Raw genomic sequence first — 113322 nt, 5'->3', positions numbered from 1 at the left:
CGCCGCGGCGGCCGGTGACGGGGTCGGCGGGGAACAGCCGGATCTCCTCGACCAGCGCGTTGCCGGTGGCGCGTTGCAGGACGCCGAAGATCTCGCCGTACTGGACGGGCCGCCCGAAGGGCCAGCCGGTGCCGTCCGGGCCGCCGACGAGCGGGTTGAGGTGGGCGAAGAGCGCGTCGAGCGCGGCGTCGCGGACCCGGTCGGTGTCGCCGGGGGCCGCCGAGAGCCGGGCCACCACGGTGACGCCCTGGTAGACCGGCGGCTCCACCACGAGCCGGGTGCCGATCAGCCGCCGTTCGTCGAGGCTCGCGGTGATCGCCGCGAGCACCTGGTCCGAGGGGATCAGCTGCTCGAAGCGCAGCCGGTCGTCGCCCTCGTCGGCCACCGCGTCCGGCACCACCAGGACCCGTACCGCGCCCGGCGCGTCCGCGGCCGGCAGGCAGCGCACCCGGCGCACCGAGGGCGCGGCCTGGCGGCTGATGATCTCGTAGTCCTCGGCGGTCACCGCGCGGTCCTGCATGCGCAGTGCCTCCGGCGCGCGCCGCCTGGCGTTCTCCACGGTCTCCCCGGCCACCCCGCCGCGCGCCGCCTCCCGGTTGACGACCCGGGCGATGTACGGCACGGAGCTGAGCAGCACGGAGATCGCGCCGCGGGCCACGTTGCCCGCGGGGCCGCCGCCGGTGCGGTAGCGGGCCACCCGGATCCGCGCGCCCTTGGGCGGCACCGCGCCGCACTGCCGCAGCGTGCCGTCGGGTTCGCGCAGCGCCGGGGGGAAGAGGAACTCGCCGGTGGTGGCGTCCACCCGGACGTGCCGGTCGGCGGGTCCGGAGCGGCCGAAGTGCTCCACCACCTCCCAGCGCTGCCACCCCTCGTCGGAGGAGACCTCCACCACGGGCGGCCCGGCGTCCAGGAGGACCGGCGGGCGGCCGAGCCGGAAGGTCTGTCCTGCGACCCCCTCCGAGGTGCCGAGCGGCACGTCGGTCACGGTCTCGGCGTGCTCGACGGACATGGTGCCGCCGACGGTGAACACCGCCGCCTCGCGCACCGTCGGGGACTCCGAGTAGAACGGCTGGCCCGGCTCCGCCTCGGTGACCCGGCAGCGCAGCCAGCCGGCCCGGGTGCCGCCGATCACCGACGCCGTGTGCCCGGCCGGTACGTACACGATGACCTCACCGGGCCGGTTCAGGCCGCCGGTGGTGTCGTCGCCGGTCTCGCACGGCTGCCAGCCGCCGCCGTCCCAGGCCTCCCACACCAGCGGGGGCTGGCGCGGGTCCACGCCGATGCCCTCGACGCGGCTGTCCAGGCGCACCGCGACGATGCAGCGCGGCACCGCCGTCGGCAGGCCGAACAGCAGCGCGTCGCCGGGCTCGGGCCTCGTCTGGAAGCAGGGGATGTCGAGGCCGTCGGCGAGCATGCCGGTCCGGTCGCTCTGCTCGCCCGTCCTCGGCGCGGTGACCAGGCGGGTCAACTCGCTGGGCAGGATGCGCAGTTCGTCGGTGGTGGTGAAGACCACGGGTTCGTCGGACTCGCCGCGCGCGGTGGTCACCTCGGTGCCCGGGGGCAGCGCGACCGTGTCGGGCTGCGGTGCCGAGAGCCAGAAGTCGACGTCGGCGCCGGCCGCGGTCGGCGGGAACAGGCGGATGCCCAGCAGGTCCAGGAACGCGGTGTAGTTCTTGTCCGGGACCCGGTTCAGCCGGTACAGCAGCTGGTCCACGAGGTAGGCGAACGTCTCGATCAGGGTGACGCCCGGGTCGGAGACGTTGTGGTCGGTCCACTCCGGGGCACGCTGCTGCACGTACCGCTTGGCCTCGTCGACGAGTTGCTGGAACCGCCGGTCGTCCAGGTTCGGGGAGGGCAGGGCCATCAGTCCGCGCCCGCTTCCTCGGCCCCCTCCTCGGAGGGGATCGTGTAGAAGGGAAAGACCAGGTTGCGCCGGTCGTTGGTGGATCGCAGGGTGTAGTGCACGTCGATGTAGAGGGTGCCGTCCTCGACCGCGTCGAAGGCGACCACCACGTCGTCCACCGCGATCCGCGGCTCCCACCGCTCCAGGGCCTCGCGCACCTGCTGCGCGATGCGTCCGGCGGTGGCGCCGTCGCCGGGGGCGAAGACGTAGTCGTGGATGCCGCAGCCGAACTCCGGGCGCATGGGGCGCTCGCCGGGCGCGGTGCCGAGCACCAGGCGGATCGCCTCCTCGATCTCCCGTTCCCGTTCGACCAGGGCGATCCCGCCGGTGGGCCCGACCCGCAGCGGGAACCCCCAGCCGCGGCCGACGAACCGCTCGCTCACACCTCACCGCCGATCACGACGTTCAGGGCGCCGGGCAGGACCGTCGCGCCGCACGTCGTCCGGTCGCCCGCCCGCGCGGCCGGGAGCCCGCCGATGAGGACCTGGTCCGAGGTGAGCCCGGCCGGGTCGGGCAGGATCACGTTGACCGGTAGGGCCGCGTGCGCGGGGATCGCGCAGACGTGCAGGCTGCCCACGACGGCGGCGGGGCGGCCGCCGATCAGGACGGTCGCCACCGCCCGCGCGGCGGCGGGCGGCGGGGCGGTGATCCGGCCGCCGTGTCTGGTGGGGTCACCGGTACGGGCTGCGGCTGGCATGCGGCTCTCCTCGGAGGGTGTCGGAAGACGACTGCGGGCGGGGTCAGTTGATGCGGATGAGCTTGGCCTTGAGGACGCCGAGCAGACCGCCGTCGACGGTGACGCCCGAGCCTCCGGTGACGTTCACGTTGCGGCCGCCGATCTTCACGTCGGCCTGGCCCTGGATGTCCACGTTGCGGCCGGACACGCTCACGTCCCCCCGCCCCGCGTCCAGGGTGATGCCCTTCCCGTCGAGCACGACGGAGCTGAGGGGCTGACGGGCCCCGCCCTTGCCGGAGTACACCGTCAGCTCGATCCGGTCCCGGCGGTCGTCGAGGAACACCTCCATGTGCTCGTCGGCGGTCATCAGCCGCACCCCCGAGCGGCCGGGCGCCCGCGCGTCCAACAGCTCCACCCGGTGCCCCGAACGCGACACGACGGAACGTCGGTTGACCTTCCCGGTGGTCTTGTCGATCAGCGGCACGTCGTGCGGCGAGGGCTTGTCCACGCCGTTGTAGAGCCCTCCGATGACGTACGGGCTGTCCAGCAGGCCCTGTTCGAAGCCGACCAGGACCTCGTCGTTGACCTCGGGGCTCACCACTCCCCCGCCGCCCATGCCGCCCCACTGCACGGTGCGCACCCAGTCGGTGACGTACGTGTCGTCCAGCCAGGGGAACGTGAGCTTCACGGCGCCGTTCTCGGCACCGCCGGGCTCGCGCACGTCGGTCACCACACCGATCGCCAGACCGGGGATGCGCGGGCCGCGGGAGGGCGCGTTGGCGCCGGTGACCAGGCCGGTCAGGGAGCGGTCCGGGCTGGCGCTCACCCACACCGTCGTACGGTATCCGCCGTGCGGTTCGAGGACGTGCTGCACCGCCGTCGCCGTGTACTTGCCGGAGAAGGCCTGGCCCACGTTGCCGAGCGCCACGGGCTTGCCCGCCCGCAGCTTCGGGTTGCCCTCGGCCAGCACCTCCAGCTCGCCGAACCCCGCGCTCACCTGGTCCGCCACCGCGTCCGCGACCGCCTTCGTCTCGGCCTGGGTGCGGTACGGGGTGTCGGTGACCGTCAGCTTCGCCCTGCCGAACCGGGCGGCGAACGCCGGGCTCAGTCCCGGCATCACCACGTCGCTGTCCACCGAGGGCCGGGCGGCCACCAGCGGCCGCTTCGTGGTGACGTCCCAGCCGCGCACCTCCACCTGCTGCGCCCCGTCCGCGGCCGACAGGGAGGCCCGCATCGCCAGCAGGTTCCGCCCGTACTCCAGCACCATCGGGTTCCGGGTGGCCGACGTGGACGGCGAGGGCGCGCCGGACGCCTTCTCCGGCTTGGTGAACTGGAGCAGGCCCTTGTCGTCGACGCGCACCTGCGCGCCGCTCTCGGCGGCCAGGAACTGGAGGAAGTCCCAGTCGGACACGTTCGCCTGCGACAGCTGCTGGTAGGTGACCGGCGCGGCCTGCACGGTGCCGCAGGCCAGGCCCGCCCCGGCGGCCACCTTGCGGACGATGGCCGCCGCCGTCATGTTCCGGTACGCCACCACCTTCCGGCCGCGCTGGAGGCGGTGCGCCTTGGAGTAGGCGCGCACCACCGTGAACGAGCCGGTGCGGTCCCGGTCCAGTTCCAGGGCCGTCACCTCGCCGCTGAACAGCCGCTCGCGCGCCTGCCCGGACACCGTCTCCACCGACACCTTCAGCGGGGTGCCGATGGTGATGCCGGTCTTCTGGAGGAACTCGTGGTCGGGGTCGCGGAAGGTGAGCACCGCCGCGTCCGGCAGGCCCACGTTCTCGTCCACCACACAGCTCACCAGCTGGGCGGCCCAGACCTGCGGGAGTTCGCCGGGCGTCTCCACGATCGGGTCCGCCGCGAAGGACCGGCCGCCTTGTTCCACGGCAGTGCTCACTGCTCCTCCTCACCGTCCGCGTCCCGCAGCCCCGGCACCACCAGTTCGGTGCCGGGCACGAGGGCCATCGGATCGTCGATCCCGTTCGCCTCGGCGATGACCCGCCAGGCCGTCGCGTCGCCGTACTCCCGCCAGGCCAGCAGGGCCAGGCTGTCGCCCGCCACGACGGTGTGCGTGCTGCGGGCGGTGCGGGAGCCCGAGGTCGGGTTCTGGCCCGCCGGGTCGACGCTCGCCTCCTCGATCGACAGCTGGCAGGTGGCCCGCAGCGGCTTCCCGTCCACGTCGAACAGCGTGTACGACACCGACAGGCTGGAGAGCACCCCGTCGAACGAGGTCGTGCGCGCGGTGCCCCACTCGAACCGCACCCACGGACTGGCCGGCTTCTTGCGGCCGATGCTCGCCGGGGTCGGCACGCACCCCTTCATCAGCTTCTCCACCGCCTGCTCCACGGAGTTGTCGTGCTTGGCGGTGGCGTCCAGGAACACTTCGAGGCTCAGCGTGCGCGGGCCGCTGCCGACGAACTCGGGCAGTGCCGACTGCCCCGCCATCCGGGACGGGGTGCGCCGCCACTCGGTGGTCTTCTGCAACTGCAGGGTGGAGGGGTTGAACTGGAGGTTCAGCCGCGCGATCGTCCCGCCCGGCTTCGCTCCGACGGAGGCCGGGGGCTCCTTCAGCGTCAGCTGGGCCCTGGCCCGACTGGAGCGGAACACTGTGGACATGCCGGGACTTCCTTTCCGGGGCGGGTGCGGGTGGGGCGGGTGCGGGTGGTGCGGGGCGGTCGGCGGGACCGGGTCAGGAGGGGCGCAACCCCTCGTAGGCGATCTCCAGGGTCTCCACCGCGGCCTGCGAGTTGCTGGGGTCGAAGGACGGGCCCTGCCAGCGCACCGGCACGATCCCGAACACCTGCCAGCTGATGATCCGGCTGAGGTTCGGCCTCAGCGCCACGATCTCGCCGTCCTTGGGCTGCACCCGCTTCAGCGTCTCGTCCAGCCAGCGGCCGATCTTCGCCGTGTCGGCGGTGACCGGCCGGGTGAGCGTGATGTTCGACCAGGTCACGCGGCCGGGCAGCTGCCAGGCGAAGCCGTTGTTGCCGCCCTCCGCGTAGCTCTCGATCTCCACCTCGGCGCCCATGCCGGAGCAGGTGTTGAAGGCGCCCAGGTCGTTGCCGCCGATCGTGAGCTGGAAGAACACGCTGCTCGCGAAGATGTTGTCCGTCATCAGTCCGTCATCCGTTCCGTGCCGTGCCCTCAGCGGCGTCCGTCGTAGGGGCGGCCCGTGCGTTCCCGGCCGCGCCGCAGTTCGGTGCGGAGCAGGCGGGCCAGCGGGTCGATCAGGCGGCGCGCCAGGTCGTCCAGGTCGGCACCGGGGTTCTGCGGGGAATCGGCCGACCGGTCCGCACCCCTGCCGTGGCCCTCGGGCACCGCGAGGTCGCCGGCGGCGGACACCGACGACGAACGGGCGCGTTCCGAGCCCGACTTGGCCGGTACGCCCTTGACCGGTACGCCCTTGGCCACGGCGAGGTCACCGGCGGGGGAGGCGTCGCGCTGGACCGGGGTCGTCGCGCGGCCGGTTCCGCCGCCCGCCGCCGGTCCCGGCGGCACGGTCCTCGGGCGGACCACGGGGACGGGGCCCACCGGCGCCGGTGCCGTCGTGGCCGACGGGCCGTGGGCGAGGGGTGCCGTCTGGAGGGCGGTCACGGGGAGGGACCGCGCCGGTGCGGGGGCGGCCGCCGTACCGGGAGCCGTGCGGGGCGGCTCGGGCCTGACGACGGGGACGCGTCGGCCGGTAGCGGTGCCCCGAGGGTCCGTAGCGGTGTTTCGAGGACCGGTGGCGGTGCTCCGAGGACCGGCCGGTCCGCCGGCCCGTACCGCAGGGTCGGGTCGCCGCACACCCGGGTCCTGCGGCCGGTGCGTCGTCACGGCCCGCTGGACGTGCGGCGGGGTCGCCGGGGAACCCGGGGACGGGGCAGGCGCCGGGCGCGTGGGCGCACCGGTGGACGCTGCGGGGCCGGTGCCGGAGGCGGCCGGGGCCGTGGTCCAGCGCGCGGCCACGACGGGACGGCCACCGCCGCTGCGGGACGCGGCCGCCGGTGCCGCGCCTTCGGGGGCCCGGGTGTTGAGGCTGAGCGGGCGGGCGGGGAGCAGCGCGAGGGTGCGGGGGGCCGCGGGGGTGGTGCGGGGGGTGGTTGTGGCGGCGGGCCGGGCCGCCGCGGTGCTCCTGGCCGCGGGACGGGTGGCCCCCGGGCCACTGGCCGCGGAGCCTGCGCTTGCCGTGCCCCCGGCACTGACCGTGGAGCCTGCGCTGGCCGTGCCCCCGGCCGTGGTGCGGGCGCCCGTGGGGGTCGTGCCCGCGGCAGGGCTCACCGTCGCAGGGCTCATGGCACGGGCGACGACGGGACCCGGGCCCGGTCCGGCCGACGCCGACGCCGAAGCCGACGTGGGGCGTACGGCGTTCCCGGCCGGGCCTTCCGGTGCCGGACCCGGGGACGCGGCGGACGGAGCCGGCGTCACCAGCGGCGTGGCCGGCCCGCTGCCGTGAGGACCCGCGGGACCGGATGACGGGGTGCTCGGTGCGCTCGGCGCGCTCGATGTGGCGGATTGATCCGTGAGGCTGCGCTGGACACCGACGGTCCCCAGCAGCGGAGCGGCCGCCGCACCCCCTCCCCGTGCCGGGGACGCCTCCGCGGGCGTCCGGGCGCCGGACGTCGTACGGGGGCCCCGGGCGCCGGACGCGGTGGCGCCGGGCAGGTCGGCGCTGAGGGGCAGCGCGGGCAGGGGCGCGCCCAGACCGCCGCGGGCGCGGGCACCGGATCGCCGGGGGACGGGGCTCGGGTCCGAGGCAGGACTGTCGGGGCCGGTGCTCGGTGCTGTCCCCCGCACGCCGTTGGCGGACGGGGTGCCGGCCGTGTCCTCGGCCTGACGCTGGACGACGGGAAGCGCGGGGCCGGAAGCGGGCCCCGTCGCGGGTACGGCGGGAGCGTCCTTCGCCAACGGTGTCGCCGTGTGCGGCAGTTCGGTGAGCGGGGCGCCCAGTGGCGGTCGGCCGCCCGCGCGTTGGACGGGAGCGGCCGGGGGTGCCTGGGGACCGGCCGGGGCGGGGGCGGCCGAGCCGGACGGGTCGGAGGTCGTGGCGTCACCCGGCGCAGGGGCGGGGGCGGGGGCAGCGGCGGGGCGCAGGGCGGGTACACGGCGTACGGGCACGGCCACGCGGCGGGCGACGGTCAGCCGGGGTCCCACCGGCCGCGGCCGGGCGACCGGGCGGGACGCCTCGGTGCCGGGGGTCCGGGGCGCCTCCGGTCGGCCGCCGCTCCGTTCGGGCGACGCCCCCGTGGCGGTGCGCTGCACGGACGGCCCGGACGCGGACCCGGGGTTCGCACCGCGCCCCCCGGAGGATGGCCGCGAGGAAGAGGAAGGGGCGCCGGAAGCGGGCCGGGCACCGGCTCCCCCGGCGGACGCACCGGGGACCACGGAGACACGTCGTACGAGCGGAATCGGCGGAGTGGTCGACGGGCGGCCGGAATCGGAGGGGGCCACGACCGGGGTGCCGCCCGGTGCCACGGCCCGCTGCACAGCGGGAGCCGACGAGGAGAGCACGGCGGGGGACGTCGTGGACGTGATGCCGCGGGTCTGCGGGGCGCCGCCCGGCCTCCCCGTGCCGGAATCGCCGTCGGTGCCGTCGGTGGAGGCGGAACGGGCCACCACGGTCTCCGCCCCGGAACCCGTGCCCGCCGCCCGCGCTCCGCCTGAGCCGCCGTGGGACGCCCCCGGACCGGAGGATGCCGGACCGGACGGCTTGGGTCCGGAGGCCCCGGAACCGGAAGACACAGAGCCCGGGGACGACGAACCCGAAGACGACGAGCCCGAAGACGCTGAACCTGAGGACCCAGAGCCCGAAGACGACGAACCCGAAGACCCAGAACCCGGGGACTCCGAACCGGACGAGCGCATCCGGCGCGCGACCGGCGTGGCCGACGCCGCACCGCCCGCACGCGCCGTATCCGCACGCACCGCGTCCGGCCGCACCACGTCCGGCGCACCGCCCTGCGGGTCGTCCCCCTCCGTCCGTACCGCACGGAGCAGCAGCGGCCCCCCGCCGGTGCCGGTGGCCTGCGGGGCGGCCGGACGCGTGACCCCCCGCACCAGGCCGGTCGGGGCGTCGGGCAGCAGGGCGTGGCCGAGGCCGCCGTCGAAGGACGGGTTCTGCCAGGCGGCGAGACCCGAGCGGAAGGAGAGGCCGTCACTCACGCCCAGCGGGGCGCGGGAGACGGTGAGTCGTGGCGCGGCGGTGCGGCGCCAGCCACCGTCCCAGTCGGCGGGCACGGCGGGACCGGAACCACCGGGCGCGGCGGGACCCGGGCCGTCGCCGGGCACGGCGGCGGCCGGGACGCCGTTCGCGCCCCGGTCCACGCCCGTGCCGGACGCGCCGGACCGGCCGCCCGCCGACGGCCCCGCGGCCCGGCGGCGCAGCCTGTCCCGCCATGCCATGTGCTCAACCGCCTTCGTTCATGCGGGTGTTGATACGGGCGATCTCGGCCACCCACTGCTGGCGTTCGCCGTGGGTCAGGTCGAGGATCTCCTCGCGCTGCCAGTGGAAGTGGTAGGCGACGTACGCGATCTCCTCCCGGAGCCGGGGAAGCGCGTACGTCACGATTCCCCCAGGCGCCCACCCGAGAGGTCGACCTCGAAGCCGCCCTCGCAGTGCGGACAGGTCACCGCCGCGCGGGTGTGGCCCTCGCTGTTGATGCGGCGGTAGAAGTCCTGGAGGAAGGCGACGTCGGTGGCGTACATCCGCTCCACGACCCCGGCGTGCACATCGGTGATCGAGCCGAGCTGGGTGATCACCTGGCTCAGCAGCACCACGCTCAGGTACGCCGGGTTCTCCTTGACCCGCAGGTCGATCTGGGGCCGCAGTTCGTCGCGGGCGGTGGCCAGGCGCATCGTGCCGTGCCGGTGCACCGTGCCCTCGTCGTCCACGTAGCCGCGCGGCAGCTCGAACTCGAACTCGGTGCGCAGTCCGTGGTCCTCCCGGCGCGGTGGGGCGGCGGCGGCCGGGGCGGCCGCCGCCTGCTCCGACGCCTGGGCGGGCGCCGTCGCCTGGAGGAGCTCCTCCAGGTTGCCCGCCGTGACCGTACGACGCCTCATTCGACGACGATCTCCTCGAACACGATCGTGACGGACTCGGTGGCCGGGGAGGACTCGCCCGCCTTCAGGGACGGGCCCTCCCACTTGGAGGCCCAGCCCTGCAGCAGCTGGATCCGGCGGACCGTGGTGCCCTCGGTGTCCTTGATCTCGATCGTGAGGTTCTGGCGCGCGGAGTTCACGGCCCCGTTGTTCAGGGTCTCCTTGATCCAGTTGGTGAACTCGCTGCTCTGGTCGAGTCCCCGGGTGATCGTGATCTCGCCGGCCTGCCGGGCACCCGGCTGCTTGCGGATGATCTGCTTGCCCTCCGAGGTCACCTGCTTGACCTCGACGACATCCTCCTCGACGGTGAACCCGCTGATCTCCTGGATCGACTCGACCAGGTACCCGCCGAGCTGCACGCCGAAGACGTGGGTGGAAAGAGCGTCGCCCGTTGCCATGTCTGTCTGTCAACCTTCCCTTGCGGACCCGCGGGTCACTCGTCGATGAGGCTGGTGGTGTCGGAGAACTGGGCCAGCCGGAACACCACGAACTCCGCGGGCTTGACCGGCGCGACGCCGATCTCGCAGACGACCCGGCCCTGGTCGATGGACTCCTGCGGGTTGTTGTCGCGGTCGCACTTCACGTAGAACGCCTCGGCGGCGGTCCGGCCGAACAGCGCGCCCCGGCGCCACTCCTCCTGGAGGAACGCGGTGACGTTGCGCCGGATGCTCGACCACAGGCGGTCGTCGTTCGGCTCGAACACCACCCACTGGGTGCCGAGCAGGATGGACTCTTCGAGGTAGTTGAACAGACGGCGCACGTTCAGGTAGCGCCAGGCCGGGTCGGAGGAGAGGGTGCGGGCGCCCCAGATCCGGATGCCGCGGCCGGGGAAGGCCCGGATGCAGTTCACGCCGATCGGGTTGAGCAGGTCCTGCTCGCCCTTGCTGAGCCGCAGCTCCAGGTCGACCGCGCCGCGGATCACCTCGTTGGCGGGCGCCTTGTGCACGCCGCGCTCGGCGTCGCTGCGCGCCCACACACCGGCGACGTGACCGCTCGGCGGGACGGTGGTGTTGCGCCCGAGGGCCGGGTCGAAGACCCGCACCCACGGGTAGTACAGGGTGGCGTAGCGGGAGTCGTAGCCCGCCTCGTCGTTGCGCCAGGTGCGCACCTGCTGGGCGGACATCCCGGGCGGGGCGTCGAGCACGGCCACCCGGTCGCCCATCTGCTCGCAGTGCGAGATGACGGCGAGCTGCACGGTGCGCACGCCCTCGGCGTCGATGTCACCGCGCTGGTAGGCGCCCATCAGGTCCGGCACCGCGACCATGGTGATCTCGTCGATGGTCTCCAGGCCGCCGAACCCGGTGCGGGCCGCCGCGTCGCCGACGTACTCGGCGGGGTCGATGCGGGCCGGCTCGCCGGAGCCGTTCACCGCCGGGACGCCCGGGGCGTCGGGGACCGCCACGGTCTGCGCGGCGGGCTTGGTCTGGCCGGCGCCGCGCTGCTCGGTGACCTCGATCAGCGCGGAGGCACGGGCCTGGGTGACCAGGTACCCCTTGACGTTCTTGCGGGTGGAGGCCTCGTAGGTCTCCACCACCTGGTCGCCGCGGCGGACCAGGACCTTGAAGCGGTCCTCCGGCGGGTTCTCGCCGTCCGCGTCGGCGATCTCCACCGACACCCCGGTCACGCCCGGCCTGGCCGCGATCAGGAAGCCGCCGAGCTCCACCGGCTGCGCGGCCCGGCCGGCTCCGCTCGGCCGGCCGTTGCCCGCCGCCGGGGCGGAGGTGTCCTCGGCGGACCCGCCGATGCGCACCACGTACGCGGCGCCGCCGCCGTTGGCGAAGTACCCGTAGACCGCGTGGGCCAGATAGGTGCCCTCGGTGAAGCCGCCGAACAGCTGGGAGTACTGGTCCCAGCTGGTGACCAGCGTCGGCGCGTGGAACGGGCCCTTCTCGGCGAAGCCGACGAACGCGGCGACGGCCGTGCCGACCCCTTCGATCGGCCGGGCACCGGACTGCACCTCCTCCACGTACACGCCCGGGGTGAGGTACGTCGGCATGCTCGCTCCTTAACGTCCTTGCGGTCACCTGTGTCCAGGCCGAGTCTGCGCGGTGCGCCGGGTGGGGCGGCAGGGACGTGCGGACCTGCCCGGGGGCAAGACGTCTGCCTTTCCGGGCGCCCCCCACTGACCGTCCGGACGTCACCCACCCTTGCCCCTACGCTGCCCTCCCGGCCCTGGACACCCCACCGGCCCGCGCGCTCCACTGGTGGGCCGGGGATCCGTGGAGAGGACAGCGCATGCGTGCCCGTGAAGAATCGCAGGCGGCCGGCCGGGCAGGCCGTCCGCAGGCCCGGACCGCGCCGCCCGCCGAACGGTCCGCCCTCCCGGGCGGTCCGTCCCCCGCGGGGATGCCGGCCCTGCAACGTGCCGTGGGCAATGCGGTGGTGGCGCGCATGGTGGAAGAGGAGCGGCACGAGCACAGCGCCGACTGCGGTCACGATGCGCCGGTCCAGCGCTCGGCGGTGCACGACGTCCTGAGCAGGTCCGGCCGGCCGCTCCAGCCCTCGCTCCGGGCGGAGATGGAGGCCCGGCTCGGCGAGTCCTTCCACGACGTGCAGGTGCACACGGGCCCCGAGGCGGCGGCCTCGGCGGACTCGGTGGGGGCACGGGCGTACACCTCGGGCAGCCACGTCGTCCTCGGCCGGGGCGGAACGGACAAGCACACCCTCGCCCATGAGCTCACCCACGTCGTCCAGCAGCGCCGGGGGCCGGTCGCCGGCGCCGACAACGGCGCGGGGTTGCGGGTCAGCGATCCCGGCGACCGCTTCGAGCGCGAGGCCGAGGCCAACGCCCGCCGGGTGATGGCCGGGCCGGTTCCGGTGCGCACCGCCGTCCCGGAGCACCCTGTCGCCGGCGGCGGGGAGACGGCGGTCCAGCGGGCGGTACTCGTCGACGGCGCGGAAGTGGCCGATCCGGCCCGCCTCGTCAAGGACGCCGGGCTGGACGATCTCCTCACGGACACCGGCCGACAGGTGCTGCGCTACGCGCCGCAGCTGACCGCCGACGTGCCCCTGCGGGTGAAGGACGGCGAGGAGCTCGTCCTCGAGGTCGAGCGCATCGCGGCGATGATCGACCTGGTCCACTCCATCAACAGCAGCGGAATCCTGGGGCGGAGGACCCTGTCCCGCCAGGGGATGGCCTTCACCGGTTCGAACGACGAGGGGAACAGGACCGCGTTGGCGGTGAACGTGCTCGACATGCGCGCGGGCGGTTCCGACGCGGACGTCCGGGACGTGGTGGACGAGTCGCTGACGGCACGCGACCGGGGCAGCTTCAGCGTGGCCATGGAGCGTCCCGTGGACGACGACATGATCCTCGGCGAGATGGCCGGGGACGTTCCCGGCGCCGCGCTGAGCGAGGCGGAGCTCGCCGAGATCCGCGAGAACGCCGCGGGCGACGAGAGCATGTTCCACATGCTGGCCTCGGCCGTACTGAACAGCAAGAAGGCCGGGCTGCTCACGGAGGCCCACGCGGACACGGTGGCCCAGTACCGGTCACTGCTCCAGGACCGGACCCAGAACACGGCGATGGCGATCATCGGCAAGCCGGGGGCCGACATCGCCACCAGGGGACCGGACCTGGGATCCTACGAGTCCGACGTGCCGTCCGACCGGATCCCGCCCGGCCCGGGCGGGTTCACCTCCCTGGTGCTTCCCCGGTGGTTCGAACCGTACGCGCCCCTTCTGATGGACCGGGACTGGCCGAAGGGCGTCGCGCTGAGGTTCGCCGGGAACCGGCAGATCACCGCGTACTACCGCGCCAAGGACACCGATCACCCCGTCACCGTCGACGCCCCGGACTACGCCACCGAGATCGAGACCCAGCTGCGGAAGTTCCAGCTGGTCGCCACCCACATCCTCAAGACCGCCAGTCTCTGACCGGGCCCGGGGACCTCACACGCTCACGGCGTCCGCCAGGTACGGCCCGAACTCGCTCTCCAGGACCAGGCGGCCGAGCTTGCGGTACTCCTGGGCTATCGCGGTCACCGTCTGCCGCATGGTGAGCGGTTCGCCGGACTCCGCGGCGAGGTAGGCCGCGGTGACCGCGCAGGCCCGGATGGAGCCGCCGGCCAGTTCGAAGCGGTCCGCGCAGAAGGCGAGGTCGAGGTCGTCGGCCCGGGGCAGCCGGTCGCCCAGGCACCGCTCCCACAGGGCGAGGCGCTGGCCGGTGTCCGGCATCGGGAAGTCCGCCACCACGTCCAGGCGGCGGGTGAACGCCTCGTCCAGGTTGGCCCGCAGGTTGGTGGTCAGCACCGCGATCCCGTCGAACGACTCCATGCGCTGGAGCAGGTACGCCGACTCGATGTTGGCGTGCCGGTCGTGCGCGTCCTTCACCTCCGAGCGCTTGCCGAAGATCGCGTCGGCCTCGTCGAAGAGCAGCACCGCGTTGACCGCCGACGCCTCGGTGAAGATGCGCTCCAGGTTCTTCTCGGTCTCCCCGATGTACTTGTCCACCACCGTGGACAGGTCCACCACGTACAGGTCCATGCCGAGGTCCGCGGCGACGACCTCGGCGGACATGGTCTTGCCGGTGCCGGACTCGCCGGCGAACAGCGCGATGACGCCGCGTCCCCGGCCGCCGCCGGGCCGCATCCCCCACTGCCCGAGCACCTGCTCGCGGTGGCGGGCGCGCAGCGCGAGTTCCCGCAGCCGCCGGTGGGTGGTGGGCGGCAGCACCAGGTCGTCCCAGCCGACGCCCGGCTCCACCCGGCGGGCGAGCCGGTCCAGTCCCGCGCCGTTCTGGGCGCGTACGGCGACGCGCAGGTCGTCCGGCCCGACGGGGCGGCCTTCGAGGGCGGCCGTGCGCACCGCCGCGTCGGCGGCCCGGCGCAGCTGCCCGGCGTCCAGCCGGTGCGCGGCGACGGCTTGCGCGAGCTCCTCGACGTCACCGACCGGGACGACGGCGTCGGGGCCCCGGTGGCCGGCGGCTCCGCTCACGGCGGGTTCGCCGGCCGCCCGGTCGAGGAGCCCGGCCGCACCGGCGGCCCCGTCGAGACCCTCGGCCGCACCGGCCACGGCGAGACCCCCGGCCGCCCGGGCGAGCGCGTGCCGCCAGCGGGCGGCCTGGCGGTCCGGGGAGGGTGCCCCCACGGTCAGGACGACGGGGGTGTCGGCCGCCCACTCCGGGTCCCAGCTCGTCGTGCCGTGCGTGAACAGGGGGACGCCCCGCAGTCCGGCGCAGAGCGCGCTGAGCGTACGGGACCGTTCGGCGGGTTCCCCGGGCAGTGCCGCCAGCGGCCCGAGCACCACACCGGCGCCGGTCAGGCGGGCTTCGAGGGCGATCACCCGGGCCAGCGCCGGCACGTCGGCCGGGCGCCGGGCGAGCGCCGCCGTGTCCAGGACGAGCGGGCGCAGACCGGCCAGGCGCAGGGCCGCGGTGGCCAGTCCCTCGGCGTCGCCGCCCCGGCTGCGCAGATGGACGAGGCCGGCCCCGGTTCCGGCCGCCGCCGCCCGGTGGACCTCGGCGGCCTCGGCGGTGGGGTCCTCCCGGACCTCGCCGAGCACACCGGTGAGCCGGGCGTCGGGCTGTGTGTCGCCCAGGAGGTGGCCGGTGACCCGGTCGGGGACCACCAGGACGCGGGAGAGCGGGGGCCGTTCCGGTTCGGTGACCTCCACCAGGCCGCCCGCGACCAGCGGGGCCCCGGGGGCGAGGCGGAACCGGGCGGGCGACGCGCCGCCGAGCCCGCACAGCTCCAGCGCGAGCCCGACCGTGGGCCGACGGCGTGTCAGGTCGTCGTTGAGGTAGCCGTAGAGCCGCTCGAACCGTGCGTCCAGATCGGGCGCCAGGGCGACCAGCAGCAGGTCCAGGTCGAGCGGCGACAGCCCGAACCGCCGGGCGAGCGTGCCGAGGACGGAACGGTCCGGCGGCTGCCACGGCCCCTGCGCGGGCGCGTCGAGCCCACCCGGCTCGTCCAGGATCCGCGCCACCGCCTCCGGTGTGAGGTACTGGCCGCGGTAGGGGTCGTCGGGATCCGGATCGGCGTCCCGCCGCACCGCCACGGCCTCCCGCACCCGCCTCTCGACCGCCCCGAGCCGCACCCAGAGGGCGTCGGGGCCGGCGAAGGGAGTGCCGGGGCCGGCGGAAGGGGCGTCACCGTCCCGGCCGGTCCCGCCGTCCCCTCCCCCGACGCGGTCGTCGTCGAGCGCGGGTTCCACGGTGTGCGTCACGGCTGGCGGTCTCCCTTGCGGCGGCGTCGGGCCGGGGCCGGCGGGCGTTCGCGCGGGCCGGTGAAGCCGTCCGGGCCCGGGTCGCTCGCCTCCGTGTAGCGCAGCCGGCGTCCCGGGCTCGCCGCCGCGCCCTCGCGCGCGGCAGCGGAGCGCACGACGAGGCCTTCGGTGACCGGCGGCGCGACGGCTTTGGTCACCCCGGCGAGCGGTGCCCGTACCCGGACCCCGAGGGACGCCTTCAGCTCCCCGCCGAGCGCCGACCACACGTCGGCGGCGGCCGGGGCGTCCATCCCGGTCCCGGCGGTGTCCAGGCCCACGGTCAGGCCGAGTTCGGCGAGCGAGCCGGTGAGCAGCCCCGGGGGCAGCACGTCGTGGGCCACCAGGGTGCCGAGCACCTGGGACAGCAGCCGGTGCTCGTCCTGCGGGCGGCTCGCCCACGCCGTGACGAGGTACGTCAGATGGAACCAGCGCGGCGGGGAGCGCCGGGCGACGAGGTGCCCGTCCTCGTCGTACACCTCCCCGGCGCCGGTGCCGCGCCGCAGTGCGTCCTCCCGGATGTCGTACAGGAAGACGCAGACGGTCGGGGCGCTGCGCCGCGCCGCCCAGTCCCGGGTGGGGGCGTCGAAGACCACGTCGACGCCCGACGCCTCAAGTCCGCTCCCGGCGAGCAGCCGGCGCAGCCCCTCGTCGACCTCGTGGATCACCGGCGGGTCACCTCGTCCGGCGGCTGCACGCTGCCGCTGACGACCAGGAAGTCGGTCTTCACCGGGGAGAATCCGGGGCCGCTGGCCGTGATGACGCGCGGTCCGGTCTGGTCCTTGGCGAGGATGAGCAGCTGGCCGGTGAACGTGCCGTTCGCCAGCGGGACGGTGGGCGCCGCCGCCGCGGTGATCCCCGGCTTCCACTTGAACCGCACCGGTGCTCCCGGCGGGAAGTCCTTGCCGCGCACGGAGGTGACGAAGCCGGGCTTGCCGATCTCCGGCACCGCGACGATGCGCGGCTGGAGGACGCGCAGCCGCTGCCGGGCGGTGTTGTCGTTCCTGTCGGCGTCCGTGCCGGTGGTGGTGAGCACGCCGGTGACCTGGCCGGTCATCGCCTTGTCCGGGCTGAGCACGACCCGTACGACGGTGCTCGCGCCCGGCGTGAGGTCGGGCAGCGCGCACACCCAGCTCCGGTCGCAGCCGGCCGGGCGCCCGCTGTTGGGCAGGCCGGCGGGCAGGCCGATGCGCAGCCGCAGTCCGGTGGCGAGCGCGTTGCGGCCGTTGCGGACGGTGTACGTCACCACGACGCGCCCGCCGACGTAGCCGGGGTTCGGCTGGGCGGTGACCCGTACCCCGGGACCGGCCTCGGGCTCCGCCGGCTCCGGAGGCACCGTGGGAGTCGGCGTCGGGGCCGGGGGCGCGGGCGGCGTGGGAGTCGGGGGCGCGGGCGGCGCGGGCGTCGGGGTCGGCGTAGGTGTGGGCGTGGGCGTGGGCGTCGGCGTGGCCTCGGCCACCGGCACCACGGTCCGGCCCGCGTTGTCGCTGGGCTGCGGGTCGATGACCGTACCGGCGACCGACCAGTCGACCGGCGCGTCGCCGGGGACGACTCCGGTGAGCGTGACGTCCACCGGGACGGTGCGGCCGGGCTCCACCACGTCGAGGTCGCACTGGAGGGAGGCCGCGTCGCAGGTGCCGCCGGGACGGTTGATCCGGGTGACCCGCACGCCGGCCGGCGGGGCGATGGTCAGACGGGTGCCGGGGGAGGCGGCGGGGCCGTTGTTGACCACCTCCACGGTGACCGTGGTGGTGTCGCCGACGGTGACCCGCGGGGCGGTGCCGGGTACCCGGACGGCGAGGTCCACGGACTGCTGGACGGCGGGTTCCTTCTGCCGGCCCGCGAGGTCGCCGGTGAGCGCGGTGACGTCGCCGGAGGCGATGTCGAGGCGGCTCAGCTTCTCGGGGCTGTTGACCTCGACCGCGGCGCGGGAGCTGAACACGAGCCCCTTGCCGTCGGCGGTCCAGGCGGCGTCGCGGGGCTGGTGCGGGCCGGTGACCGAGGTGTCCGGCAGCTCCCGGCCGCAGGCGCCGGGCAGGCCGCGGGCGGCGGTCGGCAGCAGGACCCGGCAGGTGTCGCCGGTCAGGGAGGTCAGCAGGATGCCGTTCTCCTCATCGATCAGGCCGGCGCCGTTCTTGCGGTTGAAGGCGATGCCGCGGCCGTCCGGGGAGAACGCGGGGCTGTCGTCGATGACCTCGCAGTCGTCCGGGCAGTTCTCCTTGCTCAGGTCGTCCTGCTGGGACAGGTCGTCCACCGGCACGGTCCACACGTGCTTGTTGCCGCCGACCCCGTTGATCTCCTCGGCGCGGGTGAAGGCCAGGGTGGTGCCGTCGGGGGACCAGGTGGGCTGGGCGTCCCGACCGGTGAGCTCTCCGTCCGGCGGGACGACCTTGCCGGTGATCGCGCCGCTGGCGACGTCCGCGATGAGGATGTGGCTGTCTCCGCCGACGCCGCCGGGCGAGGTCCGGGTGAAGGCGAGGTACTTGCCGTCCGGGGAGAACGCCGGGTCGGTGTCCCAGTCCGTGTCGGCGCGTCCCTCGAGTTTCATGGGCGCCGGGTTGGAGCCGTCGGCGTCCACCATCCAGATCCGCTGCTTCCGGCGTCCCTCGGCGTTGGTCTCGAAGCGGGTGACGACGATCCGGCGGCCGTCGGGCGTGTAGCTCTGCCGTTCGGTCCACGGGTCGTAGCCGGGCCGGGGATCGAACAGCGGGTCCTTGGCGGCGTTGGTGTTGGTGTCGGCCTCCGGATCCTCGTTGAGGATCGTCAGCCCCAGGTCGCGGGGGTCGGAGCCGTCCGTCCGGGCGTCCTGGAGCGTCACCACGTGCGGGCCGGCCGCGGAAGTGCGTTCGACCACCGCCCTGCCGCCGTCGAGGGGGCCGAGCCAGGTGGGCGAGAGGACGTCCCGGTTCTCGTTGAGCACCAGCGAGGGGACCCGGTCGGAGTGGGCGGTGGACCGGAACACGTGGTCCCAGTCGCTCTGGCACTCACAGGTGTTCTCGGGGCTGAGGAACACCAGACCGTCCCCGTCGGGCAGCCACGCTGCCCCGTGGGCACGCCAGCCGGCCCTCGCGCCCCCGAACAGCGGCTCGTCGGCCGCCCCGTTCGTGGGCGGCTCGTCGACCGTCCGGTTCGTGATCCGCAACCGGCGCACGGACTCCCCGTCCTCGGTCGTGGTGACGGTGTACGCGATCCAGTCGCGGTTGTCGTCGTCGTCGACCGGGTTCCACGCCGGTTCGGAGGCGGTGCCGTTCGCGGGGTCGGTGATCCGGGTGGCGATGCCCTTGTCCAGGTTCCGTACGTAGATCTGCCGGCCGGCCGACGAGTCGACGTCGGAGACGTACGCGATGCGCTTCCCGTCGGGGGAGACCGTCGGGTCCTCCTCGTCGGCGTCCGGGGTGTTGGTCAGCCGGGACAGACCGGTGCCGACGGTGCCGTCGGTGCGCACCAGCCACAGGTCGCGCTGCGTCCCGCCGCCCGCGGCGGACTCGGCCGCGTCGAACACCACGAACCGCCCGTCGAAAGTCAGTTGGGGGTGCGCCGCGTCCATGCCGGTGGTGAGCCGCCGTACCGAACCGTCGGCGGCCCGCAGGTAGATCTGCGGGTTCTTCTCGTCGCGGCGGCTGGCGAAGACCAGTTGGTCGCCGAGGGCGGACGGCTGCACGTCGTAGTGGGCCGGACCCTCCTCGGAGGGGGCCGGACCCTTGCCGGGCAGTGGGGTGCTGGAGGTGGTGGTGGTGGCCTGGCCGAGGCTGCGGTGCCCGGTACCGGCGTACACGATCCGGGTCTGAGCGGCGTCCGCCGCGGCCGTCGGCCGCGGCTCGGCGCTGCCCGTACCGGCCGCCGCCGTCACCCCGAGGAGGGGGACGACCAGCAGCAGCGACATGCCGAGTCTCCCCAGGCGGTACCGCCCGCCGGAGCCAGCGGTTTCCATCACGGTCCCCTTCGCAGTCTGGTGCGGCATCTGGATGTGCCCTCGCCACCGTGCACCGGCCGCGCGCACGGCGGCAGGGCGGTGGGGCCGCACCCGGGGGAAGCGCGGGGTGTGCTTTCGGGCAGTGCGGGGTTCCCCGGCGTCGTCGGCGGGGTCGCCCGGCCGGGCCTCAGATCAGCCCGTTGCGCAGCGCGTAGCCCACCGCGTGCGCCCGGTTGCGCAGTTGCAGCCGGGTGATGACCTCGTGCAGGACGTTCTTCACGGTGCGCTCGGAGTACGAGGTCTTGCGGGCTATCTCCGCCGTGTCCAGTCCCTCCGACACCAGGCGCAGCATGTCCGCCTCGCGCGTGGTGAGGGTGGACAGGGACAGGGCGCCGGGGTCGAGCGCGGAGCGCTGGAGGCTGCCGACGTGGTTGAGCAGTTCGCCGAGCAGGTCGCCGGGGAGCATCCCCTCGCCGTTGCCCGTCGCCAGGACCAGGCGCAGCAGCTGGTCCTGATCGGCCTCGGTGCGGCGCAGCACGGCCGCCACACCGCATTCGATGACGCGTTGCAGTCCGCCGGCCCCGAGGGTGCCTATCACCAGGCCGGTGCGGGTGGCGCTGTTGTGCCGCAGCCGGTTGAGCAGGGCGGCCACGTCGTCGTCGACGGTGTCGACCACCACCAGTGACACCTGGGCCGAGTCGGCGTCGTCGACGTCGACCAGGTCGATCTCGGGGCGGTGCCGCAACTGCTGGACGACGCCCGTGCGCAGCACGGGATCGGCGGCGTAGACGGCCAGGGTCGTTCGGGTCGGGCGCTCGGAGCGAGAGCTGCGGAGGACCGAGCCGGCCCGGACGGGGTCACGGGGTGCGGTGTCGGACAGGGCAGACCTGTTCTCTTCTACGCGGAGCATGGCTACCTGTTTCATGAGTCGGTGGGGGGTAAGGAATGCAAGGTGAGGCGATCACGGGACAGGGGGTGCGCGGGAGGCGGCTCGCCACATTAAGGAGCCGCCGTTACAGGGGAGTTGACATTGGCCGACCGGGCAGCGTCACTGCCCGCGCGTTGCCCTCGCGTTCCTGGCCGCGCTTCCGGGCGCGCTCCTACGGTGAGGGCGTGACGCCTTCCACAGCCTCTTCCGGTCCCGGTGCGCCCGGCCTCGACATCCCGGCCGTGACGGTGACTCCGGGCGACATCGCCACCACCACCCTGACGGTGCGCAACGACAGCGACATCGTCGAGGCGTACGACCTGAGGGTCGTCGGGGACTGCGCCGCCTGGACCACGGTGGAACCGGCGCGCGTCTCCCTGTACCCCGGCACCTCCGAGACGGTGACGCTCCGTCTGGAGCCACCGCGTTCCCCGGAGATCCGGGCCGGTGAGATGCCCCTCGGCGTGCGGGTGCTGCCCAACGAGCACCCCGACGCGGTGCGGGTCCTCGAGACCACCGTGCACATCGGGGAGTTCCACGAGCTCAAGACCGAGCTGTCCCCGCGCCGCCGGCGCGGCTGGCTGCGGGGCCGCTACCGGCTGGCCGTGCGCAACCAGGGCAACACCGCCGTGCAGGTGCGCTTCACTCCCGGACAGGCGGGCGAGGAGCTGGGGTTCGCCTTCGCCCCGGCGCAGCCGAAGCTGGAGCCCGGCGAGTCGGCGGAGGTCGGGCTGCGGGTCCGTACCGCCAAGCCGGTGTGGTTCGGCGACCCCGTGGTGTGGCCGTTCACCGTGGACACCACGGAGGCCGGCGACCAGGAGGAGCCGGCGGAGGACCGCTGGGACGATCCCGTCGTACGGCCGCCGCTGGACGCGGAGTTCGTCCAGATCCCGATCTTCCCCAAGTGGCTGCTGGTGCTGCTCGCCGCGCTGCTCGCGCTGTTGCTCGCCTGGTTCACGCTGGTCCGTCCCGCGGTGCGCAGCGCCGCCGAGGAGGCGGCCACCGAGGCGGTCCAGCCGCGGCCGACACCGGCCGGGGAGCAGGGGGCCGCCGGGGAGTCTCCCGGCACCGGCGCGGACAGCCGGCCCGGAGGCGGCGGCCAGGAGTCGGGGGCGGAGGCGGGTGCCGCCGGGTCGGGCGGCGACGGAAGCGGCTCCCCGGCCGGGGGCGGCACCACGGCCGGCGGCCAGCAGAGCTCGGCGACCATCGACCTGAAGACGGGCGCCGGGGCGACCAGGACCGGTACCTACAAGGTGCCCGAGAACAGCGTCTTCGGGGTCACCGACATCGTCGTCGCCAACTTCCAGGGCGACGAGGGCGTGCTGACCATCAGCTTCGGCGACCGCAAGATCACCACGATCGCGCTGGAGACGTTCCGCAACCAGGACTACCACTGGGTCACCCCCATCAAGATCCCCGAGAACGACACGGTGACCATCAATGTGACCTGCGCGAAGCCCGGTACACCGGCCACGGGTCGTCAGGCGTCGGAGTGCCACGAGGTCCTGAACGTGAGCGGAGTACTCAGTACCACCACGCAATGAATCGGATGTTCTACTTCCGAACTCATCCTCGATCAGTGGTGGCTACATCCGTAAACCGTCGAATGCCTTTCGGCCTGAAACCGATAACCTTGGTCTCAAAACCGACATCCGACCACAGGGGCCCCGTAGGACACGGACCTTTGACGGAGTGGTGACGTGGGCGGCGGATCACACGATCCGCCGCCCACGCGCGTCCGGCGCGGCCGTGCACCGCGACGGCGGGTCGCCCGGGTGCGCTACGGGCGGTCGCCGCCCGGGTTCACGGGCTTCCCCGTGCTGCCGTCCGGGACGTCGCCCGCGGCGTCCGGGCCGTTGCCCACGGCGTCCGGAAGGCTGCCCGCGGCGCCCGGGCCGTTGCCCGCGTCGCGCGGGGCGTTGTCGCCCGGGACGTCGCCCCCCGGGACGCCGGAGGGGCCGTTCCCGGACCGGCCGGCCGAACCGTCGTCCTTCTTCTCCGGCGCCCGGGTGCCGACGGGCCGCTCCTCGGTCCCCGTCGCCCCTCCCAGCCGCTCGGCGCAGTAGGCGTCGACGTTCGCCGCACCGCCCGCCGCCTCCGTCAGCCGCTCCCAGGCCGTCGAGTCCAGCGCCTTGCCGCGCTCCCGGACCTCTTCGTAGGCGCGGCAGCGGGCCTCGGTCTCCCGGGCGGCCTCCGGGAGGTCCGGCCGGCCGGTGCCGGCGCCCGGGCCCGGAGAGCCTCCGGTGGACGGGCCGGTGGTGCCGGGCGAGGGGGCGTGGGTGCGCCTGCCGTCCTCCGCCGGGCCGTCCGTGGACGAGCCCGTCGCGCCGATGCCGGCGACCGCGACCCCGCTCAGGGTGAGACCGGCGACCACCACGGAGAGCGTGGCCTTCAGCGAGTGGCGGCCGAACCGGCTCCGCCGGGGCCGCCAGTCGTCCCGGTTCCGGGTGCGCGCGCCGTGCGCCCCCGAGTCCCGGGCGGCCAGGAACGCGGCGACGGCCCGCTGCTCGGCCCCGGCGTCCACGTCGCGCCGGATCAGCGCGGCGGCGAGCAGCGCCTCCAGGTCGGCGGCGTCGACGACCCGGCGCCCACCGGTGACGGGATCCGGACCGATGTGCCCGGACGGCGCGCCCTCAGGGTGCACACGCCGACGGCCGGCCGGCCCGTCGTCGTTCTGCCGTTCACCCATGTCCGATCCCGTTCCTGCTCGTTCCACCTGATACACGCTGCCGACGCGGCCCGTCCGGCCCACCGCGCCCGTGCGGGCCGGATGTGTGGGCGGTACCTCCCGGACCGACGGATACGTTCCGCATGTCCGGCCCGTTCAGCCGGCGGCCCTGGGGGGCCGTCGTGGACCGCCGGGTGCGGACGGCCCGGGTCGCGCGTCGCCGCGCCGACCGCCGTGTCCGCCGTCCCGGCCGACGTTCATGTCGACTCACCCAGCGTCCGCGACGCCTCATCCGTCACACTCTCGACGCCGAGCTGCTTCGCCAGCCGCTTCAGACCCCGGTACGCGGCCGTCCGCACCGCGCCCGGCCGCTTGCCGAGGACGCGGGCGGCGGCCGGGCCGTCGAGGCCGACGACCACCCGCAGCAGCACGGCCTCGGCCTGGTCGCGCGGCAGCCCGCCGACCAGTTCGAGGGCGTACTCGGTGGACATGGCCTCCATGGCCTGGTCGTGGGTGCTCTGCGGCCCGGGCAGGTCCAGGACGTCCTGTTCCAGCGTCGACGGCCGGGGCCGTACCCGCTGCCGGCGCAGATGGTCCAGCGCCCGGTGCCGGGCGATGGTCGCCGTCCAGCCCCGGAACCCGGCCCCGTCGCCCTTGAACCTCCCCAGGTCGCGGGCTATCTCCAGCCAGGCGTCCGACATCACGTCCTCGGCGTCGTCCCCGACGAGCCCGCGCACATAGGCGAGCAGGCCGGGCTGTACGAGCCGGTAGGCCACGGCGAAGGCGGCCTCTTCCCCCTCCTGGGCCCGCGCGACGGCCGCGCCCAGTTCCCCGTCGTACGCCTGTGCGCGGCGGGGTTCCCCTCCGTGGCCCAAGAACCGTCCTCGTCCGTACCGGGCGCGTAGCGCACCGCTGTCGCTTGGCGTGAGCACGTCTGACGGTGCCCACACCCCCACGGTCATCAGCGTCCGGCGCCACGAAAGTGTCACAGCTCGTCACACGCCTCACGCGGCACGCGCGAGCGGGCCGGTCCCCCCGCGATCCACGGGAGCCGGGCGGCCGTCGGGCGGCGAACGCCACGGGCCGCGGGCGGGAGCGGTCACCGCACAGTCAACTCACGGGATTCGTACGGCCTTTCAGCCTCTCGTACGTCTGTGGGGGTCCATCGGGTCACGCACGGCACCGGTTACTCCCCGTGTGACGTTTGGCCCACGCTCGGCGCTGGAGGAGTGCCACCTGTGGGACAGGTGGTGTCCATGTGCTTTTTCTAGGGGTGGGGTAATTGAGTCCTCGCAGGACCCATGCGTACAGGCCGCTCAGCCTGAAACGGCGGGCCTGGCTGACCGTCGGGGCCGTCGTGCTCAGCGGCGCGGGCGCCGTCACGTACGCGGTGGCCGGTCAGTCGTCCGCACCGGCCGACCCGCGGGAGGAGGCCCGCGAGCCGAGCGTCCACACGCTGGAGCTGGAGAACCGGGGCGCGGGCCGCCGGGGGCTCGACCGACAGGCCACGGAGCGCTTCAGCGCGGTGCTGGTGACCTGGGACAACCCGGAGGCGGACGCCAAGGGCACGCCCGAGGTGCGCACCCGGGACGTGGAGACCGGCGAGTGGTCCGGCTGGCGGAAGCTGGAGGACGAGCCGAACCAGGCCGACGGCGCGGAGGGCGAGCGGGCGGCGACCCGCGGCGGTACGGCGTCGGTGTGGACCGACGACTCCGACGGCGTCGAGGTCCGCGTGGTGAACGCCGACGGCACCCAGGCGGGCGGCCAGCCGGCCGGCATGGACGTCAAGCTCCTCGACCCGGGCACGGACCCCGAGGGCGCGCCGACGGTCGCGGCCATGGAACCGGCCGCGTTCCTGGCGGAGACCACGGCACCGGTGACCACGGAGCCGACGGAGACGCAGACCGCCGGGCCGACGGAGACCCAGACCACCGGAACGCCCGCGGAGCCGCCCGCCACGGACACGGCCACGCCCACGGACACGGCGTCCGCGGAGCCGACCGGCACCCCGTCGGAGACGGCCACGGACACCGCGTCCCCCGAGCCGACGCCCACCGTCCCCGAGCCCCGCCCGTCGACGGTCGTGAAGCCGCCCGTCATCACGCAGGCCGAGTGGGGCGCGTCCACGGACTACGACGGAACGCCGAGCTACGGCACCGGGATCAAGGCCGCCGTCGTCCACCACACCGGCGTCGACAGCGACAACGGCGTCTCCTGCGCCGACTCGCGGGCCCGGATGCGCTCCATCCAGCAGGAGCACTTCGCGCGCGGCTACTACGACATCGGATACAACTTCGTCGTCGACCGCTGCGGGCAGATCTTCGAGGGCCGCAGCGGCGGCATGGACCTGCCGGTGGTCGGCGCGCACGACGTCGGCTTCAACACCGACACGCTCGGCATCTCGTACCTGGGCAACTTCGAGAGCGCCCACCCGAGCCGGGCCGCGCTGGACTCGATCGCGCGGGTCGTCGCCTGGAAGTTCGGCATGTACGGCATCGACCCGGCCGGCAAGGTCACGCTGACCTCCGGCACGGAGGCCGGCGTCAGCGGCAACAAGATCGACAAGGGTGAGTCGGTCACCCTGCCGCGGGTCCTCGGCCACCGGGACACCAACTACACGGCCTGCCCCGGCGCGAACCTGTACCCGAAGCTGTCCCTCATCGCCGCGCTCGCCAAGACCCCGGGCGTCTCGCACGCCCTGGCCACCTCGGACCACAACCGGGACGGCCTCGCCGACCTGGTCGCCGGCACCCCGACGGCCTCCGGCGGCGGCAGCGTGACCGTGATCCCCGGCGGACTGAACGGCCCGGTCACCGGAGCGAAGAGGACGCTCACCCAGAGCAGCGCCGGCGTCCCCGGCTCCAACGAGTCCGGTGACGGCTTCGGCACCTCCACCGCCTGGGGCGACGTCGACGGCGACGGCCACGCGGACCTCGCGGTCGGCGTGCCCGGCGAGGACGACACCGACGGCGACACCGACCGCGGTGGCGTCGTGGTGATGCACGGCCCGGACCTGAACACCGGCTTCTCGTACTCCACCTCGGGCGTCACACAGACCGGCGCGAAGCTCGGCACCACGGTCGCCGTCGGCGACTTCGACGGTGACGGCAAGGCGGACGTGTTCGCGGCCGGCACCGGCCGGGGCGGCAACTGGAACGCCCGGCACACCGGCGGCGCCACCGAGTACGGCACCCTCACCGGTTCCACCGGCGCCGTCTCCCACCTGGACGCCGCGAGCGGCGACTTCAACCGGGACGGCTACGCGGACATCGCCCTCAACTACCGCGACACCGGCGGCGTCAGCCGCGTCGTCCGCTTCGCGGGTTCCGCGTCCGGCCTGACCAAGGCGGGCGTCCTCTCCGTCAAGGGCGGGCGCTCCATCGCCGCGGGCGACTTCGACGGCAACGGCTACGACGACATCGTCATCGGCCAGCCGGTGGCCGCCGAGTCCGGCGGTTCGACGCCGGGCGGGCGCATCGCCATGGTCCTGGGCACGTCGACCGGGTTCACCACCACCGGCATGCGGACCCTCCACCAGAACACCTCCGGCGTCCCCGGCTCCAACGAGTCCGGTGACGCGCTGGGCACCTCGGTGTCGGCCGGCGACCACAACCGCGACGGCTACGCGGACGTCCTGGCCGGCGCCCCGGGCGAGGACCTCACCCGCAGCGGCAGCAGCCGCAAGGACGCGGGCCAGGTGCTCCTGTTCCGCGGCGGCTCCTCCGGCCTCACCGGCTCCGGCGCGGTGGGCGTCTCCCAGGACACCTCCGGCATCGCCGGCTCCACGGAGTCCGGTGACCGGTTCGGTTCCGCGGTGTCCCTGACGGACCTGTCCGGCTACGGCCGCGCGGACCTGACGGTCGGGGCCGAGGGCGAGGACACCTCGGACGGCGTGCTCCTGTACCTGCCGAGCAACGGCTCGGGCCTCGGCTACGGCGACTCGTACGCCTTCGGCAAGGGCACCCTCGGCCTGGCGGCGGACGTCCGGCTGGGCCGGACCCTGACGCCGTAACCCGCACCCGGCACGCCGACGGCCGGGGTCCCGCGCGCCATGCGGGGCCCCGGCCGTCGCACGTGTCAGGCCCGCGCGCCGTGCGGGGCCCCGGCCGTCGTGCATGTCAGACCCGCGCGCCGTACGGGCCCCGGCCGTCGCAGGCGTCAGGCCCGTGCGCCGTCCGTCGCGTCGCGGCACAGCAGGCGGAGGGAGCCGCCGCCCGTGTAGCAGCGGCGGGCCTCGTCGATGGGGTCCCAGAGGCGACCGTCGGGGGTGCGGACCCAGTGGTCGCCGCCGGAGGACCACCACTCGCCGCCGGTCTGGCGGGCGATCACCTCGCCTGCGTAGGCGCCGAATCCGCGCAGCACCAGTTCCACGGCGGCGAACGGGGCCGCCTCCTGGCGTATGTCCTCGATCATCCGGTCGACGCTCCACAGACTGCGCGCCGAGTAGTCGAGGCGCAGCCGTGCCCCTTCGCGCATCGCCGCCACCGCGTCCGCCGCCCAGCGGACCGGCTTGGTCGCGGCCGAGGGCCTGGTCTCCTGCTGTGTGGTCACAGTCGTCGCAGTCGTCACATCCTGGTAAGCGATCCGGCGAAGCGTTTCGTCACTGCCGTTCGGATCGTGCCGGGATCGCGGAGCTAGGCGTCCCGGCGGCTGCGGCGGGACACCGCGGCGCGCAGGACCCGGCGCCCCTCCGTCGAGACCTCGAGGGCTCCGCGCAGGCCCGCCGGGCCGTGGGCGGCGAGGAGTTCCAGGACCGTGAGCTGGCGGCGCAGCTCGGCGGCGAGCAGCGGTGACAGACCGTCGGAGCGTCCGTCACGGCGGGCGTCGGCGAGGCCGGAGTCGTCGGCGGCGCCGTCCAGCAGCCGGTGGATCCGCAGCGCGGCGACGGAGCAGCCGTCGGCCCACTCCCGCAGCCCGGCGGCGGACCACTCGGCGGGGGCGTCGGCGAGCATCCGGTGCGCGAGCGTCACGTTCTCGTCCGCGCCCCCGTCCGCCGCGTCGAGCGTGCCCCGGACCTGCTCCAGCCGCTGTGCCCAGTCACCGGCGGGCGCCGCCTGGGAAAGGCTCGCCCACAGCGGCCGCAGCACCTCGTCGTCGCCGCCCAGCAGCGGCACGCACCGATCCAAACAAGCCAGCCCGCTCACGGCCAGCCCGCGCTCGTCGGCCCGCGCGATCAGTTCCACCAGGCTCATCCACGCCTCCTCAAGGGGGGTTCGCGGGCCCCGGACGAGGCCCTCACGTGCCCCATCCCTCACGGAGCCCGCACCTCCCCTTACTGCGTGCGACGGGCCGGGAGTGTCACAGGGGCACCACGCCGAGCCGGTCGAGGAGGCGGAAGAGGAGGTTTTCGGCCTGGGGGTGCCCCCGCTCGAGCGAAGTCGAGAGTGGGGGAGGGCCGGGGTCGGCGGTCAGCACCTCGGCCAGGTCCTCGACGGACGCGGTGTGCCCCGCCTCCTCGGCCCAGAAGACGGCCCGCTCGGCGGCGTCGGAGGGATCCAGGAAGTAGTCCTCCAGCGTGAGCCCCTCCCGCTGCCCCTCGAGGTAGCCGGCCATGCGGGCCCGCGCCAGGCAGGTCGTCCACGCCCCGCTCTCCGGTGACGCCGCCTCCACCACCACGCAGTCGCTGTTCATGACGTATCCGAACAGCGCGGGCGCACCGGTCTCCCGGGCCAGGTCGTTCATGTTCCCGATGTCGCCCCGGCCGCCCGGGTACTCCCACACCTGCCAGCCGCCGGGCGCCGAGGTGTGCAGGGTCATGTCCCCGGCCGCACCGGCCAGCGTGTCCAGTTCGACGAGCGGCCGCTCCCCGCGGCCCACGACGTAATACCCCCAGTAGCCCATGTGCCGCCGTTCCCCCGGTGTGTCGGTTCTCCGTCCTGTCCAGAACACCACCACAGCCGTACGGGAGTCCGCAGCCGTATGCGGCAATCCGGCCCGCGGCACGGGCCGGCCCGGGGGCCGGTCAGTCCAGCCTGTCCGCCAGGTCCCGGAACTGCGCCCAGGACAGCTCCGGTTCGTCCGGGTCCCAGAGTTTCTGGACGGTCGCCCGCAGCGGCATCCTGATCCCGTCCGCGACCTGCTCCTGGGTCTGGGCCCGGGGGATGTCGCCCCAGATCGCGAAGGACCCGCCGAGGATCCGGTCGTCGTACCGCTCCGGGACGGCGGTGGTGCCGCGCAGCACCAGCGGCGTCCACTGCTCGTAGATCCGCTCGCCCGTCGGATAGACGAAGGTCAGGGGCTCCCCGAGGACGTAGTAGAGGAACTCGTCGTTGTAGTTGACGACCTCACGGCCCTCGCCCAGGTACTCCGCGGGCTGCCGGGCGCCGATCTCCTTGCCGGTCCAGTAGGCGACCCGGATGTCCTCCGCGGCCCGCACCGACCCGCCCCGGAAGAAGCCGTCGTTCCAGGCGCGGGGCGTGCGGCCGTGGGCGCGGACCGTGGCCGCCCGGTCGTTGAGCCAGCCGGTGGTCAGGTCCTCCACGGTCGCGCCGGAGCCGTACTTCTCCCGCGCGGCGGCGGCCAGGCCCGGGAACGACGCCTCGGGGTCGGGGACCACCAGCGCCTGGTACTCGTCGCCGCCCAGGTGCCACTGCCCGCCGGGGAAGAGTCCGGCGTACTCGTCCAGCAGGTCGTCGAGGATCTCGGCGGACTCCGGCTTCGAGATGTCGATCGCGCCGCGCACGGCGCCCCCGCTCACGTCGCGCAGCTGGAGGTCCGGGTGGGCGGCGATGACCGCGCCGAGGTGTCCGGGCGAGTCGATCTCGGGGACGACGGTGATGTGCCGGCTCTCCGCGAGGTCGACGATCCTCTTCACCTGCGCCTTGGTCAGGTGGTCCGCGGACACGATCTCCGGGTGCGAGTCGGACTCGACGCGGAAGCCCTGGTCGTCGGAGAAGTGCAGGCCGATCTCGTTGAACTTCAGATCGCCCAGCTCGCGGATCCGGTCCTCGATCCAGCCGGCGCTGTAGTGCTTGCGCGCGATGTCCAGCATCAGCCCGCGCCGCGGCTTGGCGGGCTCGTCGCGCACCACGCCCTCGGGTGCGGCGCCGGCCCCCTTGATCTCCTGCTTGAGGGTGCGGGTGCCGTAGAACGCGCCCGCCTCGCCGGGAGCGCTGACGGTCACCCGCCCGTCCCGCACGGTCATCGTGTACGACTCGGGGTTCGCGCCCGCGTCCCGGTTCAGCTCCAGCCGCAGGTCCCCGGCCCGCCGGTCGCCCTTCTCCCCCGCGTACGCCAGCCCCAGCTCACCGGCTATCAGGCGCCCCTCGTCGGCCAGCGCGGGATCGTCCACGACCACCCGGTGGTCCTTCGCGGGACGCCAGCCCGGGCCGCGCTCCGCGGTGTGGTCGCGTACGGCGGGTATGGTGCGCGGCGCCTTCGACAGCGGGTAGGTGCGGCTGGGGCTCGGACTCGGGCTCTCCGCGGGGGAGGCCGCCGCCCGGCCCGCGGACGCGCCGTCGCCGTCCGAGGCCGCCCAGAGGCCGAGGCCCACGCCGGACGCGGCCACCAGCGCGCCCGCGGCGACGGCCACGACCGGCACCCCTCGCCGCCGCACCGCCCCCGCCACCGCGCGGTGCCCCTGCCGCCTGTGCCGCCTGTGCTGACTCACCCAGCCAACGTACGACCCGAACGAGTGAAGGGCGCGGATGAGCCGCCTTCAAACTCTGCCGTCCGGGTGAATTCGGGGTACCGATCGGACACGTCTCGGCCTCACTCGATAACGTGTCGTCACAACTCTCACAGCATCTTCCATCGATACACACGCGACGCCCACGAGGACCCACGCTGCCTGCGCACCGTCTCCCAGACCTCCCCGGCCGAGTCGCCATACCCGGGCAGTCCCGCGGCACACCCGGCGCCCCGCCCGCGCTCGAGCGGTTCAACACCGCTCCCGCCGAGGACGCCGAGCGCGCCCTCCTGGCCTGCCTGCGCAGCCTGCGCTGGGCCCTGCGCCTCTCCGGCCACCGCCCCTACCCCGACCTGCCGTCCCTCCTGGCCGCCTCCGACGAGGCGGCGTACGACCTCTCCCCCGAGGAACTGACGGAGGCCCTGGCCGCGGAATCCCGCCCCGCCCTCCCCGACGGCACCTACTCCGCCGCCCACACGGCCCTGAACGCGGCCCACACGGCGTACGAGACCAAGTTCGGCCACGTGTTCGTCATCTGCCTGGACGGCGTCCCCGAGGAGGAGGCCCTGGACCGGGTCCTGGAGAGCATCCGGTCACGATTGGCGAACGATCCGGACGACGAACGAGCGGTGGCGGCGGAAGAACTCCGGCGCCTGGCCAGGGAGCGGCTGCTCGCCCTGCTGGGGACGCGGGGTCGCGACATGTACGGATCCGCCACGGGGGCGCGACCGGCCACCGACGGGCCCATGCCCGGCAAACGCGACAAAGCCCCGCCCGGGTAGCCGCCAAGAACCGACACGCACCCCTTCGGGTGCAACTTTGATCACACCCCCCGACCCCGCCGATGCCCGGCGCCGACGGCTCGCTACGATGCTGGGGGCCGGTGGACCGTACCCGGCCGGGCCCGACCGACAAGGAAAGCCGGCGCGGCCCCGAACCCCGCTCCCGGAGGAAACTTCCGTGCCGGCTGGAACGCTGTACCGCGGCCGGGAAGGAATGTGGTCCTGGGTGGCTCACCGAGTCACCGGCGTCCTCATTTTCTTCTTCCTGTTCGTTCACGTGCTGGACACCGCTCTCGTGCGGGTGTCCCCCGAGGCCTACGACACCGTCGTGGCCACGTACAAGACGCCGATCGTCGCGCTGCTGGAGTACGGCCTCGTCGCCGCCATCCTGTTCCACGCGCTCAACGGCCTGCGTGTCATCGCCGTCGACTTCTGGGTCAAGGGCGCCCGCTACCAGAAGCAGATGCTCTGGACCGTCGTCGCCCTGTGGCTCGTGCTGATGATCGGGGCGATCTACCCCGTGCTCGGCCACGCCGCTCGTGAACTGTTCGGGAGCTGACACCCATGTCCACGACTGACACCACCGCCTCGGGCATCGGCCCCGTCGAAGGCGGCTCGATCTACTCCGTCGACAACCCGGCGCCGGTCATCGAGCCCCCGCGCAAGCGGACCAAGAAGAGCCCGAAGAGCACGCGCGGCAACTTCGAGATGGCCGCCTGGCTGTTCATGCGCCTGTCCGGCGTCGTCCTGGTCGTCCTCGTCATCGGCCACCTGCTGATCCAGCTGGTGCTCGACGGCGGCGTCTCCAAGATCGGCTTCGCCTTCGTGGCCGGCCGCTGGGCCTCGCCGTTCTGGCAGGTCTGGGACCTGCTGATGCTGTGGCTGGCGATGCTGCACGGCGCCAACGGCCTGCGTACGGTCATCAACGACTACGCGGAGCGGCCGAACACCCGGCTGTGGCTCAAGGGCCTGCTCTACACCGCCACGGTGTTCACCATCCTGCTGGGCACGCTGGTGATCTTCACCTTCGACCCGAACATCCGCTAGGCACGGGGCTGCGAGAATCATGAAGATCCACAAGTACGACACCGTCATCGTCGGCGCCGGTGGCGCCGGCATGCGCGCGGCCATCGAGTCGACCAAGCGCAGCCGCACCGCCGTCCTGACGAAGCTCTACCCCACCCGCTCCCACACGGGCGCCGCGCAGGGCGGCATGGCCGCCGCGCTGGCCAACGTGGAGGAGGACAACTGGGAGTGGCACACCTTCGACACGGTCAAGGGCGGTGACTACCTGGTCGACCAGGACGCCGCCGAGATCCTGGCGAAGGAGGCCATCGACTCCGTCCTCGACCTGGAGAAGATGGGCCTGCCGTTCAACCGGACCCCGAACGGCACCATCGACCAGCGCCGCTTCGGCGGTCACAGCCGCAACCACGGCGAGGCCCCGGTCCGCCGGTCCTGCTACGCGGCCGACCGCACCGGCCACATGATCCTCCAGACGCTGTACCAGAACTGCGTCAAGGAGGGCGTGGAGTTCTTCAACGAGTTCTACGTCCTGGACCAGCTGATCACCGAGGTCGACGGCGTCAAGAAGTCCGCCGGCGTCGTGGCGTACGAGCTGGCGACCGGCGAGATCCACGTCTTCCAGGCGAAGGCCGTGATCTACGCGTCCGGCGGCACCGGCAAGTTCTTCAAGGTGACCTCGAACGCGCACACGCTGACCGGTGACGGCCAGGCCGCCGTGTACCGGCGCGGGCTGCCGCTGGAGGACATGGAGTTCTTCCAGTTCCACCCGACCGGCATCTGGCGCATGGGCATCCTGCTGACGGAGGGCGCCCGCGGTGAGGGCGGCATCCTCCGCAACAAGGACGGCGAGCGCTTCATGGAGAAGTACGCGCCGGTCATGAAGGACCTCGCCTCGCGTGACGTCGTCTCGCGCTCCATCTACACGGAGATCCGCGAGGGCCGCGGCTGCGGTCCCGAGGGCGACCACGTCTACCTCGACCTCACCCACCTCCCGCCGGAGCAGCTGGACGCCAAGCTGCCCGACATCACGGAGTTCGCGCGGACCTACCTCGGCATCGAGCCCTACACGGACCCGATCCCGATCCAGCCGACCGCGCACTACGCGATGGGCGGCATCCCGACCAACGTCGAGGGTGAGGTCCTCGCGGACAACACCACCGTCGTCCCGGGCCTGTACGCGGCCGGCGAGGTCGCCTGTGTCTCCGTGCACGGCGCCAACCGCCTGGGCACCAACTCGCTGCTGGACATCAACGTGTTCGGCAAGCGGGCCGGCATCGCGGCGGCGGAGTACTCGCAGAAGGCCGACTTCGTCGAGCTGCCGGAGAACCCGGAGTCCTTCGTCGTCGAGCAGATCGAGCGGCTGCGGTCCTCCACCGGCAACGAGCGGGTGGCCACCATCCGCCGTGAGCTGCAGGAGACCATGGACGCCAACGTCATGGTGTTCCGCACCGAGCAGACGATCAAGACGGCGGTCGAGAAGATCGCCGAGCTGCGCGAGCGCTACAAGAACGTCGCCATCCAGGACAAGGGCAAGCGGTTCAACACCGACCTCCTCGAAGCCGTCGAGCTGGGCAACCTGCTCGACCTGGCCGAGGTCATGGCCGTCTCCGCGCTGGCCCGCAAGGAGTCCCGCGGCGGTCACTACCGCGAGGACTACCCGAACCGCGACGACGTCAACTTCATGCGCCACACGATGGCGTACCGCGAGGTCGGCGCCGACGGCACCGAGACCGTCCGTCTGGACTACAAGCCGGTCGTCCAGACCCGCTACCAGCCGATGGAGCGTAAGTACTGATGGCTACCCCTGTTCTGGACAAGGCGGACGCGGCCGGTTCCCCCGGGCCCGGTTTCGCCGACTCCCCGTACATCACCGTCACGATGCGGATCCGCCGGTTCAACCCGGAGGTCGCGGCCGAGGCGGTCTGGGAAGACTTCCAGCTGGAGATCGACCCCAAGGAGCGTGTCCTCGACGCGCTGCACAAGATCAAGTGGGACCTGGACGGCACGCTGACCTTCCGCCGTTCCTGCGCCCACGGCATCTGCGGCTCCGACGCCATGCGGATCAACGGCAAGAACCGCCTGGCGTGCAAGACGCTGATCAAGGACATCAACCCCGAGAAGCCGATCACGGTCGAGGCCATCAAGGGCCTGACGGTCCTCAAGGACCTGGTCGTGGACATGGAGCCGTTCTTCCAGGCGTACCGGGACGTGATGCCCTTCCTGATCACGAAGGAGACCAACGAGCCGACGCGCGAGCGGCTGCAGTCCGCCGAGGACCGCGAGCGCTTCGACGACACGACCAAGTGCATCCTGTGCGCCGCGTGCACGTCCTCGTGCCCGGTGTTCTGGAACGACGGGCAGTACTTCGGCCCGGCGGCCATCGTCAACGCGCACCGCTTCATCTTCGACTCGCGTGACGAGGCCGGTGAGCAGCGCCTGGAGATCCTCAACGACCGCGACGGCGTCTGGCGCTGCCGCACGACCTTCAACTGCACGGACGCCTGCCCGCGCGGCATCGAGGTCACCAAGGCGATCGCGGAAGTGAAGCGCGCGCTGATCACGCGTCGCTACTGAGGTAGCTCGCCGTACGTCCGTGAGGGCCCCGTCTCCGCTGGAGACGGGGCCCTCTGGCATATGCCACACCTTTGGGTGAACGTGCCTGCGACGGACGTGAGGGCGTCCTCCGCCCTACGATGATGGTCTCGACACCAGCCCCTAGGAGGCACGCGATGTCCGCAGCATCCGTCGAGCGGCCTCACTACGAGCGGTTCCACGACGAGCGTCCGCTGATCGCGGAGGCGAACCTTCTCATGGACCGCCTTCCGGGCTACCGCGTCGAGATCATCGGAGACCAGCTCCTCGTAACCCCGCCACCGGACGGCCCGCACGCCGTAGTCCTGACCGACCTCATTCTGCCGTTCGCAACCGCCGGCCTGCACGGCGCGGACTCCAAGGTGGTCCAGGGCATCGGTCTCTGGCTGCCGACCGACACCGAAGACTACGCAATCCCTGACTTCGCGGTGGTGGACGCGGACTTCCACGACCACCTCATCGAGAACAACTCCTACGACCCGGTCTGCTTCCGCCTCGTCCTGGAGGTCACTTCCAGCAACTGGAAGACCGACCTCAAGACCAAGGTCGCCGCCTACGCCGAGGCGAAGATCCCCGTCTACGTCGTCGTCGACCGCAAGCATCAGCGCATCCACGTCCTGACCGACCCGGTCGAGAGTGAGTACGCCACCCACCGCTTCCACTCCCCAGGCCAGCAGGTCACCCTCCCCGACTCCATCGGCGCCAAGGTCACCCTGGACGTGGCCGAGATCCTCGAGGCCGGCCGTGCGAAGCGGACCCCCGATCAGGGCTAGAGCTGGCTCAGGATCGTCGGGTCCGTGATGGCCGTGTCGTCGGCCAGCAGCATCGCCCTGCTGAGGATCACCGCCAGCATCCGGTCCCCCTCGAAGGGGAGGTGACCGGCCTGCGGGGCGGCCGGGTCGGACTTCTGGACGATGCACAGGTACTGGTCGTTCGGGGTCATGAGGATGTTGCCCGAGCCCAGGTGGATCTTGTAGGTGTGGCGTTCGCCCCGCACGTGCAGGAAGCGGCCCTCGACGGTGCACCGGTCGGCTATCGCCAGCCTGGGGACCAGCCGCTCCAGCAGGGCGCGCCGGGTCTGGGCGCTCTGGTTCAGCTCGCCGAAGCCGTACGACGTCCAGTACGCCCCGAAGCGGCCGCCGGGACCGCCGTCCTGCCAGGTGGGGTCGTTGCCGACGCTGGCCACGCCGACGAACAGGTCGACGTCCCGCAGCACTTCGGAGAGGACCAGGGGCGGTACGTCCTCCAGCGGGATCGGGTCGACGGGCTCCTGTCCGTCGCGCGGCCACATCGAGTACCCGCCGCCGTAGCAGTGCGCCGAGTTCCCGGGCGCGTCGATCGGGTAGAAGCGGACCTGGTCGGTGCGCAGGCGCAGTTGACTTGCTCCTCGGGCCGAAGCCCGGGATTCTGGCCTTCTCGATCGTTGCCGTGCCGCTACGCGGCACGGGGTCCGGTCGGGAATCCGTGGCTTCCTGTTTCTTCGCGCTGCGCCAGAACGGGTTCTGGTCTTACCGGCGCTCCGCAGGCCGACGCCGCCAGTCCGGCGGCCGTCTTCACGTTGATCGCGGCGTTGTGGTCCCGGTCGTGGACGGTGCCACAGGCCCTACAGGTCCACTCCCTCACATTCAGGGGTTTGGGTCCGTCCACGGCGCCGCAGGTGGAGCAGGTCTGGGAGGTCGGCTCGAACCGGCCGATCTTCACCAAGGTCCGTCCGTAGCGTTCCGCCTTGTACTCCAGCATGCTGATGAACGCCGACCATCCGGCGTCGTGCACGCAGGACCGCGAAGTGGGTCAGACCGAGGTTAATGCCGATGGTGCGGTCGGTGTCGGGCATCCGGGCAGCGTCGGCGGCGGGGTCGGTGTCGACGACGAAGGAGGCGAAGTACCGCCCGGCCGCGTCCTTGATCACGGTGACCGAGGACGGAGTGGCGGGCAGGGTGCGGGACCACCGGACCTTCACCGCGCCGATCTTCGGCAGGTTCAGCCGGCCACTGCCGGTGATGCTCCAGCACGCGTTGGCGGTGAAACGGATCGACTGCCGGGCATCCTTGCGGGACTTGAAACGGGGCGGGCCCAGCTTCGGCCCCTTGCGGGTGTCCTTGAGGGAGGCGAAGAAGTTGCGGTAGGCGCTCTCGGCGTCCCGCAGGGACTGCTGGAGCACCACCGCGGAGACCTCGCCCAGCCAGCACCGCTCCACCGTCCGCTTCGCCCGGGTGATCAGGCATACAGACAGCTCCCCGGCCGTCGGGAACGGCTGCCGGGCCTTGCGGGCGTCCTCGCGGGCGCGAACCGCGTCGTTGAACACGACGCGGGCGCACCCGAACGCCTTCGCCAACGCTGTTTGCTGGCCGGTGTCCGGGTACAGGTGGAAGCTGTACCGAAGCTGCATGCGAGGATCATACGAACGAGCCTCATCACCCGTCGCCGGGAACATCCGTTCCCCATCTCACTCCAGGCGACCGCACCGTCCGGCTTCGCCGGAACGACACCGCGGCGCTCCGCGCCGCAGTCATGAGATTCGCTTCACCACCGGACTGAAGCCCGATGCACTGCAAATGAAGTTCGGTAGCCGTCGACGACGCGCTCCGCGTCCGTCGGCCGTACGAGCCCCTGGAACACCTCCGGCGTACGGGCGTTGTACTCGGCGACCTCCTGGAACACCCGGCGCCTGATCAGCTCGCGCACCGTCAGCCGCTCCTCGGCGATCTCCAGGCCCCAGGCCGCGCGCCGCTCCCCCGTCGTCGTCTCGTCGACGAACGTCACGACTCCCATGACGAGGACAGTACGGGCCACCACTGACAACCACCGTCCGGGGCCGGGGCGACGGCCGTGACGAGCCCCACTCACAACTGAGTTGAACATGTTCAAAAAAGGGGTCTAGAGTCTCTCCCGTCAGCGTTTTGAACGTGTTCAATAAGGGCTGGGGGACATGGACCGCACGGTCATCGCCTATGTCATCTACCTCGTCGTCAGCATTGGGCTGACCGTCTGGGTGGCTCGCACGCTCAGCAGCAACGGACGGGTCTTCCTCGCCGACGTGCTGCACGGCAACGAGAAGCTCGCCGACGCCGTCAACCACCTCCTGGTGGTCGGCTTCTACCTCGTCAACCTCGGGTTCGTCGCGCTGTACCTGAGCGACGACGAGACGATCGCCGACACCCGCGGCATCTTCGAGGCCCTGTCGACCAAGCTCGGCGTGGTGCTGCTGGTGCTCGGCGTGATGCACCTGGGCAACGTGTACGTGCTCAACAGGATCCGGCGCCGCGGGGTGATGGAGCGGGAGCAGCTGCCGCCGGTCGCGCCGCAGGGCTGGGTGGCCCCGACGGCCCCGACGGCCGGGGCGTGAGCGGCGTGCCGGCCGCACGCGAGGACCGGGGCGCCGCGCGCGTCCCGGTCCGCCGGCTCACCGTGCTGTACGACGCCGAGTGCTCCCTGTGCGCCTTCGTACGGGACTGGCTGGTGCGCCAGCCGCAGCTGGTGCCCCTGGAGCTGGTCCCGGCGGCGTCGCAGGCGGCGCGGGCCCGGTTCCCCGGCCTCGACCACGGGGCCACCCTGGAGGAGATCACCGTCGTGGGTGACGGCGGGCAGGTGTACCGGGGGGCCGGCGCCTGGGTCGTCACCCTGTGGGCGCTGCGCAAGTACCGGCGGCTGGCCCACCGGCTGAGCACCCCGTCCGGCGCCCTGCTCGCCAAGGGCGCGGTGCTGGCCGCGGCCAAGTGGCGCGGGGCGGTGTCCGGATGGGGCGGAGGCGTGTACCGCCGGGGTGACGGGTGGACGTACGATCCGCACGGCGGCTGGAGCCACACCCCGCCGGACTGCGTGGCAGGCACCTGCACCGCCCCGTAGGACGGGCCCTTCCTGGCGTTAGGCTCCTTCCGTGTCCGCGAAGAACGACGGCCCCGGCGACGGCGCCACCCTCAGCAAGTCCGAGCAGACCCGCGCCCTGATCCTCGAGACCGCCATGCGGCTCTTCCAGGAGCGCGGGTACGACAAGACGACCATGCGGGCCATCGCCAAGGAGGCGGGGGTCTCCGTCGGCAACGCGTACTACTACTTCGAGGGCAAGGAACACCTGATCCAGGGCTTCTACGACCGGATCGCCGCCGAGCACCAGGCGGCCGTCCGGGAGGTCCTGGCCCGGGAGACCGACCTGGAGGCCCGGCTCGCGGGCGTGCTGAAGACGTGGCTGGACATCGCCACGCCGTACCACGAGTTCGCGGTGCAGTTCTTCAAGAACGCCGCCGACCCGGACAGCCCGCTCAGCCCCTTCTCCCCCGAGTCGGAGCACGCGCGCGTGGAGGCGATCAGCGTCCACCGCGCGGTGCTCGCCGGGACGAGGTCGAAGGTGCCCGAGGAACTGCGGGACGTCCTGCCCGAGCTGATGTGGCTGTCCCAGATGGGGCTCGTCCTGTACTGGATCTTCGACCGCACCGAGGGCCGCGAGCGCAGCTACCGGCTCGCCGAGCGCGGCGCCCGGCTCACCGCGCGGGGCATCGCCCTGGCCCGTTTCCGGGTGCTGCGGCCACTGGTGCGCGAGGTGCACGAACTGTTCACGGAGTTCCTGCCCGGGATGACGAAGGCGCTCCCCGACCCGGCGAAGAAGGGGAACGGGGCGCCCGCCGGCGACGGGCGCCCCGGCACCGTCAGTTGACGGCGTCCACCTCACCGGGCACGAGTTCCACGTCGTGCACCAGGGGACCGTCCGTCACGGTCACGTGGGCCGCGCGGGAGCCGAGCGGGGTCGCCGTGGCCGCGAGCAGATAGGTGCCCGGGGCCGGTACGGAGACGATGTACGAGCCGTCGGCGAGGGAGACCACGCGGTCCAGCCGGCGGCCGCCCGAGGTCAGCAGGGTGACGGCGGCGCCCTCGACGGGTTCGCCGTCGGCCGTGCGGACGAAGCCGTGGACCACCGAGGAGGGGCCCTCGTGCCGGGCGGGGTCCTGCCCGGCCGCCACGGCCTCCTCCTTCGGTTCGACCGCCAGATGCGGCAGCCGCTTCTCCAGCCCGGCCGGCAGCCACCAGTTGGACTTCCCGAGCAGGTGCATCACGGCCGGTACCAGTGCCGTGCGCAGGATGAACGCGTCCAGGGCGACCGCGGCGGCCAGTCCCACGCCCGCCATGGCGGCGCCGTAGTCGCCGCTGAGGACGAAGGCGAGGAAGACGCAGACCATGATCAGGGCCGCGGAGTTGATGACGCGGCTGGTCTCCGCGAGGCCGACGCGCACCGCGCGGGCGTTGTCCCGGGTGTGCACCCACTCCTCGTGCATCCGGCTCACCAGGAACACCTGGTAGTCCATGGAGAGCCCGAACAGCAGCGACAGCATGATGATCGGCAGGAAGGACGCGATGGGGCCCTCCGTGCCGAGGCCGAGCAGGTCCAGGCCGTAACCCCACTGGAAGACCGCCACCAGGACGCCGAAGGAGGCCGCCGCCGCGAGCAGGTTCATCACGGCGGCCGTCAGCGGCACCACCAGGGAGCGGAACGCGAGCAGCAGGAGCAGGAAGCCGAGGCCGATGATCGTGCCGATGAACAGCGGCAGCCGCTCGCCGGTCACCGTCGCGAAGTCCTTGGACACCGCGGTCACCCCGCCGACGTGGGCCTCGACGCCCGCCTGAGGGATGACGTCGTCGCGCAGGGTGTCGATGAGCCGGTCCGTCTCCTCGGCCTGCGGGGAGGTGGTGGGGACGACCTGGATGACGGTGACGCCGTTCGCGGGCGGCACGGCGGCGACCTGGGCGACGCCCTCGGTCTCCTCCAGGACGGTCACCAGGTCGTCGGGCGCCTCGCCGTCCACGACCACCTGGAGCGGGCCGTTGAAGCCGGGGCCGAAGCCCTCGGCGAGCAGGTCGTAGGCCTGCCTGGTGGTCATGGAGGCGTCGTCGTTGCCCTGGTCCACGGTGCCCAGGCGCAGCGACAGCAGCGGGACCGCGAGCGCCGCCATCAGGACCACGGCCAGGACGGCCACGGACCGCGGGCGGCGCTGGACGCCGGCGGACCAGCGCGCGGCGAGACCGCTCACCGCCTCGGTCTGCGGGCCCTGCGCCGCGAGCCTGCGGCGCTGGCGGCGGCTGAGCACCCGGTGGCCGAGCAGGCCGAGCAGCGCGGGCAGCAGGGTGACGGCGGCGAGCACGCTCAGCACGACGGTGAGCGTGGTGCCGATGACCACGCCGTCCAGGAACCGCAGGTTCGTCACCAGCATCCCGGCGAGCGCGATGCACACCGTGCCGCCCGCGAACAGCACCGCCCGGCCGGAGGTGTTGAGGGCGGTGACCGCCGCCTCCTCCGGGTCGACGCCGCGCAGGATGCCGCGCCGGTGCCGGGTGACGATGAACAGGGCGTAGTCGATGCCGACGCCGAGACCGATCAGCGTGGACAGCAGCGTGGCGAGTTCGGGGACGTTCGTGACATGGCTGAGCAGCTGCGTGCCGAACATGCCGGTGCCGACGCCGAAGACGGCGACCACGATCGGCAGCAGCATCGCGAAGAGCGAGCCGAAGGCCACGAACAGCACGACCGCGGCGGCCAGGATGCCGACCAGCTCGGCCGTGCCCGTCGGCGGCTCCTGGACGCGCGTGATGGCCTGGCCGCCCAGCTCCACCTGGAGCCCGTCGCGCGCGGCGTCCTGCGCCGTGTCGACGACGTCCTGGACCAGCTCCTTCGGCACGGCGTCCGCCTGCTCGGCGAACGTGACCTGCGCGTAGGCGATCCGCCCGTCCTCGCTGATCTGCGCCGCGCCCTGCTCGCCGTAGGGGTTCGTGACGGCGCCGACGCCCTCCATGCGCCCGATCTCCGTCAGCGCCGGCTCGATCCGGGACCGTACGGAGTCGTCGCGCACGGAGCCCTCGTCGACCTTCCACACCACGGTGTCGGTGTCGCCGGCGCGTTCCGGGAACGCCCGCTCCATCAGGTCGTACGCCCGCTTGGAGTCCGTGTCCGGCAGCGAGAAGACCTCCGCGTAGTTCGTGCCCGCGCCGCTCGCCGAAACCCCCAGTCCGAACAGCGCCCCCACCCACAGCAACAGGACCACCAGCCGATGCCGATAGCACCAGCGTGCCAATACCGCCACTTCAAGCTCCTTCGTCGCTCGGTCGGTCCCCCAGGTCCTGGGCAGCAGAATCGACGGCGACGCCCGCGCGGGGACACGACTCGGGCGGGACTCTCAAGGAACTCCAAAGCGAACACCGGTACGACCGGCGGGGGTTCCGCCGATACTGGGGGCATGACGACAGCTCCCGGCACCGTGCTGGTCGTGGAGGACGAGGAGAGCATCGCGGACGTCCTCGCCATCGCCCTGCGCTACCACCGCTTCGAGGTCATGACCGCGGGCACGGTCCGCGAGGCGCTCTCGCTGACCGAGCACACCCGCCCCGACGCCGCCCTCCTCGACGTGATGCTGCCGGACGGCGACGGCCGCGCCCTCGGCCGTGAACTGCGCTCCCGGCGGCCGGAGCTGGCGCTGGTGTTCCTCACTGCGCGGGACGCGCCCGCCGAGGTCGTCGGCGCGCTCGGCTTCGGCGACGACTACATCACCAAGCCGTTCAACATCGACGAGGTCGTCGCCCGGATCACCGCCGTACTGCGCCGCACCCGCCCCGCCGACGTCCTCCCGCAGCGGGCGCCGCTGCGCCACGGCGACCTGGAACTGGACGAGACGACGTACTCGGTGCGCCGCGCGGGCCGCTCGGTCGAGCTCACCCCCACCGAGTACGCGCTGCTGCGCTTCCTGGTGCGCAACGGCGGCCGGATCGTGCCGAAGGAGCAACTGCTGCGCCACGTCTGGCAGTACGAGCACGCCCCGGCCGAGTCGACCGTCGTCGAGACCTACATCAGCTATCTGCGGCGCAAACTCGACACCCTGGGCCCGCCGGTGATCACCACCCGGCGCGGGGTCGGGTACGGCCTGACGTGAGGCTCCCGATCCGGAAGCCGGGCCGCGGGCGGGGCGTCCACTCGCTGCGCGGGGCGCTGACCCTGGCGAACGTGGTGCTGCTGGCCCTCGGCATCGTGGCGGCCACCGCGGTGAGCGTGGTGGGCATGCGCTACTACCTGCTGGACCAGATCGACACGGAGCTGACCCGCACCCGGGACTCGCTGGGCGGCACGGAGATGACGCTGCGGCAGATCGACTCGCTGAGCGTGCTGAGCTTCTTCCGCGACCGGGTGAATCCGGACTGGAACCGGGAGGACGACCCGAACTCGATCTTCGCCGCCGTGAACCCCCGGGGTGAGCCCGTCGGCGTCCTCGGCTTCGCACCCACCGACGCCCAGCGCGCCCTGACCGACGCGGTGGGCGACGCGCGCACCCTGCTCCAGGACCCGGAACCGCACGACGTCACCGTGCGCGGCGCCGCCTACCGCGTCACCGCCACCCGGCTCGCGGACGGCACGTACATCCTGATCGCCGGCTCCACCGAGGCGGTGCACCACGCCATCGCCAAGGCGGTCAAGTTCGACCTGGCCATCGGGACGCTGCTGTTGCTGCTGCTGGCCTGCCTGACCATGGTCAGCGTGCGGCGGCGGATGCGGCCGCTGGAGGACATGGTGGAGACCTCGTCGGCGATCGCGGAGGGCGACCTGACCCGGCGGGTGCCCTCCAGCCGGGAGACGATCCTGGAGGTGGAGCAACTGCGGCTCGCCCTCAACTCGATGCTCCAGCAGGTGGAGTCGGCGTACCGCACGCGTGAGCACAGCGCGGCCCAGCTGCGGCGGTTCGTCGCCGACGCCTCGCACGAACTGCGGACGCCCCTGGCCGCGATACGCGGCTACCTCCAGCTGTACGACCGGGGGATGCTGCGCGAGCCGACGGAGCGCAGGCGGGCCTGGGACCGGATGATGGCGGAGTCCGACCGCATGGGGCGGCTGGTCGACGAGCTGCTGGTGCTGGCCCGCCTGGACCAGCGTCCCGAGCTGCGGCTGCGGAACGTGGACGTGTGCCGGCTGGTGCGGGACGCGGCGGAGGACCTGCGGGTGCAGCAGCCGGAGCGGGCGGTGACCGTGGACGCGGACGGCTCGGTGCTGGTGCACGCGGACGAGGCGGGGCTGCGGCAGGTCCTGGGGAACCTGCTGGGCAATGTGCGTACGCACACTCCGGCGGACGTCGCGGTACGGCTCGGGGTGGTCCGCGCGGACGGGCTGGTGCGGCTGTCCGTGGCGGACGACGGGCCGGGGCTCGCGGCGGAGGACGCGGCGCGCGTCTTCGACCGCTTCTTCCGCGCCGGCGGGGGTGCGGGAAGCGGTCTCGGCATGGCGATCGTGCAGGGCGTGGTGCGGGCGCACGGGGGTGAGGTGGCGGTGCGGACGGCGCCGGGCGAGGGGCTGGCGGTGACCGTGACGCTGCCGGCCCGGCCGGGAGCGTGCCCGACGGACGACGGGACGACGACGACCGTCCCGGAGCCGGCGCCGGCACCCGCCCCGTCGAGCCGCACGGCATGAGGCCGGGTCACTCCCCGGCGGCCGTGAGGTCGGCGACCCGGGCGGTGCGCGCGCCGAGCGCGGTCAGCCGGTCGAGGGCCGCGCGGTGCTGCGCCTCGTCGGGGCTCGCGGTGGCGTCCTCGACGACGACCACGCCGTAGCCCAGGCGCAGCGCCGTCCCGGCCGTCGCCGCGACGCCGTGCGCGGTGGAAAGACCGGCGACCACGATCTCGGTGACCCGCTCGCGGCGCAGTACGCCGTCCAGCCCGGTGCCCTCGAAGGCGTCGAGGCCGTGCTTGGTCACCAGGTGGTCGCCGGGGCGCGGCGTACAGCCGGGCACGAGCCGGTTGGGGGCGGCGTCCGGACCGCCGTCCGCCGCGTCGGCACGCACGTACCGGATCAGGACGACCGTCGAAAAATGGTCACGCAGCCGCCCACACGCCTCGACGACGTCGTCCCCGCCGACCGGCTCCCAGGGCATGTCGACGATCCACCGCTGCAGATCGATCAGCACGAGCGCCGTACGAGCGTGACTCATCGGTTCCCCCCTGGCTGCGGGCAGTCGTGCCTCCCCGGTGCCTTGAATGCCGGGGAGGCACCCCCGGGGCGGCACGGGTGGGCGAGGGGGGTACCTCCCGCTCGAGCGCAGTCGAGAGTGGGGGAGGCACCCCGCGAGCGCGGGGGAGCGAAACCCACCCCGGCCCGCACCGACACGCCGTCAGGCCTGCCTGGAGGCCAACTCGATCACCGTGACGTCCGACGGCGCACCCACCCGCGTGGGCGGCCCCCACGCCCCCGCCCCCCGGCTGACGTACAGCTGGGTGTCGCCGTAGCGCTCCAGACCCTCGAGGGTGGGGTTGGCCAGGCCCGCGATCAGGTTGCCGGGGAACAGCTGCCCACCGTGGGTGTGCCCGGACAGCTGAAGGTCGACACCATGGTCGACGGCATCATGGATCTGCACCGGCTGGTGGGCGAGCAGCACACACGCCCGCCCCCGATCCCGGTCACCGAGTGCCTTCGCGTAGTCCGGGCCCTGCCCCTCGTCCTCGCCGGCCACGTCGTTGACCCCCGCCAGGTCGAAGTGCGGCAGCTCCGTGCGGGCGTTCTCCAGAGGGTTCAGCCCGAGCCGCCGCACCTCCTCGACCCACTGCTCGGCACCGGAGAAGTACTCGTGGTTGCCGGTGACGAAGAACGAGCCGTGGCGTGCCCTCAGCTGCGCCAGCGGGGCCGCGGCCGGGCCGAGGTCCTTCACGCTCCCGTCCACCAGGTCGCCGACGACCGCGATCAGGTCCGCCTGGGTCGAGTTGACCGTGTCGACGACCTTCTGCGCGAAGCCGCGCCCGAGCACCGGCCCGAGGTGGATGTCGCTGACCACCGCGATGCGGTAACCGTGCGCCGCGCGGGGAAGCTTGGCGAGCGGCACGGTGACCCGCTTCACCCGCGGACCGCGCAGCACGCCGTACGTCCCGTAGCCGACGGTTCCCACGGCCGCCGCGGCGGCGGCCCCGCCGACGACGCGGGAGACGAACAGCCGCCGGGAAGGGCCGGCGGGCACTCCCTGCGGGACCTGCGGGTTCCGAGGCTCCTGCGGCTCCTGCGGCTCCTGCGGGCCGGACGCATCGCCGTCGGCCGCCGGTCCGTCCCCGGGCGCGCCGGCACCCGGTACACCGCCCGGACCGCGCCCCGCGCCCCGCCCGGCCGGTATCGGCTCCGGCCGCGCCGGTGCGGGCGCCGCCTCCGAAGTCCCCGCCCGCCGGTCCAGGATCCGCCGCAGCACCGGGCGCACCAGCTCGCCCGCGAGCACCGCCAGCAGCAGGTACAGGGCCAGGGCCAGCCACAGGTAACCGGGCCAGGCCAGGACCTGCTTGAGCCAGAAGGGGGCCCCTCCGCGCCCGGCGACGAAGGCCCCGACGGTCAGCGCCCAGCCGCCGACGATCACCACGGCGCCCGCGCGGCGCACCGCGCCCGGGCCCTTCGTGGTGTCCCGGAACAGACGCCGCCACACGTACCAGTTGCCCGTCACCAGGACGGCCACGACCAGTAGCGCGATGAGTACGAAAACGATGGCCACGAGGCGGAGTTCCCCTGTTCCCGGTCAGGACGTCCGTGACGTCCGGCTCAGTGCGCGCAGTCCGCGCAACCCGATGCCCCCGATGACCGTCCCCCATACGAAGGAGACGACGGCGAGCGTCAGGTGAACGAAGAAGTACGCCGTCGGGTGCCCGTCCTCGAACGCGAGTCCGCTGCTGTCCTTGACCAGGTTCTTGACGAAAGTGACCCAGATGACCCAGCTCCACACCCCGAAGGCGAGCAGGAACCAGGAGACGGGGCGGCTGAGCTTCATATGTCCAGTATCACCGGGCGGTGTCCGGATCCTTGCCCGGGGTGGGGGCCTGCCCGGGACTTCGTCAGATATGGCATGTACGTTTCCGGTCGTGCCCGCACCCAAGAACACCGTCCGGCGATCGCTGCTGGTCGCCTCCGCCGTCCTGTTGTCCACCGCGCTGACCGCACCCGTCGCGCTCGCGGCCCCGAAGCCGTCGACGAGTCCGTCGGCCACTCCCCCGGCGAAGATGTCCGTCGTGGGCGGCGCCCGGCTCGGTCAGCCGGGGACGCAGGTCAACCTCGCGAGCGGGGTGCCGGTGCTGCCGAAGGAGCTGTCGGCCCGTTCCTGGATCGTCGCCGACGCCGAGTCCGGCGAGGTGCTCGCCGCCCACAACGCGCACTGGCGGCTGGCCCCGGCGAGCACGCTGAAGATGCTGTTCGCGGACACGCTGCTGCCGAAGTGGCCGAAGACGACGGAGCACAAGGTGGAGGTCTCTGACCTGGCCGGGGTCGGTCCGGGCTCCAGCATGGTCGGGGTGAAGGAGGGCGAGACGTACACGGTCGAGGACCTGTGGCGTGGCGTCTTCCTGATGTCCGGCAACGACGCGGTGCACGTGCTGTCGGCGATGAACGGCGGCGTCGAGGACACCGTCAAGGAGATGAACGCGCACGCCGAGGAGCTCCAGGCGCTCGACACCCACGTGGTCAGCCCCGACGGTTACGACGCCCCGAAGCAGGTGTCGTCCGCGTACGACCTGACGCTGATCGCCCGTTCCGGACTGCAGAAGAAGGACTTCCGGGAGTACGCCTCGACGGTCAGGACGCAGTTCCCCGGCGAGACGAAGAAGAACAAGAAGGGCAAGAAGGTCCGCGGGACCTTCGAGATCCAGAACACCAACCGGCTGCTGGCCGGCGACACCGACGTGCCGGTCTACCAGGGCATAGCCGGTGTGAAGAACGGCAACACCACCAACGCGGGCGCCACCTTCACCGGTGTCGCCGAGCGGGACGGCAAGGTGCTGCTGGTCACCGTGATGAACCCGTCGAAGAACGAGCACAACGAGGTCTACAAGGAGACCGCGAAGCTCTTCGACTGGGGTTTCAAGGCGGCCGGCAAGGTCGAGCCGGTGGGTGAGCTGGTGCGGCCGAAGAGCGTGGAGCAGGCCGGTGCCCAGCCGGGCCCGTCCGCCTCTCCCGGCGAGGCCGGGGGCGTCGGGGACGGCACCGTCGTGGCCGGGTCGAAGCCGGTGGCGACCGCCGCGTCGGGCGGTGGCACCGACGGCATCGGGGTCGCGCTGGGCATCGCCGGCGGGGTGGCCGTGCTGCTCGCGGGCGGTGCGTTCCTGGTCAACCGACGCTGGCCGCTGCCGGACCTGGTGCGCCGCCGCTCGCGTCCGTGAGCCCGGGGACCTCGTCCTGCTTGCTGCGCGTCGCCGTCCAGGCGGCGCAGAACAGGACCAGTTTCGAGGTGAGGTTGATCCACAGCAGCAGGGCCACCGGGACGCCGAACGCCCCGTACATGCTCTTCGTGGCCACGCCCTGCAGGTAGCCGCTGAGCAGCAGTTTCAGCAGTTCGAAGCCGACCGCGCCGGTGAGGGCGGCGACGATCAGACGGTGCCGGGCGGGTTCGACGCCGGGCAGCAGGGTGAGGACGTACAGCAGGAGCAGGAAGTCGGCGCCGACGGCGACGGCGAACGCCGCGACGTGCAGGACGATCCCGCCCCAGCCGCCCTTCTCGAGCCCGCTGGCGTCGCTGATCCGGCCGACCATCGCGGAGGCGACGGTGGAGGCGACCAGGGTGGTCAGGACCGCGCCGCCCAGGCCGACGAGGACGCCCAGGTCCTTGCCCTTGCGCAGGAGGGGGTTCTCCTCCTCGTCGGGCAGCTCCCACACCGCGCGCAGGCATTCGCGCGTGGAACCGGCCCAGCTGACGCCGGTGAACAGCAGCGCGGCACCGGCGATGAGCCCGACGGTGCCGGCGTTCTCCACCAGGCCCCCGATGTTCAGCTGGTCGGAGATGCCGGGCACCTGGTCGGCGATCCGGTCCTGGAGGGTGTCCCGCTGTTCCCGGCTGAGTGTGGCGGCGCCGATCGAGGCGGCCACGGTGAGCAGCGGGAACAGCGCGACGAAACTGGTGAACGTCATCGCGGCGGCCAGCCGCGTCCAGTGCACCCGGTCCAGGCGCTCGTACGACCGCCACGCGTGCGTGAGCATCAGCCGGGCCGCCCACGGCCCGACGACCGGAAGCCTTTTCAGCCAGTCCATGATCCGACCCTGCCCCCGTCCCGGAAGCCCCGTGTCCTGGTGCCCCCATGTCCCGGTACCCCGGAACCGGGCTTCCACGGCCGGTGGCGGAGCGGCCGGTCTCCCACCGGCCGGTCTCCCGCCGGCCGGTCCCTCACCAGTCGGCCACCGCCAGGGCGTACATCGCCGCCCAGACCAGGCCGATGACGGCGAGCGCGCGGTCGCCCAGCACCACGTCCTCGGGTTCGCCGGCGGTCCCGCGGTCGGCGAAGACGGCGTAGCGGAGGACGGCGAGGACGAAGGCGACCACGGACAGCTGCCGCCAGGGCAGCACGCTGGCGTGCGGCACGCCGCCCTCCTCCAGGGCCCACAGGCAGTAGCCGAGGACGGCGACACCGGCGGCGAGCTGCCAGACGAAGCGGAGGTAGCCGGTGGTGTACTCGGTGAGCAACGCGCGCGTGGCGCCCCCTTCTCCGGCCATCCGCACGGCTTCGGAGTAGCGCTTGGCGGCGACCATGAACAGCGCGCCGAACCCGGTGGTGATGAGGAACCAGCGCGACAGAGGGATGCCGAGGGCGAGTCCGCCGATCACCGCGCGCATCACGAAGCCGGTGGTGACGACGACGAGGTCGACGACGAGGACGTGCTTGAGGCTGACGCAGTACGCCAGTTGCATGACGAGGTAGGCGGTCAGCAGCGCGGCGGCCTCCGGGGGGCACAGCCGGGCCGCGACGGCGGGCGCGAGGACGCCGAGGGCGGCTCCGGCGGCGTAGGCGGCCGGTACGGGGACCTGGCCGGCGGCGACCGGGCGGCGGCACTTGACGGGGTGGGCGCGGTCGGCGTCGGCGTCGCGCGCGTCGTTGACGAGGTAGACGGCGGCGGCGCAGGCGGTGAACAGGACGAAGACCAGGGCGAGCCGGGTCAGGGCGTGGACGGAGAACAGTTCGCCGGCGGCGGCCGGGGCGGCGATCACCAGGACGTTCTTGACCCACTGCTTGGGCCGCGCGGTCAGCAGCAGGCCCTTGAGCAGGCCGCCCCTGCCGGACGGTGCGGTCTGCCGCCGGTCGGAGCGCTCGCGCAGGAGGGTCACGCGGGGCCTCCCGTCATCCAGCGGGCGCCGAGGCGGGCCGTGAGTGCGCCGAGGGCGGCGCCGGCCACCACGTCCGACGGGTAGTGGACGCCGGCCACCAGGCGGGACACGCAGACGGCGGCGGCGAGCGGGGGCACCGCACGGGCGCCCAGCGCGCCGAAGGCGACGGCGGCGGCCGCCGCCGAGGTGGCGTGCGAGCTGGGGAAGGAGTGCCGGCCGACCGTGTCGACCAGGGGTTCGACGTGCGCGGGGCGCGGACGGCGCACGACCCGTTTCACCACCGAGCCGGCGACGTGGGCGCCCGCGGTGAGCGCGGTGCCGCGCAGCCAGGCACCGCGCCGGGGGCGGTCGACGACGGCTCCGGCGAGCCCCGCGGCGAGCCACACCGCCCCGTGCTCCCCCGCCCGGGACAGGACCCGTGCGGCACCGGCGACGCGCGGGTCCGCGCCGCACGCCCTGAAGGCCGAGACGATCCGGTGGTCCATGCCGTGGAGACCGCGGGTGCGGGGGAGGGCGTGGGGGTCGTGGAGGTCGTCCATGGGGACCCACTGTTCACGCCCGGCGGGCTGGAATTCCCGTCCCCCGGGAGCGACATCCCATTAATCACCCGTTTCAGGGATGGGGATGACGTTTCAAAACTAAAAAGTCACATAGGGACGATACGGTCGCCGTCATGCCTGCCGACACCGTTCCCGTCACGGGGTGGGGCCGCACCGCTCCCACCGCCGCCCGGCTGATCCGCCCACGGACGTACGAGGAGGCCGCCCTGGCCGTCCGGGAGTGCGGGGCCCGCGGAGGCATCGCGCGGGGGCTGGGACGGGCGTACGGGGACGCGGCGCAGAACGCGGGCGGTGCCGTGCTCGACATGACGGGCCTGGACCGCGTGCACGCGATCGACGCCGACGGCGGCACCGTGCTGTGCGACGCGGGCGTCTCCCTGCACCGGCTGATGGAGGTGCTGCTGCCGCTCGGCTGGTTCGTGCCGGTGACGCCGGGCACGCGCTACGTGACGGTCGGCGGGGCGGTCGGCGCCGACATCCACGGCAAGAACCACCACGTCTCCGGCTCCTTCTCCCGCCATGTGCTGTCCCTGGAGCTGCTCACCGCCGACGGTCAGGTCCGTACGGTCGTGCCGGGCACGCCGCTGTTCGAGGCGACCGCGGGCGGCATGGGCCTGACCGGGGTGATCCTCACCGCGACGGTCCGGCTCCAGCCGGTCGAGACCTCGCTGATGTCCGTCGACACCGAGCGCGCGGACGATCTCGACGACCTGATGGCCCGCCTCGCCGACACCGACCACCGCTACCGCTACTCGGTCGCCTGGATCGATCTGCTGGCCCGCGGCCGGGCCACCGGCCGCGCGGTGCTCACGCGCGGCGACCACGCCCCCCTGGACGCCCTGCCCCGGGGCAGCCGCGCGCGCGGGGAACCCCTCTCCTTCCGCACCCCCCGGCTCCCGGCCGCCCCCTCCTTCGTCCCCGAGGGCCTGCTCAGCCGCACCACCGTGGGGCTGTTCAACGAGCTCTGGTACCGCAAGTCCCCCCGCGCGCGCATGGGCCGGCTCCAGCGGATCCCCGCGTTCTTCCACCCCCTGGACGGCGTGCCGCACTGGAACCGCGTCTACGGCCGGGGCGGCTTCGTGCAGTACCAGTTCGTCGTCGGGCACGGCCGGGAGGACACCCTGCGCCGGATCGTGCGCCGGATCTCCGAGCGCCGCTGCCCGTCCTTCCTCGCCGTCCTCAAGCGCTTCGGGGAGGCCGACCCCGGATGGCTGTCCTTCCCGGTGCCGGGCTGGACCCTGGCCCTGGACATCCCCGCGTCGCTGCCCGGCCTCGGCGGCTTCCTCGACGAACTCGACGAGGAGGTCGCCGGCGCCGGCGGACGCGTCTACCTCGCCAAGGACTCCCGGCTGCGCCCGGAGCTGCTCGCGGCCATGTACCCCCGCCTGGACGACTTCCGCGCGCTGCGCGCCGAACTGGACCCGCGCGGGGTGTTCGTCTCCGACCTGGCCCGCCGTCTCCATCTCTAGACAACCTCCAGGAGCTGTCATGAAGGACGCCTTCGGCCTCCCCCAGTCCCTGCTCGTCCTCGGCGGCACGTCCGAGATCGCGCTGGCCACCGCGCGGCGGCTGATCGCCCGCCGCACCCGCACGGTGTGGCTGGCGGGCCGCCCCTCCCCCGGCCTGGACGAGGCCGCCGGGCAGCTGCGCGGCCTCGGCGCCGAGGTGCGCACGGTCGCCTTCGACGCGCTCGACCCCGCCGCCCACGAGGACGCCCTCGGCAAGGTCTTCGCCGAGGGGGACGTCGACATGGTGCTGCTCGCCTTCGGCACCCTGGGCGACCAGGCGCACGACGAGCGGGACCCGTCGGCCGCGGTGCGGGTCGCGCAGACCAACTACACCGGCGCGGTCTCGGCGGGCCTGGTGTGCGCGAGCGCGCTCCAGGCGCAGGGCCACGGCTCGCTGGTGGTGCTCTCCTCCGTCGCGGGCGAGCGGGCCCGCCGCGCCAACTTCATCTACGGCTCCAGCAAGGCCGGCCTGGACGCCTTCGCCCAGGGCCTCGGCGACGCGCTGTACGGCACGGGGGTGCACGTCATGGTCGTACGCCCCGGTTTCGTCCGTACGCGGATGACCGCCGGACTCCCCGAGGCGCCGCTGGCCACCACGCCGGAGGCGGTCGCGGCGGCCGTCGAGCTGGGACTGCGGCGCCGCGCGGAGACCGTGTGGGTGCCGGGCGCGCTGCGGATGGTGATGTCGGCGCTGCGGCACCTGCCGCGCGGGGTGTTCCGCCGGCTGCCGGTCTGAGGTCCGGCCGGGGGTGCTCAGCGGGCGGAGACGGATCCCCGGTCCACGCTCCCGGACTGCGGGGGCACCACCGCGGAGCCGAAGGGGAACTCGCGCAGCTTGCGCCACACCCCGTCGGCGCCCTGCTCGTAGAGCGCGAAGCCGGTGCAGGGCCACTCGGCCTCGTAGCCGGCGAGCTCCTCGAAGGCGCGGTCCATGGCCGCCTCCTCGATGCCGTGCGCCACGGTGACGTGCGGGTGGTACGGGAACTGCAGCTCGCGGGCGACCGGGCCGGAGGCGTCGCGGACCTGCTTCTGCAGCCAGGTGCAGGCCTCACCGCCGTCGACGACCCGGACGTACACCACCGGCGACAGCGGCCGGAAGGTGCCGGTGCCGGACAGCCGCATCGGGAACGGGCGGCCCGCCGCGGCGACCTCGCCGAGATGCGCCTCGACGACCGCCAGATCGGCGTCGTCGATCTCGGTCGGCGGCAGCAGGGTGACGTGCGTGGGGATACCGTGAGCGGCGGCGTCGCCGAAGCCCGCGCGCAGCTGCTGAAGCCGGCTGCCGTGAGGCTCCGGGACCGCGATCGACACACCGATCGTTACGGTCCCCACGTCGTCTCCTGTCGTTGTGGTGGTGAAGCGCGGTGGTGGAACTGCGGTGAGCACCGGGTGACCGCCGGAACGGTCACCCTGTCATCGACTGTACGACCACGACCCGGATGCGGGCAGGCGCAACCGGAGTGATGTGCAGCGCTGTGCGGTGGTACGGACGGCGGCCGCGGGCCGGTTCAGCGCCGGCCCGGAGCTCGGCCGTTCAGTGCTTGGCGGGCAGGAAACCGACCCGGTCGTACGCCCGGGAGAGGGTCTCCGCGGCGACGGCACGCGCCTTCTCCGCGCCCTTGGCCAGGATCGAGTCGAGCGTCTCGGGGTCGTCCAGGTACTGCTGGGTGCGCTCCTTGAACGGGGTCACGAACTCGACCATGACCTCGGCGAGGTCCGTCTTGAGCGCACCGTAGCCCTTGCCCTCGTACCTCTGCTCCAGTTCGGGGACGTCCGCTCCGGTGAGGGTCGAGTAGATCGTGAGGAGATTGCTCACCCCGGGCTTCTCCACGACGTCGTAGCGGATCACCGTGTCGGTGTCGGTGACCGCGCTCTTCACCTTCTTGGCGGTGGTCCTCGGCTCGTCCAGGAGGTTGATGAGGCCCTTCGGCGTGGACGCCGACTTGCTCATCTTGACCGCCGGGTCCTGGAGGTCGTAGATCTTCGCCGTCTCCTTGAGGATGTACGGCTTCGGCATCGTGAACGTCTCGCCGAACCGGCCGTTGAACCGGTCGGCGAGGTCGCGGGTGAGCTCGATGTGCTGGCGCTGGTCCTCGCCCACCGGCACCTCGTCGGCCTGGTAGAGCAGGATGTCCGCGACCTGCAGGACCGGGTACGTGAACAGGCCGACCGAGGCGCGGTCGGCGCCCTGCTTGGCGGACTTGTCCTTGAACTGGGTCATGCGGGAGGCCTCGCCGAAGCCGGTGAGGCAGTTCATGACCCAGGCGAGCTGGGCGTGCTCGGGGACGTGGCTCTGCACGAAGAGCGTGCAGCGGTCCGGATCGAGACCGGCGGCCAGCAGCTGGGCGACGGCCAGCCGGGTGTTGGCGCGCAGCTCGGCCGGGTCCTGCGGGACCGTGATCGCGTGCAGGTCGACGACCATGTAGAACGCGTCGTGGGTCTCCTGCAGGGCCACCCACTGGCGGACGGCGCCGAGGTAGTTGCCGAGGTGGAACGAGCCTGCGGTGGGCTGGATTCCGGAGAGCACGCGGGGTCGGTCAGTCGCCATGCCCCTTATTCTCTCAGGTCCCGCGGAGCGGTCCGGAACCGACCGGAAACAGGTGGGAACCGATCCGTCCCCGGCGGTGTAACAAAGACGTGAGGACGCGGGAGGGGGGCCGCATCGTCGATGAGGCCGCGGTGATCGCACGCGTACGCGCCGGGGAGCCGGAGGCGTACGCGGAGCTGGTGCGGGCCCATACGGGCATCGCGCTCAGGGCGGCCGCCGCGCTCGGGGCGGGGGCGGACGCGGAGGACGTGGTGCAGCAGGCCTTCGTCAAGGCGTACTGCGCGCTGGGCCGGTTCCGGGACGGCATGGCGTTCCGGCCGTGGCTGCTGTCGATCGTGGCCAATGAGACGAGGAACACAGTGCGCGCCGCCGTGCGCCGGAACGGTCTCGCCGACCGGGAGGCGGCGTTCGTGAAGGCGGAGCCGGTGATACCGGAGTCGGCCGATCCGGCGGTCGCGACGCTGCGGACGGAGCGCCGCGGGGCGCTGGTGGCCGCCCTGGAGAAGCTGAGCGAGGAGCACCGGCTGGTCGTCACCTACCGCTATCTGCTGGAGATGGACGAGCGGGAGACCGCCCAGGCCCTGGGTTGGCCCCGGGGCACGGTGAAGTCGCGGTTGAACCGCGCCCTGCGCAAGCTGGAGCGTCTGCTGCCGGACTTCCGGCCCGGGGAAGGGGGTGAGAGGCGTGAGTGAGCGGTACGACGGTGAGGCGGCCCGGCTGCGGGAGGAACTGCGGGCCTTCGGCCGGTCCCTGGACGGGCCGGACGGGGCCGCGGGGTCCGAGTCGATGGCCGAGCGGGTGCTGGGGCAGATACTCGCCGAGGAACTGCCGGTGCCGGTCGCCGGACCGGCCGGCGCGGGCGCACGGCTGCGGGCGGCGCGGCGCTGGACGCGGGCGCGGTGGCGGTCGCTGGTCGGGGCCCTGTGCGGGCTGCTGACGGTACTGGCGCTGACGCCTCCGGTGCGGGCGGCGGTGACCGACTGGTTCGGCTTCGGCGGGGTCGAGGTGCGGTACGACCCGTCGGCGGTGCCCTCGCCGGGCGCGGAGGTGCCGGGCTGCGGGCGGTCGGTGTCGCTCGGTGAGGCGGAGCGGCGGGCGGGGTTCAGGCCGCTGCTGCCGAAGGCGCTGGGCGCTCCGGACGGGGTGACGGTGAACGGGCTGCCGCGGGGGCGGTTCCTGGTGAGTCTGTGCTGGCGGGAGCAGGGGCGGACGATCCGGCTCGACGAGTTCCCGGCCCGCCTGGACGTCACCTTCGTCAAGAGCGTGCGCGAGCAGCCGGAGTGGCTGCCGCTGGGCAGGGAGGGCGGGACTCCCGACCAGGCCCTGTGGTTCCCGCGACCGCACGTGCTGAGCTTCTGGATGGTGGACGCGGACGGTCACCGGTTCACCCGGGAGGAGCGCACGGCGGGGCCGACACTGCTGTGGCCGCACGGCGGTGCGGCCTCCTCGGGGAAGGGCGCGGAGGAAGTGACGCTGCGGCTGGAGGGGGTGGCGTCGAAGGCGCGGGCGCTGGAGATCGCGGAGGCGGTCGAGGAGACGGGCCGGTAGCCGGGTGTCCCCGAGTCGTGGAATTCGTGGTGCGCCGACTGGGAACCCCGGCGGGGCGACCGGTGTACCAGAAGTGACAGGCGGCTCGTGGGCGGGTCGCAGGGGGATCGACCGGCCGAGTGGGGGTCCGGATGCGCGGGTGGAAGGGCAGGGTTCGACAACTGACGGCAGCGATGGGCGCGTTGGCGGCTTCGCTGGCCCTGGTGGTGTGGGGAGCGGCGCCGGCCTCCGCCGGAGGGCCGACGAGCGTGCTGGTGGTCTCGCCGGGGAGCGGGGAGACCGCATCGCTGTACTACTCCGACAAGGAGTACGCCGCCCTGGAGCGGCTGCTCGGCCCGCCCGACAGGGGCACCCGGGACAAGCTGCCGGAGGCCGACCTGGCCTCGGTCCGGTTGGTCAACGTGTCGTGGATGCTGCACGACGTGACGCCCTGGCGGGTGGACCGGGTCTTCCTCGGAAGCATCGAGGAGGACGTGTGGATACACACGGCGGCGAAACTCCCCGAGACGCCGAACGGCGTCTGGCACCGCGCCGAGGACCCGACCGACCTGCACAAGCTGCTGTACGAGCTGGGCGTGATGGGCCACACGACGGAGACGGGTCCGGCCTCCGACATCTATCCGGTGCCCTGGGAGACGGAGGCCTCCGGTTCCACCGCCGGTTCCGGCACACCGGACTCCGGTACGGAGCAGGGTGCGGCGGCGGACTCGGGGGCACGGGCCGCGTCACGTGCGGGCGACGGCACCGGCTGGTGGTGGGCGATATCGGGGGCCGTGGCCGGAGCGGCGCTGGCCCTGGTGCTGCGCCCGTACGTGACGCGGTTGCCGCCGGTCCGCCGCCGGAAGGACGACCCGGGGCCGCGGCAGGAGCTGCTGGACGCCTGATGACGGGCACACGGCGGCCCGGTACGTGACCGGACCGCCGCGGGGCCCGTCGATCAGGGCCGGGCTTGCCTCAGCCGAGGTCGATCTCCGGGTAGAGCGGGAAGCCGGCGACGAGGTCGGTGGCTCGGCGGGAGATCTCGTCGGCGACCTTCGCGTCGAGGACGTGGGCGGCCTTCGAGGGAGCGCCGGACTTGGTGGTGCCCGGCTCCGTGGTGGTCAGGACGCGGTCGATGAGACCCGCGACCTCGTCCATCTCGGCGGTGCCCAGGCCGCGCGTGGTCAGCGCGGGGGTACCGACGCGGATGCCGGAGGTGTACCAGGCGCCGTTGGGGTCGGCCGGGATGGCGTTGCGGTTGGTGACGACGCCCGAGTCGAGCAGGGCGGCCTCGGCCTGGCGGCCGGTGAGACCGTAGGAGGTGGCGACGTCGATCAGGTTGAGGTGGTTGTCGGTGCCGCCGGTGACCAGGGTGGCGCCGCGCCGCATCAGGCCCTCGGCGAGGGCGCGGGAGTTGTCGACGATGCGCTGGGCGTAGTCCTGGAAGGCGGGCTGCCGGGCCTCGGCGAGGGCGACGGCCTTGGCGGCCATGACGTGCGGGAGCGGGCCGCCGAGAACCATCGGACAACCGCGGTCGACCTGGTCCTTGAGGGAGTCGTCGCACAGCACCATGCCGCCGCGCGGGCCGCGCAGCGACTTGTGGGTGGTGGTGGTGACGATCTGGGCGTGCGGAACCGGGTCGAAGTCGCCGGTGAGGACCTTGCCGGCGACGAGACCGGCGAAGTGGGCCATGTCCACCATGAGCGTGGCACCGACCTCGTCGGCGATCTCCCGCATGATCCGGAAGTTCACGAGACGGGGGTAGGCGGAGTAACCGGCGACGATGATCAGCGGCTTGAACTCGCGGGCGGAGACGCGCAGGGCCTCGTAGTCGATCAGGCCGGTGGCCGGGTCGGTGCCGTAGGAGCGCTGGTCGAACATCTTGCCGGAGATGTTCGGGCGGAAGCCGTGGGTGAGGTGGCCGCCGGCGTCCAGGGACATGCCGAGCATGCGCTGGTTGCCGAAGGCCTGGCGGAGCTCGGCCCAGTCGGCCTCGGAGAGGTCGTTGACCTGGCGGGCGCCGGTCTTCTCCAGGAAGGGGGCCTCGACGCGGTCGGCGAGGACGGACCAGAAGGCGACGAGGTTGGCGTCGATGCCGGAGTGCGGCTGGACGTAGGCGTGGCGGGCGCCGAAGAGCTCCTTGGCGTGCTCGGCGGCGAGCGACTCGACGGTGTCGACGTTGCGGCAGCCGGCGTAGAAGCGGCGGCCGACGGTGCCCTCGGCGTACTTGTCGCTGAACCAGTTGCCCATCGCCAGGAGGGTGGCCGGGGAGGCGTAGTTCTCGGAGGCGATCAGCTTGAGCATCTCGCGCTGGTCGGCGACCTCCTGGCCGATGGCGTCGGCGACGCGCGGCTCGACGGCGCGGATCACGTCGAGGGCGGAGCGGAAGGCGGTGGAAGCGGGGGTGAGCGGCTGCTCGGCGGACATCGGGACCTCCGGAGACGTGGCGTTCGGCGTTCACGGTACGGCCCAGGCGCACGGCACATGTTTCCGGACCCGAGGGGTCCGGGGCCGCTTCCCGATGGTTACTCCCATCCCAGCACGCCAGTCACGGCCCGGCGCCAGCCTAACGGGCGGCGTCCCGGCACGGGCGCCGGCGTCCACCATGCGGGCGACAGGGGCGCTAGAGGATCACATGGGGCAGGAAGCGGGCGTACTCGTCCGTCACCAGCCCCGAGGACTCGCGGATGCCCAGCCCCGCCGACTCGTTCTCCACCACCCATGTGCCGAGGACGACGTGGTTGCCGTCGAAGGTGGGGAGCGGGGCCAGCTGCTGGTAGCAGCAGGGTTCGTCGCGGAGCACGGGGTCGGAGCCGGGCTCGTGGAGGGTCACGCCGGCGCCCTCGCGGCCGAGCAGGGGCTTGGCGACCCAGCCGGTGGTGTCGGCCAGCTCCCGCGGGCCGTCCAGATAGGCGGGGAGGAGGTGGGGGTGACCGGGGTACAGCTCCCACAGGATCGCCAGCAGGGCCTTGTTGCTCAGCAGCATCTTCCAGGCGGGTTCGATCCACAGGGTGGAGCCGGTGCCGCCGCCGTTGTCGAGCGTGGCGAGAACATGGTCGGCGAAGCGGTCGGTGGTGAGCCACTCCCAGGGGTACAGCTTGAAGACGCTGCGGATGAACCGGAGGCCGTTGTCGACGAAGCGGCCGGAGAGGCGGTCCCAGCCGATCTCCTCCATGGAGATCCAGTCGGTGTCGAGGCCGGCCTGTTCGGCGGTCTCCTTGAGGTAGGCGACGGTCATGAGGTCCTCGCCGTACTCGTCGGCGGAGGAGTGGGCGAAGTACAGGGGGCTGCCCGGTGGGAGGAGGGCGGCCTGTTTCCTCCAGGCGTCGACGAGGCGTTCGTGGAGGGAGTTCCACTGGTCGGCGCCGGGGAAGCGCTCCTCCATCCAGAACCACTGGGGGGAGGCGGCCTCCACGAGGGAGGTCGGGGTGTCGGCGTTGTACTCCAGCAGTTTCGCCGGGCCGGTGCCGTCGTAGCGCAGGTCGAAACGGCCGTAGACGGAGGGGAGTTCGGCACGCCGGTGCCAGGCCTCGGCGACCACGCGGGCGATGCGCGGGTCGGTGATGCCGAGGTCGGCGAAGCGGTCGGCGGTGACGATGTGCTCGGCGGCGGCGAGGCACATGCCGTGCAGTTCCTCGACGACCTCCTCCAGCGCCTCGACCTCGCCCAGGCTGAAGACGTAGTAGGCGCTCTCGTCCCAGTAGGGGCGCAGGGAGCCGTCCGGGTAGCGGGTGAGCGGATAGATGAGCCCCTGCTCCTCGACGGTCTCCTGCCAGCCGGGGCGCGGCTCGGTCGTACGCCGTTCCATGACCCGCTCAGCCGCCGCTGCTGCCGGAGCCCGAGCAGCCGAAGCCGCCCCGGTCGACGGCCTCGCTGCGGCTGAAGGTGCCGTAGTCGGCGTAGCCGTTGCTGACGTCGGCGTCGTAGTACCAGTCGGCGTTGGCGCGGGACTTGCCGCCCTTGCCGAAGGAGCCCGAGGAGGTCGTCCCGGAGGACGTGCAGTTCTTGTCGGCGACGACCTTGTAGCCGTTGATGTGGTCGTAGCTGTCCCGGTCCACGCACCGCCGGTCCGGATCCGACCCGCACGAGGTCAGCGCCGCCGCGAGGACACCCATCCCCCCGAGCACCACCGTGCTGGACCGCAACCGCCGCCGTGACTCCGCCATGCCCTTCACTCCCCCTCGCACTCCCCCGGGTCACCTTCCCCGGCTCGCGGCGGACAGCCTAGAGACCGCCCGGCGGGCGCGCGCAGGAGCCCCCGCTCCCGCCCTTCTCCCCGCCGCCTTTTCGCCCTCTTTGGCATGCATGGGCCGGTTCCGTGGCTCGTGGTGCGCCCCCGCGTGACCTCCACCTGTCCGCTTCCTCCCCAGGACTCGTATCGCCGCCGACGGCACCCCCGCACCTCCGGTGCGTCAGGGCAGTGCCCGGCACAGGGCGTCCAGGGTGCTCGCCCAGGCGTGGTCCGGTGGGGTGGCGTAGCCGACCACCAGGGCGTCGCCCGCCGCGGCGCCGGTGGCGGGGTGGCGGAAGCGGGAGAGGCCGTGGACGGCGAGGTTCTGCCAGGTGGCGGCCTGGACCACGGACCGCTCGGTGCCGGGCGGGAGTTGCAGGACGGCGTGCAGGCCGGCCGCGATGCCGGTGATCCGGACGTCGGGGGCCCGGGTGGCGAGGGACTCGACCAGGGAGTCGCGGCGGCGGCGGTAGCGCAGGCGGGCGGCGCGGACGTGGCGGTCGTAGGCGCCGGAGGTGAGGAACTCGGCGAGGGTGAGCTGTTCGAGGACGCTGACGGAGTGGCCGCCGCCGTGGGCGACGACGTCCGGGAGCAGGGACGGGGGCAGGACCGTCCAGCCGAGGCGGAGGCCCGGGGCGAGGGACTTGCTGGCGGTGCCGAGGTAGACCACGTGGTCGGGGTCGAGGTTCTGGAGCGCGCCGACGGCCTGGCGGTCGTAGCGGAACTCGCCGTCGTAGTCGTCCTCCAGGATCAGTCCGCCGGTGCGGCGCGCCCAGTCGACGACGGCGGCGCGGCGCTCGGGGCGCAGGGCGCCGCCCAGCGGGAACTGGTGGGCCGGGCTGAGCAGGACCGCGTCGGCGGCGCCCGGGTCCTGTGCGCGGGTGCCGAGGGAGTCGAAGGGGAGCGGGACGGTGGTCAGGCCGGCGCGGGCGGCCAGGTCCCAGTGGGTGTCCAGTCCGTAGGACTCCACGGCGAGGGTGCGGGCGCCGCGGGCGCGCAGGACCTCGCAGAGGAGGCGGAGGCCGTGGGCGAAACCGGAGCAGACGACGATCCGTTCGGGGTCGGCGCGTACGCCCCGGACGCGCGCCAGGTAGTCGGCGAGGGCCGTGCGCAGTTCGGGGCGGCCGCGCGGGTCGCCGTAGCCGAGGGCGTCGTGCGGGGCGGCGGCGAGGGCGCGGCGGGCGGCCTTGAGCCATTCGGCGCGGGGGAAGGAGGAGAGGTCGGGGGTGCCCGGGACGAGGTCGTACGGAAGCCGGCCGGGGGCCCGGCGCGGGGACGGTCGGCGGGTCGGCGGGGTGGGCACCGCGCGGTCGGCGACGCGGGTGCCGGAGCCCTGCCGGGCCGTGAGCCAGCCCTCGGCGATCAGGTCGGCGTAGGCGTCGGCGACGGTGTTGCGGGCGATGCCCAGGTCGGCGGCGAGGGAGCGGGAGGAGGGCAGCCGGGTGCCGGGGGTGAGCCGGCCGGTGCGGACGGCCTCGCGCAGGGCCTCGGTCAGGCCGCGGCGCAGGCCGGGACCGGTCGGTTCGAGGTGCAGGTCGATGCCGAAAGTGGCCCAGCGTTCCGCCATGGAAGTGGACCATACTCCTGGGCTGCCTCGCTCCTAGGGTCGAGGCATGACCACTACGGAAACGAACACCGAGTACGCCGCCGAGCTGCCCGTCCGGCTGGAGTGGGCCCGGCACGCCCCCGAGGTCTACAAGGCGATGATCCGGCTGGACACCGCCGCCAAGAAGGGGCTCGACGCCAAGCTGTACGAGCTGGTGAAGATCCGCGCCTCCCAGCTCAACCACTGCGCCTTCTGCCTGGACATGCACACCAAGGACGCGCTCGCGGCGGGTGAGAGCGTCGAGCGGATCATCCAGCTCGGCGCGTGGGAGGAGTCGCGGCACTTCTACACGGAGAAGGAGCTCGCGGCGCTCGAGCTGACCGAGGCGGTCACCGTGCTGACGGACGGCTTCGTGCCGGACGAGGTGTACGAGCGGGCCGCCAAGCGGTTCGAGGAGCCGGAGCTGGCGCAGCTGATCGCCGCGATCACCGTGATCAACGCGTGGAACCGGTTCGGTGTGACCTGCCGGATGACCCCGGGCCACTACACGCCGGGACAGCACGGGTGACGGCTCGTACGACCCGCCTCGACGCCGGTGTCCGCAGCGCGCTGCGGGCGGTGAGCGCCGCCGCCAAGAGGGGCCTCGGCGATCCGGGGCTGGCCGAGCTGGTCCAGATCCGTGCCTCGCAGCTCAACCACTGCGCGTTCTGCCTCGACCTGCACCTCGCCCTCGCCCGCAAGGAGGGGGTGGTGCGCGAGGCGCAGCTCGATCTGCTGGACGCCTGGGAGGAGGCCGGGGACGACGTCTTCGACGCGCGGGAGCGGGCCGCGCTGGAGCTGACCGAGGCGGTCACGGTGCTGACCGAGGGGTTCGTGCCCGACGAGGTGTACGAACGGGCGGCCGGGCACTTCGACGCCGTCCGGCTCGCCCACCTCGTCGCGCTGATCACCGCCGTCAACGGCTGGAACCGGCTGATGGTCGCCCGCCGGATCCCGCCGGGCTCCACCGAGTGGTGAACTCCGGTCACCGGTGCGTGCGCGGTCCACGGCCGGAAGTGCTCCGGGGCACGGAGCACGGGGGCACGGAGCACGGAGGCACGGAGCACGGGGGCGCGACGGAACAACGCGACGGAACAACGCGACGGGACGACGCGACGGGACGAAAGGCCCGGGTGCGGCCGGGAAGCCCCGGGTCAGCCCTGTTCGCAGGTGGTGGCCGGGGGGCAGAAGTGCGCGACGGCGGTCAGCGCCAGGTGCAGTTCGGGGTCGATGCCGTCGGTGGGCGGGCCGTACGCGGCGATCGCGTACGTCTTGCCGTCGCCCGGAGCGCGGAAGCGCACGTCCTGGACGTGCCAGCTGCCGGCGTCCGGTTCGCCCCGCAGGGAGTCGGCCCGGTACTCCAGCCGCAGCCCGGAGACACCGGCCTCGTCGACCGGCTCCAGGGAGACCTTCTCGAAACCTTCGGCCTTCGGCGTGCTGTCGGACAGGAACAGGTCGAAGGACTCCTCGGGGGAGGACTCCGCGACCTCGTACACCTGGAGGCGGCGGTACCCGTCGGCGCTGCGGTAGTTGACGACGTCCATGCCGTGCTGGGAGGCCACCGCCTCGCGCGTCCAGCCCAGCGGGCGGGCGATGGTGAAGCCCTCGGCGTCGGTGTGGAGCTCGTAGTCGGCGGGGAGTCCGGACGCCTGGCCGGAGGGGGAGCCGGTGGTGCCGTCGGTGGGTTCGACGGCGGCCGTGCCGACGTCCGACGGGCCGGGGGTCACGTCGGACGTCGGCGCCGGGCCGGAGGTGGCCGCGTGGTCGTCGCGGGAGCCGGGCCCGCCGTCCGCCGCGTCGTCGTCGACGACCAGCGTCAGCAGCAGCGCCGCGGCGACCCCGGCCGCGGCGGCCCCGCCCAGCACGCCCCACAGGAGCCGTCGGCCGGGGCCCCGGCCGACGGGCGGCGCCGGCTCGGCGGACGGCCAGGTCGCGCCGTGCGGCGGTTCGGGGCTGGACCAGGCTCCGTGCCCCGTGGCGGGCCCCGGTATGCCGCCCGCCCCTACGGTGCCCGTCGGTACGTCGTCCGGCGCGTCCGAAGCGCCCGCCGGGGCGTCCGGCCCGAGCGGCAGGAACTCCGGGCGCGGCGGGGGCGGCGGGGTGACCGGTGCCGCGCCGCCGCCGTCCTCCCAGCGCTGGGCGTCCTCGTTCCAGTACCGCTGTCCCCCGCTCATCGCGTCCCTCTCACATTCCCAGCAGGCCGGCGACGGCTCCCGCCGACGCGAACAGCGTCACGATGTTCTGGGCGTCCGTGAGCACCTCGCGCAGCCGCCGGAGGCGGCCCTCACCGGCCGTTCCGGTCCGGGTGATCTCCTCCTCGGTCTCGGCGAGGGTCTCGTCCAGCCGCGCGGCCTGCTCGTTCTCCCGCAGCCGGGCCAGGTCACCGCGGAGTTCCCGCACGGCCGCCAGCAGCTGCTCGGCGGACTCGTCGCGCGCCGCGGGGGCGCTGTTGCGGGTCTCGGCGCGCGCGTGGTCGCCGAAGGCGAAGGAGGAGTTGTCGGCGCGGCCGATGCTGACGTTCGGCTCGTTGGGTGCCATCGCTAGTCGGATCCCTTCTGCGGCTGGGAGCCGCCGGTCGTGGTCTCGGCGCGCGCGTGGTCACCGAAGGCGAACGAGGAGTTGTCGGCGCGGCCGATGTGCACCGCGCCGTTGCTGATGTTGACGATCTTCTGCACGAACTCGCCGGTCTCGTAGCCGGCCTCGGCCAGGGCCAGCCGCACCCCGCGCCCGATGCGGTCCTGGACGCTCCTGAGGTACCGGGCGACGTCCATCTCCTGGAAGGTGGACCCGGAGGGCACCGAGGCCAGCTCCCGCACCGAGAGGGCCGGACCGTCGGGCAGCGCGTGCGCGTGTCCGCCGGTCAGCATCCGCCACAGGTAGACCGCGCCCCGGCCGAGCGTCACCAGCGAGCGGCCCGCGGAGCCGGGCACCAGGACGGCGGCGCCGGCGATCCGGCCGACCGGGCTGTCGTGGAGGAACCGGTGCGAGGTGCGGTCGGCGTCCTTGAAGTCCGCGCGGACCGGCGTCAGCACGTGCGGGGCGATCTCCAGCATGAGCATCCGGCCCTGCGTGTGGACGCGCACGAAGACCGTGACGACCAGTTCCTCCTCCCAGCCGCCGACGCGGACGCGCAGGAAGTGCCGGCGCTTCTCGCCGCCCTCCTCGACGGCCCGCCCCCGGTGCTGCTCGAACTCCGCCGGGCCGTAGGGCGCCTGGTCACGGCTGAGGAGCCCTTCGACGGGCAGGAACACGCACTCGTCGATCTCGAGGCGGCGCAGCCGGTCCCGCACGCCGGGTCCCGCGTACTCGGCGGGCACCCGCAACTGCTCCAGCAGCGGCCGGATCCGGTCGAGGATCGCGCGGTTGCTGAGCGGCTGCTGCTTCTTCTCCTCGTCCGGCCGCAGTTCCACGGCGAGCACCCAGGTGTCGTACGCCGCGCCCGCCCCGCAGAACGGACGCGCCTCGTGGTACATGACCAGCGGTGCGTGCTGTTCCAGCCGGATGCGGTGCGCCAGCCGCCGCAGCCGCTGCCCGTCGGCCCGCTCGGCGGGGTCGCCGGCGGCGTCCGGGAAACGCCGCGGGGACAGTTCGGCGGCGAGGGCGCGGGCGAACTGGTTGCGCTGGGCCGCCGTGCACAGGCCGATGCAGACGAGCACACCGATCCCGAACCAGGCCTGCCACGGTTCGGCCAGCGTCGCGAAGGAGTCGGTGAGCGACTCCAGCGCCTCGTTCCCGCCGGAGTCGTACGAGGACCCGTATCCGGAGTCGTCGTCCGGGCCGCCGCCGAAGGCGACCGTCCCCAGCGTCAGCAGGGCGAGCCCGATGAGCACACGGCCGGTCCAGCGCGCCAGGAACGCGGCGAGCCAGCGGTACCAGAACGGCTGCGCCGCCCGCCCGCGGAGCAGGGGCGCGGCGGCGAGCAGCAGGCTGGGCCAGAGGAAGAAGACGAGCAGGCCGCCGCTGAGCGGTCCGCCCACCACCCACAGCCCGAGGACGGCCGCCGCCCACAGCAGCTCGTGGCGCCGGGCGCGCAGCGCGTGCGCGAGGACGCGGGCGGCGTCGAAGCCGAGCGAGGGCGCGACGACGCGCTGCTCGTTGAGGTAGAGCTGCTCGATGACCTGGTCGCGGTAGCCGGAGTCCAGGTAGACGCCCGCGCACAGCAGGCGGGAGGCCTCGCTGGCGTGCGGTGGTACGGGCGGCGGGTCGGACGGCGACGCCGCGCCGGTGTGCTGTGGCTGCTGCGGCACGTATGCGGTGCTCACGCGAATCCCCCGATACGCGAATCGACGCGGCTGACACTCAAAGTGACGGGGGATCAGCATAGGGGAAGCGGAGGCGCCGGCGAACCGGATTGCCGAGCGAGGTCACGTACGAGGCCGGGCACGTACGAGGCCGGGCACGTACGGGGCCGGGCACGCGCGGGGCCCCGTGCCGGACGAACCGGCACGGGGCCCGCGGGGAACTCGGTCCCGATCAGATGAGGCCGAGGCCGCGGACCGCCTCGCGCTCCTCCTCGAGCTCCTTGACGGAGGCGTCGATGCGGGCGCGGGAGAACTCGTTGATCTCCAGGCCCTGGACGATCTCGTACTTCCCGTCCTTCACGGTGACCGGGAAGGAGGAGATCAGGCCCTCCGGAACGCCGTAGGAGCCGTCCGACGGGATGCCCATGGAGGCCCAGTCGCCGTCGGCGGTGCCGTTGACCCAGGTGTACACGTGGTCGATGGCGGCGTTGGCGGCGGAGGCGGCCGAGGAGGCGCCACGGGCCTCGATGATCGCGGCACCGCGCTTGGCGACGGTCGGGATGAACTCCTCGGCCAGCCACTTCTCGTCGTTGACGGCCTCGGCGGCGTTCTTGCCGGCGACCGTGGCGTGGAAGATGTCGGGGTACTGGGTGGCGGAGTGGTTGCCCCAGATCGTCAGCTTCTTGATCTCGGAGACCGGGACGCCGGTCTTCTTCGACAGCTGGGTCAGCGCGCGGTTGTGGTCCAGGCGCGTCATGGCGGTGAACCGCTCGGCGGGCACGTCCGGGGCGGCGGCCTGGGCGATCAGGGCGTTGGTGTTGGCCGGGTTGCCGACGACCAGGACCTTGATGTCGTCCGCGGCGTGGGCGTTGATGGCCTGGCCCTGCGGCTTGAAGATGCCGCCGTTGGCCTCGAGGAGGTCACCGCGCTCCATGCCCTTGGTGCGCGGGCGGGCGCCCACGAGGAGGCCGACGTTGGCGCCGTCGAAGGCCACGTTCGGGTCGTCCGTGATGTCGATGCCCTGGAGGAGGGGGAACGCGCAGTCGTCCAGCTCCATGGCCGTGCCCTCGGCGGCCTTCAGCGCCGGGGTGATCTCCAGCAGGCGCAGCTTGACCGGCACGTCCGCGCCGAGCAGCTGGCCGGAGGCGATGCGGAAGAGCAGGGCGTAACCGATCTGGCCGGCCGCGCCGGTGACGGTGACGTTCACGGGAGTGCGGGTCATGGCGTTCTCCGTATGACAGCTGGCGGTGGGGCGGTCCCTGCCCCGGGGTGCGGGATCCCGCTCCGGCTCGTGACCGGCGTCCACCACGATGATCGATCATCGGTTCGAATGATCGATCTCTTGGCGTCAAGAGAGATCCAGCGGTCAGGCTATCGCGCATCCACGAGGACGGACGGCCGGGCTCCCTGTGGCCCGCCCCACAGAGTGACGGGCCCGGTACGCGGACGGCCCGAGCGGACACGTGAAGGGCGGCCGTCCCGTCCGGGAGAGGTGGGGACGGGGCGGCCGCCGTCGGGGACCGACCGTGCCGGACTCCCGTGGGGGTACTTTCCGCGTGCCCGCCTTTCGCCGCACCATGCGCGTCCCCACGTTTTCCCCACATGTACGGGACGCGTACGGACCCGTACGGACCCGTGCGCGCGGCGTGCCGGGCCTGGTGCGGGGACGCTACCCGGTGCAGCCCTTCTCGCCGGTGGCGGCCAGTACCGCGCACGCCTTCGCGTCCGCCGCGTTCTCCACCGGCACCATCGGGGTGTACGCCACCGTGTCACCGGCGGCGGTGATGCTGTCGCTCTGCTTCTTGGCCGCGCCCGCGCCGATCTCGACCCTGTCCCCCTGCGCGCCCTGGGTGATGCGTCCCCAGGCCGCGGCGCAGGTCTCGCTGTAGCGGACCTCCACCGTGGTGGCGCCGACGGTCGCGGTCCCGGTCGTGGTCACCAGGTCGCCACTGCACCCCATGACCTCGGCGTCCTTGCCCGCGCAGCTGTCACCGCTGCACTTCACGCCGGGGGGCAGGTCGACACGGGCGGTGGCGGTGGGTGAGGGGGACTTTCGGGCCTCGTCCTTGCCCTTGCCGTCCTCGGTGCCGGTGACGTAGAAGGCGGCGGCGACCACCACCAGCGCTCCCACCGCTCCGGCGATGAACGTCGACGTCCGCCGCTTGCCGCCGGGACGTCCGGAGCCGCCCGGGCGGCCGTGCCCGGACGCGCCCGGGGGCGGTGCGCCGTACGCGCCCGGTGGACGCTCGCCCGCGGGGGGCGGTGCGGCCCCGGCTCCGGGACCGCGGCGGCCCGGCTGCGGCGACCCGGCGGGGGCGGCGACCCCCCAGGAGTTCGTCCCGGACGAACCGTCCCGCGCACGGTCCTCCCGCACGCCGCCGGTGGTGGCGTCACGCACGTCCGAGGCGGTCGGCTGCGGCGGCACGCTCGGCACGACCCCGGCCGGCCCCGCGACACCCGGGCGGACCGCGGCTCCGCCCTTGCGGGCGGGCCCGCCGCCCGAGCCGGAGGACGGGCCGGCGACCTCGCTGAGCGCGGCACGCGCCTGCGAGATCCGGATCGCCTCCATCGTCATGTCGTGACGCATCTCCGAGCGGCTCCAGGCGCGCTCGGCGAGCTCCCACATGGTGGTGAGGTGCATCGGGTTGGTCCCGGTGACCTCGGCCAGGGCCACGATCGCGCCCTTGGGCGCGAGCAGCCGGCCGTTCAGGTAACGCTCCCAGGACGTCTTGCTGTAGCCCGTGCGGTCGGAGACCGACGCGACGCTCAGGCCGCTGCGGTCCACGACCCTTCTGAGCTGGCTCGTGAACTCCCTGATCTGCGGATCGAGTTCATCCGGCAAGGCCTTCCAACGAGGCATTGCTTCCCCCCTCTTCCCCCCGGTTGGTGCTGGTTGTTCCCTCGTGCATGGTGCCCCTTGCCGAGTCCCCGTTGTGGCTACCCACGAGGATGCCGTCAGGCAGGGTCTCAGTTCCCGGGGCGGGGGCGCACGGGAGCATCAGGGCCGCGGGCAGGCACCGTCGCACGCCCGCTCACTCGCGGTCCAGTGTCCCATCGGTCGCCCCCTCGGCCGAACGGAACCAGGCACCCGCACGCGGGACATCCGGACCGTCCCGTTTGTGCACGCCGGTCCACTGTCCCACTACTTCGTCGCACAAGCGCGTGTTTGTCAATACATCGACACCGGTCGGTCACATACGGAGTCGTCGCAAGGCTGTACGGGGATTCCGGGGGCGTAGCGGAACGGTCACTTCCGTGCCACAGCGGCCGGACAGCCGTTGAACAGGCCCTTCACCGTGCAGGAGTGTGGTGCGCGTCGGCGGCCCGTCCTCTCACGGGGGTGAGGACGGGCCGCCGTTCACGGCGCTCCGCCTCCGGCCGGCGGACCGCCTCCACGCCGCTTCGCCTCCGGCTAACCGTCGACCGTGAAGTGCAGCGTGTCCTTCAGGAACGGGATCTCCAGCAGCGGATTCGGCTGCACCATCAGCGCCAGCAGCGCGATCACCAGGCCCAGCCCGCCGTACGTGACGATGTCCGTGAAGCGGGAGCGCACCGCGAGCATGCCGACGTCCGGCACCAGCCAGCGCAGCGCGGCCCCGGCCAGCAGGGCCACGCCGACCAGCAGCGTGCCCAGCCGGAACTGGTCCAGCGCGGTCAGCAGCAGCCCCAGTCCGACCGTGAGCAGCACGGCGAGGATCGGCCACTGCCGGGCGGGCGCGGGGGCGTCGCCGGGGGCCGCCCGGCCCCCGCCCTCGGGGCGCGCGGTGTCCCTGGTGAACAGGGGGAACCGGCGGGTGGTGCGGCGCGGCCTGCCCTCGGCGTCGGGCGCGCTGACGGGGTCAAGGACCGTGATGTCCTCGGCCCGCTCCCGCCCCTCGGGAGCGTCCGTGCTGTCCGTGGCGTCTGCGGTGTCCGGTATGTCCGGGGCGGCCGGGGTGTTCCGCTCAGCCGACACTGCGCTCCGCCGCCTCGACCACGTTGACCAGCAGCTGGGCCCGGGTCATCGGGCCGACACCGCCGGGGTTCGGGGCGACCCAGCCGGCCACCTCGGCCACGCCCGGGTGGACGTCGCCCATGATCTTGCCCTCGGCGTTGCGGGAGACACCGACGTCGAGGACGGCCGCGCCCGGCTTGACGTCCTCGGGGCGGATCAGATGGGCGCTGCCCGCGGCGGCCACGATGATGTCCGCGCGCCGGAGGTGGGCCGACAGGTCGCGGGTGCCGGTGTGGCACTGGGTCACCGTGGCGTTCTCGCTGCGCCGGGTCAGCAGCAGGGGCATCGGGCGCCCGATGGTCACGCCGCGGCCGACGACCACCACCTCGGCGCCCTTGATCTCCACGCCGTGGCGGCGCAGCAGGGTGATGATGCCGTTGGGGGTGCAGGGCAGGGGGGCCGGCTCGTTGAGGACGAGACGGCCGAGGTTCATCGGGTGGAGGCCGTCGGCGTCCTTGCCCGGGTCCATCAGTTCGAGGATGCGGTTCTCGTCGATGCCCTTGGGCAGCGGCAGCTGCACGATGTAACCGGTACAGGCGGGGTCCTCGTTCAGCTCGCGGACGACCGTCTCGATCTCCTCCTGCGTGGCCGTGCCCGGCAGTTCGCGCTGGATGGAGGCGATGCCCACCTGGGCGCAGTCGCGGTGCTTCCCGGCGACGTACTTCTGGCTGCCGGGGTCCTCCCCGACGAGGATCGTGCCGAGGCCGGGCGTGACGCCCTTCTCCTTCAGCGCCGCCACGCGGGCGGTCAGATCGGACTTGATCTCGGCTGCGGTGGCCTTGCCATCGAGAATCTGGGCGGTCATGGCCCCATCCTCGCGGATGACCGGGCCCTGGTTCCAATCCGCCCGCATTCCGGGCGGCCGCGGCACCCTCGGATCACGTATCGCCCGTTTCCGGCGAAGATCGTGATGTTGCACTTGCACAACACATACGGCTTACGCCTGGACAGGGAAAGGAACGGTCGAGAACGATGAGAGCACAGTGCCGCGGGCAGAACCGGGGGGACGGACCGCATCTGTAGAACTTCCTCCGTGCCGAGCCTCGCGTCGTCCCCGCACCGGAAGCGCAACGGAGGAAGAACCGCCATGAGTTTCGGCGACCCGAACAACCCCTATGGTGCCCCGCAGGGTCAGCCGCCCCAGCAGCCGCCGGCCGGCCACCCGGGTTACGGCTACCCGCAGCAGCCCGGAGTCCCGCAGCAGGGCTACGGCTACCCCGCCGCCCCGCCGGTGTCCCAGCCGTACGGCGGCGGTCCCGTCCTCACCCAGATGCCCGGCATCACGCGGGCCGCGCAGATCATGCTCGGCATCGTCGCCCTGGCCCACGTCATCATCGCGGCGATGTACGGGTACGCGCTGTCCGAGTGGGACGAGACGATGGCCGAGGCCGGCATCACGGGTGACTCCGAAGCCGAGGCCTTCGCCGACCTGGGCAAGGGCGTCGTCGTCTTCTTCCTGGGCCTGGCCGCCGTCTTCGCGGTCCTCGGCCTGGTGCTGCTGCTGCAGTACGCCAAGGGCGGCAACGGCATCCGTGTCTGCTCGATCGTCTACGGCTCGTTCGCGATCGTCAGCGGCATCTTCATGATCGCCGCGTACGGCCTCGGTCTGCTCATCATGGTGGTCGCGATCCTGCTGATCGTCTTCGCCGCGAAGCGGACCAGCGCCGAATGGTTCAAGCGGCCGAGGTACTGAACGGGCGGATTCACGTCGTTCACCGCCACAGGGCCGTGTCCCACCCGCACGAGGGGGACACGGCCCTGGCGCGTCCGGGGCCACCGGCTCAGGCCGGCGGCGTGCCCGTGACGCTCCCGTTGCCCTCCTCCGCCTTCCGCAGGGCGGCACGCAGCACCGCCGCACCCGTCGGGGTGAGGGTGTGCAGCACGGACGGCCCGTTCCGGATCGTGGTGACGAGGCCCGCGTCGCGCAGGGCGGTGGCGTGTCTGCTCGCGGCGGACGCCGAGACGCCGGCGGCGCGCGCGATCTCACCGGTCGTCGCGCCGGTCGACGCGGCGTGCAGGGCGACCGCACGGGCGCGCCCGAGCAGGTTGCTCAAGGACCGCCCCGGACCGTCGGCGTCGCCGGGCCCGTCCGGCCCGGCCGGTTCGTGGAGCAGCGAGTACCGGAGCACCGGCGGCAGCTCGGGGTCCGCGAAGGCGACCGGCTCCCCCCAGTTGAAGTAGGAGGGGACGAGCGTGATCCCACGGCCGTTCAGGTACAGGTCGCGGTCCGCCGCCTGCTTGGGGTAACTGACCTCCAGGACGGGAGGACGCCAGCGCATCATCGGCCCGAGGCCGGCGAGCATGCCCTCCACGCCTCCGTCCAGCAGCCCACGGCGGCGCACTGCCCGCTCGCTCTCGACACGGGCCCACATCTGCTCCTGGTGCGGGACGACGACGGCCTCGTGGTACGCGCGCAGCATCCCCACGAGCTCCCTGCGCTCCTCCAGCCCCGCCAGCCGCGCGGCCCACGGAGGCGCTCCGACGGTCCGGTCGAGGATGGTCATCTCCTCCCGGACGCGCCGCGGTGGAGTGGCCAGCAGGGCCTCGACCCCGGAGTCCCAGTCGCCCACGCCCTGGGCCGGCGTCAGGAGGTCCGGGAAGTACGCGGCCCTCGGGTACAGCGGGAGGAGCACGCCGCGTACGAGGCGCTCCAGTCCCTGCCCCCGGATCCGCTCCCGCGCCGTGCGGTACCAGGTGGCGTAGGCCCAGCGCCCCCTCCGGGTCTGCAGCCGGTGCAGGCTGGCAGCGACTTCCCAGAGGGGGTCCGGGGCCGCGGCGATCTTGGTTCTGCCCAAGTCGGCGTCGCTGAAATGGATGCGGAGCATCTCGTTCCTCCCGTGTGGACTGAGTTTTTGCTCTGCAGCGCAATGCCGTGGTGGGACGTCGTCGGCTGAGCGATCGTAGGGGTCGGGAATCAACGGGCCCTATACGAGGGCTCAACGAGCTTGAGGAACAGGCGGAGGGGAGCCGTGCCGACACCTCAGGTACTCGATGAGTTGCTGCGTCGGCTGAGGCCGCGCGGCGGGCAGGACGCCGTCTGCGAACTGCAGGCGCTGATCGACTGGCTGGGCCGGCAGATCGGCGCGGAGGTCGCGCTGGTCGACCGTACGGGCGAGGTGGACCTGTCCACCGCCCGGTTCGCACCGGACGTCCTCGCCGGCGTCCGGCCGGTACTGACGCAGTTGGCCGGTGGACGCCTGGCCGCCGCGGCTTCGCAGGTCGGCGCGGTCCATGTGCGGTGCGAGGCACTGGGACGGCAGGTGCCGCGTCCGGTGCTGACGGTGGTCAGCCCGTCCCCCCTCACACGGGCGTCGATGACGCTGGTGTCCCATGTCGGCACCCTGGCCGAGATGGTGCGACGCGCCCGGCAGGCCGACGACCTCGCGTCCCGGCACCGGCAGGCCGCGACACAGCTGCGCCTGGCGGTCTTCATGGCCCTGATGACCGGAGAGCCGACGCTGGCCCGCAGGATGACGACCGGTGCCGTTCCGCCGTTGCTCGACGCGGAACGCCTGCGCGTCCACCTGCTGCGCTGTCCGCCCCCGGACCGCGGCAGGCTCATCGACGCCCACCAGGACGCGTCCGGGTACCACGGTCGCGGCCTGATGGTGCGTTGCCCCGTCTACGACGACCACCTCATCTGCCTGCTGCCCGCGGACGACGATGACGACGGCACCGGCGGCGGCCTGGCCGCACCCTTGCGGGAGCTGGTGCGCGACCACCCTCACTACGCGCTGGGAATCAGCGCGCCCGCGCCCCTGCCGGCCACCGCACGGGCTTACGACCAGGCCCGCCACGCCCTGGCCGTCGCCCGTCACACGCCCGAACGGGTCGTCGACCACCACGGCAGACCGCCGCTCGCCGGCCTGCTCCCCCGGCGGCAGGCCCTGGCCTGGGCCCGGGCGTTCCTAGAGCCGATCAGGGAGGCCCCCCGGCTCACCGTCGACATCACCGGCCTTGCGCTGAACTTTCCCCGCTCGGGTGTGGCGCGGCTGCTCGACGTCAGCCGCAACACCGTCACCGCCCACCTCAGACGGGTCCAGGACGCCCTCGGCCTCGACCTGCACGACCCCCACAGCCGCGCCGATCTCGCCCTGGCCCTGGCGATCACCGGCCTCCCGCTGCCCCACGGCGACACCGTGGTCGTGCCCTCGCCGCCCCCTTCGACGGACCGTCTGCTGTCCACCGAGGCAGCCGTCACCTGGGCTCACGCCTTCCTCGAGCCCTTGCTGCTCGGCACCGACGGCACCGTGCACCGGATCCTGCGCGCCTGGATCGAGGCCGGCACCGACGCCCAGCGGACGGCCCGCGGCCTCGGCATCAGCCGCACCACCGTCCGTGCCCGTCTGTGCACCGCCGAACGGCTCCTGCAACGCAGCCTCCTGACCCCGGGCCCCGGCACCCACGAACTGGTCCACGCGTTCCGCATCGCGGACCGTGCACCGTGGACAGCGGCACACCCGTGACTGCGCACCGTGTGCATGGGCAGCCACCCACAGCGCTCCTACAGTCGAAGCGGCCTGGATCCGCCGTCTCCCGGCAGTCGTCCGAAGAGGCGGACCGATCCGGAAGGGACCGGTTTCAGGCCGTGTGACCGTAATGGATCCGACAGGGGGAACGAATCCATGGACAGCGTCATCGTCGTGCCGCCGGCCTGTGCGAGACCGGCCGGCCAGATCAGGATCGCCACGGGTGAGCGGCTCGCCTTCGGCCGGGGCGAGAAGGCCCGCGGCCTCACCATCGCGCACGAGGGGGTGCCCCGGATCGCCGGGGAGATCACCGCGTACCGGAACTTCTGGCTGCTGAACAACCGCAGCGAGGACCAGACGTACGTCGTCGAGAACCCGGAGGGCGCCGGCGAGCACATCAAGGTCGCGCCGGGCCGCATGGACGCACCGGTGCCGTTCGAGTTCGCCCGTGTCGTCCTGCCCGCCGCGGGGGACCTGCTGACCTTCGACGTCTGGGCGCCGCGACACACCTTCCGCCGCGCCACCCGGCACGAAGTCCCCGGCGCCCACACCGCTCCGGCGTTCACCCTCGACCGCACCAGGCGGTACTTCGCGGTGCTGGCCGCCCTGTGCGAACCCCGTCTGCGCGGCGAGCCGCACGCCCCGCTGCCGACCGTCGAACAACTCGTCGAACGGCTGGCCCCGGTCTGGCCGACGGTCAACCGCTCCACCGTCTACTGGAACATCGACTACCTCGCGCTCAAGCTGCGGTTGCGGCCGGGCCCCGACACTGCGCAGCCGGGTCAGCGCCTGAGCGGCAAGAAGGAGTCCCTCGTGTCGCTGGCACTCCGCTTCGACCTGGTCCGCGAGGACGACCTCGTCGTGCTCGCCGCGCCCATGGGCAAGGTGCGGGTGTGACCGGCGGCCGGCCGCACACCGTCGCCGTCCCGAGGGGTTACCGGATCGGGCGCTGGGAGGCCGGCGAGCCCCTGGGCTCGGGTGCGTTCGCCACCGTCCACGCCGGACGGCTCGTCGGGGAGGGCCCGGCGGAACTCCCCCGCCGGGTGGCGCTGAAGGTCCTGCCCACCGGCACCCGCACCCGTCACCGGCGACCTCACGTGCGTGAACTGGCCGAGCGTGAAGTCGACTTCCTCAGCCGGCTCCACTCGCCACGGCTGGTCCGGATGTACGAGACCCTCACCGTGGACGACCCGGACCACCCGGAGCTCGACGGTGCCACCGTGCTCGTACTGGACCGGGCCGAGCGGTCGTTGGACGCCGTACCGCATCCGGTCCCGTCGCCCGGCGCCGTGCTCACGCAGATCTGCGAGGGGCTGGCGCACGTGCACCGGGCGGGGTGGGTGCACGGTGATCTGAAACCGGCCAACGTGCTGCTGATGGCGGACGGTTCGGTACGGCTCGCCGACTTCAACACGGCCGCCGAGCTGGAGGGCACCCACGCCTACGCCCCCGCGTTCGCCACCCCGGACTACACCCCGCCCGAACTCCTCTGGCCGGAGACCGACGCGCGGGGCACCCTGATCCGCCCCACCGCCGACGTCTGGGCCTTCGGCGTGCTGGCCCACGTCGTCCTCGCGGGTTCGTTCCCGCTGCCGGGCGGCACCACGGAGGCGCGCAACGACGCGGCGATGCGCTACGCCCGTGGCGCGGAGGAGCTGCGACTCTCCCCCGGACTCCCCGAGGACTGGCGGGAGATCGTACGGGGCTGTCTGGCCCCCTCCCACGAGGACCGGGCCGCGGACACGGCGGTGCTGCTGCGTCGCGTGGAGCGGGCCGCGGGCACCTCGCGCCCACCCCGGTTGCCCCGGTGGAAACCCCGGCGGCGGCGCGCCCTGCGCAAGGTGGTCTAGATGATCAATTCCAAGGGTGCCACTGAAGGCTGCATCTGGGTGGCTGAGGGTGAATCGGCGGCTCCTCGTGCTCCAGTAGTTTTGTGTGTTCCCGTCGGCTGATTCTCACTCCTCCTGAGTGATGACATGGATGCGCCCGGCGGTTGACGCCCGTGGAGGCAGTGGTGAATGAGACTTGAACTCCGTTGCTTGAATTGGGAGTTCAAGTGGATCGATGGGATTACGCTGGGCGGGTCGCGGCGTATGGGGCAGCGCTGGCGCTGACGCCCTACCTGCTGATCAAGGTGTCGTGGGTGGTCGGTTCGCTCTTGGGGCTGCTGCCGGTCGGGAACGGATTCGGCAAGGCGGAGTGGGTGGTGCTCAACAGCGCCACGATCGGTATGGCAGGGATCGGGATCGCGGTGGCGCTCGCGCTGGTGCGGCCGTGGGGGATGCGCATACCGGCAGCGCCGTTGGCTTTCTGTGCTTGGGTTGGGACGGGGTTCCTCGTCCCGGTGCTGCCGTACGCCGTTCTCAGTTCGCTGCTGGGCTCGGGGGATGGCAATCCGAAGAGCGGGAGTGACGCAGGCCCGTCGATGCCGGTCTGGGAGGCCGCGCTGGTTCAGATCGGGTTTGTAGGCATGGGGCTGGGTCTGGCCATCGCGCTGCCCACGTACTTGCGGCGGCGCTGGCCGGACGCGTTCGCGGGTCGGCTCGGGGACCGTGGGGAGGGCTCGCCAAGGGCGCTGCCATGGATGGCGGTGGTCGGCGCCGCGGTCGGTCTCATCTGGCTGTATTGGGCGGTGGGCGGCACCGCAGGGGTCGCCCACCGCGGCGAGCGGGACCTCGCTTGGCATGTGCTGTCCGGCGTCTTCGGGCTCTGGGCGTTCGTGGCGTCCGCCGCCACCTGGGCTGCCGTCCGAGGCCGACCCGCACGATTCCCCCGATGGTGCCCGATGGTGTTCGGCTGGCTCGGCTCGGGCTCGTTGTTCGCCTGGAGCGGCTGGAAGCTTCCGTTCACCCTGTACCTGGCGGTCGCGCAGCCAGCCGATGCGGCCCTGCCGGAAAACCTCGCGCTCGCGGCGGTCCTGCACCTTGCAGCGGTGGGGACGGGCGCCGCGATGCTGCGAGCGCTCGTTCGTACGCGGCTGGTGTCATCGAACTCGTAGCCGACCCGCCCAAGATCGTTGTGTGACGAACAACCTGGACACCCTCGCGACAGCACTGTATGCGGCGACCGACGATCTACTGAAACAGCGCCCGGACCTGGCGCCGTGGCGGCCCGCCGTGGGTATCTCGCCGCAGCTCACCGACGCCGAGTTGGTCACCCTCGCGATGATGCAGGCGATGCTCGGGTTCACCTCCGAGGCCAGGTGGCTCCGGTATGCCCGGGCCCACCTTCGCCACCTTTTTTCCCGTACCTGCCGCAGCAACCCGGCTACAACAAGCGGCTGCGCAAGGCCGCCGAACTGCTACGTCGCATCACTCGAATTCTGGCCACCAGCACCTCGGTGTGGAGCGACGACGTGTGGATCGTGGACTCCACACCCGTGGAATGCGGCCGCTCACGGGAGACCGTCAAACGCTCTGACCTGGCCGGATGGGCCGAGTACGGCTACTGCGCCAGCCACAGCCGCTTCTTCTGGGGTCTGCGCCTGCACCTGATATGCACCCTCCAAGGGCTGCCCATCGCCTTCGCCTTGACGGGAGCCAAGGCCGACGAGCGCGAGACCCTGCTTGACCTGCTCGCGGCCGAACCACACCTCCTCGCCGCCCGGCCCGCCCAGACAGTGATCGGCGACAAGAACTACTTCGGCCGCACCTTTGAGCGCGAACTCGCCCAGCAGGGTATCCAGTTGCTACGGCCGACCCGCAAGGGCGAACAGCAGCGGCCCGGCGGATCGCTGTTCAAACCGCTGCGACAAGTCATCGAGTCGGTCAACGAAACGTTCAAGGGACACCTCAACCTCGAACAACACCGAGGACGCACACCCCGCGGTGTCATCACCCGCGTCCTGCAGCGCATCCTCGCCCTGACCGCCGTGATCTGGCACAACGATGCCACCGGACAGGACACCCTCCGCTCGCTGACAACGTACGACCACTGACCCCTTGGAATTGATCATCTAGTTCACGAGGGAGGCGACGAAGCGGTTCCAGGCGTCCGCCGCGAAGAGCAGGGCGGGACCCTGGGGGTTCTTGGAGTCGCGGACGGGGGTGAGGCCGGGGAGGTTGTCGGCGACCTCGACGCAGTCGGCACCATCGCTGTTGCTGTAACTGCTCTTACGCCAGGCGACGGAGCTCAGATCAGGCTTGCTGCTGGGCTTCATGTCTGTAGGTCCTCGCTGCTTGTTCGATCAACACCAGGGACGCGTCAGGTGGGAGCGCAACGGCCCTGAGCCGATCGTACGACCTTCGGTAACCCTTCACGGAGGCCGGAAAGTCGACGATCTGCCCATCGTGGTTTCCTTCCGTCCACATCACAGGTGGGGCATCGGCGAAGGTCATGATCTTCGCCATGCCATAGAGAAGGGGATGCCAGGACGTTGTTTCCGGAACGACCTGCAGAACGCTCTGCGATGACTGCACCAGGTGCAGGACGTGTTCCAACTGCTCGGCCATGTCGGCGGGCGGCAGCGATGTCTGCGTGATGACCGACTCGCGCAGAATCCCCCAGTAGTCGGGCCGGTCGGGGCGTTTCCACAGCTCCGCCCGCGCAATCCGCGCACGGACGCGCTCCTCGACCGTCGCGGGCGGCAAGTGTGGCGCCTCGTGCCGGAGCAACCCCCTGAAATACGCCTCGGTCTGGAGCAAGCCGGGAAGCACGTTGGGCGCCCACTCCTCGAGTGTCTCCGCCTGCTTCTCAAGCTCGGGGACATCGGCGAAGTACAGCGGGTGCCCGACCCGTCGCGCCTTGGCCGCGTCTTCGCACCGCCGTTGGAAAAACCCGTCCGTGCCCAGCCGCTCGTCCGCATGCTTGGCGAGATCCATCGGCATTCTGCGCTCACCCCGCTCGATCTGGCTGAGGAACGAGATGCCCCGGAAGCTCCCCTCCGCCAACTGTTCCAGCGTCAGCCCCGCCTGCTCCCGCTTGTAGCGCAACTCGGCACCGTAGAAGCAGGGGACGCTGGTCGACGCGTCGGGGTCCTTGCGTGCGGGCACGACCCACCACCTCCGTTTGCCGGTTGCCGTGCGCAATCCGAAGGCCTTTCACGGTGCGCCACCCGACGCCACTCTGTGAGTGATTCATCACGGAACGCACAGGTCGCAGAAAGGCGCCCGGCATGCACCACTCCGACGACACGGAAACCTGTGTCGAACAACTCCGCACCGCGCTGGAGGCGCACGACATCACGCTCCTCTCCCTCGCCGTGGACCTGCCGACCTTCGCAGGCGCGTACGCCGCACCGCCGCTCATCGCGCTCGGCAACTGCAACACGGCCACCGCCCGCGCCCTGACCGCCGCCCTGCGCAAGGCGGCCGGCCGGTGACCGAACCGCTCACGCTCGAACTGCTCGCGCTCCCCAAGGCCGTACCCGAGGTTCGTCGGACGGTCCGCGAACACCTCGGCGCGCCCTGCCCCGAGGTCCAGCTCTGCGTCAGCGAGCTGCTGACCAATGTGATCGACCACGTCGGCGAGGGCACGCCGGTGACCCTCCGTCTGATCCGCACGGCGGACGGCCGTACCCGCGTGGAACTCACCGATTCCGACCCGCACGCCTGGCTCATCGCGCGCCACCCCGGCGAGGACGACGAGACCGGCCGCGGCCTGCTGCTGCTCGACGCGCTCGCACAGCGCTGGGGTGTGTGGCTGACACCGGCCGGCAAGACAGTGTGGTGCGAGCTCCCGGAAGGCGCACCCTGAAACTCTTCAGGTACCCCCGATCGCCTGCTCCGCCCAGCATGGTCACGGCGAAACACCAGTACCACCGGACCAACGGGGAAGGAACCTCCATGTACCTCCGTACGACACGCACTCGCCTGGGCGCCGCCGCCGTCGCCGCGCTCGCCGCCGGTGCTCTGGCCGTGGGCGCCTCGCCCGCCTCCGCCTCGGCCTCCGGCGGATACGTCAGCGGCGCCGATACGTACACCGACGACTTCGGCGACGAGGGCGTCCTGTCCACGTCCTCGTACAGCAGCTCGAACGCCACCTGTCTGTGGCAGATCATCCTCCTGGCGGAGGGCGCCAACGAGTCGGACGGCACCGACTTCGACATGTCGGACATCGACGGCCACTTCGGCTCCAACACGCAGCACGCCACCAAGCGGCTGCAGGTGAGCTGGGGACTCGCCGACTCGTTCAGCGACGCGGACGGCAAGGTCGGCCCGAACACCTTCGGCTACGCCGACAGCAAGCTGCGCTATCTGGGAGGCAGCACGGCCTCGGGCGGGAACCTGCACGTCCGCTACCAGGGGGCGAAGTACTACTTCGACGTCTACCGGACAGACGGAAAGTACCGGATCTACCACAACGACGCGTGGCACAGCACGAGCTACACCTCCAACACCTGCGACTGACCCTCCGAACGGCTCGGTCCGCGACGCCACAGCGTGACTCCGGCCCCGTTCGGCCGGGGTCACGCTGTGGTCGCACCGGCAATGACCAGGCGTCAGGATTGCCTTGGTCCGGCAGTGATCTCCGGCCGGGGGCCGTGAAAGGGTGTTCGGGACGGCGCTCGCCCGTCTTCGTGAAGGCCCTTACTCACAAGGCAGGTTGATCCATGAGACTGACCCGCGGTGTTCTGCTGGTGGCCGCCACGGCGCTCGCACCGGCCCTCCTTCTCACCGGTCCCGCCTTCGCCGCCGACGCGGCGCCGTCGTCCGTCGGTGTCACGGCGGCGGCGACGGACGACCCCGGTACGCCGGTGGACGAGATGTCGGACGAGGAGCTGCGCATCGCCATCCTCCGCATCATGGCCGACCCCGACTCCGGCGTCGGCGTCAAGCGGGAGGCGAACGAGGCCCTCGACGGCACCGCGGACGACATGCGCGAGTTCCTGAAGACCGGCTACCGCCTGGCCCAGTTCGAGGACGACCGCGTCGCCATCTTCCGCATCCTGGCCGACCCCGACTCCGGCAAGGGCGTCATCCGCGAAGCCACCGAAGCCCTCGAAGCAGGCACCTCGGAAGCCGCCCGCGCCTTCCTCGAAACCGGCTACCGCCTCGCCCAGGCCGAGGACGACCGCGTGGCCGTCGCGCGGATGCTGGCCGATCCGGACATCAGCGACGCCCTCCGCGCGGCCGCGGAAGAGGTCATCGACGGTACGCCCGAGGAGCTGCGGTACTTCCTGGAGACCGGCCAGTACGAGGTGGACCAGTAGGACACCCCTCCGCCCGGCTGCCCAGGTGAGCGGCCGGGCGGACGGAGCCATCAGTGGAAGAAGTGGCGCGTGCCCGTGAAGTACATCGTCACGCCCGCCTTCTTCGCGGCCTCGACGACCAGCTCGTCGCGGACCGAACCGCCGGGCTGGACCACGGCCTTCACCCCGGCCTCGGTGAGGATCTCCAGGCCGTCGGGGAACGGGAAGAACGCGTCCGAGGCGGCGTAGGAACCGGCCGCCCGCTCGGCGCCCGCGCGCTCCACCGCCAGCTTCGCGGAGTCGACGCGGTTGACCTGGCCCATGCCGACGCCGACGGAGGCGCCGTCCTTGGCGAGCAGGATCGCGTTGGACTTCACCGCGCGGCACGCCTTCCACGCGAAGGCGAGGTCGGCCAGCTCCGCCTCGGAGAGGGCCTCGCCGGTGGCGAGGGTCCAGGTGGCCGGGTCGTCGCCCTCGGCCTGGAGCCGGTCGGTGGCCTGGAGGAGCGCGCCGCCGTCGATCGGCTTGACCTCGACCGGGGCGGACGGGGCCTCGGGGGCGCGCAGGACGCGGATGTTCTTCTTCTTGGTGAGGGCGTCGAGGGCGCCCTCCTCGTAGTCCGGCGCGACGATGACCTCGGTGAAGATCTCGGCGACCTGCTCGGCCATCTCCTTGGACACCGGGCGGTTCACGGCGATCACGCCGCCGAACGCGGACAGCGGGTCGCAGGCGTGCGCCTTGCGGTGCGCCTCGGCGACGTCCGCGCCGACCGCGATGCCGCACGGGTTGGCGTGCTTGATGATCGCGACGGCCGGGGCGTCGTGGTCGTACGCGGCGCGGAGGGCGGCGTCCGTGTCCGTGTAGTTGTTGTACGACATCTCCTTGCCGTGCAGCTGCTCGGCCTCGGCGAGGCCGCCGGTGCCGGAGACGTACAGCGCGGCGGGCTGATGCGGGTTCTCGCCGTAGCGGAGGGTGTTCTTGCGCTCCCAGGTGGCGCCGAGGAAGTCGGGGAACCGCGTGTCGTCCACGGGGGCGTACTCGGAGGCGAACCAGGAGGCGACCGCCACGTCGTAGGCGGCCGTGTGCCGGAAGGCCTCCGCGGCCAGCCGCTTGCGGGCGGTGAGGTCGAAGCCGCCGTCCTCGACCGCGGTGAGGACGTCCGCGTACCGCGCCGGGCTGGTGACGACGGCGACCGAGGGGTGGTTCTTGGCGGCGGCGCGCACCATCGACGGGCCGCCGATGTCGATCTGCTCCACGCACTCGTCGGGCGTGGCGCCGGAGGCGACGGTCTCGCGGAACGGGTAGAGGTTCACGACGACGAGGTCGAACGGCTCCACGCCCAGCTCGGCGAGCTGGCTGCGGTGGTCCTCCAGGCGCAGGTCGGCGAGGATGCCGGCGTGGACCTTCGGGTGCAGGGTCTTGACGCGGCCGTCCAGGCACTCGGGGAAGCCGGTGAGCTCCTCGACCTTGGTGACGGGGACGCCCGCGGCGGCGATCCTCGCGGCGGTGGACCCGGTGGAGACGAGCTCCACGCCGGCCTCGTGCAGGCCGCGCGCGAGGTCCTCGAGGCCGGTCTTGTCGTAGACGGAGACGAGCGCCCGTCGGATGGCCCGCTTGTTGCTCTCGGCGGTCACTGGATAACTACCTTTCGTCCCTCAATGCGATAGCCGTTGCGGGCGAGGAGCCCCACGACCTCGACGAGCAGCCTTCGCTCGACTTCCTTGATGCGCTCGTGCAGAGCGCTCTCGTCGTCCTCGTCCCGGACCTCCACCACGCCCTGCGCGATGATCGGCCCGGTGTCGACGCCGTCGTCGACGAAGTGGACGGTGCAGCCGGTGACCTTGGCGCCGTACGCGAGCGCGTCCCGTACGCCGTGGGCCCCGGGGAAACTGGGCAGCAGGGCGGGGTGGGTGTTGACGAACCGCCCGCCGAAGCGCGCGAGGAACTCCTTCCCCACGATCTTCATGAACCCGGCGGACACCACCAGGTCGGGCTCGTGGGCGGCGACGGCCTCGGCGAGCGCCGCGTCCCACTCCTCGCGGGTGGCGTGGTCCTTGACCTTGCAGACGAAGGTCGGCAGCCCGGCGCGCTCGGCGCGGGCCAGTCCCTCGATGCCCTCGCGGTCGGCGCCGACGGCCACGATCTCGGCCCCGTAGGCCTCGGCGCCGGTGGCGGCGATCTCGTCGAGGAGCGCCTGGAGGTTGGTGCCGGATCCGGAGACCAGCACGACGAGACGCCTGGCGCGCTCGGCCACGGGCTTGGCGGCCACGGTGGGGCCCTTTCTCGGGGAGCGTCCGTGCGGTCGGCGGCACAGCGCTTTGTGTATTCGTACGAATGCTTCGGGCCCCCGGATACGGGGAAGCCTACGAAGCGGCCGACCGTCAGCAACGATACCGGCACACCGGGCGGCCCCCACGGGACGGGGGCGTGGCCGGAAGGTAGCGTCGGGGAAGAGCCGGTCCTGGAACGTCGGGGCGCGTGGGAACGCGAACCGTGCACCGGGCGTTCACAGGATGACGGACCCGGGCCGCGACAGAGCCGACGGGAACGCGCCGGTTCACCAGCCCAGTCGTAGTCGATACGTCGTGCGAGGCCGGTCGCGCCGGACCACGCCGTGCTTCATTAAGGGGAAGACGCTCACTTGATGCCGGACCGCAGCCTGCGACTTCTCACGTTCCCCCAGCAGTCCGCCCGGGGAGGGGAGCGGGGTGCCGTGCTGCTGCGGGAGCGCCCCGCCTCGCCGCCCGACGCCCCCCAGGGTGACGACGGGCGCCGCGGGGCCGAGGGCTCCCAGGAGTCACAGGACGACAACCCGTTCGCGCCGCCGCCGGAAGGGGCCCCCGACCGGCCCTGGCAGCCGAGGCACCCGTCCGGCGAGGAGGGCGGCGGCCGCTCCTCCTGGGGCCGGAACTGGAGCGACCGGCAGCCCGGCCGCTCCCCCGGCGGTTTCGGCGAGCGCCCGCGCGGCCCCGAGGGGCAGGGCGGCGGCGGCCCTCAAGGGCCCGGCATGCGCTGGGACCCCACGGACCCGGCCCAGCGCCGGGCGCGGTACGCCCTGCTGTCCGGCATGTGGGCCTTCTTCTTCGGCCTCTTCAGCTGGCCGTACGTCGCCCTGCTGCTGGGCGCGCTCGCCCTGTACTGGGGCATCAGCGCCCTGCGCGCCAAGCCCCGTGCGCAGGACCCGGACGCCCCGGCGCCCGAGCCGAAGGGCCGCCCGCAGACCACGGCCGCGGTGAGCGGAGTGGTCACGGGGTCGCTGGCGCTCGCCCTGGTCGCCGCGTCCTTCACGGCCCAGCTGGTCTACAGCGACTACTACACCTGCACCAACGACGCCCTCACCCAGGAGGCCCGCCAGTCCTGCGGCGACCTCCTCCCGGAGCAGCTGCGCGACCTCCTGGGCACGACCGACTGACCTCCGCGCTCATTCCCGGGGGCCGGGCGGGGGGTCCTCCTCGCCGGGCGCGGTGACCGCGTCCCGCACGCCGAACGGCATGTCCCAGTCCCACGGGCCGGACACGGAGTCCCGGGTGCGGCGGGACGGGTACGGCTCGCCGGGGTCGTCGCGCGGGGGCGGCGGGGCCGGCCGGCGGCGTACGGGCGGCGCCGGCTTCGCCCCCTGCGGAACACGACGGTTCCGTGGTGCACGGCGGTTCCGTGGTGCACCGGGCCCCGGGAGCCGGTTCCCGGGGCCGTCTCCGGGCGGGCGGCGGCGCCAGGCGCGTACCGCCAGTGACGTGGGGACCGCCACCAGCGTGAGCCACGCCAGCGCCGCGGCTCCCACCTGCCACCCCACCGGGCCGAACCGGGCGAGCGCGGCCACTCCCAGCGGCCCGCCCGCGAGCGCGGCGAGCACGGACAGCAGGGCCGCGCACAGCACGGCCGCCAGTCCCGCCGCCCCGGCGGTCCGACCGCGGGTCCAGGCCGGGGCGGGCGCCGGTCCGCTCCTCGCGGCGCCCCGCCCCACGAACCACCCCACCACCAGTCCGGCCGTCACCGGCAGCGCCGCCGCCGCCCAGTTCGGCGCGGTCCCCGCCCCCGCGTCCGGCACCGCCGCGAGCAGCGGGAACGGCGGCAGCGGCGGGGCGGGCGGGGAGGACAGCGGCGTCACCTGGGTGCCGGTGCCGAGGAGGAAGCCGGGGCCGAGGGCGTACGCAGCCGCCCACACCGCGGCGTTCGGCGCCAGCGTGACGCAGAGCAGCAGCACCGCCAGCCATCCCGACCAGCCCTCCGTCAGCCGCAGGAACCCCTGCCCGGCCTCCCCGGCGTGCCATCCCAGCGACACCGCGAGCAGCAGCGCCCCGCCGCCGGCCAGCACCGTCGCCCCGGCCACCGCCGCCCGCGCCGCGACCCCGGGACGACCGTCCGGCCCGAGGACCAGATGGCGTGCGCCCCTGGGCAGCACCGCGCCCAGCACCCGCTCCAGCGGTCCGCTCGGACGGCCGTACGCCGTCCACACCCCCGCCCCCGCGGCCAGTCCGGCGACCAGCGGCACGCACACCGCGGTCCCCCACTCCGGCCGCAGCCCACCGCCCGCGCAGGAGAGCACGGCGGGCGTGCCGACGGCGAGGTAGCCGAGGAGGACGCCCGCCCACGCCGTACGGCCGGGGACGAGCGGGGCCTCGCCCCCCGCGCCTCCCGCACCGCCCTCCGCCACGTCGCGGGCCGCCCGGTGCAGCAGCCACACCGGCAGCGCGAGCAGCAGCAGGGGCGGGACGCCCACGGGCGCGGGGACACCGGACAGCGTGTCGGCGCGGACCAGTTCGGCACCGTGCGCCAGCAGCCACAGCGCCGCCGCGACGCGCAGGGCGCCGCCGGGCCCGCTGTCGGGGTAGGGCGAGCTGACCCACAGCAGGATCACGAGCACGGCGAACGCCGCGAGCCCCAGTCCGGCCGCGAGGGCGCCGCCGAGGAGACCGGGGGCGAGTCCCGGCGAGCGGTCGCGCACACGGGTGAGCAGGGCGGCCGGCGTCGTACGGCGAGCGGTCATCTGGGTCACGTCCGCCATGCTCCCAACGACACGCGCTTTCCCGTCGTAACGGGCAAAAAACGGCTGTGTCGCTCAATATACGTTTATGTACTTTTCTGGACGGAGGGGCTCCCCGTGACACGGAGCCCCACCACCCCGCTCCCCCCGCCCGGTGAACGCCGGCGCCTGCGTGAGACGGCCTCGCTGACGCGTCCTCAGCTCGCGAAACGCGTGGGCGTCCGGCCCGGGACGGTACGTGCGTGGGAGTCCGGCCGCAGCACACCCCACGGTCGGAACCGGGAGGCGTACGCGAGGCTGCTGGCCGGCCTGGCGGAAGGGACCGCCGACGCGGGGACGCCGGAGTCCGTGCCCGTCCGTCGGGAGAAGGAGGCCACAGCGGTGGTGACGGTGTGTCTGGACAAGCCGGGCGGCGACGGCCGTCCCGAAGCGTTCGCGCAGGCACCCTCGCCGGCCTCCGCCTCCTCCCCGGACCTCACGCCCGCTCAGGCCTTCGACGCCCTGTACTCCTTCTGCGCCCCCGCCCTCGTCCGGCAGGCCTACCTGCTCACCGGCCGCCGCGCGCTCGCCCGCGAGTCCGTGGAGCGGGCCTTCCAGCTGGCCTGGGACCGCTGGCCCGAGGTGGCCCGGGACCCGGACCCGGCCGGCTGGGTGCGCGCGGCGGCGCACGAGTGGGCGCTCTCCCCCTGGCACCGGTTCCGCCGCCGCCACCGGCAGCCCGAACCGCCGCTCCCGGAGGAGGACGACCGGGCGCTCCTGGAGGTGCTGCTGCGCCTCCCGCCGCCGTACCGCCGCACGCTCCTGCTGTACGACGGGGTCGGCCTCGGTCTGCCCGAGACGGCGGCGGAGACGGAGGCCAGCACCCGGGCGGCGGCCGGCCGGCTGACGTACGCGCGCGAGACCGTCGCCGCCCGGCTCCCGGACCTGTCGGACCCGCGGGAGCTGCACCGGCGCCTGGCCGAGCTGGCCTCCGCCGGGCGGCTGCGGGCGGCCGAGCCGCCGGTGGTGCGCGGCGGCAGCGAGCGCCGGGCCCGGTTCTGGACCCGGGCCGCCGTCGCGTTCACGGTCGCGCTGATCGGCACCACGGCGCTCACCCTGCGCACGGCCCCGACCCGCTACGAGCCGCCCGTGCCACCGGGCGAGACGGTGCGGGGCGTTCCGCCGCGGGTGGCACCCGGTCCCCTGTCGGAGGAGGAGCGGGAGCTGCGCGCCCGGCTGCGGGAGGAGCTGCCGCGGGGGGCGGAGCGGCTGGCGCCGCAGGCGCGGTAGCCGGGGCGCGACAGCCGAGGGCCTGGCAGCCGGGGGCGGAGACGACGGTGGGCCCGTCCCCCACTGCGGGGAACGGGCCCACCCGTACGGTGTCGCTCGGTGTCGCTCCGCGCCGCCCGCTCAGCCGGCGAGGATGGCGCGCGCCAGCTTCGCCGTCTCGGTCGGGGTCTTGCCGACCTTGACGCCGGCGGCCTCGAGGGCCTCCTTCTTCGCGGCGGCCGTGCCGGAGGAACCGGAGACGATGGCGCCGGCGTGGCCCATGGTCTTGCCCTCGGGCGCGGTGAAGCCCGCGACGTAGCCGACGACCGGCTTCTTCACGTTCTCCTTGATGAACGCCGCGGCCCGCTCCTCGGCGTCGCCGCCGATCTCACCGATCATCACGATCAGGTCGGTGTCGGGGTCGGCCTCGAACGCGGCGAGCGCGTCGATGTGCGTGGTGCCGATGACCGGGTCGCCACCGATGCCGACGGCGGAGGAGAAGCCGATGTCACGCAGCTCGTACATCATCTGGTACGTCAGCGTGCCGGACTTCGAGACCAGGCCGATGCGGCCCGGCTTGGTGATGTCGCCCGGGATGATGCCGGCGTTCGACTGACCGGGGGTGATCAGACCCGGGCAGTTCGGGCCGATGATCCGGGTCTTGTCGCCCTTCTCCACGGCGTACGCGTAGAACGCGGCGGAGTCGTGCACCGCGATGCCCTCGGTGATGACGACCGCGAGCGGGATCTCGGCGTCGATGGCCTCGACCACGGCGGCCTTGGCGAAGGCCGGCGGGACGAAGAGCACGGACACGTTGGCGCCGGTCTTCTCCATCGCCTCGGCGACCGTGCCGAAGACCGGGATCTCGTTGCCGTCGATGTCGACGGACGTGCCGGCCTTGCGCGGGTTCACACCACCGACGATGTTCGTGCCGTCGGCCAGCATGAGCTTGGTGTGCTTCATGCCCGTGGCACCGGTCATGCCCTGGACGATGACCTTGCTGTCCTTGTTGAGGAAGATAGCCATGGCTGTGTAGTCCCTCGTCCCTTACTTCGCAGCAGCCGCGAGCTCGGCGGCCTTGTCGGCCGCGCCGTCCATGGTGTCCACGCGCTGGACCAGCGGGTGGTTGGCGTCGGAGAGGATCTTGCGACCCAGCTCGGCGTTGTTGCCGTCCAGGCGGACGACCAGCGGCTTGGTGACTTCCTCACCGCGGTCCGCGAGCAGCTGCAGCGCCTGCACGATGCCGTTGGCGACCTCGTCGCAGGCGGTGATGCCGCCGAAGACGTTGACGAAGACGGACTTGACGTCCGGGTCGCCGAGGATGATCTCCAGGCCGTTCGCCATGACGGCGGCGGAGGCGCCGCCACCGATGTCGAGGAAGTTGGCGGGCTTGACGCCGCCGTGCGCCTCACCGGCGTAGGCGACGACGTCCAGGGTGCTCATGACGAGACCCGCGCCGTTGCCGATGATGCCGACCTCGCCGTCGAGCTTGACGTAGTTGAGGTTCTTCTCCTTGGCGGCCGCCTCGAGCGGGTTGGCCGAGGCCTTGTCCTGCAGGGCCTCGTGCTCCGGCTGGCGGAACTCGGCGTTCTCGTCCAGGGAGACCTTGCCGTCCAGGGCGATGACGTCACCGGAGGCGACCTTGGCCAGCGGGTTGACCTCGACGAGGAGCGCGTCCTCGGCGACGAAGGTCTTCCACAGGGTGACCAGGATGTCGGCGACCTTGTCGGCGACGTCGGCCGGGAAGTTCGCGGCCTCGACGATCTCGCGGGCCTTGGCGGGGGTCACACCCTCGTTGGCGTCGATCGGGGTCTTGGCGACGGCCTCGGGGCGGGTGGCCGCCACCTCCTCGATCTCCATGCCGCCCTCGACGGAGGCGATGGAGAGGAAGGTGCGGTTGGCACGGTCGAGGAGGAAGGAGACGTAGTACTCCTCCAGGATCTCCGGGGCCGTCTCGGCGATCATCACCTTGTGGACCGTGTGGCCCTTGATGTCCATGCCGAGGATGTCCGTCGCGCGGGCGACGGCCTCGTCCGGGGTCGCGGCGAGCTTGACGCCACCGGCCTTGCCGCGGCCGCCGACCTTCACCTGGGCCTTGACGACGGACTTGCCACCGAGCCGCTCGGTGGCTGCGCGGGCCGCCTCAGGCGTGTCGATGACTTCACCGGCCAGCACCGGTACATCGTGCTTGGCGAAGAGGTCCCTCGCCTGGTACTCGAACAGGTCCACGCGCTTCCGTCCCTATCAGTGATCTCGCGGTTCGTTGGATGCGTGGGCGTGCCGCGAAGGGCAACGTGACGTCCGCTGTGTCACAAGGGAGGCGCACACGGTGTCCGAGCGCGCGGCATGTCCGTCTCGCAGGTTATCGCCGCTTGGGGGACCTCTCTAAATCGCGGGTCACACGTGAGCGGTGATACCTGTCACATGATGCCGCCATCTCTGGCACGGCGTGCCGGACGTGAGGGGCCTCACCGGGCTGGGGTTGGCCCGGTGAGGCCCTGTCGAACAGCCCGGAGGGGCGCTGAACGCCCTGTTCTCCGGGATGCGGGGTGACCGGGTCCCCACCCCAATGGGGGCCGGTCGCCCCTCCACGAGGTTCCGGCCGGACAGACCGACGGCTTTCGGCTGTCCGGGTCCTGACGCCCCGCGGAGTCCTTCGCCACCTGTGAGTCAGGTGCGGGTGGGGGCGCGGGCACGTGCGGCCGGACCGGCGTGAGGGGTCCGCGGCGGCTCCGCTTCCGCCGGGACACGGAGGTTCCCGGACGGGCAGGCCGCCGCGCCGCCCTCGCGCGCACGTGTCCGCGGCGAGGGAGGGGTGTCCCTAGGCGGGTGAGACCGGGACGTCCTGGTACGGGTCCCGCGTACCGGCCGCCTCGGCGCGCACGGTGTCGCCGGGTACGGGCCGGAGCGGCGGCCGGTGATGCGCGGTGACGGCGCACGCGTCACCGTGCCGCGGCGTGCCGTGGTCCGCGGCCGGGCGGCTGCCCGCCGTACCGTCCGACTGACCGGCGGGACCGCCGGGGGTGCCGGGAGCGTGCGGTGCGGGGGCCGGGCCGGTGTCCACGACGTGTACTGCGTCCTGCGCGGGCCGGTGTCCCCGGTCCGCGTGGGGCGCGCGGCCGGCACGGATGAGCTCCGGGCCGTGGACTCCGGGGCCCGCGGCCCGCTCCGGGGTCCCGGACGGTCCGCCCGGCCCCTTCGGCTCGCCCGGGGCGTCCTGGGCGTCCTGGGCGTCCTGGGCGTCCTGCCCGGGCGTGCCGGACGGCGGTGTCGAGGTGCCCGGCTGCGGGACGGACACGTCCGGCTGCGGGGCGGGCGCGCCCGGCTCGGGGAGCGTCTGCTCCGGCGCGTCGGGCAGGTGCGGGAGCTCCGGCAGCGGCGCGGGCTGCTCCGGGCCGGGGAGCGCGGGCAGGCCGGGGAGGACGGGCAGCGCGGGCAGGGTGGGCAGGGTGGGGAGCGCGGGTAGGGCGGGGAGTTGTCCCGGCGTCGCCTCGTCCAGCCGGCCGGTCACCGTGCCGACCAGGTCCCCGGCCGGCCGTACGATCCGCTCGTCCACGGACCGGACCACCGTCTCGGTCAGCGGACGGACCGGATCGGCCACGTCCGGCCGCGGCACGGTGCGGGTCTCGACGACCGGCGCGGGGCCGTTCGGGTCGGGCGCGGTGCCCGAGCCCGTCGACACCGAGGACCCGACGGTGGAGGGGGTCCGCTCGACCGGCCCGCCGTCCGCCGCCCGCGCCCGCTCTCCGCACAGCACGCCGAGCACGAACACCGCGCCCACCAGCAGCGCCAGCAGGACCGCACGCCGCCCCGCCACCGTGCGCATCGCGCGCAGAGCGGCACCGGGCAAGGCTGCTGACCGGATCAAGAGGGGCTGGTCCTCCCGGACGGCTGGACGGCTGGACGGCTGGAGACGCTTCACGGGTCCTTCATCGAACGGCGTCGATCCTTGCACGCGACTCCCGAGGTAGCGCAAGCCCTCCGTTACCGATGGGTACTCATGTCCGTTTTCACCGCCCCGAGTCCACTCCTCAAGCCGTGTCCGGTATCGGCAACGGCCGCTTCTCGATCGCCGCCGCCATCACCTCCGGGAACAGATCGGGTGTGCAGGCGAACGCCGGGGCGCCCAGCGCGGCGAGCGCCGCCGCGTGCTCCCTGTCGTACGCGGGCGCCCCCTCGTCGGACAGCGCGAGCAGCGTCACGAACTGCACGCCCGACGCCTTCATCGCCGCCACCCGCTTGAGCATCTCGTCGCGTATCCCCCCTTCGTAGAGGTCGCTGATCAGCACGACCACCGTCTCCGCCGGCCGGGTGATCCGCGCCTGGCAGTACGCCAGCGCCCGGTTGATGTCCGTACCGCCGCCGAGCCGGGTGCCGAAGAGGACGTCGACGGGGTCGTCGAGCTGGTCGGTGAGGTCGACGACCGCTGTGTCGAAGACGACGAGCCGGGTGTCGACCGCCCGCATGGAGGCGAGCACCGCCCCGAACACCGACGCGTACACGACGGACGCCGCCATCGATCCGGACTGGTCGACGCAGAGGACGACCTCCTTCCTCACCGACCGCGAGGCACGCCCGTGGCCGATGAGCCGCTCGGGCACGACCGTCCGGTGCTCCGGGAGGTAGTGCTTGAGGTTGGCCGCGATCGTGCGGTTCCAGTCGATGTCGTGGTGGCGTGGCCGGCTGACGCGGGCGCTGCGGTCGAGCGCGCCGGTGAGGGTGGCCCGGGTGCGGGTGGCGAGCCTCTTCTCCAGGTCCTCGACGACCTTGCGCACGACCGCCCGTGCCGTCTCCTTCGTCGTCTCCGGCATCGCCTTGTCGAGCGACAGCAGCGTGCCGACGAGGTGGACGTCGGCCTCGACGGCCTCCAGCATCTCCGGTTCCAGCAGGAGCGTGGCGAGGCCCAGCCGGTCGATGGCGTCGCGCTGCATGACCTGGACGACGGAGGAGGGGAAGTAGGTCCGGATGTCCCCGAGCCAGCGGGCCACCGACGGTGCCGACGCGCCGAGCCCCGCCGAACGGTCCCGGCCCGCCTGCGGCGTGTCCCCCTTGCCGTAGAGCGCGGCGAGCGCCCCGTCCATCGCGGCGTCCTGCCCGGACAGCGCGCGTCCGGTCCCGTCGGCCGTGTCACCGCCGAGCACGAGCCGCCAGCGCCGCAGCCGCTCCTGCGCCGGGTCCGTCGTCGTGGCCGCCTCGTCCTGTGTGTCCGTCATCCCGTCACCCCCGCCAGTCCGTCGTGCGCTTCCCCGTCCTCCCCGTCGTCCTCCCCGTCCAGCCCGAGCAGCAGCCGCAGGACCGGCAGCACGGCGTCCGCGCGGGCGGTGTCGGGGTCGGGGGCGAAGCCGGGGACGCCGGACACCGCGGCCGCCGTGCCGCCGCGGGCCCCCGGTCCGCGCCGGACCAGTTCACCGAGGGTGCGCCGCACCCCCGGCTCGTACGCCGAGAACGTCCGCCGCAGCAGCGGCAGTACGTCCGTGAACGCCTCCGCCGGTACGCCCGTCAGCCACGCGTCGACCAGCCCGAGCAGCCGCTCGTCGTGGACCAGGAGCAGTCCGCCGCCGGAGCCGCCGACGAAGCCCTCGATCCACGCGGCCGCGTCCGCCGGCGGCGTGCCCGGCGACAGCACGAGCCCCATGAGCCGCGCCGCCTCGTCCTGCGCCAGCTCCCCGTCGTCCAGCAGCAGCCGCACGGACCGCCCCCGTATGACGCCGGGCACGGTGTCCCGTGCGGACAGGGTCCGCAGTACCGACTGCCAGCGGGCGCGCAGCTTCCCGTGGCCCGGAGCGGGGGCGTCGCCGAGGAGGCCCACCGCGCCGTGCACCGCGTCGACGTGGCGCCGCATCTCGTCGGCGGCGTCCGCGTCCAGGGCGGCGCAGGCCGGGGGCAGTCCGACGAAGACCCGCTCGGCGAGCCCGGCGGCGACCTCGGCCAGCGCCGCGGTGTCGGTGCCGCGCACGTCGCCGTAGCGCAGTGAGCGGACCAGGGCGGGCAGCGCCTGGGCGAGGTGGCCGACGTCGGTGTCGAGGGCCGCGCGGTCGGCGAGGACCCGCATCACCGTGGGCAGCGCCTCGGGCAGGGAGGCCAGCAGGCAGCGCTCGGCGAGCCCGGTGACCTCGGCGAGCCCCCGCGCGCCGACGGCGTCCGCCTCCGCCCTGGCGGTCGCGGCGGCGAGCACGGTCGTCCCCCAGACCCCGGCCTCGGCGACCCGCACGGACAGCTCGGGCTCCCAGCGCAGCCGCCAGGTCTCCCGGAAGGTCCCCGTGCCGCCGTGTACGGCGGCCGGTTCTCCCCAGCCGATGCCGAGCAGCCGCAGCCGGTGCAGCAGTCTGCCGCGCTCCGCGTCGGTCTCCTTGCGCAGGTCGAGCTCCAGCTCCCGCTCCCCGGCCTCGGGTTTCAGCCGCAGCCGGCGCTGGATCCGCGCGAGGTCGCGCTGCAGCGGAACGGCGGGTGCCGTCGCCGGCACCTCCCCGAGCACGTCGCCGACGACCAGCCGGTCGTGCACCAGTGCCAGCGGCACGTCGGAGCCCTCGCACATCACCGCCCGTACGGCGTCGGTCGTCTCGCTCAGCCCGGGCAGCGGGCGTCCGCGCAGCGCCGCGAGGGTCTCCGCCAGCCGTACGGCCTCGATGACGTGCGCGGAGGAGACGGTCCGGTCCTCGGCCCGCAGCAGCCGGGCCACCTTGGTCAGCCACCGCTCGACCGGCCGGTCCGGGGCGCCGAACAGATGCCCGTACCAGCCCGGGGAGTCGATGCCCGCGCCGTAGCCGCTCGTCCGGGAGAGCCTGCGGTGGGTCCAGGGCACCCAGGTCATGTCCGTCTTCACCTTGGGCAGCCCCTTCACCAGGGCACGGTCGGCGGCGACGGTGGCCTTGTGCCGCAGCGCCGGCACGTGCCAGGCCCCGCAGACCACGGCCACGCCGTCCTCGAACTCCCGCCGCGCCGCCCGGACCTGCAGCCGCATGTGCGCCTCGCGCACGAGGTCCCGCCGGTGTCCCCCGCTTCCGTACTCCTCCCGCAGCGCGGTCATGGCCTCCTCGAGCGCGGTGAACGGCGCGACCGCGTCCCCCTCGCCCACGCCCCGGTGCTCGACGACGTCCTCCCACCACCGCTCCGCGTCGTCGTACCCGGCGGCTTCGGCGAGCACCCCCAGGGGGTCGACCCGCATGTCGTCGCCCGCGCCGGGCCCGGGGTCCCCGTCGTCCTCCCAGGCCAGGGTGTGCGCGGCCGGCAGGTCGATGAAACGGGCCGGGACCTCGTGCTCCAGCGCCCAGCGGAGCGCGACCCACTCCGGGGAGAACTCGGCCAGCGGCCAGAAGGCCGAGCGGCCGGGCTCGTCCACCGCGTGGGCGAGCAGCGCGACGGGCGGCCGCATGTCCTTCTCCGCGGCGAGCGGGACCAGCGCGTCCGCCTCCGGCGGGCCCTCGATCAGCACGGCGGCCGGCCGGGCCTCCTCCAGCACCGCCCGCACCGCCCGCGCGGACCCCGGCCCGTGATGCCGCACGCCGAGCAGCAGCGGCCCCGCGGTGTCCGCCTTCCTGCCGTTCATCCGAGTCCTTTCGTGGATGCCCCGCCTCCGGACGGGGGAGGAAATCAACCGCTGACCTCCCGGCAGGCCCGGTAGAAGTCCTTCCAGCCGTCGCGCTCGCGGACCACGGTCTCCAGATACTCCCGCCAGACGACACGGTCCGCCGCCGGGTCGCGGACGACCGCGCCGAGGATGCCCGCGGCGACGTCCCCGGCCCGCAGCACGCCGTCGCCGAAGTGGGCGGCCAGCGCCAGCCCGCCCGTGACGACGGAGATCGCCTCGGCCGTCGACAGCGTGCCGCTGGGCGACTTGAGCTTCGTCCTGCCGTCGGTGGTGACCCCGTCGCGCAGCTCGCGGAAGACGGTGACGACCCGGCGGATCTCGTCGATGCCGTCGGGCACGGCCGGCAGGTCGAGGGAGCGGCCGATCTGGTCGACCCGGCGCGAGACGATGTCGACCTCCGCCTCCGGGGTCTCCGGCAGCGGCAGCACCACGGTGTTGAAGCGGCGGCGCAGGGCGCTGGACAGGTCGTTGATCCCCCGGTCGCGGTCGTTGGCCGTGGCGATCAGGTTGAAGCCGCGGACCGCCTGCACCTCCTGGCCCAGCTCCGGTATCGGCAGCGTCTTCTCCGACAGGATCGTGATCAGCGTGTCCTGGACGTCGGCCGGGATGCGGGTCAGCTCCTCGACGCGGGCCGTCATGCCCTCCGCCATGGCCCGCATCACCGGGCTGGGCACGAGGGCGTCGCGGCTGGGGCCGTGGGCGAGCAGCCGGGCGTAGTTCCAGCCGTAGCGGATGGCCTCCTCCGGGGTGCCGGCCGTGCCCTGCACGAGCAGGGTGGAGTCGCCGCTGACCGCGGCGGCCAGGTGCTCGGAGACCCAGGTCTTCGCGGTGCCGGGCACGCCGAGCAGGAGCAGGGCGCGGTCGGTGGCGAGGGTGGTCACCGCGACCTCGACGATGCGGCGCGGGCCGATGTACTTCGGTGTGACGACCGTGCCGTCCGGCAGCGTGCCGCCGAGCAGGTAGGTGGCGACGGCCCACGGCGACAGCCGCCAGCGGGCGGGCCGGGGACGGTCGTCCTGCGCCGCCAGCGCGGCGAGTTCGGCGGCGAAGGCGTCCTCGGCGTGCGGTCGCAGCGCCTCCGCCTCCGCCGCCGTCGTGTCCGCGGGTGCGGAGCCGTCCCGGCTCGGGTCGACGGACGTCGGTTCAACAGAGACAGGCATGGTTGAGTCCCCTCCAGCTCGGCCGGTTCGGATCTGGCACCAACCGTGCACCACACCACTGACAATCGCTCTGACCTGCACGAACACCCTCGCCAGGGCGATTGTCAGTGCCGGGATCTAGTTTCGGTGGCATGACTGAGCAGGGGGTGCGCTGGACCGCGGACCAGGTGCTGGCACTGGCGCCTGACGCCGCGTCACGCACGGCGGGAAGCAGACTCGGCGCGGCCGGTCCGTGGTCCGGGGCCGGCAGTTCGGGCGAGGGGGCGGTGTGGGGTCTGTGCGAGGGCAGTGGGAGCACTCCGTACCGGACGGTCGTCGACGTCGCGGACGTCTCCGGGCCCGCGTACCACTGCAGTTGCCCGAGCCGTAAGTTCCCGTGCAAGCACGCGCTCGGCCTGCTGCTGCTCTGGTCGGGCGGGGACGGGGCGGTGCCGCGGGGGGAGGCGCCGGAGTGGGCCGAGCAGTGGATCGCGGGCCGGCGCAGGCGCGCGGGGCAGGAGCGGGCCGAGGGCCCCTCGAGCTCCTCGGGTTCCGCCGGCCCGGAGGCGGCACGGCGCAGGGCGGAGCGCCGGGCCGAGCGGGTGACGGCGGGCGCGGTGGAGCTGGAGCAGCGCCTGGCGGACCTGCTCCGCGGCGGCCTGGCGGCGGCCGAGCAGTCGGGGTACGGGCTGTGGGAGGAGACGGCGGCCCGCATGGTCGACGCCCAGGCGCCGGGGCTGGCCGCCCGCGTGCGGGAGCTGGGGGCGCTCGCGGGCACCGGGCCGGGCGGGCCGGTGCGGCTGCTGGAGGAGTGCGCGCTGCTCCACCTCCTCGGCCGGGGCTGGCTGCGCCGGGAGCGGCTGCCGGAGGGCCTGGCCGCGACGGTCCGTTCCCGCATCGGCCTGCCCGCGCCGGCGGACGGCCCGGCGATACGGGACCGCTGGCTGGTCCTCGCCCAGTACGACACGGCGGACAGCCGTCTGACGACCCGCCGCGCCTGGCTGTACGGCGCGGACTCGGGACGCACGGCGCTGCTCCTCTCCTACGGGGCGGCGGGCCGCGCCCCGGAGCTCTCGCTGCCGGTCGGGCTGGCCCTCGACGCGGAGCTGTCCGCGTACCCGGGCGCGGGGCAGCCGCGGGCGGCCCTGGGCGAGCGGTTCGCGCCGCCCGCCCCGACGGACGTGCGGCCGCCGGGGACGACGACGGCCCGGGCGGCCGCCCGCTACGGCGAGGCGCTGCGCGACGACCCCTGGCTGGACTCGGTCCCGGTGACGCTGGACCGGGTGGTACCGGCTCCGGACGGTGACGGCTGGCAGCTGGCCGACGCCGACGAGGACGCGGCCCTGCCGCTCACGCCGGCCGCGCGGTCCCGCCCCGGTCTGTGGCGTCTGGTCGCCCTGTCGGGCGGCGCCCCGGTCAGGGTCTTCGGCGAGTGCGGCCACCAGGGATTCACTCCACTGGCGGCATGGCCGGAGGGGCCCGGTGAGGCGGTGCCGCTGTGCTGAGCGGTGCGCTCGCCCCCGTTCCCGTCCACCTCAGGAATCTTTCGGACACCACTGGACACTCGGTGCGCATGAGTCTTCGACCGTGCCGGGACGCCCGTCGGAAAGGAAGCTCATGAGCAGGACGACCACCACCGTGGGCGCCTCCCTCCCGGACTCCTGGGAGGAGCTGGTGACCACGGCCCTGCTGGGCACGGACCGGCGCACCCCGGCGGGCTCCGCGCCCGGGCCGGGCGCGCCGTCGGCCCTGCTGGACGCGGCGGCCGTGGCGACCGTACGGCGACGCGCCGGGCTGCGGCCGGCACGGGCCGCGGAGCGTCCGCGGCCGGCCCCCGAGGACCCGCGCCCTCCGCTCCCGTCCGCCGCCGCGCGCCGGCTCACGATGCTGCTCGCCGACCGTCCCGGCGCCTTCGGCGGTGGCCGTCGGGGCACGGCTCCGGACCTCATGGAGCTGCTGCCCCAGTGGCTGGCGGCGGCGAACGCCCGCGGTTTCGCGGCGCCCCCGGCCGCGCTGCCCGCCCTGCTCGACGCCGCGCGGGGACGGACCGACCTGCGTCCGGCGGCGCTGCGGTTCGCGGGGCCGCGCGCCCTGTGGCTGGCCCGGTTCAACCCGGACTGGCGGTTCGCCCTGCGTTCCACACCGGGCGGGGGCACGTCCGTGCCCCGCCTCCACGACACGGAGGGCATACGGCGGCTCTGGCAGGAGGGCCTCTTCGCCGAACGGGTCGCCCTCCTCACCGCCCTGCGCTCCCGCAGGCCGGCCACCGCGAGGGAGCTCCTCGCTGCGAGCTGGGCGACGGAGCGGGCGGAGGACCGCCTGATGTTCCTGGACTCGCTGCGCACCGGACTCGGCCCGGACGACGAGCCGTTCCTCGAGCAGGCCCTGGCCGACCGCAGCCGCAACGTACGGGCGACGGCGGCGGAGTTGCTGTCGGCGCTGCCCGGCTCGGCGCTGGCGGAACGCATGGCGGTCCGGGCCGGGGCGTGTGTGGCCGTCGACCGCACGCGGGACACACCGACGATCGTCGTCGAGGCGCCGCACGAATGCGACGCGGGCATGGAACGCGACGGCGTGGTGGCCAGGGCTCCGGCGGGCCGTGGCGAACGGTCCTGGTGGCTGGGTCAGTTGGTGGAGGCGGCGCCCCTGGGCAGCTGGTCGCGGCGGCTCGGCGGGCGTACGCCGCGGGAGATCGTGGCGCTGCCGGTGGCGGACGACTGGCGGGGCGAACTACACGCGGCCTGGTGCCGGGCGGCGGTACGGCAGCGCGACGCGGCGTGGTCCCGGGCGCTGCTCGGAGAGCCCTCCGCGCCGGAGGCGGGCGGCCCGGGGGCGGTGTCCCTGGCCGAACGCGCCCAGCTGCTCGGCACGCTGGACGCCGCCGAACGGGCCGAGTGGGTGGCCGGGTTCATCGAGACGCACGGCCTGTCCGAGGCGTTCCAGCTGCTCGGGGTGTGTGCCGTGCCCTGGGCCGCGCCGGTCGGCCGGGCGGTGGTCGACGCGCTCAACATCGCGCGTGACGCAGGGAGTTATCCATGGAGTTTCAGCGGAGTCATGGGCCTGGCCGAACGCTGCCTCGACCCGTCCGAGGCCGGCCGCCTCGACGCGCTCCTGGCGGTGCCGGACGAGCCGGAGAACGCGTCGCCCGGAGCCGGCGGCTACTGGTCGGAGGCCTTCCAGCGCCTGGTCACCACCCTGCGCCTGCGCGCGGCCATGCTGGCCGAACTGACCCCGGCCGCCCCCTGACCGTCCGGGACGGCGACGGGACCGCCCCCACTCGCGTCTCCGCGGACAGCCGCACCGCGTCGGCTGCGGGCGGTCGTGCCGCTGGGGCGTCGGGGATCCCCTCGCTCGAGCGAAGCCGAGAGTGGGGGAGGGTGGGCGTCGGGGATCCCCCCGCTCGAACGGAGCCGAGCGTGGGGGAGGCACCCCGCAAACGCCGGGCAGCGCGACCCGCCCCCGCCCCGCACCGGCTCCGGGGCGCCGGGGCCGAGGCCCCGGTCCGGGCGCGGCGCGCGAGGCGCCGCGAAGCCGCCCTACGCCTCCGCCGGCTGCCGCACGTTCGCCCGCACCCAGTCCACGATGGACGCCGTGGTCGCGCCCGGGGTGAAGATCTCCGCGACGCCCTTCTCCTTCAGCGGAGCGATGTCCGCCTCGGGGATGATCCCGCCGCCGAAGACCAGGATGTCCGCCGCGTCCCGCTGCCGGAGCAGCTCGATGACGGCCGCGAAGAGCGTGTTGTGCGCCCCGGAGAGGATGGACAGACCGATCGCGTCGGCGTCCTCCTGGATCGCGGTGTCGACGATCTGCTCGGGGGTCTGGTGAAGCCCGGTGTAGATCACCTCCATACCGGCGTCGCGCAGTGCCCGCGCGATCACCTTGGCCCCGCGATCGTGGCCGTCGAGCCCCGGCTTGGCCACCACCACGCGGATCGGACCGGCTGCCACACCCATCACTGCCTCCATGAAGCGACTACATCCATCCGTACCGACAAGTACCGCACACATCCGTCGTGCCGTACACATCGCTCGGGCACCCCGGCCCGAACCGGCCGGAGAAGTGAACGAACGTTATCTCCAGCATCCCGCAACCGGCAGTTTCACGGTGCACAGCGAGGGGCAAATCACACGGAGGGACACGTTCACCGCGCAGCGTTCCCGGGCTCCGGGCCCCGCACACCGCGTGCCCGTGCACCACTCGGGCAACGGTGGGAACATGCGCACAAGGGATCCGCACCGAGGTCGCCGCACCGCCGCGCCCCCTCCACGCATCGCACGCGCGCACCGTCGACCGCTCTCGTAGCGATTTCCCATGAGGGCACACGGGGGACAGGGCTGTCCTTCCGCGTGCCGACAGGAGGTCGGCCATGAAGGTCACCGAGACAGCTCTTCCCTTCCTGCCGCTCTGCCGGCGTCTTCTGCCGACCCGGTTGGCGGATCTCTCCCTGGCCCTGCTGAAGGCGACCGCCCTGGAGCTGGCGATCCTGGCGGGCCACCTCCTGCTCTATCCCGCCGGCATCGTCCAGGAGCGCCGGGGTGCGAGCCCCGCGCTGCCCGCCCCGGGCGGCGCCGCGCAGCTGCCGGCGGAGGCCAAGCCCCCGGTGGTGCTGCTGCACGGCTTCATCGACAACCGGTCGGTCTTCGTCCTGCTGCGCCGCAGCCTCGCCCAGCACGGCAGGCAGCAGATCGAGTCGCTCAACTACTCGCCGCTGACCTGCGACATCCGCATCGCGGCCGAACTGCTCGGCCGACACATAGAGCAGGTGTGCGAACGCACGGGCAGCCGCCGGGTCGACGTGGTCGGGCACAGCCTCGGCGGGCTCATCGCGCGGTACTACGTGCAGCGGCTGGGCGGTGACGCCCGCGTGCGGACGCTCGTCACGCTCGGCACCCCGCACTCCGGCACCCGCGTCGCGCCGCTGGCCAACGCGCACCCCATCGTGCGCCAGATGCGCCCCGGCTCGCCGGTGCTCGAGGAGCTTGCTCAGCCCGCACCGGGCTGCCGTACGCACTTCGTCGCCTTCTGGAGCGACCTCGACCACATCATGGACCCGCTGGAGTCGGCGTGCGTCGAGCACCCCGACCTGACGTCGATGAACGTACGGGTGAGCGGTGTGGGCCATCTCGCCCTGCCCGTGCACCCTGCCGTGGCGACCCGCATACGGCAGGCCCTGGACACGGCGCTTCCCGGAGAGCCGTCCACCGGCCGCCCGGAAGGCCTGACGGTGGCCTGACGGCCGGCCGGGCCCGGTCGGCCCACCACGCGGAGGTGAGGCGCGACGGTGGCGCGACACGCCCGGCACCGGCACCGCGGGACGGCCGGGACCGCGCGTCCCCTCGACAGCAATCCGAACAACGACGGTCCGGGACGGCCCACTTACCGCCGCCGACCCCCACCACTTCGAACAAACCTCGAACAAAAAGCCAAGACCGTGCCCGTCGTCCGCCAAAAGACGACCGATTGCCCGTTTCCTGCGCGCGCGAAACCTGCGGAAGATTGTCGTGCCCGCGTACCGCCGGGTACAGTCGCCGCACTGCTCTGGCAGCCCCTGTTGTCGAGGCGAAAGAGAAGTTGGTGAACGACCGTCACCCGTCGGGGACCATGGACCCGACTCCGGCTTCCGATGCCGCCTCGGCGCCCTACGCGTCGTACGGCACCCAGGAGGCCCAGTACGGCGACTTCACCACGTACGGCGAGTACGACGCCACCGGATTTACCGCCACCCACTTCGGGACCGGCGGCCACCCCACCGGAACCTTCGCCGCCGACCCCCTCTTCGGCGACCTCCCCGGCGGCGGCCACGACACGGGCGCGTACGAGACCGGGCACTGGCCCACGGGCGGTCACGACACCGGGCAGTACGACACGTACGCGGCCCCGTACCCGTCCGCGTACGACACCGGCGGCTACGACACGACCGCCTGGGGCACCGGCCATCACCCGATGACGGTGATCCCGCCGCAGGCCACCTCGCCGGAGACCAGCGGTCAGTGGGACGCCGGTGAGTGGCTCCAGCCCGATCAGGCCGGGAACCCCGCCGACCGGACCCAGCAGTGGGACTGGGGCACGCAGACCTTCGACAGCGGTGTCCACGACGCCACCCAGTGGAACTCCGACGGCGGCGACACCACCGCCCCGGCGTCCGCGTCCGATTCCCCTGAGCCGCAGGCCGAGTCCTACGAGCACCAGGCCGAGTCCCACGAGCCGCAGGCCGAGTCGCTCGACCAGGAGCCCTACGACGCTCCCGCCGCCGACGAGCCGGACGACACCGGTGAGCTGCCCGCGGTGCACCTGCTCGAGGAGCAGGAGGAGACCGTCCCCGCCCCGGCGCCGCGCGCGGCCTCGCGCTCCGGGTCCCGTTCCCGCCGCCGTACGCCCGCCAAGCGCTCCGCGCTACTGACGGTGGCCGTGCCCTCGGCGTGCGTGATGGGTGTCGCCGGCATCGCAGCGGCCTCGGTCGGCGATCTGACCGACGACGGCGGCCAGGAGACGGCCACGAGCGCGGCGGACGTCCAGCCGGTGAAACCGTCCACCGCCAACATCAAGCTGGACACCCAGCTGGAGAGCCTCGCCGCCGGCGCCGACGACTTCGCCGACCGGGCCAGCCGCACCCAGGAGCGCATCGACCTCAAGGCGCAGCAGGCGGCCGAGCGCAGGGCGGCCGCGGAAGAGGCGGCCCGCAAGGAACGGCTGCGCCCGAAGTTCGCACTCCCGGTCGCACAGCACGGACTCAGCGCCTACTACGGCCAGTCCGGCATCAACTGGATGTCCGCCCACACCGGTATCGACTTCCCCGTCCTGTACGGCGCGACGGTGATGGCCGCCACCGACGGCACGGTGCGCACGCAGTTCAACTCCGCCTACGGCAACATGATGATCGTGACGGCGAAGGACGGCACGGAGACGTGGTACTGCCACCTTTCCAGCTACCAGGTCGCCTCCGGCACGACCGTGAAGGCCGGCGACCCGATCGCCTTCTCCGGGGACTCCGGCAACTCGACCGGCCCGCACCTGCACTTCGAGGTCCGCCCCGGCGGCGGCTCGGCGATCGACCCGCTCGCCTGGTTCCGCAGCCACGGCCTCGACCCGTCGTAGGGGCCGCCCCCCGACGGGTCGCGGCCCGCGCCGCTACAGCTTCTCCACCGGCGCGTACCGCAGCAGCAGCCGCTTCGGCTTGGTGTCCCCGAAGTCGATCGTCGCCTCCGCGTTCGCGCCCGTGCCCTTCACCGCGACCACGGTGCCGAGGCCGAACTGGTCGTGCGTGACCCGGTCCCCGACCGCCAGTGACACCACGGACTTCTCCTCCGTCCGCCGGGTGGCGAAACCGGAGGCGCCCGACGCCGACGAGCGGGAACGGGACGACGACAGCGAGGCCGCCACTCCCGACACCGGACCGGACGACACGGGCGAACTCGCCCCCGTCCGCTTCCACTCCAGATGGGCGGCCGGGATCTCCTCCAGGAAGCGCGAGGGCGGGTTGTACGACGGCTGGCCCCACGCGCTGCGCAGCGTCGACCGGGTCAGGTACAGCCGCTCCCGCGCGCGGGTGATGCCGACGTACGCCAGCCGCCGCTCCTCCTCCAGCTCCTTGGTCTGGCCCAGGGCGCGCATGTGCGGGAAGACGCCGTCCTCCATGCCGGTGAGGAAGACGACCGGGAACTCCAGGCCCTTGGCGGTGTGCAGGGTCATCAGGGTGATGACGCCGGAGCCGTCCTCGTCCTCGTCGGGGATCTGGTCGGAGTCGGCGACCAGGGCGACCTGCTCCAGGAAGTCGGACAGCGCGACCGACTCGCCCTCGCCGCGTTCCTGCTCGAACTCCAGGGCGACGGCCGCGAGTTCCTGGAGGTTCTCGATGCGGGTCTCGTCCTGCGGGTCGGTGGACGCCTGCAACTCGGCGAGGTAGCCGGTGCGTTCCAGGATCGCCTCCAGGACCGTCGCCGGGCCCGCCCCGGACTCGACGACCGTACGGAGGTCCTCCATCAGCGTGTTGAACCGCTTGACCGCGTTCGACGACCGCGCGGCCATGCCGTACGCCTCGTCGACGCGCTTCAGCGCCTGCGGGAAGCTGATCCTCTCGCGCTGCGCGAGGGCGTCGATCATGGCCTCCGCGCGGTCGCCGATGCCCCGCTTGGGCACGTTGAGGATGCGGCGCAGCGGCACCGAGTCCTCGGGATTGGCGAGCACCCGCAGGTAGGCCAGGACGTCCCGGACCTCCTTGCGCTCGTAGAAGCGGACGCCGCCGACGACCTTGTAGGGCAGGCCGACGCGGATGAAGATCTCCTCGAAGACGCGGGACTGGGCGTTGGTGCGGTAGAAGACGGCGACGTCGCCCGCCTTCGCCTCGCCCGCGTCGGTGAGACGGTCTATCTCGTCGGCGACGAACTGGGCCTCGTCGTGCTCGGTGTCCGCGACGTACCCGGTGATCCGCGCGCCCGTGCCGGCGTTGGTCCACAGGTTCTTGGGGCGGCGGGACTCGTTGCGCTCGATGACGGCGTTGGCCGCGCTCAGAATGGTCTGAGTGGAGCGGTAGTTCTGCTCCAGCAGGATCGTCGTCGCGTCCGGGTAGTCCTCCTCGAACTGGAGGATGTTGCGGATCGTCGCACCGCGGAAGGCGTAGATCGACTGGTCGGCGTCGCCCACCACGCACAGCTCGGCGGGCGGGACCTCGGGCCCGGCCGGGGTGTCGGCGGGGTGCTCGGAGGTGCCGACGAGCTCGCGCACCAGGGCGTACTGGGCGTGGTTGGTGTCCTGGTACTCGTCGACCATGACGTGCCGGAAGCGGCGGCGGTAGTGCTCGGCGACGTCCGGGAAGGCACGGAGCAGATTGACCGTCGTCATGATCAGGTCGTCGAAGTCCAGCGCGTTCGCCTCGCGCAGCCGCGACTGGTAGAGGGCGTACGCCTGCGCGAGGGTCTTCTCGAAACCGTCGGCGGCCCGGGCTGCGAAGTCCTCCTCATCGATCAGCTCGTTCTTCAGGTTGCTGATCTTGGCGCTGAAGGACTTCGGCGGGAAGCGCTTGGGGTCGAGGTCCAGGTCTCGGCAGACCAGGGCCATCAGACGCTTGGAGTCGGCGGCGTCGTAGATCGAGAACGACGAGGTGAAGCCGAGCCTCTTGCTCTCGCGGCGCAGGATGCGCACGCACGCGCTGTGGAACGTCATGACCCACATGGCGCCCGCGCGCGGGCCGACGAGCTGCTCGACGCGCTCCTTCATCTCGCCCGCGGCCTTGTTGGTGAAGGTGATCGCGAGGATCTGGCCCGGGTGGACGTGCCGCTCGGCCAGCAGGTGGGCGATGCGGTGGGTGAGCACGCGGGTCTTGCCGGAGCCGGCGCCGGCCACGATGAGCAGCGGGGAGCCGGAGTGCACGACGGCGGCGCGCTGGTTGTCGTTCAGCCCTTCGAGGAGCGCGGCGGCGTCGATCACCGGGCGCGGCGCGCCGTCGCGGTAATACGCGTCCCGGTCCGGCGGCACGTCGAACTTCCCGCCGAACAGGTCGTCCGGGACCTGCTCCGGCACGTGCTCGTCCTCGGGCGGCGGCGGGGGCTCGTCCGCGGGGCCCTGCTGGGCCTGGAGGTCCGCCAGGAAGCTGTCGTCAAAGAGGCTGCTCATCGCTCTCCGAGTCTAGGGCGCTCCACCGACAACCCGGGGCCACCCCGGGAACATCCCCGGATTCCGGCGGCCGGGACAGGGCACGCACCCTCCAGAACCAGCACTTCACCCTGCGTGACCCCGCGCGCAAGGTCACGAAAATGTATCGGGCATATCACCCATCAACCTTCACAGGGGCCACACCAGTTGGCTACGGTGCGGGCGGGCCGTACGACCCCCACCGGCGAACCTCGCCGGGCCGCGCGGCCTCCGCCGAGTCCGTCCCTGCCGATCGCGGCAGCCGGAGCCGGGGACCCACCGAGACCTTGGGGTGAATCGGCCCACTCCCCCGCGGAGCGGCCGTAGGGCAACCCTTCCGAGACATCCGCCCGAACCCGACAGCTAACCCGGTAGGCGGAGCACTGGAAGGAGTCGCCTCCCTTGGCGTCGCACCGCAAGTCGCGCATCCCCGGCACCCGCGTGGCAGGCATACGGACCCCGGCCCTCGCCACGGCCGCCCTGACCTCCGTGGCCCTGCTGTCCCAGACGGCGGGCGCCACCCCCTCCGACGACGGCAGGCCGAGCCTGGAGGAGGTCGAGAAGAAGGTCGACGACCTCTACCGCCAGGCGGAGTCGGCGACCGAGAAGTACAACGCGGCCAAGGAGAAGACCGCCAAGCAGCGCAAGCAGGTCGACACCCTCCTCGACGACGTGGCCGAGCGCACCCAGAAGCTCAACGAGGCGCGGGAGGAGCTGGGCTCCTTCGCCGCCGCCCAGTACCGGACCGGCGCCGGTGTCCCCGACACCGCGACCTTCCTGCTCGCGGACACTCCGCAGGACTTCTTCGACCGGTCCCAGCTGATGGAGCGGATGACCGGCCGCCAGAAGGAAGCGGTCGACGACTACGTCACCCAGCAGTCCGAGACGATGAAGAAGCGCCAGGAGGCCACCGAGAGCCTCGAGACGCTCACCGAGTCCCAGGGCGACCTGAAGACGGCCAAGGCCACCGTCCAGAAGAAGCTCACCGACGCACGCGAGCTGATGTCGAAGCTGACCGCCGAGGAGAAGGCGCGGCTCGCGGCGATCGAGAAGAAGAAGCAGAAGGAGGCCGCCCGCAAGGCCGCCGAGCTCGCCCGGCAGCAGGCGGAGCAGCAGAGGGCCCAGGAGGAGGCCGCCGCCGCCCAGCAGGACGGCGGCACCTCGGGCAGCACCTCCGGGTCCTCCGGGTCCTCCGGCTCGGCCACCTCGCCCTCGACGGACTCCTCATACACCACCAAGGCCGAGAAGGCCCTCACCTTCGCCCGCGCGCAGATCGGCAAACCGTACGTCTGGGGTGCCACCGGCCCCGGCTCCTACGACTGCTCCGGCCTCACCCAGGCCGCCTGGAAGGCCGCCGGCGTCACCCTCCCGCGCACCACCTACGACCAGGTGAACGCGGGCACGACGGTTCCCGTCTCCCAGGCCCAGCCCGGTGACCTGGTCTTCTTCTACGACGACGTCACCCACGTGGGCATCTACATCGGCAACGGGATGATGATCCACGCGCCGAAACCCGGTACCTACGTCCGCGAGGAGTCGATCTACTACGACGGCGAGTCCTCGATCCACAGCGTGGTGCGCCCGGCCTGACCTGCCCGGGGGGCTGTGCCCGGCCCGGCCTGCCCGGGGGCACGGAGCCCGGCGCTACGACACGCGGCGCCGGGCGGAGGCCGTCAGGTCCACAGCACCGCGATGAAGACGTTCGTCACGGTCAGCAGGCCGACCAGGCCGAACAGGCCCTTGTCCGCCTTCTCCTCGTCCCGCTTCACATAGACCAGGCCGAGGATCACGATCAGCAGGGCCAGCTTCACGCCGATTTTGATGTTGTCGACGGAGTAGTCCTGGGCCTGGTTGAGGCCGACCAGGACCACACCGGTGACCAGCATCGTCAGCGCGCCGTGCAGCATCGCCGGGCTGAACCGGGCGGTGCCCTCGCCCATCGCCTTCATCTGGGTGAGGAAACCGCCGAGGAGCGACGCGATACCGATGATGTGCAGACCGACGAAGAGGTGGATGAGTACGTCCATGGGGCCGGAGCCTAGCCATAGCCGCCTCATGGCACTCCGGCGCCCTCGTCCGTCCCTCCTCCGGCATATCGGTCATCACTCTGGGTGAAGACGGCCAAACCGGAACGGGATCACGGCCACTCCCGGTCACAGGCGGTCCGCTCACGCCACTTCCGCACAACCCGTCGCCGGGACCGCGCGGCCGGGCCTAGCGTCCTCCCAGGTGACCGGTTCTCCACCGCCGCCCGGTCCAGGGGCGGCAGCCGGACACCACCGCCGAGTAGGTCCGGTGGCGAACGCTCCCCCGTGCACCCGCCGCCGGACCGCCCGGACGGCGCTCCACTCCGCGCGGTCGTGGACAAGGACGGGAGTCCAGGTGGCAGCGCACCGACAGGACCCGACAGCGCCCGGCGAACGGCCCCTCAGACCAGTCGCCGTGCCGTCGCCCAGCGGGTCAGTTCGTGGCGGTTGGACAGCTGGAGCTTGCGCAGCACCGCCGAGACATGGGACTCGACCGTCTTCACCGAGATGAACAGCTGCTTGGCGATCTCCTTGTAGGCGTAGCCGCGGGCGATCAGCCGCAGCACCTCCCGCTCGCGCTGGGTGAGGCGGTCGAGGTCCTCGTCGACCGGCGGGGCGTCGGTCGAGGCGAAGGCGTCCAGGACGAAGCCGGCCAGGCGGGGCGAGAAGACCGCGTCCCCCTCCTGGACCCGGAAGACCGAGTCGACCAGGTCGGTCCCGGTGATCGTCTTGGTGACGTAGCCGCGGGCACCGCCCCGGATCACCCCGATCACGTCCTCCGCCGCGTCCGACACGGACAGGGCGAGGAACCGGACCGGCTGCTCGGCGTCACCCATCAACGGGGCGCAGCGGCGCAGCACTTCGACACCGCCGCCACCGGGCAGGTGCACGTCGAGCAGCACCACCTCGGGCCGGGTCGCGGTGATGACCGTGACCGCCTGGTCGACGTCGGCGGCCTCGCCGACCACCTCGACACCGGTCTGCGCGGTCTGCCCGATCTCCGCCTGGACGCCCGTGCGGAACATGCGGTGGTCGTCGACGAGGACGACGCGCACATGACGCCCGGCACCCTCCGCCGGTCCCGTCGTTCCGTTCGCCTCGGTCGGCTCGCTCATGACGTCCTCTCCGCCCTCTCCATCTCCAGCTCGACCTCCGTGCCGCCGTCCGGCACCGCGCGCAGCCGCGCCGTGCCGCCGTTGCGCTCCATGCGGCCGATGATCGATTCTCTGACGCCCATGCGGTCGGCGGGTATCGAGTCCAGGTCGAAGCCGGGGCCGCGGTCCCGGACGGACACGAAGACCGTCCTCCCCTCGACTTCGGCGTAGACCTGCACCGCACCTCCCTCGCCACCGTACTTGGCGGCATTGACCATCGCTTCGCGCGCGGCCTGCATCTGTGCGCTGATTCTCTCGTCGAGCGGGCAGTCACCGACGACCACGACCTCGAGGGGGACGCCGTGCTTGTCCTCCACCTCGGCGGCGTTGCGCTTCACCGCCTCGGCGAGCGTGGTGGGTTCCTCGTCCTCGTCCTTGCCGTTGCCCTCCGGCTTGTAGAGCCAGGCGCGCAGGTCGCGCTCCTGGGCCCGGGCCAGGCGGCGCACCTCGCCCGCGTTGTCCGCGTTGCGCTGGATCAGGGTGAGGGTGTGCAGCACCGAGTCGTGGACATGGGCGGCGACCTCCGCGCGTTCCTGGGCCCGGATGCGCATCAGACGCTCCTCGGAGAGGTCCTGTGTCATGCGCACGAGGTAGGGGCCGGCGAGGAGGGTTATGCCGACGAGGACCGCGAGGGCCGCCTGGAGCACCGAGCCGAGGTGGCTGCCGGAGCCCCGCAGGACGAAGATGCCCGAGGCGCCCGCCGTCACCAGCAGGACGCCGGCCACCGCACGCAGCAGCGTGACCGTGCGCCGACGGCGGCCGACCTCCATCCAGCGGGCCCGGCGTGCGTTGTCCGCCTGCCGCCAGACCAGGGCGACGCCCGCGCCGACCAGCACGGTCGGCCAGAGGTAGGCCTTGGCGCCGTTGCTCAGGTTCACGTTGCCCACGAAGATCATGGCCACCACGACCATGAGGAGCAGGGCGACGATCTGGCCCTTGTCCGGTTTCCGGGTGACGAGCCTGCGCCGGCCGTCCGCCGAGGTCTCCGTCGTCACCAGGGAGGGCGGCTTCTGCGCGTCCACACCGCCGACGCCCAGCGGTACGAAGAACCAGAACGCGGCGTACAGCAGCGCGCCGAGACCGTCGGCCGTGAACAGACCGACGAAGACGAGACGTACCCAGATCACGGGCAGCCCGAGGTGTCCCGCGAGCCCCCGCGCCACACCACCGAGCCAGCGTCCGTCACTGCTGCGGTAGAGCTTGCGCGGCGGCCGCGGCTCGGCTACGGGCGCTGCTGCGGCTTCCGACATGCCAATGATGGTCACACGCCCGAAGTACCGGAGCATCAGGGTCGGCCCCGGAGACTCCCCTGATCTCCACGGGCCGGCGCCGTCGAACGCTCCCCCGGTCCCGCTCGGGGACCGATATCAGGGTCCGGCCAGGGTCGTACCGACTGCCGCCGCGGCGGCTCGCCCGTCACCATGGACCCATGACCGATCACCAGCACGCCGCGACGGATCCGGGACCCGTCTCCGCCCCGGAGGGAGCGAGCGCCCCGCCACCGGAGCCGGCCGACGAGAGCGGACGCTTCCGGCGCGACCGCCGGCACCAGATGCTCGGCGGGGTGTGCGCGGGGCTCGGCCGGCAGTGCGACATGGACCCGGTGATCTTCCGGATCACGCTCGCGGTCCTGTCCGCCACCGGCGGCATCGGCCTCATCTTCTACGGCTTCGCCTGGCTCTTCGTCCCGTACGAGGACGAGGACGAGAACGAGATCCGCCGGCTGCTGACCGGCCGGGTCGACGGCCACACCCTGACGGCCGTGCTGTTCGCGCTGGTCGGCTGCGGCGTCTTCCTCACCATGCTGAGCAACGACGGGGTGCTGAGCTTCGCGGTCATACTGTCCCTGCTGCTCGCCGGCGCCGGGTACTGGTCACGGCGGCGCGGTGCGCCCAGCCCCGACCACATCGCCGCCCAGGCCGTGGCCGACGCCCCGCCGGAGCCCCAGGCACCGCCGGCCCCCTCCGCCTTCCCGTCGTGGTGGCGTGACCCCATCGTCAAGGACGGCACGCACGTCGGGGGCACGGGCTATCTGTGGGGCCCCCGGGACTCCCGCCACATGGACATCGCCGCCGCCGTCAACATCGGCCTCGACCCCCGAACCCGTACCCGCACCCGCGACACCGCGTACGCACCGCTCCGCCGGCCGCCGGAGCCGCGCGGCCCCCGCGGGACCGGCGGCTGGATCTTCCTGCTCGCCCTGCTCGCCGGCGGCCTCGGCACCGGGCTGACGTGGGAACAGCACCCCCTCGGCACCAGCCTGCAGACCGGCCTCGCCTGTGCGCTCGCCGTCTTCGGCATCGGCGTGGCCGTCAGCGCGTTCCTCGGCCGCACCGGGGCGGGATCGATCATCCTGGCGGTCGTCACGGCGGGCCTGCTCGCCGGCTCGTCCGCCCTTCCCAAGGACATCGGCACCGACTGGAAGCGCACGACCTGGGAGCCCACCTCGGTCGCGCAGATACGCCCGGTCTACGACCTGGGCGCCGGCGAGGGCGTCCTGGACCTGTCGGCGATACGCGTCCCCCCGGACGGAACCGTCTCGACCCGGGCCGATGTCGGCCTGGGCCGGATCCACGTGATTGTGCCCGGGGACGTGACCGTGCGGCTGAGCATCGATGTGGGAGTGGGCGACATCCAGTTGCCGGGCGACAGACAGAAGGACGTGGACGTGGCACCGGGCAAGCACAAGGAGGTGACCCTGGAGCCGCCGGCCGGCGTCGAGGAGGCGGGCACGCTCGACCTCGATCTCCAGGTCGGTGCGGGACAGGCGGAGGTGAGCCGTGCTGCGTCATGAGTTCCAGCCCGGCAAGCTGATCGCCGGCACCTTCCTCACCCTCGCCGCGGTGATCTACGCCGGCGACGCGGGCGGCATCTGGGAGACCCCGTGGTTCGTGGTGATCCCCGTGGTCACCGGCGGGCTCTGCCTGGCCGGCGCGGTGGGTTCCCTGACCGGCCTCGTGCGCCGCCGCCGAGACAGGCCGGTCCCCCGGGGTACCGACACGGGGACGACGCCCTGAGCGGGAGCGGAACTACCGGTACTCCCCCGTCCGCCGCCGCCTCGCCCGCAGAGCGGCGTCCACGGACAGCAACGGAGCGCCCGCCAGCACCAGCGGGATCCAGGCCATCAGATACGGGAGGTCATTGCCGTAGTAGTACGGATCGGCGGCCCAGCTCACGGTCAGCCACAGGCTGAGGGAGATCAGCGCGCCGCCCAGGGCGGCCAGGCGGGTGAGCAGGCCGAGCAGGGTACCGATCCCGACGGCCAACTCCCCGAGGGCGATGGCGTAACCGAATGCGACAGG

At 73.0% G+C, this 113322-nt stretch carries 99 protein-coding genes, 5 pseudogenes and 2 riboswitches (2 of these 106 only partly in view); of the genes and pseudogenes, 42 read left to right on the top strand and 62 right to left on the bottom strand.

Translation table 11 applies throughout. The annotated features are described in order from the left end of the window. The 7 genes from AB0A94_RS02200 to AB0A94_RS02170 all read right to left on the bottom strand — a co-directional run. Positions 1–1864: the 5' portion of a putative baseplate assembly protein gene (locus tag AB0A94_RS02200; RefSeq protein ID WP_361737399.1), read on the bottom strand. It extends 98 nt beyond the left edge of the window; only the first 1864 of its 1962 coding nucleotides appear in the window; it begins with the start codon at positions 1862–1864; its stop codon lies off the left edge, out of view. After that, a complete protein-coding gene (locus AB0A94_RS02195) occupies positions 1864–2286 on the bottom strand; it encodes a GPW/gp25 family protein (protein ID WP_217128017.1) in 423 nt (140 codons plus the stop codon). Before AB0A94_RS02195 ends, AB0A94_RS02200 begins: the two co-directional genes overlap by 1 nt. Next, entirely contained in the window at positions 2283–2600 is a 318-nt protein-coding gene (locus AB0A94_RS02190; RefSeq protein ID WP_361737394.1) for a PAAR domain-containing protein, read from the bottom strand. Before AB0A94_RS02190 ends, AB0A94_RS02195 begins: the two co-directional genes overlap by 4 nt. 43 nt (positions 2601–2643) lie before the next feature. Beyond that, positions 2644–4473, bottom strand: a complete 1830-nt coding sequence (locus AB0A94_RS02185) for a VgrG-related protein (RefSeq protein WP_361737391.1) — start codon at positions 4471–4473, stop codon at positions 2644–2646. After that, the gene (locus AB0A94_RS02180; RefSeq protein ID WP_361737388.1) at positions 4470–5192 is read right to left on the bottom strand and encodes a LysM peptidoglycan-binding domain-containing protein; all 723 of its coding nucleotides are present in this window, start codon (positions 5190–5192) and stop codon (positions 4470–4472) included. Before AB0A94_RS02180 ends, AB0A94_RS02185 begins: the two co-directional genes overlap by 4 nt. 73 nt (positions 5193–5265) lie before the next feature. Beyond that, positions 5266–5691, bottom strand: coding sequence for a phage tail protein (locus tag AB0A94_RS02175; protein WP_361737385.1), 426 nt, complete (start codon positions 5689–5691; stop codon positions 5266–5268). A gap of 29 nt (positions 5692–5720) precedes the next feature. Next, on the bottom strand, positions 5721–6170 hold the full coding sequence (locus AB0A94_RS02170) for a hypothetical protein (RefSeq protein WP_361737383.1): 450 nt from the start codon (positions 6168–6170) through the stop codon (positions 5721–5723). 574 nt (positions 6171–6744) lie between these two features. On the opposite strand from AB0A94_RS02170, the gene AB0A94_RS02165 reads away from it, so the two are divergent. Continuing rightward, positions 6745–7011 carry a hypothetical protein gene (locus AB0A94_RS02165; protein WP_361737380.1) on the top strand — a complete coding sequence of 89 codons (267 nt, stop codon included), beginning with the start codon at positions 6745–6747 and terminating at the stop codon, positions 7009–7011. Between the two features lie 1950 nt (positions 7012–8961). Here AB0A94_RS02165 and AB0A94_RS02160 read toward each other — a convergent pair. From AB0A94_RS02160 to AB0A94_RS02145, 4 genes are read right to left on the bottom strand one after another with little or no spacing between them, the layout of a single operon-like run. After that, positions 8962–9120, bottom strand: a complete 159-nt coding sequence (locus AB0A94_RS02160) for a DUF6760 family protein (RefSeq protein ID WP_217128022.1) — start codon at positions 9118–9120, stop codon at positions 8962–8964. Beyond that, positions 9117–9614 carry a hypothetical protein gene (locus tag AB0A94_RS02155; RefSeq protein WP_361737376.1) on the bottom strand — a complete coding sequence of 166 codons (498 nt, stop codon included), beginning with the start codon at positions 9612–9614 and terminating at the stop codon, positions 9117–9119. The genes AB0A94_RS02160 and AB0A94_RS02155 overlap by 4 nt, the downstream gene beginning before the upstream one ends. Further along, positions 9611–10051 carry a phage tail protein gene (locus AB0A94_RS02150; RefSeq protein WP_217128024.1) on the bottom strand — a complete coding sequence of 147 codons (441 nt, stop codon included), beginning with the start codon at positions 10049–10051 and terminating at the stop codon, positions 9611–9613. The genes AB0A94_RS02155 and AB0A94_RS02150 overlap by 4 nt, the downstream gene beginning before the upstream one ends. Before the next feature lie 35 nt (positions 10052–10086). Continuing rightward, complete coding sequence (locus tag AB0A94_RS02145; RefSeq protein ID WP_361737372.1) at positions 10087–11649, bottom strand: phage tail sheath family protein; 1563 nt, start codon at positions 11647–11649, stop codon at positions 10087–10089. Between the two features lie 350 nt (positions 11650–11999). On the opposite strand from AB0A94_RS02145, the pseudogene AB0A94_RS02140 reads away from it, so the two are divergent. After that, positions 12000–12458: pseudogene (locus AB0A94_RS02140) on the top strand (DUF4157 domain-containing protein); the annotation flags it as partial. A gap of 1086 nt (positions 12459–13544) precedes the next feature. Here the strand turns inward: AB0A94_RS02140 and AB0A94_RS02135 are convergent. The 4 genes from AB0A94_RS02135 to AB0A94_RS02120 form a co-directional block, all read right to left on the bottom strand. Then, positions 13545–15689, bottom strand: coding sequence for an ATP-binding protein (locus AB0A94_RS02135; protein WP_361737564.1), 2145 nt, complete (start codon positions 15687–15689; stop codon positions 13545–13547). Between the two features lie 125 nt (positions 15690–15814). Next, on the bottom strand, positions 15815–16522 hold the full coding sequence (locus AB0A94_RS02130) for a DUF4255 domain-containing protein (RefSeq protein ID WP_361737369.1): 708 nt from the start codon (positions 16520–16522) through the stop codon (positions 15815–15817). Then, on the bottom strand, positions 16519–19785 hold the full coding sequence (locus AB0A94_RS02125; protein WP_361737366.1) for a hypothetical protein: 3267 nt from the start codon (positions 19783–19785) through the stop codon (positions 16519–16521). The genes AB0A94_RS02130 and AB0A94_RS02125 overlap by 4 nt, the downstream gene beginning before the upstream one ends. A gap of 169 nt (positions 19786–19954) precedes the next feature. Continuing rightward, positions 19955–20677 carry a LuxR C-terminal-related transcriptional regulator gene (locus AB0A94_RS02120; RefSeq protein ID WP_361737364.1) on the bottom strand — a complete coding sequence of 241 codons (723 nt, stop codon included), beginning with the start codon at positions 20675–20677 and terminating at the stop codon, positions 19955–19957. Between the two features lie 203 nt (positions 20678–20880). Here AB0A94_RS02120 and AB0A94_RS02115 point away from each other — a divergent pair, with 203 nt between their 5' ends. Then, positions 20881–22239 carry a hydrolytic protein gene (locus tag AB0A94_RS02115; RefSeq protein WP_361737361.1) on the top strand — a complete coding sequence of 453 codons (1359 nt, stop codon included), beginning with the start codon at positions 20881–20883 and terminating at the stop codon, positions 22237–22239. 236 nt (positions 22240–22475) lie between these two features. On the opposite strand, the gene AB0A94_RS02110 is transcribed toward AB0A94_RS02115, so the two are convergent. Together AB0A94_RS02110 and AB0A94_RS02105 are read right to left on the bottom strand one after the other, a co-directional pair. Continuing rightward, complete coding sequence (locus AB0A94_RS02110) at positions 22476–23384, bottom strand: hypothetical protein (protein ID WP_361737358.1); 909 nt, start codon at positions 23382–23384, stop codon at positions 22476–22478. 236 nt (positions 23385–23620) lie between these two features. Then, positions 23621–24238 (bottom strand): RNA polymerase sigma factor, encoded by a 618-nt coding sequence (locus tag AB0A94_RS02105; RefSeq protein ID WP_361737356.1) that lies wholly within the window; start codon positions 24236–24238, stop codon positions 23621–23623. A 407-nt stretch (positions 24239–24645) separates the two neighbouring features. On the opposite strand from AB0A94_RS02105, the gene AB0A94_RS02100 reads away from it, so the two are divergent. Beyond that, positions 24646–27375 carry an FG-GAP-like repeat-containing protein gene (locus AB0A94_RS02100; RefSeq protein WP_361737353.1) on the top strand — a complete coding sequence of 910 codons (2730 nt, stop codon included), beginning with the start codon at positions 24646–24648 and terminating at the stop codon, positions 27373–27375. Positions 27376–27521: 146 nt separating this feature from the next. On the opposite strand, the gene AB0A94_RS02095 is transcribed toward AB0A94_RS02100, so the two are convergent. The 4 genes from AB0A94_RS02095 to AB0A94_RS02080 form a co-directional block, all read right to left on the bottom strand. Further along, entirely contained in the window at positions 27522–27914 is a 393-nt protein-coding gene (locus AB0A94_RS02095) for a hypothetical protein (RefSeq protein WP_361737350.1), read from the bottom strand. Positions 27915–27997: 83 nt separating this feature from the next. Continuing rightward, the gene (locus AB0A94_RS02090; protein ID WP_361737347.1) at positions 27998–28555 is read right to left on the bottom strand and encodes a hypothetical protein; all 558 of its coding nucleotides are present in this window, start codon (positions 28553–28555) and stop codon (positions 27998–28000) included. 106 nt (positions 28556–28661) lie between these two features. Then, positions 28662–29204 carry a hypothetical protein gene (locus AB0A94_RS02085; protein ID WP_361737344.1) on the bottom strand — a complete coding sequence of 181 codons (543 nt, stop codon included), beginning with the start codon at positions 29202–29204 and terminating at the stop codon, positions 28662–28664. Between the two features lie 121 nt (positions 29205–29325). After that, on the bottom strand, positions 29326–30903 hold the full coding sequence (locus AB0A94_RS02080) for a glycoside hydrolase family 20 protein (protein WP_361737561.1): 1578 nt from the start codon (positions 30901–30903) through the stop codon (positions 29326–29328). 287 nt (positions 30904–31190) lie between these two features. On the opposite strand from AB0A94_RS02080, the gene AB0A94_RS02075 reads away from it, so the two are divergent. From AB0A94_RS02075 to AB0A94_RS02050, 6 genes are all read left to right on the top strand, one after another. Continuing rightward, positions 31191–31772, top strand: coding sequence for a 2-oxo-4-hydroxy-4-carboxy-5-ureidoimidazoline decarboxylase (locus AB0A94_RS02075; protein ID WP_361737558.1), 582 nt, complete (start codon positions 31191–31193; stop codon positions 31770–31772). A gap of 178 nt (positions 31773–31950) precedes the next feature. Next, positions 31951–32331 carry a succinate dehydrogenase, cytochrome b556 subunit gene (sdhC, locus tag AB0A94_RS02070; protein WP_078903214.1) on the top strand — a complete coding sequence of 127 codons (381 nt, stop codon included), beginning with the start codon at positions 31951–31953 and terminating at the stop codon, positions 32329–32331. Positions 32332–32336: 5 nt separating this feature from the next. Next, positions 32337–32819 carry a succinate dehydrogenase hydrophobic membrane anchor subunit gene (locus tag AB0A94_RS02065; protein ID WP_361737341.1) on the top strand — a complete coding sequence of 161 codons (483 nt, stop codon included), beginning with the start codon at positions 32337–32339 and terminating at the stop codon, positions 32817–32819. A gap of 19 nt (positions 32820–32838) precedes the next feature. After that, positions 32839–34593, top strand: coding sequence for a succinate dehydrogenase flavoprotein subunit (gene sdhA, locus AB0A94_RS02060; RefSeq protein ID WP_361737338.1), 1755 nt, complete (start codon positions 32839–32841; stop codon positions 34591–34593). Next, on the top strand, positions 34593–35372 hold the full coding sequence (locus AB0A94_RS02055) for a succinate dehydrogenase iron-sulfur subunit (RefSeq protein ID WP_361737335.1): 780 nt from the start codon (positions 34593–34595) through the stop codon (positions 35370–35372). The genes sdhA and AB0A94_RS02055 overlap by 1 nt, the downstream gene beginning before the upstream one ends. Positions 35373–35527: 155 nt before the next feature. Further along, positions 35528–36163, top strand: coding sequence for a Uma2 family endonuclease (locus tag AB0A94_RS02050; RefSeq protein WP_361737332.1), 636 nt, complete (start codon positions 35528–35530; stop codon positions 36161–36163). Here AB0A94_RS02050 and AB0A94_RS02045 read toward each other — a convergent pair. From AB0A94_RS02045 to AB0A94_RS02035, 3 genes and pseudogenes are all read right to left on the bottom strand, one after another. Further along, positions 36160–36771: pseudogene (locus tag AB0A94_RS02045) on the bottom strand (hypothetical protein); the annotation flags it as partial. The gene AB0A94_RS02050 and the pseudogene AB0A94_RS02045 sit on opposite strands and share 4 nt — an antisense overlap. Positions 36772–36824: 53 nt before the next feature. Further along, positions 36825–37779: pseudogene (locus tag AB0A94_RS02040) on the bottom strand (RNA-guided endonuclease TnpB family protein). A 134-nt stretch (positions 37780–37913) separates the two neighbouring features. Next, positions 37914–38162 carry a hypothetical protein gene (locus tag AB0A94_RS02035; RefSeq protein WP_361737329.1) on the bottom strand — a complete coding sequence of 83 codons (249 nt, stop codon included), beginning with the start codon at positions 38160–38162 and terminating at the stop codon, positions 37914–37916. Between the two features lie 157 nt (positions 38163–38319). On the opposite strand from AB0A94_RS02035, the gene AB0A94_RS02030 reads away from it, so the two are divergent. The 3 genes from AB0A94_RS02030 to AB0A94_RS02020 are packed head-to-tail and all read left to right on the top strand — an operon-like array spanning position 38320 to position 40041. Then, on the top strand, positions 38320–38736 hold the full coding sequence (locus AB0A94_RS02030; protein WP_361737326.1) for a hypothetical protein: 417 nt from the start codon (positions 38320–38322) through the stop codon (positions 38734–38736). Positions 38737–38741: 5 nt separating this feature from the next. Then, complete coding sequence (locus tag AB0A94_RS02025) at positions 38742–39236, top strand: DCC1-like thiol-disulfide oxidoreductase family protein (protein WP_361737555.1); 495 nt, start codon at positions 38742–38744, stop codon at positions 39234–39236. 31 nt (positions 39237–39267) lie between these two features. After that, a complete protein-coding gene (locus AB0A94_RS02020) occupies positions 39268–40041 on the top strand; it encodes a TetR family transcriptional regulator (RefSeq protein WP_361737324.1) in 774 nt (257 codons plus the stop codon). On the opposite strand, the gene AB0A94_RS02015 is transcribed toward AB0A94_RS02020, so the two are convergent. Next, entirely contained in the window at positions 40034–42448 is a 2415-nt protein-coding gene (locus tag AB0A94_RS02015) for an MMPL family transporter (protein ID WP_361737552.1), read from the bottom strand. The two genes, AB0A94_RS02020 and AB0A94_RS02015, sit on opposite strands and share 8 nt — an antisense overlap. 162 nt (positions 42449–42610) lie before the next feature. Between AB0A94_RS02015 and AB0A94_RS02010 the strand changes: the two genes are divergently transcribed. Together AB0A94_RS02010 and AB0A94_RS02005 are read left to right on the top strand one after the other, a co-directional pair. Continuing rightward, positions 42611–43300, top strand: a complete 690-nt coding sequence (locus AB0A94_RS02010; RefSeq protein ID WP_361737321.1) for a response regulator transcription factor — start codon at positions 42611–42613, stop codon at positions 43298–43300. Beyond that, the gene (locus tag AB0A94_RS02005; protein ID WP_361737318.1) at positions 43297–44823 is read left to right on the top strand and encodes a HAMP domain-containing sensor histidine kinase; all 1527 of its coding nucleotides are present in this window, start codon (positions 43297–43299) and stop codon (positions 44821–44823) included. The genes AB0A94_RS02010 and AB0A94_RS02005 overlap by 4 nt, the downstream gene beginning before the upstream one ends. Before the next feature lie 7 nt (positions 44824–44830). Here AB0A94_RS02005 and AB0A94_RS02000 read toward each other — a convergent pair whose 3' ends face one another. The 3 genes from AB0A94_RS02000 to AB0A94_RS01990 all read right to left on the bottom strand — a co-directional run bounded on the left by AB0A94_RS02000 (position 44831) and on the right by AB0A94_RS01990 (position 47146). Further along, positions 44831–45340 (bottom strand): cysteine hydrolase, encoded by a 510-nt coding sequence (locus AB0A94_RS02000; protein WP_361737315.1) that lies wholly within the window; start codon positions 45338–45340, stop codon positions 44831–44833. Between the two features lie 180 nt (positions 45341–45520). Further along, complete coding sequence (locus AB0A94_RS01995; protein WP_361737312.1) at positions 45521–46873, bottom strand: metallophosphoesterase; 1353 nt, start codon at positions 46871–46873, stop codon at positions 45521–45523. A 24-nt stretch (positions 46874–46897) separates the two neighbouring features. Continuing rightward, positions 46898–47146: a hypothetical protein gene (locus AB0A94_RS01990; protein WP_361737309.1), complete on the bottom strand. Its 249-nt coding sequence runs from the start codon at positions 47144–47146 to the stop codon at positions 46898–46900. Positions 47147–47237: 91 nt separating this feature from the next. Between AB0A94_RS01990 and AB0A94_RS01985 the strand changes: the two genes are divergently transcribed. Beyond that, entirely contained in the window at positions 47238–48527 is a 1290-nt protein-coding gene (locus AB0A94_RS01985; RefSeq protein ID WP_361737307.1) for a D-alanyl-D-alanine carboxypeptidase, read from the top strand. Here AB0A94_RS01985 and AB0A94_RS01980 read toward each other — a convergent pair. The 3 genes from AB0A94_RS01980 to AB0A94_RS01970 form a co-directional block, all read right to left on the bottom strand. Beyond that, on the bottom strand, positions 48475–49392 hold the full coding sequence (locus AB0A94_RS01980) for a YihY/virulence factor BrkB family protein (RefSeq protein WP_361737304.1): 918 nt from the start codon (positions 49390–49392) through the stop codon (positions 48475–48477). The two genes, AB0A94_RS01985 and AB0A94_RS01980, sit on opposite strands and share 53 nt — an antisense overlap. Positions 49393–49525: 133 nt before the next feature. Further along, the gene (locus AB0A94_RS01975) at positions 49526–50461 is read right to left on the bottom strand and encodes a decaprenyl-phosphate phosphoribosyltransferase (RefSeq protein ID WP_361737301.1); all 936 of its coding nucleotides are present in this window, start codon (positions 50459–50461) and stop codon (positions 49526–49528) included. After that, positions 50458–51000, bottom strand: a complete 543-nt coding sequence (locus AB0A94_RS01970) for a phosphatase PAP2 family protein (protein ID WP_361737297.1) — start codon at positions 50998–51000, stop codon at positions 50458–50460. The genes AB0A94_RS01975 and AB0A94_RS01970 overlap by 4 nt, the downstream gene beginning before the upstream one ends. 134 nt (positions 51001–51134) lie before the next feature. On the opposite strand from AB0A94_RS01970, the gene AB0A94_RS01965 reads away from it, so the two are divergent. Together AB0A94_RS01965 and AB0A94_RS01960 are read left to right on the top strand one after the other, a co-directional pair. Further along, entirely contained in the window at positions 51135–52490 is a 1356-nt protein-coding gene (locus tag AB0A94_RS01965; protein ID WP_361737294.1) for an FAD-binding oxidoreductase, read from the top strand. A gap of 19 nt (positions 52491–52509) precedes the next feature. After that, positions 52510–53265, top strand: a complete 756-nt coding sequence (locus AB0A94_RS01960) for a decaprenylphospho-beta-D-erythro-pentofuranosid-2-ulose 2-reductase (RefSeq protein WP_361737291.1) — start codon at positions 52510–52512, stop codon at positions 53263–53265. Between the two features lie 17 nt (positions 53266–53282). Here the strand turns inward: AB0A94_RS01960 and AB0A94_RS01955 are convergent, their stop codons facing one another. Then, positions 53283–53861 carry a 2'-5' RNA ligase family protein gene (locus AB0A94_RS01955; RefSeq protein ID WP_361737288.1) on the bottom strand — a complete coding sequence of 193 codons (579 nt, stop codon included), beginning with the start codon at positions 53859–53861 and terminating at the stop codon, positions 53283–53285. Between the two features lie 202 nt (positions 53862–54063). Further along, positions 54064–55077: a tryptophan--tRNA ligase gene (gene trpS, locus AB0A94_RS01950; protein WP_361737285.1), complete on the bottom strand. Its 1014-nt coding sequence runs from the start codon at positions 55075–55077 to the stop codon at positions 54064–54066. Positions 55078–55208: 131 nt separating this feature from the next. Between trpS and AB0A94_RS01945 the strand changes: the two genes are divergently transcribed. From AB0A94_RS01945 to AB0A94_RS01935, 3 genes are all read left to right on the top strand, one after another. Then, positions 55209–55769 carry a sigma-70 family RNA polymerase sigma factor gene (locus AB0A94_RS01945; protein ID WP_361737282.1) on the top strand — a complete coding sequence of 187 codons (561 nt, stop codon included), beginning with the start codon at positions 55209–55211 and terminating at the stop codon, positions 55767–55769. After that, entirely contained in the window at positions 55762–56625 is an 864-nt protein-coding gene (locus tag AB0A94_RS01940; protein WP_361737279.1) for a hypothetical protein, read from the top strand. Before AB0A94_RS01945 ends, AB0A94_RS01940 begins: the two co-directional genes overlap by 8 nt. A 173-nt stretch (positions 56626–56798) precedes the next feature. Continuing rightward, entirely contained in the window at positions 56799–57509 is a 711-nt protein-coding gene (locus AB0A94_RS01935) for a hypothetical protein (protein ID WP_361737276.1), read from the top strand. A 70-nt stretch (positions 57510–57579) separates the two neighbouring features. Here the strand turns inward: AB0A94_RS01935 and AB0A94_RS01930 are convergent, their stop codons facing one another. The 4 genes from AB0A94_RS01930 to AB0A94_RS01915 form a co-directional block, all read right to left on the bottom strand. Beyond that, positions 57580–59031: a glycine hydroxymethyltransferase gene (locus AB0A94_RS01930; protein WP_361737273.1), complete on the bottom strand. Its 1452-nt coding sequence runs from the start codon at positions 59029–59031 to the stop codon at positions 57580–57582. A gap of 33 nt (positions 59032–59064) precedes the next feature. After that, a riboswitch (ZMP/ZTP riboswitch) is annotated at positions 59065–59166 on the bottom strand. Positions 59167–59227: 61 nt separating this feature from the next. Beyond that, positions 59228–60412 (bottom strand): glutathionylspermidine synthase family protein, encoded by a 1185-nt coding sequence (locus AB0A94_RS01925; RefSeq protein WP_361737270.1) that lies wholly within the window; start codon positions 60410–60412, stop codon positions 59228–59230. A 7-nt stretch (positions 60413–60419) separates the two neighbouring features. Beyond that, complete coding sequence (locus tag AB0A94_RS01920; protein WP_361737267.1) at positions 60420–60770, bottom strand: hypothetical protein; 351 nt, start codon at positions 60768–60770, stop codon at positions 60420–60422. A 246-nt stretch (positions 60771–61016) separates the two neighbouring features. Further along, positions 61017–62402: a PLP-dependent aminotransferase family protein gene (locus AB0A94_RS01915; RefSeq protein WP_361737264.1), complete on the bottom strand. Its 1386-nt coding sequence runs from the start codon at positions 62400–62402 to the stop codon at positions 61017–61019. 46 nt (positions 62403–62448) lie between these two features. Here AB0A94_RS01915 and AB0A94_RS01910 point away from each other — a divergent pair, with 46 nt between their 5' ends. Beyond that, on the top strand, positions 62449–62949 hold the full coding sequence (locus AB0A94_RS01910; RefSeq protein ID WP_361737262.1) for a carboxymuconolactone decarboxylase family protein: 501 nt from the start codon (positions 62449–62451) through the stop codon (positions 62947–62949). Further along, complete coding sequence (locus tag AB0A94_RS01905; protein ID WP_361737259.1) at positions 62946–63398, top strand: carboxymuconolactone decarboxylase family protein; 453 nt, start codon at positions 62946–62948, stop codon at positions 63396–63398. The genes AB0A94_RS01910 and AB0A94_RS01905 overlap by 4 nt, the downstream gene beginning before the upstream one ends. A 176-nt stretch (positions 63399–63574) precedes the next feature. Here the strand turns inward: AB0A94_RS01905 and AB0A94_RS01900 are convergent, their stop codons facing one another. From AB0A94_RS01900 to AB0A94_RS01870, 7 genes are all read right to left on the bottom strand, one after another. Continuing rightward, the gene (locus tag AB0A94_RS01900; protein ID WP_361737256.1) at positions 63575–64594 is read right to left on the bottom strand and encodes a hypothetical protein; all 1020 of its coding nucleotides are present in this window, start codon (positions 64592–64594) and stop codon (positions 63575–63577) included. 10 nt (positions 64595–64604) lie between these two features. Then, a complete protein-coding gene (locus AB0A94_RS01895) occupies positions 64605–64958 on the bottom strand; it encodes a hypothetical protein (RefSeq protein WP_217128064.1) in 354 nt (117 codons plus the stop codon). A 2-nt stretch (positions 64959–64960) separates the two neighbouring features. Next, positions 64961–66682, bottom strand: a complete 1722-nt coding sequence (locus AB0A94_RS01890) for a hypothetical protein (RefSeq protein ID WP_361737252.1) — start codon at positions 66680–66682, stop codon at positions 64961–64963. 211 nt (positions 66683–66893) lie between these two features. Further along, on the bottom strand, positions 66894–67883 hold the full coding sequence (locus tag AB0A94_RS01885; RefSeq protein WP_361737249.1) for a malate dehydrogenase: 990 nt from the start codon (positions 67881–67883) through the stop codon (positions 66894–66896). A gap of 447 nt (positions 67884–68330) precedes the next feature. Continuing rightward, positions 68331–69503, bottom strand: a complete 1173-nt coding sequence (locus tag AB0A94_RS01880; protein WP_361737246.1) for a DUF2690 domain-containing protein — start codon at positions 69501–69503, stop codon at positions 68331–68333. 570 nt (positions 69504–70073) lie between these two features. Next, on the bottom strand, positions 70074–70514 hold the full coding sequence (locus AB0A94_RS01875; protein WP_361737549.1) for a DUF3017 domain-containing protein: 441 nt from the start codon (positions 70512–70514) through the stop codon (positions 70074–70076). 91 nt (positions 70515–70605) lie between these two features. Beyond that, the gene (locus tag AB0A94_RS01870) at positions 70606–71460 is read right to left on the bottom strand and encodes a bifunctional methylenetetrahydrofolate dehydrogenase/methenyltetrahydrofolate cyclohydrolase (protein ID WP_361737243.1); all 855 of its coding nucleotides are present in this window, start codon (positions 71458–71460) and stop codon (positions 70606–70608) included. A gap of 282 nt (positions 71461–71742) precedes the next feature. Between AB0A94_RS01870 and AB0A94_RS01865 the strand changes: the two genes are divergently transcribed. After that, positions 71743–72348, top strand: coding sequence for a hypothetical protein (locus AB0A94_RS01865; protein ID WP_361737240.1), 606 nt, complete (start codon positions 71743–71745; stop codon positions 72346–72348). 88 nt (positions 72349–72436) lie between these two features. Here AB0A94_RS01865 and AB0A94_RS01860 read toward each other — a convergent pair whose 3' ends face one another. Then, entirely contained in the window at positions 72437–73480 is a 1044-nt protein-coding gene (locus AB0A94_RS01860; protein WP_361737237.1) for an ArsR family transcriptional regulator, read from the bottom strand. A 144-nt stretch (positions 73481–73624) separates the two neighbouring features. Between AB0A94_RS01860 and AB0A94_RS01855 the strand changes: the two genes are divergently transcribed. The 5 genes and pseudogenes from AB0A94_RS01855 (at position 73625) to AB0A94_RS01835 (ending at position 79061) form a co-directional block, all read left to right on the top strand. After that, entirely contained in the window at positions 73625–75121 is a 1497-nt protein-coding gene (locus AB0A94_RS01855; RefSeq protein WP_361737234.1) for a helix-turn-helix domain-containing protein, read from the top strand. Positions 75122–75280: 159 nt separating this feature from the next. Further along, positions 75281–76021 carry an FHA domain-containing protein gene (locus AB0A94_RS01850; RefSeq protein WP_361737231.1) on the top strand — a complete coding sequence of 247 codons (741 nt, stop codon included), beginning with the start codon at positions 75281–75283 and terminating at the stop codon, positions 76019–76021. Further along, positions 76018–76953: pseudogene (locus tag AB0A94_RS01845) on the top strand (serine/threonine-protein kinase); the annotation flags it as partial. The gene AB0A94_RS01850 and the pseudogene AB0A94_RS01845, both read left to right, overlap by 4 nt. 227 nt (positions 76954–77180) lie before the next feature. Further along, positions 77181–78122 (top strand): hypothetical protein, encoded by a 942-nt coding sequence (locus tag AB0A94_RS01840; RefSeq protein WP_361737228.1) that lies wholly within the window; start codon positions 77181–77183, stop codon positions 78120–78122. Between the two features lie 22 nt (positions 78123–78144). After that, a pseudogene (locus tag AB0A94_RS01835) lies at positions 78145–79061 on the top strand (IS982 family transposase). A gap of 18 nt (positions 79062–79079) precedes the next feature. Here AB0A94_RS01835 and AB0A94_RS01830 read toward each other — a convergent pair. Together AB0A94_RS01830 and AB0A94_RS01825 are read right to left on the bottom strand one after the other, a co-directional pair. Then, positions 79080–79283, bottom strand: coding sequence for a DUF397 domain-containing protein (locus AB0A94_RS01830; RefSeq protein WP_361737225.1), 204 nt, complete (start codon positions 79281–79283; stop codon positions 79080–79082). After that, the gene (locus AB0A94_RS01825) at positions 79261–80115 is read right to left on the bottom strand and encodes a helix-turn-helix transcriptional regulator (protein WP_361737222.1); all 855 of its coding nucleotides are present in this window, start codon (positions 80113–80115) and stop codon (positions 79261–79263) included. The genes AB0A94_RS01830 and AB0A94_RS01825 overlap by 23 nt, the downstream gene beginning before the upstream one ends. Before the next feature lie 122 nt (positions 80116–80237). Between AB0A94_RS01825 and AB0A94_RS01820 the strand changes: the two genes are divergently transcribed. The 4 genes from AB0A94_RS01820 (at position 80238) to AB0A94_RS01805 (ending at position 82274) form a co-directional block, all read left to right on the top strand. Beyond that, on the top strand, positions 80238–80444 hold the full coding sequence (locus tag AB0A94_RS01820) for a hypothetical protein (protein WP_361737219.1): 207 nt from the start codon (positions 80238–80240) through the stop codon (positions 80442–80444). After that, positions 80441–80818 carry an ATP-binding protein gene (locus AB0A94_RS01815; RefSeq protein ID WP_361737216.1) on the top strand — a complete coding sequence of 126 codons (378 nt, stop codon included), beginning with the start codon at positions 80441–80443 and terminating at the stop codon, positions 80816–80818. Before AB0A94_RS01820 ends, AB0A94_RS01815 begins: the two co-directional genes overlap by 4 nt. Before the next feature lie 89 nt (positions 80819–80907). Beyond that, on the top strand, positions 80908–81471 hold the full coding sequence (locus AB0A94_RS01810) for a hypothetical protein (RefSeq protein ID WP_361737213.1): 564 nt from the start codon (positions 80908–80910) through the stop codon (positions 81469–81471). Positions 81472–81674: 203 nt separating this feature from the next. Next, the gene (locus AB0A94_RS01805) at positions 81675–82274 is read left to right on the top strand and encodes an ALF repeat-containing protein (protein WP_361737210.1); all 600 of its coding nucleotides are present in this window, start codon (positions 81675–81677) and stop codon (positions 82272–82274) included. 50 nt (positions 82275–82324) lie between these two features. Here the strand turns inward: AB0A94_RS01805 and purH are convergent, their stop codons facing one another. After that, positions 82325–83887: a bifunctional phosphoribosylaminoimidazolecarboxamide formyltransferase/IMP cyclohydrolase gene (gene purH / locus AB0A94_RS01800; protein WP_361737207.1), complete on the bottom strand. Its 1563-nt coding sequence runs from the start codon at positions 83885–83887 to the stop codon at positions 82325–82327. Further along, a complete protein-coding gene (gene purN, locus AB0A94_RS01795; protein WP_361737204.1) occupies positions 83884–84522 on the bottom strand; it encodes a phosphoribosylglycinamide formyltransferase in 639 nt (212 codons plus the stop codon). The genes purH and purN overlap by 4 nt, the downstream gene beginning before the upstream one ends. Positions 84523–84897: 375 nt before the next feature. Here purN and AB0A94_RS01790 point away from each other — a divergent pair, with 375 nt between their 5' ends. After that, positions 84898–85665 carry a hypothetical protein gene (locus AB0A94_RS01790; RefSeq protein ID WP_361737201.1) on the top strand — a complete coding sequence of 256 codons (768 nt, stop codon included), beginning with the start codon at positions 84898–84900 and terminating at the stop codon, positions 85663–85665. Positions 85666–85674: 9 nt separating this feature from the next. Here AB0A94_RS01790 and AB0A94_RS01785 read toward each other — a convergent pair whose 3' ends face one another. Beyond that, the gene (locus AB0A94_RS01785; RefSeq protein ID WP_361737198.1) at positions 85675–87258 is read right to left on the bottom strand and encodes a DUF6350 family protein; all 1584 of its coding nucleotides are present in this window, start codon (positions 87256–87258) and stop codon (positions 85675–85677) included. 96 nt (positions 87259–87354) lie between these two features. Here AB0A94_RS01785 and AB0A94_RS01780 point away from each other — a divergent pair, with 96 nt between their 5' ends. Further along, the gene (locus AB0A94_RS01780) at positions 87355–88506 is read left to right on the top strand and encodes a helix-turn-helix domain-containing protein (RefSeq protein ID WP_361737195.1); all 1152 of its coding nucleotides are present in this window, start codon (positions 87355–87357) and stop codon (positions 88504–88506) included. Between the two features lie 120 nt (positions 88507–88626). Here the strand turns inward: AB0A94_RS01780 and sucD are convergent, their stop codons facing one another. The 6 genes from sucD to AB0A94_RS01750 form a co-directional block, all read right to left on the bottom strand. Beyond that, on the bottom strand, positions 88627–89511 hold the full coding sequence (sucD, locus tag AB0A94_RS01775) for a succinate--CoA ligase subunit alpha (protein ID WP_030829714.1): 885 nt from the start codon (positions 89509–89511) through the stop codon (positions 88627–88629). 21 nt (positions 89512–89532) lie between these two features. Next, entirely contained in the window at positions 89533–90714 is a 1182-nt protein-coding gene (gene sucC / locus AB0A94_RS01770; RefSeq protein ID WP_361737191.1) for an ADP-forming succinate--CoA ligase subunit beta, read from the bottom strand. A gap of 592 nt (positions 90715–91306) precedes the next feature. Then, a complete protein-coding gene (locus AB0A94_RS01765; RefSeq protein ID WP_361737188.1) occupies positions 91307–92335 on the bottom strand; it encodes a hypothetical protein in 1029 nt (342 codons plus the stop codon). A gap of 181 nt (positions 92336–92516) precedes the next feature. Next, positions 92517–93698 (bottom strand): VWA domain-containing protein, encoded by a 1182-nt coding sequence (locus AB0A94_RS01760; protein ID WP_361737185.1) that lies wholly within the window; start codon positions 93696–93698, stop codon positions 92517–92519. Then, positions 93695–96031, bottom strand: a complete 2337-nt coding sequence (locus AB0A94_RS01755) for a DUF5682 family protein (protein WP_361737182.1) — start codon at positions 96029–96031, stop codon at positions 93695–93697. The genes AB0A94_RS01760 and AB0A94_RS01755 overlap by 4 nt, the downstream gene beginning before the upstream one ends. A gap of 44 nt (positions 96032–96075) precedes the next feature. After that, positions 96076–97233 carry an AAA family ATPase gene (locus AB0A94_RS01750; protein WP_361737179.1) on the bottom strand — a complete coding sequence of 386 codons (1158 nt, stop codon included), beginning with the start codon at positions 97231–97233 and terminating at the stop codon, positions 96076–96078. A 131-nt stretch (positions 97234–97364) separates the two neighbouring features. On the opposite strand from AB0A94_RS01750, the gene AB0A94_RS01745 reads away from it, so the two are divergent. Together AB0A94_RS01745 and AB0A94_RS01740 are read left to right on the top strand one after the other, a co-directional pair. Beyond that, the gene (locus AB0A94_RS01745) at positions 97365–98717 is read left to right on the top strand and encodes an SWIM zinc finger family protein (RefSeq protein ID WP_361737176.1); all 1353 of its coding nucleotides are present in this window, start codon (positions 97365–97367) and stop codon (positions 98715–98717) included. A 112-nt stretch (positions 98718–98829) separates the two neighbouring features. Next, complete coding sequence (locus AB0A94_RS01740; protein WP_361737173.1) at positions 98830–100458, top strand: DUF5691 domain-containing protein; 1629 nt, start codon at positions 98830–98832, stop codon at positions 100456–100458. Between the two features lie 290 nt (positions 100459–100748). Here AB0A94_RS01740 and AB0A94_RS01735 read toward each other — a convergent pair whose 3' ends face one another. Next, entirely contained in the window at positions 100749–101165 is a 417-nt protein-coding gene (locus tag AB0A94_RS01735; RefSeq protein ID WP_030829691.1) for a cobalamin B12-binding domain-containing protein, read from the bottom strand. A gap of 413 nt (positions 101166–101578) precedes the next feature. Between AB0A94_RS01735 and AB0A94_RS01730 the strand changes: the two genes are divergently transcribed. Together AB0A94_RS01730 and AB0A94_RS01725 are read left to right on the top strand one after the other, a co-directional pair. Continuing rightward, positions 101579–102445 (top strand): alpha/beta fold hydrolase, encoded by an 867-nt coding sequence (locus tag AB0A94_RS01730; protein ID WP_361737170.1) that lies wholly within the window; start codon positions 101579–101581, stop codon positions 102443–102445. 341 nt (positions 102446–102786) lie between these two features. Further along, complete coding sequence (locus AB0A94_RS01725) at positions 102787–104307, top strand: peptidoglycan DD-metalloendopeptidase family protein (RefSeq protein ID WP_361737167.1); 1521 nt, start codon at positions 102787–102789, stop codon at positions 104305–104307. 33 nt (positions 104308–104340) lie between these two features. Here the strand turns inward: AB0A94_RS01725 and pcrA are convergent, their stop codons facing one another. Further along, entirely contained in the window at positions 104341–106821 is a 2481-nt protein-coding gene (gene pcrA / locus AB0A94_RS01720) for a DNA helicase PcrA (RefSeq protein ID WP_361737164.1), read from the bottom strand. A 255-nt stretch (positions 106822–107076) separates the two neighbouring features. Beyond that, positions 107077–107234, top strand: a riboswitch (cyclic di-AMP (ydaO/yuaA leader). A gap of 7 nt (positions 107235–107241) precedes the next feature. Here pcrA and AB0A94_RS01715 point away from each other — a divergent pair. After that, the gene (locus AB0A94_RS01715) at positions 107242–108429 is read left to right on the top strand and encodes an NlpC/P60 family protein (protein ID WP_361737161.1); all 1188 of its coding nucleotides are present in this window, start codon (positions 107242–107244) and stop codon (positions 108427–108429) included. 83 nt (positions 108430–108512) lie between these two features. Here the strand turns inward: AB0A94_RS01715 and AB0A94_RS01710 are convergent, their stop codons facing one another. The 3 genes from AB0A94_RS01710 to AB0A94_RS01700 form a co-directional block, all read right to left on the bottom strand. Then, entirely contained in the window at positions 108513–108866 is a 354-nt protein-coding gene (locus AB0A94_RS01710; RefSeq protein ID WP_361737158.1) for a hypothetical protein, read from the bottom strand. Between the two features lie 401 nt (positions 108867–109267). Next, positions 109268–109981 carry a response regulator transcription factor gene (locus AB0A94_RS01705; protein ID WP_361737155.1) on the bottom strand — a complete coding sequence of 238 codons (714 nt, stop codon included), beginning with the start codon at positions 109979–109981 and terminating at the stop codon, positions 109268–109270. Then, entirely contained in the window at positions 109978–111270 is a 1293-nt protein-coding gene (locus AB0A94_RS01700) for a PspC domain-containing protein (RefSeq protein WP_361737152.1), read from the bottom strand. The genes AB0A94_RS01705 and AB0A94_RS01700 overlap by 4 nt, the downstream gene beginning before the upstream one ends. A 179-nt stretch (positions 111271–111449) precedes the next feature. On the opposite strand from AB0A94_RS01700, the gene AB0A94_RS01695 reads away from it, so the two are divergent. Both AB0A94_RS01695 and AB0A94_RS01690 read left to right on the top strand, forming a co-directional pair. Next, positions 111450–112814 (top strand): PspC domain-containing protein, encoded by a 1365-nt coding sequence (locus tag AB0A94_RS01695; protein WP_361737149.1) that lies wholly within the window; start codon positions 111450–111452, stop codon positions 112812–112814. Continuing rightward, positions 112801–113037, top strand: coding sequence for a hypothetical protein (locus tag AB0A94_RS01690; protein WP_361737146.1), 237 nt, complete (start codon positions 112801–112803; stop codon positions 113035–113037). The genes AB0A94_RS01695 and AB0A94_RS01690 overlap by 14 nt, the downstream gene beginning before the upstream one ends. 12 nt (positions 113038–113049) lie before the next feature. Here the strand turns inward: AB0A94_RS01690 and AB0A94_RS01685 are convergent, their stop codons facing one another. Continuing rightward, positions 113050–113322 carry the 3' portion of a DoxX family membrane protein gene (locus tag AB0A94_RS01685; RefSeq protein ID WP_361737144.1) on the bottom strand. The gene runs 243 nt beyond the window's last position, so only the last 273 of its 516 coding nucleotides appear in the window; the start codon falls outside the window, past its right edge — the gene reads right to left on this strand; it ends in the stop codon at positions 113050–113052.

The sequence above is a fragment of the Streptomyces sp. NPDC044984 genome, assembly GCF_040646935.1.
Lineage (GTDB): Bacteria > Actinomycetota > Actinomycetes > Streptomycetales > Streptomycetaceae > Streptomyces.
Note: the sequence above shows the minus strand (reverse complement) of the source record. Positions and strands in the feature narration are given on the sequence as shown.

Coding starts and splice junctions, on each gene's coding strand:
- AB0A94_RS02030 (WP_361737326.1), top strand. CDS start 38,320: ATGGACCGCACGGTCATCGCCTATGTCATCTACCTCGTCGTCAGCATT.
- AB0A94_RS02145 (WP_361737372.1), bottom strand. CDS start 11,649: ATGCCGACGTACCTCACCCCGGGCGTGTACGTGGAGGAGGTGCAGTCC.
- AB0A94_RS01915 (WP_361737264.1), bottom strand. CDS start 62,402: ATGGCGGAACGCTGGGCCACTTTCGGCATCGACCTGCACCTCGAACCG.
- AB0A94_RS01900 (WP_361737256.1), bottom strand. CDS start 64,594: ATGAGCGGGGGACAGCGGTACTGGAACGAGGACGCCCAGCGCTGGGAG.
- AB0A94_RS01830 (WP_361737225.1), bottom strand. CDS start 79,283: ATGAAGCCCAGCAGCAAGCCTGATCTGAGCTCCGTCGCCTGGCGTAAG.
- AB0A94_RS01850 (WP_361737231.1), top strand. CDS start 75,281: ATGGACAGCGTCATCGTCGTGCCGCCGGCCTGTGCGAGACCGGCCGGC.
- pcrA (WP_361737164.1), bottom strand. CDS start 106,821: ATGAGCAGCCTCTTTGACGACAGCTTCCTGGCGGACCTCCAGGCCCAG.
- AB0A94_RS01785 (WP_361737198.1), bottom strand. CDS start 87,258: ATGGCGGACGTGACCCAGATGACCGCTCGCCGTACGACGCCGGCCGCC.
- AB0A94_RS01990 (WP_361737309.1), bottom strand. CDS start 47,146: ATGAAGCTCAGCCGCCCCGTCTCCTGGTTCCTGCTCGCCTTCGGGGTG.
- AB0A94_RS01935 (WP_361737276.1), top strand. CDS start 56,799: ATGGGCGCGTTGGCGGCTTCGCTGGCCCTGGTGGTGTGGGGAGCGGCG.
- sdhA (WP_361737338.1), top strand. CDS start 32,839: ATGAAGATCCACAAGTACGACACCGTCATCGTCGGCGCCGGTGGCGCC.
- AB0A94_RS01755 (WP_361737182.1), bottom strand. CDS start 96,031: ATGAACGGCAGGAAGGCGGACACCGCGGGGCCGCTGCTGCTCGGCGTG.
- AB0A94_RS01730 (WP_361737170.1), top strand. CDS start 101,579: ATGAAGGTCACCGAGACAGCTCTTCCCTTCCTGCCGCTCTGCCGGCGT.
- AB0A94_RS01970 (WP_361737297.1), bottom strand. CDS start 51,000: ATGGACGACCTCCACGACCCCCACGCCCTCCCCCGCACCCGCGGTCTC.
- trpS (WP_361737285.1), bottom strand. CDS start 55,077: ATGGCGACTGACCGACCCCGCGTGCTCTCCGGAATCCAGCCCACCGCA.
- AB0A94_RS01920 (WP_361737267.1), bottom strand. CDS start 60,770: ATGGCGGAGTCACGGCGGCGGTTGCGGTCCAGCACGGTGGTGCTCGGG.
- AB0A94_RS02190 (WP_361737394.1), bottom strand. CDS start 2,600: ATGCCAGCCGCAGCCCGTACCGGTGACCCCACCAGACACGGCGGCCGG.
- AB0A94_RS02125 (WP_361737366.1), bottom strand. CDS start 19,785: ATGGAAACCGCTGGCTCCGGCGGGCGGTACCGCCTGGGGAGACTCGGC.
- AB0A94_RS01930 (WP_361737273.1), bottom strand. CDS start 59,031: ATGTCCGCCGAGCAGCCGCTCACCCCCGCTTCCACCGCCTTCCGCTCC.
- AB0A94_RS01740 (WP_361737173.1), top strand. CDS start 98,830: ATGAGCAGGACGACCACCACCGTGGGCGCCTCCCTCCCGGACTCCTGG.
- AB0A94_RS01695 (WP_361737149.1), top strand. CDS start 111,450: ATGACCGATCACCAGCACGCCGCGACGGATCCGGGACCCGTCTCCGCC.
- AB0A94_RS02010 (WP_361737321.1), top strand. CDS start 42,611: ATGACGACAGCTCCCGGCACCGTGCTGGTCGTGGAGGACGAGGAGAGC.
- AB0A94_RS01910 (WP_361737262.1), top strand. CDS start 62,449: ATGACCACTACGGAAACGAACACCGAGTACGCCGCCGAGCTGCCCGTC.
- AB0A94_RS01810 (WP_361737213.1), top strand. CDS start 80,908: ATGTACCTCCGTACGACACGCACTCGCCTGGGCGCCGCCGCCGTCGCC.
- AB0A94_RS01960 (WP_361737291.1), top strand. CDS start 52,510: ATGAAGGACGCCTTCGGCCTCCCCCAGTCCCTGCTCGTCCTCGGCGGC.
- AB0A94_RS01745 (WP_361737176.1), top strand. CDS start 97,365: ATGACTGAGCAGGGGGTGCGCTGGACCGCGGACCAGGTGCTGGCACTG.
- AB0A94_RS01870 (WP_361737243.1), bottom strand. CDS start 71,460: ATGACCGCCCAGATTCTCGATGGCAAGGCCACCGCAGCCGAGATCAAG.
- AB0A94_RS01965 (WP_361737294.1), top strand. CDS start 51,135: ATGCCTGCCGACACCGTTCCCGTCACGGGGTGGGGCCGCACCGCTCCC.
- AB0A94_RS01925 (WP_361737270.1), bottom strand. CDS start 60,412: ATGGAACGGCGTACGACCGAGCCGCGCCCCGGCTGGCAGGAGACCGTC.
- AB0A94_RS02000 (WP_361737315.1), bottom strand. CDS start 45,340: ATGAGTCACGCTCGTACGGCGCTCGTGCTGATCGATCTGCAGCGGTGG.
- AB0A94_RS01735 (WP_030829691.1), bottom strand. CDS start 101,165: ATGGGTGTGGCAGCCGGTCCGATCCGCGTGGTGGTGGCCAAGCCGGGG.
- AB0A94_RS01750 (WP_361737179.1), bottom strand. CDS start 97,233: ATGCCTGTCTCTGTTGAACCGACGTCCGTCGACCCGAGCCGGGACGGC.
- AB0A94_RS02065 (WP_361737341.1), top strand. CDS start 32,337: ATGTCCACGACTGACACCACCGCCTCGGGCATCGGCCCCGTCGAAGGC.
- sucD (WP_030829714.1), bottom strand. CDS start 89,511: ATGGCTATCTTCCTCAACAAGGACAGCAAGGTCATCGTCCAGGGCATG.
- AB0A94_RS01895 (WP_217128064.1), bottom strand. CDS start 64,958: ATGGCACCCAACGAGCCGAACGTCAGCATCGGCCGCGCCGACAACTCC.
- AB0A94_RS02120 (WP_361737364.1), bottom strand. CDS start 20,677: ATGCTCCGCGTAGAAGAGAACAGGTCTGCCCTGTCCGACACCGCACCC.
- AB0A94_RS01760 (WP_361737185.1), bottom strand. CDS start 93,698: ATGACGGACACACAGGACGAGGCGGCCACGACGACGGACCCGGCGCAG.
- AB0A94_RS02090 (WP_361737347.1), bottom strand. CDS start 28,555: ATGAGCCTGGTGGAACTGATCGCGCGGGCCGACGAGCGCGGGCTGGCC.
- AB0A94_RS01980 (WP_361737304.1), bottom strand. CDS start 49,392: ATGGACTGGCTGAAAAGGCTTCCGGTCGTCGGGCCGTGGGCGGCCCGG.
- AB0A94_RS02155 (WP_361737376.1), bottom strand. CDS start 9,614: ATGAGGCGTCGTACGGTCACGGCGGGCAACCTGGAGGAGCTCCTCCAG.
- AB0A94_RS02035 (WP_361737329.1), bottom strand. CDS start 38,162: ATGGGAGTCGTGACGTTCGTCGACGAGACGACGACGGGGGAGCGGCGC.
- AB0A94_RS02085 (WP_361737344.1), bottom strand. CDS start 29,204: ATGGGCTACTGGGGGTATTACGTCGTGGGCCGCGGGGAGCGGCCGCTC.
- AB0A94_RS01860 (WP_361737237.1), bottom strand. CDS start 73,480: ATGCTCCGCATCCATTTCAGCGACGCCGACTTGGGCAGAACCAAGATC.
- AB0A94_RS01700 (WP_361737152.1), bottom strand. CDS start 111,270: ATGTCGGAAGCCGCAGCAGCGCCCGTAGCCGAGCCGCGGCCGCCGCGC.
- AB0A94_RS01790 (WP_361737201.1), top strand. CDS start 84,898: ATGCCGGACCGCAGCCTGCGACTTCTCACGTTCCCCCAGCAGTCCGCC.
- AB0A94_RS01705 (WP_361737155.1), bottom strand. CDS start 109,981: ATGAGCGAGCCGACCGAGGCGAACGGAACGACGGGACCGGCGGAGGGT.
- AB0A94_RS02150 (WP_217128024.1), bottom strand. CDS start 10,051: ATGGCAACGGGCGACGCTCTTTCCACCCACGTCTTCGGCGTGCAGCTC.
- AB0A94_RS02175 (WP_361737385.1), bottom strand. CDS start 5,691: ATGACGGACAACATCTTCGCGAGCAGCGTGTTCTTCCAGCTCACGATC.
- AB0A94_RS01885 (WP_361737249.1), bottom strand. CDS start 67,883: ATGACCCGCACTCCCGTGAACGTCACCGTCACCGGCGCGGCCGGCCAG.
- AB0A94_RS02055 (WP_361737335.1), top strand. CDS start 34,593: ATGGCTACCCCTGTTCTGGACAAGGCGGACGCGGCCGGTTCCCCCGGG.
- AB0A94_RS02110 (WP_361737358.1), bottom strand. CDS start 23,384: ATGGGTGAACGGCAGAACGACGACGGGCCGGCCGGCCGTCGGCGTGTG.
- AB0A94_RS02050 (WP_361737332.1), top strand. CDS start 35,528: ATGTCCGCAGCATCCGTCGAGCGGCCTCACTACGAGCGGTTCCACGAC.
- AB0A94_RS01805 (WP_361737210.1), top strand. CDS start 81,675: ATGAGACTGACCCGCGGTGTTCTGCTGGTGGCCGCCACGGCGCTCGCA.
- AB0A94_RS01865 (WP_361737240.1), top strand. CDS start 71,743: ATGAGTTTCGGCGACCCGAACAACCCCTATGGTGCCCCGCAGGGTCAG.
- AB0A94_RS02180 (WP_361737388.1), bottom strand. CDS start 5,192: ATGTCCACAGTGTTCCGCTCCAGTCGGGCCAGGGCCCAGCTGACGCTG.
- AB0A94_RS01820 (WP_361737219.1), top strand. CDS start 80,238: ATGCACCACTCCGACGACACGGAAACCTGTGTCGAACAACTCCGCACC.
- AB0A94_RS01710 (WP_361737158.1), bottom strand. CDS start 108,866: ATGGACGTACTCATCCACCTCTTCGTCGGTCTGCACATCATCGGTATC.